At 71.7% G+C, this 89,015-nt stretch carries 85 protein-coding genes, 1 tRNA gene and 1 pseudogene (1 of these 87 only partly in view); 36 read left to right on the top strand and 51 right to left on the bottom strand.

Annotation, left to right across the window (positions count from 1 at the left end):
* Window positions 1-283 precede the first annotated feature (283 nt).
* The 8 genes from C2L59_RS43705 to C2L59_RS43670 all read right to left on the bottom strand — a co-directional run bounded on the left by C2L59_RS43705 (window position 284) and on the right by C2L59_RS43670 (window position 7,642).
* Window positions 284-1,705, bottom strand: a complete 1,422-nt coding sequence (locus tag C2L59_RS43705; protein ID WP_103355453.1) for a S1C family serine protease — start codon at window positions 1,703-1,705, stop codon at window positions 284-286.
* A 73-nt stretch (window positions 1,706-1,778) separates the two neighbouring features.
* Window positions 1,779-2,861, bottom strand: a complete 1,083-nt coding sequence (gene galT, locus C2L59_RS43700) for a galactose-1-phosphate uridylyltransferase (protein ID WP_103355452.1) — start codon at window positions 2,859-2,861, stop codon at window positions 1,779-1,781.
* Window positions 2,858-3,658, bottom strand: coding sequence for a DeoR/GlpR family DNA-binding transcription regulator (locus tag C2L59_RS43695; protein ID WP_103355451.1), 801 nt, complete (start codon window positions 3,656-3,658; stop codon window positions 2,858-2,860). Before C2L59_RS43695 ends, galT begins: the two co-directional genes overlap by 4 nt.
* Before the next feature lie 97 nt (window positions 3,659-3,755).
* Window positions 3,756-4,190, bottom strand: a complete 435-nt coding sequence (locus C2L59_RS43690) for a hypothetical protein (protein WP_103355450.1) — start codon at window positions 4,188-4,190, stop codon at window positions 3,756-3,758.
* 23 nt (window positions 4,191-4,213) lie between these two features.
* Window positions 4,214-5,623, bottom strand: coding sequence for a HAMP domain-containing sensor histidine kinase (locus C2L59_RS43685; protein ID WP_103355449.1), 1,410 nt, complete (start codon window positions 5,621-5,623; stop codon window positions 4,214-4,216).
* Window positions 5,620-6,312, bottom strand: coding sequence for a response regulator transcription factor (locus C2L59_RS43680; protein WP_103355448.1), 693 nt, complete (start codon window positions 6,310-6,312; stop codon window positions 5,620-5,622). Before C2L59_RS43680 ends, C2L59_RS43685 begins: the two co-directional genes overlap by 4 nt.
* Before the next feature lie 67 nt (window positions 6,313-6,379).
* Window positions 6,380-6,988 (bottom strand): trimeric intracellular cation channel family protein, encoded by a 609-nt coding sequence (locus tag C2L59_RS43675; RefSeq protein ID WP_103355447.1) that lies wholly within the window; start codon window positions 6,986-6,988, stop codon window positions 6,380-6,382.
* Complete coding sequence (locus C2L59_RS43670; RefSeq protein WP_003087851.1) at window positions 6,989-7,642, bottom strand: response regulator transcription factor; 654 nt, start codon at window positions 7,640-7,642, stop codon at window positions 6,989-6,991.
* A gap of 273 nt (window positions 7,643-7,915) precedes the next feature.
* Here C2L59_RS43670 and C2L59_RS43665 point away from each other — a divergent pair.
* Window positions 7,916-7,988 (top strand) — tRNA-Arg (locus C2L59_RS43665).
* Between the two features lie 384 nt (window positions 7,989-8,372).
* Entirely contained in the window at window positions 8,373-10,274 is a 1,902-nt protein-coding gene (locus C2L59_RS43660; RefSeq protein WP_103355446.1) for a DUF2075 domain-containing protein, read from the top strand.
* 43 nt (window positions 10,275-10,317) lie between these two features.
* Here C2L59_RS43660 and C2L59_RS43655 read toward each other — a convergent pair whose 3' ends face one another.
* Complete coding sequence (locus tag C2L59_RS43655) at window positions 10,318-11,178, bottom strand: hypothetical protein (protein WP_103355445.1); 861 nt, start codon at window positions 11,176-11,178, stop codon at window positions 10,318-10,320.
* A complete protein-coding gene (locus C2L59_RS43650; protein ID WP_103355444.1) occupies window positions 11,165-11,827 on the bottom strand; it encodes a hypothetical protein in 663 nt (220 codons plus the stop codon). Before C2L59_RS43650 ends, C2L59_RS43655 begins: the two co-directional genes overlap by 14 nt.
* Window positions 11,828-11,975: 148 nt before the next feature.
* Between C2L59_RS43650 and C2L59_RS43645 the strand changes: the two genes are divergently transcribed.
* Window positions 11,976-14,894: a tetratricopeptide repeat protein gene (locus C2L59_RS43645; RefSeq protein ID WP_233224016.1), complete on the top strand. Its 2,919-nt coding sequence runs from the start codon at window positions 11,976-11,978 to the stop codon at window positions 14,892-14,894.
* Window positions 14,895-14,937: 43 nt separating this feature from the next.
* On the opposite strand, the gene C2L59_RS47650 is transcribed toward C2L59_RS43645, so the two are convergent.
* Window positions 14,938-15,114 carry a hypothetical protein gene (locus C2L59_RS47650; protein ID WP_158263149.1) on the bottom strand — a complete coding sequence of 59 codons (177 nt, stop codon included), beginning with the start codon at window positions 15,112-15,114 and terminating at the stop codon, window positions 14,938-14,940.
* 232 nt (window positions 15,115-15,346) lie between these two features.
* Window positions 15,347-16,480, bottom strand: a complete 1,134-nt coding sequence (locus tag C2L59_RS43640) for an MFS transporter (RefSeq protein ID WP_103355442.1) — start codon at window positions 16,478-16,480, stop codon at window positions 15,347-15,349.
* An 86-nt stretch (window positions 16,481-16,566) separates the two neighbouring features.
* Between C2L59_RS43640 and C2L59_RS43635 the strand changes: the two genes are divergently transcribed.
* Window positions 16,567-17,469 (top strand): LysR family transcriptional regulator, encoded by a 903-nt coding sequence (locus C2L59_RS43635; RefSeq protein ID WP_103355441.1) that lies wholly within the window; start codon window positions 16,567-16,569, stop codon window positions 17,467-17,469.
* Here the strand turns inward: C2L59_RS43635 and C2L59_RS43630 are convergent.
* Window positions 17,397-18,389 carry an aldo/keto reductase gene (locus tag C2L59_RS43630; protein WP_103355440.1) on the bottom strand — a complete coding sequence of 331 codons (993 nt, stop codon included), beginning with the start codon at window positions 18,387-18,389 and terminating at the stop codon, window positions 17,397-17,399. The genes C2L59_RS43635 and C2L59_RS43630 overlap by 73 nt on opposite strands.
* Before the next feature lie 46 nt (window positions 18,390-18,435).
* Between C2L59_RS43630 and C2L59_RS43625 the strand changes: the two genes are divergently transcribed.
* Together C2L59_RS43625 and C2L59_RS43620 are read left to right on the top strand one after the other, a co-directional pair.
* Window positions 18,436-19,767, top strand: coding sequence for a PLP-dependent aminotransferase family protein (locus tag C2L59_RS43625; RefSeq protein WP_233224015.1), 1,332 nt, complete (start codon window positions 18,436-18,438; stop codon window positions 19,765-19,767).
* A gap of 90 nt (window positions 19,768-19,857) precedes the next feature.
* Complete coding sequence (locus C2L59_RS43620) at window positions 19,858-23,100, top strand: GH92 family glycosyl hydrolase (protein WP_103355438.1); 3,243 nt, start codon at window positions 19,858-19,860, stop codon at window positions 23,098-23,100.
* A gap of 73 nt (window positions 23,101-23,173) precedes the next feature.
* Here the strand turns inward: C2L59_RS43620 and C2L59_RS43615 are convergent, their stop codons facing one another.
* The 3 genes from C2L59_RS43615 to C2L59_RS43605 all read right to left on the bottom strand — a co-directional run bounded on the left by C2L59_RS43615 (window position 23,174) and on the right by C2L59_RS43605 (window position 26,770).
* Window positions 23,174-24,232 carry a glycosyltransferase family 4 protein gene (locus C2L59_RS43615; RefSeq protein WP_103355437.1) on the bottom strand — a complete coding sequence of 353 codons (1,059 nt, stop codon included), beginning with the start codon at window positions 24,230-24,232 and terminating at the stop codon, window positions 23,174-23,176.
* 121 nt (window positions 24,233-24,353) lie between these two features.
* Window positions 24,354-25,832 carry a serine/threonine-protein kinase gene (locus C2L59_RS43610; protein WP_103355436.1) on the bottom strand — a complete coding sequence of 493 codons (1,479 nt, stop codon included), beginning with the start codon at window positions 25,830-25,832 and terminating at the stop codon, window positions 24,354-24,356.
* A 137-nt stretch (window positions 25,833-25,969) separates the two neighbouring features.
* Window positions 25,970-26,770, bottom strand: coding sequence for an inositol monophosphatase family protein (locus tag C2L59_RS43605; protein ID WP_103355435.1), 801 nt, complete (start codon window positions 26,768-26,770; stop codon window positions 25,970-25,972).
* A gap of 29 nt (window positions 26,771-26,799) precedes the next feature.
* On the opposite strand from C2L59_RS43605, the gene C2L59_RS43600 reads away from it, so the two are divergent.
* A complete protein-coding gene (locus C2L59_RS43600) occupies window positions 26,800-27,498 on the top strand; it encodes a creatininase family protein (RefSeq protein WP_103355434.1) in 699 nt (232 codons plus the stop codon).
* On the opposite strand, the gene ribA is transcribed toward C2L59_RS43600, so the two are convergent.
* From ribA to C2L59_RS43570, 6 genes are read right to left on the bottom strand one after another with little or no spacing between them, the layout of a single operon-like run.
* Window positions 27,487-28,140, bottom strand: coding sequence for a GTP cyclohydrolase II (gene ribA / locus C2L59_RS43595; protein WP_199199699.1), 654 nt, complete (start codon window positions 28,138-28,140; stop codon window positions 27,487-27,489). The genes C2L59_RS43600 and ribA overlap by 12 nt on opposite strands.
* 13 nt (window positions 28,141-28,153) lie before the next feature.
* Window positions 28,154-29,152, bottom strand: coding sequence for a lysylphosphatidylglycerol synthase transmembrane domain-containing protein (locus C2L59_RS43590; protein WP_199199696.1), 999 nt, complete (start codon window positions 29,150-29,152; stop codon window positions 28,154-28,156).
* Window positions 29,149-30,039 (bottom strand): class I SAM-dependent methyltransferase, encoded by an 891-nt coding sequence (locus C2L59_RS43585; RefSeq protein WP_103355433.1) that lies wholly within the window; start codon window positions 30,037-30,039, stop codon window positions 29,149-29,151. Before C2L59_RS43585 ends, C2L59_RS43590 begins: the two co-directional genes overlap by 4 nt.
* Window positions 30,036-31,103 (bottom strand): glycosyltransferase family 4 protein, encoded by a 1,068-nt coding sequence (locus tag C2L59_RS43580; RefSeq protein ID WP_103355432.1) that lies wholly within the window; start codon window positions 31,101-31,103, stop codon window positions 30,036-30,038. The genes C2L59_RS43585 and C2L59_RS43580 overlap by 4 nt, the downstream gene beginning before the upstream one ends.
* Entirely contained in the window at window positions 31,100-31,498 is a 399-nt protein-coding gene (locus C2L59_RS43575; protein WP_103355431.1) for a 6-carboxytetrahydropterin synthase, read from the bottom strand. Before C2L59_RS43575 ends, C2L59_RS43580 begins: the two co-directional genes overlap by 4 nt.
* 31 nt (window positions 31,499-31,529) lie before the next feature.
* Window positions 31,530-32,492 (bottom strand): zinc-binding alcohol dehydrogenase, encoded by a 963-nt coding sequence (locus C2L59_RS43570; RefSeq protein ID WP_103355430.1) that lies wholly within the window; start codon window positions 32,490-32,492, stop codon window positions 31,530-31,532.
* A 67-nt stretch (window positions 32,493-32,559) separates the two neighbouring features.
* Here C2L59_RS43570 and C2L59_RS43565 point away from each other — a divergent pair, with 67 nt between their 5' ends.
* A complete protein-coding gene (locus C2L59_RS43565) occupies window positions 32,560-33,309 on the top strand; it encodes a CDP-alcohol phosphatidyltransferase family protein (RefSeq protein WP_103355429.1) in 750 nt (249 codons plus the stop codon).
* On the opposite strand, the gene C2L59_RS50525 is transcribed toward C2L59_RS43565, so the two are convergent.
* From C2L59_RS50525 to C2L59_RS43550, 3 genes are all read right to left on the bottom strand, one after another.
* Window positions 33,254-33,556, bottom strand: a complete 303-nt coding sequence (locus C2L59_RS50525; RefSeq protein WP_370444834.1) for a transposase family protein — start codon at window positions 33,554-33,556, stop codon at window positions 33,254-33,256. The genes C2L59_RS43565 and C2L59_RS50525 overlap by 56 nt on opposite strands.
* A 140-nt stretch (window positions 33,557-33,696) precedes the next feature.
* The gene (locus C2L59_RS43555) at window positions 33,697-34,653 is read right to left on the bottom strand and encodes a DNA polymerase domain-containing protein (protein ID WP_103355428.1); all 957 of its coding nucleotides are present in this window, start codon (window positions 34,651-34,653) and stop codon (window positions 33,697-33,699) included.
* 76 nt (window positions 34,654-34,729) lie between these two features.
* Window positions 34,730-35,614: a LysR family transcriptional regulator gene (locus C2L59_RS43550; protein WP_103355427.1), complete on the bottom strand. Its 885-nt coding sequence runs from the start codon at window positions 35,612-35,614 to the stop codon at window positions 34,730-34,732.
* Between the two features lie 90 nt (window positions 35,615-35,704).
* Here C2L59_RS43550 and C2L59_RS43545 point away from each other — a divergent pair, with 90 nt between their 5' ends.
* Complete coding sequence (locus tag C2L59_RS43545; RefSeq protein WP_103355426.1) at window positions 35,705-36,997, top strand: FAD-binding oxidoreductase; 1,293 nt, start codon at window positions 35,705-35,707, stop codon at window positions 36,995-36,997.
* An 87-nt stretch (window positions 36,998-37,084) separates the two neighbouring features.
* Window positions 37,085-38,245 (top strand): acyltransferase, encoded by a 1,161-nt coding sequence (locus C2L59_RS43540; RefSeq protein WP_199199695.1) that lies wholly within the window; start codon window positions 37,085-37,087, stop codon window positions 38,243-38,245.
* Window positions 38,246-38,434: 189 nt separating this feature from the next.
* On the opposite strand, the gene C2L59_RS43535 is transcribed toward C2L59_RS43540, so the two are convergent.
* Window positions 38,435-38,857, bottom strand: coding sequence for a nitroreductase family deazaflavin-dependent oxidoreductase (locus tag C2L59_RS43535; protein WP_103355424.1), 423 nt, complete (start codon window positions 38,855-38,857; stop codon window positions 38,435-38,437).
* 99 nt (window positions 38,858-38,956) lie between these two features.
* Here C2L59_RS43535 and C2L59_RS43530 point away from each other — a divergent pair, with 99 nt between their 5' ends.
* Complete coding sequence (locus C2L59_RS43530) at window positions 38,957-39,421, top strand: MarR family winged helix-turn-helix transcriptional regulator (RefSeq protein ID WP_103355423.1); 465 nt, start codon at window positions 38,957-38,959, stop codon at window positions 39,419-39,421.
* On the opposite strand, the gene C2L59_RS43525 is transcribed toward C2L59_RS43530, so the two are convergent.
* From C2L59_RS43525 to C2L59_RS43515, 3 genes are all read right to left on the bottom strand, one after another.
* Complete coding sequence (locus C2L59_RS43525; protein ID WP_103355422.1) at window positions 39,418-39,777, bottom strand: PLDc N-terminal domain-containing protein; 360 nt, start codon at window positions 39,775-39,777, stop codon at window positions 39,418-39,420. The genes C2L59_RS43530 and C2L59_RS43525 overlap by 4 nt on opposite strands.
* Window positions 39,778-39,835: 58 nt before the next feature.
* Complete coding sequence (locus tag C2L59_RS43520) at window positions 39,836-40,495, bottom strand: hypothetical protein (RefSeq protein WP_103355476.1); 660 nt, start codon at window positions 40,493-40,495, stop codon at window positions 39,836-39,838.
* 121 nt (window positions 40,496-40,616) lie between these two features.
* The gene (locus C2L59_RS43515; protein ID WP_103355421.1) at window positions 40,617-41,294 is read right to left on the bottom strand and encodes a GNAT family N-acetyltransferase; all 678 of its coding nucleotides are present in this window, start codon (window positions 41,292-41,294) and stop codon (window positions 40,617-40,619) included.
* A gap of 52 nt (window positions 41,295-41,346) precedes the next feature.
* On the opposite strand from C2L59_RS43515, the gene C2L59_RS43510 reads away from it, so the two are divergent.
* Entirely contained in the window at window positions 41,347-42,189 is an 843-nt protein-coding gene (locus tag C2L59_RS43510; RefSeq protein WP_103355420.1) for a PaaX family transcriptional regulator C-terminal domain-containing protein, read from the top strand.
* Here C2L59_RS43510 and C2L59_RS43505 read toward each other — a convergent pair.
* Complete coding sequence (locus C2L59_RS43505) at window positions 42,176-42,571, bottom strand: RidA family protein (protein WP_103355419.1); 396 nt, start codon at window positions 42,569-42,571, stop codon at window positions 42,176-42,178. The genes C2L59_RS43510 and C2L59_RS43505 overlap by 14 nt on opposite strands.
* A 66-nt stretch (window positions 42,572-42,637) precedes the next feature.
* Between C2L59_RS43505 and C2L59_RS43500 the strand changes: the two genes are divergently transcribed.
* Complete coding sequence (locus C2L59_RS43500) at window positions 42,638-44,980, top strand: bifunctional salicylyl-CoA 5-hydroxylase/oxidoreductase (RefSeq protein ID WP_103355418.1); 2,343 nt, start codon at window positions 42,638-42,640, stop codon at window positions 44,978-44,980.
* Complete coding sequence (locus tag C2L59_RS43495) at window positions 44,977-46,131, top strand: acyl-CoA dehydrogenase family protein (RefSeq protein ID WP_103355417.1); 1,155 nt, start codon at window positions 44,977-44,979, stop codon at window positions 46,129-46,131. Before C2L59_RS43500 ends, C2L59_RS43495 begins: the two co-directional genes overlap by 4 nt.
* On the opposite strand, the gene C2L59_RS43490 is transcribed toward C2L59_RS43495, so the two are convergent.
* A complete protein-coding gene (locus C2L59_RS43490) occupies window positions 46,088-46,702 on the bottom strand; it encodes a DUF2306 domain-containing protein (protein ID WP_103355416.1) in 615 nt (204 codons plus the stop codon). The genes C2L59_RS43495 and C2L59_RS43490 overlap by 44 nt on opposite strands.
* Before the next feature lie 169 nt (window positions 46,703-46,871).
* Window positions 46,872-47,270, bottom strand: a complete 399-nt coding sequence (locus C2L59_RS43485; RefSeq protein ID WP_103355415.1) for a hypothetical protein — start codon at window positions 47,268-47,270, stop codon at window positions 46,872-46,874.
* 103 nt (window positions 47,271-47,373) lie between these two features.
* Here C2L59_RS43485 and C2L59_RS50520 point away from each other — a divergent pair.
* Both C2L59_RS50520 and C2L59_RS43480 read left to right on the top strand, forming a co-directional pair.
* A pseudogene (locus C2L59_RS50520) lies at window positions 47,374-47,655 on the top strand (multiprotein-bridging factor 1 family protein); the annotation flags it as partial.
* Between the two features lie 96 nt (window positions 47,656-47,751).
* Complete coding sequence (locus C2L59_RS43480) at window positions 47,752-48,810, top strand: hypothetical protein (RefSeq protein WP_233224014.1); 1,059 nt, start codon at window positions 47,752-47,754, stop codon at window positions 48,808-48,810.
* 1 nt (window position 48,811) lies between these two features.
* On the opposite strand, the gene C2L59_RS43475 is transcribed toward C2L59_RS43480, so the two are convergent.
* From C2L59_RS43475 to C2L59_RS43445, 7 genes are all read right to left on the bottom strand, one after another.
* The gene (locus C2L59_RS43475) at window positions 48,812-50,215 is read right to left on the bottom strand and encodes a GH1 family beta-glucosidase (RefSeq protein ID WP_103355413.1); all 1,404 of its coding nucleotides are present in this window, start codon (window positions 50,213-50,215) and stop codon (window positions 48,812-48,814) included.
* A 34-nt stretch (window positions 50,216-50,249) separates the two neighbouring features.
* Window positions 50,250-51,239 carry an ABC transporter ATP-binding protein gene (locus C2L59_RS43470; RefSeq protein ID WP_103355412.1) on the bottom strand — a complete coding sequence of 330 codons (990 nt, stop codon included), beginning with the start codon at window positions 51,237-51,239 and terminating at the stop codon, window positions 50,250-50,252.
* Window positions 51,239-52,222, bottom strand: a complete 984-nt coding sequence (locus tag C2L59_RS43465; RefSeq protein WP_103355411.1) for an ABC transporter permease — start codon at window positions 52,220-52,222, stop codon at window positions 51,239-51,241. Before C2L59_RS43465 ends, C2L59_RS43470 begins: the two co-directional genes overlap by 1 nt.
* 1 nt (window position 52,223) lies before the next feature.
* Window positions 52,224-53,204, bottom strand: a complete 981-nt coding sequence (locus tag C2L59_RS43460) for an ABC transporter permease (RefSeq protein WP_103355410.1) — start codon at window positions 53,202-53,204, stop codon at window positions 52,224-52,226.
* Window positions 53,201-54,295 carry an ABC transporter ATP-binding protein gene (locus C2L59_RS43455; RefSeq protein ID WP_103355475.1) on the bottom strand — a complete coding sequence of 365 codons (1,095 nt, stop codon included), beginning with the start codon at window positions 54,293-54,295 and terminating at the stop codon, window positions 53,201-53,203. The genes C2L59_RS43460 and C2L59_RS43455 overlap by 4 nt, the downstream gene beginning before the upstream one ends.
* A gap of 17 nt (window positions 54,296-54,312) precedes the next feature.
* Complete coding sequence (locus C2L59_RS43450; RefSeq protein ID WP_233224013.1) at window positions 54,313-55,986, bottom strand: ABC transporter substrate-binding protein; 1,674 nt, start codon at window positions 55,984-55,986, stop codon at window positions 54,313-54,315.
* 208 nt (window positions 55,987-56,194) lie between these two features.
* Window positions 56,195-57,382, bottom strand: coding sequence for an ROK family transcriptional regulator (locus C2L59_RS43445; protein ID WP_103355409.1), 1,188 nt, complete (start codon window positions 57,380-57,382; stop codon window positions 56,195-56,197).
* Between the two features lie 133 nt (window positions 57,383-57,515).
* Between C2L59_RS43445 and C2L59_RS43440 the strand changes: the two genes are divergently transcribed.
* The 5 genes from C2L59_RS43440 (at window position 57,516) to C2L59_RS43420 (ending at window position 64,769) form a co-directional block, all read left to right on the top strand.
* Window positions 57,516-58,751, top strand: coding sequence for an ROK family transcriptional regulator (locus C2L59_RS43440; RefSeq protein ID WP_103355408.1), 1,236 nt, complete (start codon window positions 57,516-57,518; stop codon window positions 58,749-58,751).
* Window positions 58,752-59,231: 480 nt separating this feature from the next.
* Entirely contained in the window at window positions 59,232-60,443 is a 1,212-nt protein-coding gene (locus C2L59_RS43435; RefSeq protein WP_103355407.1) for a glycoside hydrolase family 16 protein, read from the top strand.
* A gap of 134 nt (window positions 60,444-60,577) precedes the next feature.
* Entirely contained in the window at window positions 60,578-61,564 is a 987-nt protein-coding gene (locus tag C2L59_RS43430) for a glycoside hydrolase family 75 protein (protein ID WP_233224012.1), read from the top strand.
* Window positions 61,561-63,414, top strand: a complete 1,854-nt coding sequence (locus C2L59_RS43425) for a ricin-type beta-trefoil lectin domain protein (protein ID WP_233224011.1) — start codon at window positions 61,561-61,563, stop codon at window positions 63,412-63,414. Before C2L59_RS43430 ends, C2L59_RS43425 begins: the two co-directional genes overlap by 4 nt.
* Entirely contained in the window at window positions 63,411-64,769 is a 1,359-nt protein-coding gene (locus tag C2L59_RS43420; protein ID WP_103355406.1) for a chitinase, read from the top strand. The genes C2L59_RS43425 and C2L59_RS43420 overlap by 4 nt, the downstream gene beginning before the upstream one ends.
* A 221-nt stretch (window positions 64,770-64,990) precedes the next feature.
* On the opposite strand, the gene C2L59_RS43415 is transcribed toward C2L59_RS43420, so the two are convergent.
* On the bottom strand, window positions 64,991-65,713 hold the full coding sequence (locus tag C2L59_RS43415) for a GntR family transcriptional regulator (protein ID WP_103355471.1): 723 nt from the start codon (window positions 65,711-65,713) through the stop codon (window positions 64,991-64,993).
* A 116-nt stretch (window positions 65,714-65,829) separates the two neighbouring features.
* On the opposite strand from C2L59_RS43415, the gene C2L59_RS43410 reads away from it, so the two are divergent.
* From C2L59_RS43410 to C2L59_RS43390, 5 genes are read left to right on the top strand one after another with little or no spacing between them, the layout of a single operon-like run.
* Window positions 65,830-67,074 carry an MFS transporter gene (locus C2L59_RS43410; RefSeq protein WP_103355405.1) on the top strand — a complete coding sequence of 415 codons (1,245 nt, stop codon included), beginning with the start codon at window positions 65,830-65,832 and terminating at the stop codon, window positions 67,072-67,074.
* A 15-nt stretch (window positions 67,075-67,089) separates the two neighbouring features.
* Window positions 67,090-67,884 (top strand): putative hydro-lyase, encoded by a 795-nt coding sequence (locus C2L59_RS43405; RefSeq protein ID WP_103355404.1) that lies wholly within the window; start codon window positions 67,090-67,092, stop codon window positions 67,882-67,884.
* Between the two features lies 1 nt (window position 67,885).
* Window positions 67,886-68,635 (top strand): LamB/YcsF family protein, encoded by a 750-nt coding sequence (locus tag C2L59_RS43400; protein ID WP_103355403.1) that lies wholly within the window; start codon window positions 67,886-67,888, stop codon window positions 68,633-68,635.
* Window positions 68,632-69,243 (top strand): allophanate hydrolase subunit 1, encoded by a 612-nt coding sequence (locus C2L59_RS43395; RefSeq protein WP_103355402.1) that lies wholly within the window; start codon window positions 68,632-68,634, stop codon window positions 69,241-69,243. Before C2L59_RS43400 ends, C2L59_RS43395 begins: the two co-directional genes overlap by 4 nt.
* Window positions 69,240-70,076, top strand: a complete 837-nt coding sequence (locus C2L59_RS43390; protein WP_103355401.1) for a biotin-dependent carboxyltransferase family protein — start codon at window positions 69,240-69,242, stop codon at window positions 70,074-70,076. The genes C2L59_RS43395 and C2L59_RS43390 overlap by 4 nt, the downstream gene beginning before the upstream one ends.
* A gap of 32 nt (window positions 70,077-70,108) precedes the next feature.
* On the opposite strand, the gene C2L59_RS43385 is transcribed toward C2L59_RS43390, so the two are convergent.
* On the bottom strand, window positions 70,109-70,519 hold the full coding sequence (locus C2L59_RS43385; protein WP_233224010.1) for a hypothetical protein: 411 nt from the start codon (window positions 70,517-70,519) through the stop codon (window positions 70,109-70,111).
* 32 nt (window positions 70,520-70,551) lie between these two features.
* Here C2L59_RS43385 and C2L59_RS43380 point away from each other — a divergent pair, with 32 nt between their 5' ends.
* On the top strand, window positions 70,552-70,890 hold the full coding sequence (locus C2L59_RS43380; RefSeq protein ID WP_103355400.1) for a winged helix-turn-helix domain-containing protein: 339 nt from the start codon (window positions 70,552-70,554) through the stop codon (window positions 70,888-70,890).
* Here C2L59_RS43380 and C2L59_RS43375 read toward each other — a convergent pair.
* The 6 genes from C2L59_RS43375 to C2L59_RS43345 form a co-directional block, all read right to left on the bottom strand.
* A complete protein-coding gene (locus C2L59_RS43375) occupies window positions 70,865-71,491 on the bottom strand; it encodes an alpha-ketoglutarate-dependent dioxygenase AlkB (RefSeq protein WP_199199693.1) in 627 nt (208 codons plus the stop codon). The two genes, C2L59_RS43380 and C2L59_RS43375, sit on opposite strands and share 26 nt — an antisense overlap.
* A 249-nt stretch (window positions 71,492-71,740) precedes the next feature.
* Entirely contained in the window at window positions 71,741-72,799 is a 1,059-nt protein-coding gene (locus C2L59_RS43370) for an alcohol dehydrogenase catalytic domain-containing protein (RefSeq protein ID WP_103355398.1), read from the bottom strand.
* Between the two features lie 20 nt (window positions 72,800-72,819).
* Window positions 72,820-73,152, bottom strand: a complete 333-nt coding sequence (locus C2L59_RS43365; RefSeq protein WP_199199691.1) for a transcriptional regulator — start codon at window positions 73,150-73,152, stop codon at window positions 72,820-72,822.
* A gap of 73 nt (window positions 73,153-73,225) precedes the next feature.
* A complete protein-coding gene (locus C2L59_RS43360) occupies window positions 73,226-74,044 on the bottom strand; it encodes an LLM class flavin-dependent oxidoreductase (RefSeq protein WP_103355470.1) in 819 nt (272 codons plus the stop codon).
* A gap of 390 nt (window positions 74,045-74,434) precedes the next feature.
* On the bottom strand, window positions 74,435-75,118 hold the full coding sequence (locus tag C2L59_RS43350; RefSeq protein ID WP_033261556.1) for a metal-dependent transcriptional regulator: 684 nt from the start codon (window positions 75,116-75,118) through the stop codon (window positions 74,435-74,437).
* A 40-nt stretch (window positions 75,119-75,158) separates the two neighbouring features.
* Window positions 75,159-75,599, bottom strand: a complete 441-nt coding sequence (locus C2L59_RS43345; protein ID WP_103355395.1) for a GNAT family N-acetyltransferase — start codon at window positions 75,597-75,599, stop codon at window positions 75,159-75,161.
* Between the two features lie 54 nt (window positions 75,600-75,653).
* On the opposite strand from C2L59_RS43345, the gene C2L59_RS48375 reads away from it, so the two are divergent.
* Window positions 75,654-75,971 (top strand): hypothetical protein, encoded by a 318-nt coding sequence (locus C2L59_RS48375; RefSeq protein ID WP_199199689.1) that lies wholly within the window; start codon window positions 75,654-75,656, stop codon window positions 75,969-75,971.
* A 4-nt stretch (window positions 75,972-75,975) separates the two neighbouring features.
* Here C2L59_RS48375 and C2L59_RS43335 read toward each other — a convergent pair whose 3' ends face one another.
* A complete protein-coding gene (locus C2L59_RS43335; RefSeq protein ID WP_103355394.1) occupies window positions 75,976-77,577 on the bottom strand; it encodes an amidohydrolase in 1,602 nt (533 codons plus the stop codon).
* Between the two features lie 100 nt (window positions 77,578-77,677).
* Between C2L59_RS43335 and C2L59_RS43330 the strand changes: the two genes are divergently transcribed.
* The 4 genes from C2L59_RS43330 to C2L59_RS43315 are packed head-to-tail and all read left to right on the top strand — an operon-like array spanning window position 77,678 to window position 80,973.
* Entirely contained in the window at window positions 77,678-78,415 is a 738-nt protein-coding gene (locus tag C2L59_RS43330) for an enoyl-CoA hydratase/isomerase family protein (protein WP_103355393.1), read from the top strand.
* Complete coding sequence (locus tag C2L59_RS43325; protein ID WP_103355392.1) at window positions 78,412-79,962, top strand: ATP-dependent acyl-CoA ligase; 1,551 nt, start codon at window positions 78,412-78,414, stop codon at window positions 79,960-79,962. Before C2L59_RS43330 ends, C2L59_RS43325 begins: the two co-directional genes overlap by 4 nt.
* On the top strand, window positions 79,959-80,594 hold the full coding sequence (locus tag C2L59_RS43320; RefSeq protein ID WP_103355468.1) for a TetR/AcrR family transcriptional regulator: 636 nt from the start codon (window positions 79,959-79,961) through the stop codon (window positions 80,592-80,594). The genes C2L59_RS43325 and C2L59_RS43320 overlap by 4 nt, the downstream gene beginning before the upstream one ends.
* A 58-nt stretch (window positions 80,595-80,652) precedes the next feature.
* Window positions 80,653-80,973, top strand: a complete 321-nt coding sequence (locus C2L59_RS43315; protein WP_086839577.1) for a hypothetical protein — start codon at window positions 80,653-80,655, stop codon at window positions 80,971-80,973.
* 66 nt (window positions 80,974-81,039) lie between these two features.
* Here the strand turns inward: C2L59_RS43315 and C2L59_RS43310 are convergent, their stop codons facing one another.
* The gene (locus C2L59_RS43310) at window positions 81,040-82,209 is read right to left on the bottom strand and encodes an acyl-CoA dehydrogenase family protein (RefSeq protein ID WP_103355391.1); all 1,170 of its coding nucleotides are present in this window, start codon (window positions 82,207-82,209) and stop codon (window positions 81,040-81,042) included.
* 170 nt (window positions 82,210-82,379) lie between these two features.
* On the opposite strand from C2L59_RS43310, the gene C2L59_RS43305 reads away from it, so the two are divergent.
* Window positions 82,380-83,300: a M91 family zinc metallopeptidase gene (locus C2L59_RS43305; RefSeq protein ID WP_103355390.1), complete on the top strand. Its 921-nt coding sequence runs from the start codon at window positions 82,380-82,382 to the stop codon at window positions 83,298-83,300.
* A 67-nt stretch (window positions 83,301-83,367) separates the two neighbouring features.
* Window positions 83,368-84,054 carry a 4'-phosphopantetheinyl transferase superfamily protein gene (locus tag C2L59_RS43300; protein ID WP_199199687.1) on the top strand — a complete coding sequence of 229 codons (687 nt, stop codon included), beginning with the start codon at window positions 83,368-83,370 and terminating at the stop codon, window positions 84,052-84,054.
* Here the strand turns inward: C2L59_RS43300 and C2L59_RS43295 are convergent.
* Entirely contained in the window at window positions 84,051-85,202 is a 1,152-nt protein-coding gene (locus C2L59_RS43295; protein WP_103355388.1) for an isochorismate synthase, read from the bottom strand. The genes C2L59_RS43300 and C2L59_RS43295 overlap by 4 nt on opposite strands.
* An 85-nt stretch (window positions 85,203-85,287) precedes the next feature.
* Window positions 85,288-85,599 (bottom strand): integration host factor, actinobacterial type, encoded by a 312-nt coding sequence (mihF, locus tag C2L59_RS43290; RefSeq protein ID WP_167344432.1) that lies wholly within the window; start codon window positions 85,597-85,599, stop codon window positions 85,288-85,290.
* A gap of 447 nt (window positions 85,600-86,046) precedes the next feature.
* Between mihF and C2L59_RS43285 the strand changes: the two genes are divergently transcribed.
* Window positions 86,047-87,675: a long-chain fatty acid--CoA ligase gene (locus tag C2L59_RS43285; RefSeq protein ID WP_103355387.1), complete on the top strand. Its 1,629-nt coding sequence runs from the start codon at window positions 86,047-86,049 to the stop codon at window positions 87,673-87,675.
* 154 nt (window positions 87,676-87,829) lie between these two features.
* Window positions 87,830-89,015, top strand: the 5' portion of a protein-coding gene (locus C2L59_RS43280; protein WP_103355386.1) for an ABC transporter substrate-binding protein. Its footprint extends 104 nt past the window's final position; 1,186 of the gene's 1,290 nt are visible here — the first part of the coding sequence; it begins with the start codon at window positions 87,830-87,832; the stop codon falls past the right edge of the window.

The following is an 89,015-nucleotide window of genomic DNA, read 5'->3' as shown; positions in this document are numbered from 1 at the left end:
CACGCAACCCGACCCTCCAGGCACGCGAACCGACGCCCCGGTTACGCCAGCCGACTCCCCAGGCACGCCAACCGACCCACCAGGTACGCCAGCCGACTCCCCAGGTACGCCGGCCGACCGCCCCGCCCCCTGACCCCGGGCCACAAACCCGGCCACAAATGCGGCCACGCGCGACCGGCATCAAGTGCCTGGTCGCGCGTGGCCTTGGGGGTCCGGCCCCGGAACGGGGGTCGAGCCGAAGCTGGTCTCGGCCGCACCACCGCGGCCGAGCGTCTGGACCAAATCAGTTGGGCTGGACCGGCTGGCCGCCGAGTGTCACCTCGACCGTGCGGCCGTCGGAGAGCGTGAACGTCGCCTTCTCGTCCGGGGCCCGGGTGCGGACCGCCGCGACCAGGGTGTCGGCCGAGTCGATCGGGCGTTCGTCGATCTTGGTGACGATGTCGCCCGCCTTCAGGCCGGCCTTCTCCGCCGGGCTGCCCGCGGTGATGGCGCCGAGCTCGGCGCCGCCCTGCGGAGCGTCCTTCACCTGGGCGCCGATGTAGGTCTGCACCGCCTGGCCGGTCTTGATGATCGTGTCCGCCGTGCGGCGGGCCTGGTCGATCGGGATGGCGAAGCCGATGCCGACGTTGCCGCCTTCGGACGCGCCCTGGCCCTGGCCGCCGGACGCCGACTGCGGGCTGTAGATCGCCGAGTTGATGCCGATGACCTGGCCGGCCATGTTCGCCAGCGGGCCACCCGAGTTGCCCGGGTTGATCGCCGCGTCGGTCTGGACCGCGTCCATCACCGTGGTCTGGTCGCCGCTGCTGCCGCCCGCGCGCACCGGCCGGTGCAGCGAGCTGACGATGCCCGAGGTGACCGTGCCGGCCAGCTCGAACGGCGAGCCGATGGCGACCACCGACTGGCCGACGCGCAGGTCGTCGGACCGGCCGATCTCCACCGGCGTCAGGTTGCTGACGCCGCTGACCTTGACGACCGCGATGTCGGTCGTCGGGTCGCGGCCGACGACCTTGGCGGCGGCCTTCTTGCCGTCCTGGAACACCGCCTGGATCTGGCCGCCGTTCGCGGCGACCTCGACCACGTGGTTGTTGGTCAGGATGTAGCCGTCGGTGCTGATGACGAACCCGGAGCCCTCGCCCGCGGCCTGCTGGCCGCTGACCTGCAGCTCGACGACGCTCGGCGACAGCTTCTGCGCGACGGCCTCGACCGAGCCGGCCGGCGCGTTGCCGGTCTGCTGGGCCGGCTTCGGCGCGTCGAGGGCGTTGCCGGCGGGACCCGACGTCCCGCCGGTCAGGTAGCCGACCGCCCCGCCCGCGATGCCGCCGACCAGCAGCGCGACCAGGGCGACCCCGGCGAGCAGCTTCCCGCTCGACCGCTTGGGCTGCGGCGGCGCCGCCGGCGTGTTGTAGACCGACGTGCCGGGCTGGCCGTACGGGTTCGGCGGCGGGTAGACGCTCTGCTGCGTCTGACCCGAGGGCACCTGCGCGCCCTGGGCGGACCAGGGGTTCGCGCTCTGCGCGCCGTACGCCGGATCGGCCCCGGTCACCGCGTGGTAGGACGGCTCGGAGTACTGCGGCGTACCGCCGGACTCGGGCTGGGCCTGCTCACCGTACGGGTGCCCCGCCCAACCGCCCTGGGCCGGCTGCTGGCCGGTCTCGGGGTGCCTCGGCGCCGCGGGGTCGTGTGCGCTGGGGTCGTTCTCGGTCATGTCCTCACCTTGCGCGATGGTCCTGAGAGGTTCCTGAGCCGAACCTGTGCATCGCAGATGAGTATGGCCGTGATCAGCCCGCCGCGCGGAGCCGTTCGGCGATCTGCTCCGGCGTCGCGTCGTTGATCCACACCGCCATGCCCGACTCGGACCCCGCCAGGTACTTCAGCTTGTCCTTCGCCCGCAGGACGGAGAACAGCTCCAGGTGCAGCCAGCCGAGCTCCCGGTCGCGGTGCACCGGCGCCTGGTGCCATGCGGCGATGTACGGCAGCGGCCGGTCGTACAGGGCATCGCAGCGGCGCAGCACGTCGAGATAGACCTCGGCGAAGTCGTCGCGCTCGGCGTCGGTCAGCGCGGGGATGTCCGGGACCTGCCGGTGCGGCACGATCTGGACCTGGACCGGCCAGCGCGCCGCCGGCGGCACGAACGCCGTCCAGTGCTCGCCGGACGTCACCACGCGCGCGCCGGACTTCTGCTCGGCCGCGAGCACGTCGCCGAGCACCGGGCGGCCGTGTTCGGCCTGGTAGGCGCGGGCGACGTCGAGCATCCGCGCGGTCTTCGGCGTGACGAACGGGTAGCCGTAGATCTGCCCGTGCGGGTGCGACAGCGTGACGCCGATTTCCTCGCCGCGGTTCTCGAACGGGAAGATCTGCTCGACGCCGGGCACCGCGGACAGCCCGGTCGTGCGGTCCGCCCAGGCGTCCACCACGGCCCGCACCTGCTCCGGGCTCAGCCGGGCGAAGGACCCGTCGTGGTCGCTGGTGAAGCAGACGACCTCGCAGCGGCCGCGGCCGGGCCGCACCGGCACCAGCCCGAAACCATCCACGGTGGACGGCTCCCCGATAACGTCCTCGGCGAAGGACGGGAAGCGGTTCTCGAAGACGACGACGTCGTAATCGCTTTCCGGGATCTCGCTCGGCTTGCCGGGCTTGCTCGGGCACAGCGGGCACAGATCGGCCGGCGGCTTGTACGTCCGCGTCTGCCGGTGCGCGGCCATCGCGACCCACTCGCCGGTCAGCGGGTCCAGCCGGATCTCCGACGCGGCCGAGACCGGCGGCAGGTCGCGGGTGTCCTCGGCGACGCGGTCGGGCGCGCCGGGCTGGTCGAAGTAGATGATCTCCCGGCCGTCGGCCAGGTGTCGTACGGTGCGCTTCACGCTTCTTGGGCCTCGTCCGTCTCCGCCGTCTCGGCGATCATGAGTTCTCCCGCCCGTTCGGCGAGCACTTCCTTGGCTTCGTCGGGCAGGCCGTCGTCGGTGACGACGACGTCGGCCTCGTCGAGGTCGGCGATCGTGGAGATCCCGACGGTGCCCCACTTGGTGTGGTCGGCGAGCACGACCAGCTTGCGCCCGGCCTCGACCAGCGCGCGGTCGGTCTCGCTCTCGGTGAGGTTCGGCGTCGTGAACCCCGGCCCGTCGGCCATCCCGTGCACGCCGAGGAAGACGGCGTCGAGGTGCAGCGACCGCAGGCTGTGCACGGCGACCGGCCCGACCAGCGCGTCCGAGGGCGTCCGCACGCCGCCGGTGAGCACGACCGTGCGGTCCGGCTGGGTCGACCCGCGGAGCACGTCCGCGACCTGGATCGAGTTGGTCACGATGGTGAGGCCGGGAATGGCGTCGAGGGCCCGCGCCAGCGTCCACGTGGTGGTGCCGGCGGAGATGCCGATCGCGGTACCGGGCCGGACGAGCGTCGCGGCGAGCTCGGCGATGGCTTCCTTCTGCGCGCGCTGGCGCACGGACTTGGCCTCGAACCCGGGTTCGTCGGTGCTCTTGCCGACGACCGAGGTGGCGCCGCCGTACACCTTCTCGACGAGCCCGCGCCCGGCGAGGACGTCGAGGTCGCGGCGCACCGTCATGTCGGACACGCCCAGCCTGGTCACCAGGTCACTGACCCGGACCGCACCGGTCCGGCGTGCCTCTTCCAGGATCACCGCCTGTCGCTGACGCGCCAGCACCGTTCAACTCCGTCCCCGTCAAGCCAACTACACAAAATCCTACACGATTAAACACGCAGGCCGCTGGATGCAGGAGGGTGAACTTGGAAACGCCAGGTCACAGCCCGGCGCGGATGATCGGCAGCACCACACCCCATGCGAACAACACCACCACAGGCAGGGCCGGCGCAACCCGCCACGCGCGGGGCAACCCGTCCGCGGTGACGAGCGCCGCGAACGCGTAGCTCGCGGCGGCCACGGCCGCGAACACCCAAAACGCCTCCCAGCCGGTCACCGTGGTGACCACCGCCAGCACGGTGAGGGGCCCGACCAGGGCGACGGGCCACGCCGGGCGGACGCGAGCCAGGGCCAGCAGCACCCAGGCCAGGGCGGCCGCGCCGAACAGCACGAGCGGCGCGACCACCATGCCGACGAGAAGGCACGCCGGACCGGTGCAGAGGCCGGAGATCGGGACCACCCTCAACGCCAGCGCCGCGAGCAGCCCGCTCACCGCGGCGATCAGGCAACGACAGATCAGGTCCCGGAGCGGCATGCGCCGATCCTGGCCCCGATCGGTCAGCCCGGTGCGCCCGGCAACCGGATCGTCATCAACGCGCCGCCTTCGGGCGCCTGCGAGGCGTAGACGGCCCCGCCGTGCCGCTCGGCCGCGTGCTTCACGATCGCCAGCCCGAGGCCCGAACCGGGCAGCGTCCGCGCCTCCGACGAGCGGTAGAAGCGGTCGAACACCTTGGGCAGGTCCTCGTCGGCGATGCCCGGGCCGGCGTCGGCGATCTCGACCACGGCGGTGCCGTCGCCGAGCGGGTACAGCCGCACCCACACCGTCGATTCCGGCGGCGAGAACTTCACGGCGTTGTCGAGCAGGTTCAGCACCGCCCGCTCGAGCGAACTGTTATCGCCGGTGAGCACCCACGGCTGCAGCGAGACGTCGAAGTTGATCTCGCCCGCGCGCCGCCGCGCCCGGTCGAGCGCGCGCTCGACGACCTCCAGCAGCTCGACGCGTTCGAACCGCTCGCGCGGCTCGTCCTGGCGGGCGAGCTCGACCAGGTCGCCGATGAGCTGCGTCAGCTCGTCGAGCTGGCCGCTGATGTCGGCGACGATGTCGATGCGGTCCTCGTCCGGCAGCGGCGGCGCGCCCGGCTTGCTCGCCGCGAGCAGCAGCTCGAGGTTGGTGCGCAGCGACGTCAGCGGGGTCCGCAGCTCGTGGCCGGCGTCCGCGACCAGCTGGCGCTGGCGCTCCTGCGAGTCCGCGACCGTGCCCAGCATGGTGTTGAAAGTCTGGGTGAGGCGCGCCAGCTCGTCGTCGCCGCTGACCGGGATCGGCCGCAGGTCCCCGGTCTTGGCAACGCGCTCGGCGGCCGACGTCAGCCGGTCGACCGGGCGCAGGCCGGTGCGCGCGACGGCGGTGCCCGCCGCGGCGGCGACCAGGATGCCGGCCCCGCCGATCAGGAAGAGCACCAGCGCGAGCTCGTTCAGCGTGCGCTTGGTCGGGCCCATCGACTGCGCCAGCACGATGGCCTCGCCGTGCCCGGTGGGCAGGGCGACGACGCGGCTGTCGGTGCGGAAGTCCGTCCGCAGCGACTCCGCCGAATCCCCGTTCGCGACGGCCAGCTCGTCCTGGCCGAACGGCGGCGGCGAGCTCGACAGCGGGTAGGTCATCACGGCGTGCGCGACGTCGGGCGCCGCGTTGAGCTGCCCGATCTGCAGGTCGGCGCTGGCCAGGAAGGCACCGGGGACCTGCCGCAGCTCGGTCTGCACCTGCGGCGAGTCCGCGGCCGCCTGCGCGCGCGCCATCAGGCTGTCGTCGAGCTGCTGGTAGAGGTTGCTGCGCACGACCATGTACGCGCCGAGCGACACCAGCGCGACGGCGCCGGCGACACAGGCGGCGGCGAGCAGCGTCACCCGGCCGCGCAGCGAGAACCGGCGGGCTCCCCAGCGCGTGCCGCGGGGATCGCCGGGCTCGGTCACGGCGGGGTTTCCCTCAGGACGTACCCCACCCCCCGCACCGTGTGGATCAGCCTCGGCTCCCCCTCGGCCTCCGTCTTGCGGCGCAAATAGCCGACGTAGACCTCCAGCGCGTTGCCCGACGTCGGGAAGTCGTATCCCCATACTTCCTCCAGGATCCGGCCCCGCGTGAGGACGTGCTTCGGGTAGGAAAGGAACAGTTCCAGCAGTGCGAACTCGGTCCGGGTCAGGCTGATCTCGCGGCCGCCGCGGCGGACCTCCCGCGTGCCGGGGTCGAGCGTCAGGTCCGCGAAGGACAGCACCTCGGACGCCTGGCCGTTCGGCCCCTCCGGGACGGCGCGGCGCAGCAGCGCCCGCAGCCGGGCCAGCAGCTCTTCGAGGGCGAAGGGCTTCGGCAGGTAGTCGTCGGCGCCGGCGTCCAGCCCGGACACCCGGTCGGAGACGGTGTCGCGCGCGGTGAGGACGAGGATCGGCAGGTCGTCGCCGGTGCTGCGCAGGCGGCGGGCCACCTCCAGGCCGTCGAGCCGGGGCATCATCACGTCCAGGACCATCGCGTCCGGCCGGTCGGCGATGATCGCCTCCAGCGCCTGCGCACCGTCGCTGGCCAGCTGGACCTGGTAGCCGTTGAACTCCAGGGACCGCCGGAGCGACTCACGGACGGCGCGGTCGTCGTCCACCACAAGGATGCGCATGGCGACAGTTTTACGCAGCGTGCTGAGACCCGCCTAAGAACACACACAGAACTAACAAAGGAAATTCTCACTCGGGACCGCGCGCGACCGGGGCGTTCCAGTGCCGCCAGAGCGCGACCACCCGGATGGTGACCACGACAGCGGCGGCGACGACGGTCACCGGCCCCTGCGGCAGTCGCGCAGCGTGACCGGCGGCGACGAGCACCGAGCCGGCCAGCGCGGCCACGGCGTAGATCTCCTTCCGCAGGACGAGCGGGATTTCCCGGAGCAGCAGATCGCGCACGGCGCCGCCGCCGATGCCGGTGGTCATCCCGATCAGACACGCGGCGTAGACGGTGGCGCCGGCGTTGAGCGCGATGGTGGTCCCGGCGGTGGCGAAGACGCCGAGCCCGAGCGCGTCGGCGAGCAGGACGCCCCGCCGCAGCCGCGCCACCTGCGGGTGAAAGACGAACACGATCAGGGCGGTCCCGGCGCAGACGGCGAGGTAGGACCAGTTCCGCAGGGTGGTGGGCGGGTGGATGCCGAGCAGGACGTCCCGGATGACGCCGCCCCCGAGAGCGGTGGTAAGCCCGACGACGACAACACCGAAGACATCGAGCCGGGCCCGCACGGCGGCGAGCGCCCCGGACGCGGCGAAGGCGACGAGCCCGAGGAACTCCAGCGCCGTGAGCAGCATCTACTGGTCGAGAAGCCCACCGCGGTAGGCCAGCAGCGCGGCCTGCACCCGGTTGGCGGCCCCGATCTTGGAGAGCACGGCGGAAACGTACCCCTTGACGGTGGCTTCGGAGAGGTGCAGCCGCCCCCCGATCTCGGCGTTGGAGAGACCCTGCCCGATCAGCGCGACGACCTCGCGTTCGCGTTCGGAGAGCGAGGCGAGCAGCTTGCGGGCGGGCTGAGCAGCACGTTGTTCGTCCCGGTGCGACTGAACCATCCGCGCGGCCACGCCGGGATCCAGCACCGCACCCCCTCGCGCGAGGTCACGCACGGCACGGAGCAGCGCGGCGGGATCGATGTCCTTGAGCAGGAAGCCGTTGGCGCCGAGCCTCAGCGCGAGGCTGACGTACTCGTCGATGTCGAAGGTGGTCAGCATGGCCACGGTGGGCGGGTCGGGCAGGGCGAGGATGGCCCGCAGCGCCCGGATGCCGTCGTCGGGAGCCCGCATCTTGATGTCGAGCAGGGCAACATCGGGGTGGTACCGCCGGGCCACCTCCACGGCGGATCTGCCGTCGCTCGCCTCGCCCACGATCTCGATGTCCTGGGCCCCGGACATCATCGCGCGCAACCCCGAGCGCACCAGTTCCTCGTCGTCGGCGAACATGAGCTTGATCAACGAAGCCCTCCGCAACAGCCGGTGGAGGCGGCTCCCCGCATCCCGTTAACGAAGGTTACCTACTGTTGTTCAGCAGTTCGAAACCAGACACGACCAGGTGAGGCACTGGTCCGTCCAGGTCAGGTGCGGTCCGCCGTCCGGCGGGGTGTATGCCCGAGCTTGCCGGCGTTGCAGAACCACTCACCTGGGTGACGACGAGAGTCGGGCTGGGCCATCCGTGCCCCAGCTGCTGCACGCACCCCGGGCAGGTTAAGCTGGCCGCGGCAGTAGCAGGCCCTCGTAGCTCAGGGGATAGAGCACCGCTCTCCTAAAGCGGGTGTCGCAGGTTCGAATCCTGCCGGGGGCACTCTGGGTGATCAACGCGATTAGAACAGCACGCGACCAGATCGCCCCATCGAGCCCGGGTTTACGGCTGATCGAAGTCGCCGAAACCGAAATCGTCGAGACACTCGCCGGTCTTCGCGCGACCTGCACGCCACGATCGAGTTACCGCAAGGTGTCGACACAGTCCGACAGCAAGCGCAACCTTTCCCGGCCACACTTTCGAGTTGACCCGAACGGGTTATAGCATCGCGCTCGGTTTCATCACCGACTTCCGGTCAGCTGCCGCTCCGCAGCCGGCCGGACCGAATCGGCTACCGTGGTCGACGCGGCCCGCCGGGCACCGAGGCGCTCCCTCGTCGCTGCCCCCATAACCGTCGTCGATGACGCACGCCTATGGGGGGACGAAGTGGCTTTGGTTCGCGGGACGGCAACGGCGCTTCTGGGCGAGGCGAACGCGGGCCAGCTGCACCTCCGCCTTCGCGAACAGTCCGGCTACGTGCTCGGTACCCGTGCCGGGCTCGGCGAAGTGAACTCCTGGCGCCGGAGCCTGCCGATCCTGCTCCGGGACCTCGTCGACGCGGAACTCGGTGAGGTGGAAGTCCTTCTGGAGCACCAGCTTCCGCACAGCAAGCGGCGGGTCGACGTGGTGCTCTGCGGAACTCATCCGCGCACCGGCGAAAGCAGCTTCGTGTTCGTCGAGCTCAAGCAGTGGTCGAAAGCCGAGCTCTACCTGGCCGAGGTGGTCAACGTTCCGGGTCTTCCCGGACACCACCTCCACCCCGCCGAACAGGTACGCGGGTATTGCCAGTACTTCACTGACCACACCCCGGCCTTGGTGGACCGTCCGGGCGCCGTGCACGGCCTGGCCTACCTGCACAACGCCCGCCGGGCCGATGTGGCCGCGCTGGCCCAGCACCCGGTCAGCGCGCACGGCCGGCTGTTCACCATGGACGACCGCGCTCAGCTCGCCGACCACCTTCGTGCGGTGCTCGACGTGGCCGCGGATCCGGGCGCCAACCGGCTCGCCGGAGACGAGTTCCTCGGCTTCGTCCACCGGCCCACCAAGCCGCTTCTCACGCACGCGGCCGCGGAGATCCAGGACCGCGCGCAGTTCGTGTTGCTGGACGACCAGAAAGTGGCCTACGAACTGGTGATGCAGGCGGTCGAACGCTCGCGCGCCGCCCGGACCCACACCGTCGTGATCGTCGAAGGCGGCCCGGGCTCGGGCAAGAGTGTCATCGCCCTGAGCCTTCTCGGCGCGCTGGCCAAGCGTGGCGTCGCCGTCGCGCACGCCACCGGGTCGAAGTCCTTCACCGAGACGATGCGCAAGTACGCCGGGCACCGGAGTACGCGAACGAAGGGGCTGTTCAAGTACTTCAACACCTACGTGGGGTGCGAGCCACGCGAGCTGGACGTCCTGATCTGCGACGAAGCACATCGCATCCGCGAAAAGGGCGTCAACCAGTACACCCGCAAGGAACAACGGGAACGCGCCGGGCGTCAGGTCGACGAACTGATCAACGTCGCCGCCGTACCGGTCTTCCTGCTCGACGAGCACCAGACGGTGCGGCCCGGCGAAATGGGCTCGCTGCGGGAGATCACGGCCGCCGCCGAAGCGCTGGGCTGCGCGGTCGAAGTCGTCCGCCTGAAGGACCAGCTCCGCTGCGGCGGCTCCGCCTCGTACGACACCTGGGTGGCCCGGCTGCTCGGGCTCGGCGAGAACGCCGAACCGCCGATCGCGTGGAGCAAGATCGCCGGCCCGCTCGACGACGGGATCACGCTGACCAGTGCCGCGTCCCCGGAAGCGCTCGAAGCCTGGGTTCTGCAGCAGGAAGCACAGCACGGCGGCACGGCACGGCTGGCCGCGGGGTTCTGCTGGCCGTGGAGCAATCCGAAGGAGGGCGAGAACGGACGTCACCTCGTCGACGACGTGGTGATCGGCGACTGGAAGCGTCCGTGGAACGCCAAGGCGGAAGGGTCGAAGGCCGTTCCCGGAGTCCCGAGTTCGGCCTACTGGGCCACCGACGAACGCGGCTTCGGGCAGGTCGGCTGCATTTACACCGCGCAGGGCTTCGAGTACGACTGGTCGGGTGTCATCTTCGGCACCGACCTCGTGCGGCGTGACGGCCGCTGGAAGCCGGACCGGACGAAGTCGAAGGACCCGGCCGTGCGCAAGGCGGACGAATTGTACTTCTCCGCGCTGATCAAGAACACCTACAAGGTGCTTCTCACCAGGGGCATGCGGGGTACCGCGGTGTTTTCCGAAGATCCGGAAACCCAGGCGTTTCTAAAAGAAATGACCAGCTGACGGGCACGGATCTAGCTGCCGCGCCCAACCGGCGTCGAACGGGTCACGGCTGATCCACCCACCGGGCCCCGTAGGCCAGCCCCGGTGTCAGGTGGCGGAACTGCAGGTGCACCTCCCCCGCCGCGTCGACCGGCTGCGTCCGGCCCCGGTACCCCGCGTCCGAAACGTCCCTCTCGAACGCCCCATCCAACGCGAGCACCTCCGCCGGGCAGCCGCCCCGGCCGAAGCGGAGGCGTAAATCGAACAGTTCGCAGCGGTGTCTCGGGACGTGGACCAGGTGGGTGGCCGGCTCCAGCTTGGACAGCACCGCGAACTCCCACGACTCACCGCGGGACAACGGACGCGGCAGCTCCACCGTGCCCTCCGAGAGGGTTCCGCCGTAGAGGACCATTCCGTCGGCGCCGCCGGTGGCCAGGGGGAACGTGCGCAGGCCGTCCTGGTCCGCCACCACTCTGTGCTGTTCGAACACGCACGACTCGCCCACGATCGCCGCCAGCGTTACCCATGCCGTGTGCCAGCTGCCCGGCGAAGCGCCCGCCGGGGCGCCCAGGGCCAGCTCTGCCAGTAGCTCGATCGCCTCGTCCACGCGGCGCCGGACCGTTCGCGGGTCCCGGTCCACACGCGCGGCCGCCCAGCGGACGCGGTCCTGGTACAGGGGCTGGCGGGCCTCCGCCGTGATCGCGAAGGCCGCCAGGACCGCCAACCGCAAGTCCTCCGGCAAGTGCGACGACAGCTCCGACAGCCTGGCCGTCACCTTCGCCCGGACCACCACCATCCCGTCCGACTCCGCGACCGCGCAGGCCGACGACAACGCCGGCCCGACGCGGTCCGGGAGCCTGCTCGCCTGCAGCCCTCGGCCCTTCCGCAGCGACTTCAGCTCCCGGACCAGCTCAGCGCGCTCCACTGTTCTCTCCCTCAGTGCGTTTCCATGGCAACTCCCTTGCGGACCCCCGTGGGGACAGCGTGCGGTCGGCCGGTGGACGGGAAGTGGACAGAACGTGCATCACCGAGGCGATCAGCGCCGTTCCCATGCGGACGCCGTCGCGGCCGAGGTACGTGCGGAACGTTCCGATGCGATCGAGGGCCGCCGGGTCCGCGTCGCCCAGGCCGAACGTCACCACGCGGGGGCAGCAGGCCCACGCCGGGTCCGTCAGCGACGCGAACGCGAACGGCCAGGTCACCGGGTCCGTCGGCTGGCCGTCGGACAGGAAGAACACCAGGGGGCGGTGGACCTGCAGGCGGTGCCGCCGCAGGATCGACACGTCGCGGTCGATGAGCGAGCGCAGGAAGGTGAACGCCGGGCCGAAGTTCGTGCCCGCGCACGGGGCCGGTTCCGGCAGTTCCGCCAGGTCGTCCATCGGGAGCAGGGACTGCACCACCTGCGGCTGCTCGCCGAAGCCGACGACGCTGCAGAACACGCGGTCGGCGACCGAGGCGTCCGCGTGGACCGCGCCGCGGAACTCGCGCAAGCCCACGTTCAGCTCCTCGATGTGGTCGGCCATCGAAAGCGAGACGTCACAGGCCACGTAACACGGCAACACATCGGACCCCATACCGGTTTCTCCTTCACACCCCTGGTCGACCGGCGGAGTTTGCCAACCGCGCGTGCACCGAACGTGGAAGAAATGCGGATTTCCGAAACCCGGACGGCCGATTGCGCGACATCAAAAGAGGACAGCAAGCTGACGCCGGGGAGGCTGCGTGGAGTTTCGGATGCTCGGCCCGCTGGAGGCGTGGCACGACGGCGTGCCGGTGCCGCTGGGTGACCAGCAGCAGCGGTTCGTCCTCGTCGTGCTGCTCCTGCACGCCAACAAGCCCGTGACACCCGCCCGCCTGGCCGAGATCGTCTGGGCCGACCGCGAAGCCAAGCCCACCCTGGTGCGCAGCTACATCAAGCGGCTGCGGGACGTCGTCGGGGACGCGACCATCGAGACCACCCCGACCGGCTACCTGCTGCGGGCCGGCGAGGACCAGCTCGACACCACGCGGTTCGCCCGGCTCCGCGCCGAAGCCGCGGACGTCCGCGCCGACGACCCGCGCCGGGCGATCGCGCTGCTGCGCGAGGCCGTCGGGCTGTGGCGGGGGAAGTTCCTGGAAGACATCGACATCGACCGCGTCGGCGGGGCCGAGGTGATCTCGCCCGACGAGAGCTACCCCGACGTCGTCGGGGACCTGGCCGAGCTGGAGCTCGAGGCCGGCGAACACCGCCCGGCGCGCGACCGGCTGCGGCCGCTCGTCCAGGCCGATCCGGCCAGCCAGAAACACGCCGAACTGCTGATCCGCGCGCTGCTCGCCGGCGGCGACCGGGTGGCCGCCCTGCGCGTCTTCCACGCCACCCGCGACGCCCTCGCCGCCCTGCGGATGGCGCCCGGGCCGGTGCTGCGCAAGCTCGCCGCGCGGGCCGAACAGGGCGATCCGCCCAGCTCGCTGCCGTCGCGGCCCGGCGAATTCACCGGCCGGACCGGGGAAATCGGCGCCATCGAGGCGGCCGCCGGGGCCGGGCGGCGCGCGGTGTGGGTCAGCGGTGCGCCCGGCGTCGGCAAGACCGGCCTGGTGGTCGAGGCCGCGCACCGGCTCCGCGGCCGGTTCCCCGACGGCCAGCTGCTGGCCCGGCTGAACGGGTTCACCCCCGGCGTCGACCCGGCCGACGTCGGCGACGCCCTCAGCGAGCTGCTGCTCGAACTCGGCGTGCCCGCCGAGCAGATCCCCGCCACGGTGGGCCGGAAAGTCACGCTCTACCAGGCGACGCTCTGGGGCACGCGCACGCTGGTCGTGCTGGACAACGCCGCGTCGCCCGAGCAGATCCGGCCGCTGCTGCCGGAGGCGGAGGGCTGCCTGGCCGTCATCACCAGCCGGCGGATGGGCGACGCCGACACCGGCGAGCCCCTGCGGCTCGCCCCGCTGCCGCCCGAGGAGGCGGCCGAGCTGTTCCACGCGCTGGCCGGCCCGGCGCGGCTACGCGGCCGGGCGGCCGACGTCGCCGCGGTGGTCCGGCGGTGCGGCTACCTGCCGATGCCCATCCGGGTGGCGGCCGCGCTGTTCCGGCGGCACGACCGGTGGCCGCTGGAGCACCTGCTGCGCCTGCTCGAGGAAAACGGGCCGTGGGGCGCCGAAGACGACGGCGGCACGGCCGCGGTGCGCGCGTCCTACCACCAGCTCGGCGAGCCGCAGCGCGCCCTGTTCCGGCTGCTCGGGAGCCTGCCCGGGCCGGACGTGGACGTCACCGGCGGGGCGGCGCTGGCCGGCTGCGACGTCGCCGAGGCGCGGCTGCTGCTCGACGACCTGCACGAGGTCAGCCTGCTGGAGGAGGCCGCGCCCGAGCGGTACCAGATGCTGGACCCGCTCAAGGAGTTCGCCGCCGTCGAGCCGGCGCCCGCGCACGCGCTGGTGCGGCTGCTCGACTACTACCTCGTCACGCTGGCGGCCGCGGTCTGCGCCGCGTACCCCTTCGACCGTGCGCAGCTGCCGTCGACGACGGACCGGGCCTGCGCGGTGACGCCGGTCTTCGCCGACGCCGAGGCCGGGTTGCGGTGGATCGTCGCCGAACGCGACAACCTCGTGGCCGCCATCCGCTACGCCGCCGGGCACGCGCTGCCCGAGCACACCTGGCGGCTGGCCGTGCTGCTGTGGCGGTACTTCAACACGACGAACCAGTTCGAGGACTGGATCGGCACGCTCGAGCTCGCCTGGCGGATCGTCTCGGCCGACGCGGGGAACGACTACGGCCAGGCGCACGTCCTGCTGCGGCTGGCCACCGCGCACGACCGGCGCGGGCAGCTCGCCGAGGCCCTCGAGCTCGCCGCCCAGGCCCTGCCCAAGTGGCGCCGCCTCGGCGATTTGCGCGGCGAAGCGGCGACGCTCTGCGCGCTCGCCATCCCGACCATGGAACTCGGGCGCCACGAGCAGGCGATGGCCCACCTCGAGGCCGCGCTGGTCAAGTACGAGCAGACCGAGGACCGGCGGGGCGAGGCCCACGCGCTGAGCATGCTGGGCTACCTCAACGAACAGCACGGCCACCTCGAAGTCGCGTTGCGGCAGCACGAATCCGCCGCGCGGATGCTGCGGGAGATCGGCCACGTCCAGGGCCTGGCGCACACGGTGAACAACCTCGGCTCCGTGCAGGAACGGCTCGGCCTGCTCACCGAGGCGCTGGCCAGCTACACCGAAGCGCACGCGCACGCGGCCGAGGTCGGCGACCACTGCGTCGAGGCGTACGCGCTGAACAACATCGCCAACGTGCACCGGCAGCGCGGCCGGTACGCCGAAGCCGTGCGCTACCACGACAAGGCCCGCGAGGTCGCGGCGAACGTGCCGGACGCCGACCTGCGCACCCAGCTCTACCTCGACCGCGGCGCGACCGCGCTGGCCCGCGGCGCCCGCCAGGAGGCGCTCACCGCCGGCAAGTCGGCCCTGGACCTGGCCGACGGCAGCGGGAACCGCGCCTACCGGGCCCGCGCCCACCGCGGTGTCGCGGAGACGCTGCACGCGATGGGCGACCACGAAGGCGCGGTCACACACTGGGCCGCGGCCGAGGCCGAGTTCGCCGCGCTCGACCTGCCGGAAGCCGGCGAGGTCCGCGAGGAACGCTCGGCGCTCGGGTGCGCCTGCGGCCCGCGGTGAGCCGTGAGTGGCGGCGACGGTGCCGCCACCCACGGCCGGCCGGTCAACCGTGCCAGGGGTTGCCGTCGGTGGTGTCCGTCGGCGTCGGGGTGACGACGGCGGCGGCCGGGGCCCCGCCGTTGTCGTCGGCGGACGCCGCGGTGGAACCGAGCAGCGGCAGGGCGGCGAGCGCGCAGATTGCGAGCGCCGGGCCACCGAATTTGAGCAGCTTCTTGGACATGACGAATCCTCCTCGGAAACGGTGATTTCTGAGCGCTTCGGAGAATTTCTGCGCCCACCACCGAGGATTCGCGCCGCCGCATTGACCGACAAGGGGTTTCCTGTGTCATAAACGAACAGGAAACAGTTTCCGCCGTCGCATCCACGCGCTGTCCACTTCCTGTCCACACCCGGCGCGGATGCTGCGGGCACACCGGAGGCCGCGTTCTCGAGGGGGGAACGCGGCCTCCGGATCAGCCCACCGGCTGCGGCCGCGCCGCCGGGATCGCCGCGACGACCAGCGCACCGGCCAGGAGCAGCGCCGACGCCGTGACCAGCGCGATCGACGTCGTCGTGCCGGCCAGCACGGCCCCCAGGACGGCCACCCCGAGCGCCGCGCCCGCCTGCCGGGCCGCGTTCAACGCGCCGCCGGCGACGCCGGTCAGGTCGGGCGGCGCCGCGGCGACCACCGCCGTCAGCAGCGACGGGATCGCCAGCGACACCCCGAAGCCCAGCATCGCCAGCGCGACCACCGACAGGACCGCCGCCGTCGAACACGCCTGGACCAGGACGCCGAGTGACATCAGCAGAAAGCCGGCCACCGCCGGCACTCGTGGTCCGACGCGAGCCACCAGCCGGCCGGTGAAAATCGGGTTGAACGCCGTCGGGATCGTCACCGGGAGGAAGGCCATTCCGGTCATCGACGGCGGATATCCGCGGGTTTCCTGGAAATACAGTGACAGCACGAACAGCACCCCGGACAACCCGAAGTTCACGATCGCGCCCGCGGCGAGCCCCAGCGGGAACGCCCGAGCCCGGAACAGGCGCGCGGGGAGCATCCGGCCGCGCCTGGCCGGGGTCGGCGGCGCCGGACGGGACAACGCCAGCGCGATCGCGGCCACCGGGACGTTGACCAGGAAGATCGCCCGCCAGCCGAACGCCTCCGTCAGCAGGCCGCCCAGCAGGGGCCCGGCCACCAGTCCCGTCCCGCTCACCGCGGCCCAGACGCCCATCGCCTTCGCCCGCGCGCCCGGCGCCGGGAAAGCCGCCGCGATGAGCGACAGCGAGGAGGGCACCAGCAGGGCGCCCGCGACGCCGAGCAGGGCCCGGAGCGCGATCAGCATCAGCGTCGAGAACGACAGCGCCGACAAACCGGACAGCGCCGCGAACGAGACCAGGCCGGTGAAGAACACGCGGCGGGCGCCGAAGCGGTCCGACCACGCGCCCGCCACCAGCAGGAACGCCGCGAACGTCAGCGTGTAGCCGTTGGAGATCCATTGCTGCGCCGGCAACGACGGCGAAAGGGCCGGGAGGGCGACCGTCACGATCGTCGTGTCCAGCATGACCAGGAAGTAGCCCAGCGAAAGGCCGGCGAGGAGTCTTGCCACACCCGGAAGCCTGGACGCTCGGTGACTTCGGCGGAAGCAGGCAGTTACGATGGCGGGTATCGGGACCGCCGATGGTGGGGGATGCCATGGAACTGCGCCACCTGCGCACCTTCCGCGTCGTCGCGCGGACGCTCAACTTCACCCGCGCCGCCGCCGAACTGCACTACGCCCAGTCCAGCGTCACCGAGCAGATCCAGGCCCTGGAAGCGGAACTCGGCTCGAAGCTGTTCGAACGCGGGCGGCGGCTGCGGCTCACCGGCGCCGGCGAACGGCTCGTCGGGTACGCCGGCCAGGTGCTCGAACTCGTCGAAGAGGCCAGGGCCGCGGTCGACGAGGAACGCGGTGAACCCGAAGGCGAGCTGACCATCGGCGCCCTCGAAACCTTGTGCGCCCAACGCATCCCGGCCCTCTTCGGCGCGTACCGGACGCGGTGGCCGCGGGTGCGCGTCACGCTCCGGGAGGGCGGCCGCGGGGAGCTCTACCAGGCCGTGCAACGGTCCGAAATGGACGTTTGCTTCACCTTCGGCGACGCACCCGCCGACCCGGCCCTCGCCAGTGCGTCGCTGGGCACCGAACAGCTCGTCGTCATCGTCCCGCCGGGCCATCCGCTGGCCGGCCACGACGAACTCCGGCCCGAAGACCTCGACGGCGTCGGGTTCCTCGCGACGCCGGACGGCTGCGGCTTCCGGGAGATGCTGGACCGGATCGCCGGGCCGGTCGTCGAGGCCGAGGTCGGCAGCCTCGCCGCTCTCGCGCGGTGCGTGGCCGCCGGCCTGGGGTGCGGGCTCGTGCCCGCCATCGTCGACCACGAAGGCGCGGTCGCCGTCCCGCTGGCCGGCGCGACCACCGGCGTCACCATGACGTGGCGGCGGCGCGACGAGCACAAGCCGAGCGTCGCCGCGCTGCTCGCCACCGCCTACGCGTCGTCCAGCACGGAAACCAGCTCGTCCGGCAGCGCCAGGGTGAAGGCCGGCGCGATCGACTCGTAGTGCGCCCACGTCCGCGGGCCGATCAGCGGGATCACTCCCTTGTGGACCAGCCACGCCAACGCGACCTGGTTGCCGGAAACGCCCAGCTCCGAAGCCACCTTCGCCACCGCCGCCAGCCGCGCTTCCGACGCCGGGCCGGCGTACGCGCGCCAGACCGGCGTCGACTCCCGGTAGGCCGCGTCGTCGTAGATCCCGCGCAGCAGCGAGGAATACGCCGCCAGGGAGACGTCCGGGTGCAGCGACAGCCAGTCCAGCAGCTCGCCACCGGCGATGGACGGGACGTCGGCGCCGGCCGGGCGCAGGTACGAGTGCTGGACCTGGACCGCCACCGGCGACGCCCAGCCGTTGGCCAGGGCCAGCGCGCGGATGCGGTCCAGGCGCCAGGTCCGGACGTTGCTCCAGCCGATGTACCGCACCTTGCCGGACCGCACCAGAGCGTCCAATGCGGACAGGGTCTCTTCGAGCGGGACGCGGCGGTCGTCCACGTGGACGTAGTAGAGGTCGAGGTGGTCGGTGCCCAGACGGCGCAGGCTCGCCTCGGCCTCGCGTTCGATCACCGCGGCTCCCGCGCCCTCGAACGTGCGCTCCACCGCGTCCCAGTCCACCGTGCCGTCCGGATGCCGGGCCGCGCGGGCCGCCGGGAGGTCGGTGATGCCCGCCGACACCTTCGTCGCCAGGAACACCCGGTCACGGCGACCCCGCAGCAACCGGCCCAGCAGGGACTCGCTTTCGCCGCCGGTCGCGTCCGGTGCCCACCAGGCGTAGCAGTTCGCCGTGTCCAGGAAGTCGCCGCACGCGTCGAGGTACGCGTCCAGGATGCGGGCCGACGTGGGCTCGTCGGTCGACGTGCCCATCGTCATGCAACCCAGCGACACCTGACTCACGTGCTGACCGGTCCGGCCCAGTTCCACCTTCTTCATGAGATCGAGCCTAGGCAGAATCGGTCCGGTACTACGATCCAATGGCGTGGCCGGATCACAGACCAATTGGGGCGTCCTGCTGGAACCGGCCGGGCCCGGGCCGAAACACGAACAGCTGGCCCGGGCCCTGCGCCAGGCCATTCGCGAAGGCAGCCTCGACGACGGTGTCGCGGTGCCGCCGAGCCGTCAGCTCGCCGCCGACCTGGGGTGCTCGCGGTGGGTCGTCACGCAGGCGTACGCCCAGCTCGTCGCCGAGGGGTACCTGGCCGGACGCACCGGGTCGGCCACCCGGGTCCGTCGCGTGGCGGGCGAAACCGGCCCGAAGACACCGCCCACGGCGACCCCGCCGCCGCGGTACGACCTCGCCCCGGGCCTGCCCGACCTGCGGCACTTCCCCCGCCGGGCGTGGGCGGAAGCGGTCTGCGAGGTCCTCACCACCGCGCCGCACACGGACTTCGGGCTGCCGCAGCCGGGCGGCCACCCGCGGCTGCGGCGGGTCCTGGGCGACTACCTCCGGCGCGTCCGCGGCGCCGCACCCGGCACCGTGCTGGTGTGCGGCGGCGTCACCGACGGCGTGACCGGCGTGTGCCGCGCCCTGGTCGAGCGCGGCCACACCCGGCTGGCGGTCGAGGATCCCGGGTGGACGCGGTTGTGGCGGGCCGCCGAAGGCGCCGGGATGGCCGTCGAGCCGGTGCCGGTCGACGGCGAAGGCCTCGACGCCGGGCGGATTCCGGCCGGCGTCCGCGCGGTGCTCGTCACGCCCGCGCACCAGTTCCCCACCGGTGTCGTGCTTTCGCCGCGGCGGCGGGCCGCGCTCCTCCGCTGGGCGCGGGACGTCGACGGGCTGGTCCTCGAAGACGACTACGACGCCGAGTTCCGCTACGACCGGCGGCCCGTCGGCACCGTCCAGGGCACCGACCCCGGGCGGGTCGCGCTCTTCGGGTCGGTCAGCAAGACGCTCAGCCCCGCGCTCGGGCTCGGCTGGGCGGTGGTGCCTCCACAGTGGACAGTGGGCACGCGGCCGCCGCCCGTGGTCGACCAGCTCGCGCTCGCCGGCTTCGTCGAGAGCGGCGGCTACGACCGGTACCTGCGGAGCGCCCGGCTGCGCTACCGCGCCCGGCGCGACCGGCTCGTCGCCGCGCTCGGCCCGGCGCGGCTCTCCGGCGTCGCGGCCGGGCTGCACCTGGTGCTCCACCTCGACCAGGACGCCGCAGCCGTCGTCGGCCGGGCGAGAACGGCGGGCGTCAAGGTGACCGACCTCGACGGCTACCGGGCCGCGCCCGGCGAGCCCGCCCTCGTCCTCGGCTACGGCAACCTCGCGGACACCGGCGTCGAGGCCGCCGCGGCGCTGCTCCGCGAGGCGATGACAACGGCTTGACCTGGTTGCCGCCTTCCAAACGCCCCGCCGATGTGAAAGGCTGCTGGACAGTCCGCTTCTGACAACGTTGTCACCTGGGAGGTGCGCCCCATGGGGTCGCAGCAGAGCAGACGGCTGGTCGCCGCCGCGGCCGCCGGGCTCGTGGTCGCCGCCACGAGCCAGGCCACCGCACACGCCGCCGTGCCGGTCGATCCGGTGAGTTCGGTCAACCCGTTCGTCGGCACGCAGAACTTCGGGAACACCTTCCCCGGCGCCAGTGCGCCGTTCGGGATGGTGCAGGTCAGCCCGGACACGGGCGGCCAGGGCGGCTACGACTACCTGCAGAACGCGATCTACGGCTTCAGCCAGACGCACCTGTCCGGCGTCGGCTGCGGCGTGATGGGCGAGCTGCCGGTCATGCCGACCACCGGGGCCGTGGACAACGTTGACAAGAACGCCTACCGGTCCGAGTACCGCCACGACGACGAGCACGCCGAGCCCGGCTACTACCGCGTCGGCCTGAAGAAGTACGGCGTGAACGCCGAGCTGACGGCGACCGCGCGCACCGGCTGGCAGCGATACACGTTCCCGTCGACCGGGCAGGCGAACGTCCTGTTCAACACGGGCCAGGCCAACCAGTCCGTCAAGGACTCCGAGATCCACGTCGTCGGCGACCGGACCCTCGAGGGCCGCGTCCGCGCCGGCGGGTTCTGCGCCGGGCACGACGAGCACACCGTCTACTTCACCGCCACCTTCGACCGGCCGTTCAGCTCGTTCGGCACCTGGCGCGGTTCGACACGCAGCGAGGGCAGCCGCGACGCCGCGGGCACCGGCGGCAACGGCGCCTGGGCGAGCTTCGACGCGACCACCGACCACGACGTCGTGCTCAAGGTCGGCCTCTCCTACACCGGCCTGGACGGCGCCCGGAAGAACCTGACGGCGGAAACGAAGGACAGCTACGACTTCGACGCCACGCGCGCGGCGCTGCACCAGCAGTGGGCCGACCGGCTCGGCGCGATCAAGATCGGCGGCGGCACCACCGAGCGGCAGACGGCGTTCTACACGGCGCTCTATCACGCGCAGCTGCACCCGAACCTGGCCGGCGACACCGACGGCGCGTACACCGGCTTCGACGGCAAGGTGCACACCGCCGGCGGCTACACGCCGTACCAGAACTTCTCGCTGTGGGACACCTACCGGCCGCAGAACCAGCTGCTGGAGATGCTCGAACCGCAGGTCGCGCGCGATGTGGCACTTTCGGTCGTCGCCATCGGCCGTGACGGCGGGTGGCTGCCGCGGTGGGCGCTGGCCGAGAGCGAAACGAACATCATGACCGGCGACCCGGTCACGCCGTTCCTCGTCGAAGCGTGGTCGAAGGGCCTGCTCGCCGGGCACGAAGAAGAGGCGTACGCGCTGCTCAAGAAGAACGCCACGAGCACCCCGCCCGCCGACTCGCCGTACAACGGGCGCTCCGGCGTCAACCACTACAACGAGCGGGGATACATCCCGAGCGGGCTGGAGCTCGGCAAGGACTGCGCGGCCAAGGGCGGCGACAACGACTGCGAGCACCCGGCGTCGGCGACCATGGAGTACGCCGCCGCGGACGCGTCGCTCGCGCTGATGGCCCGCGGCCTCGGCCACCAGGCGGACGCGCGGATGTTCGCCGACCGCGGCCAGTGGTACCGCAACCTGTGGGACACCTCGATCCAGCAGTTCCGCCCGCGCACCACCGAGGGCACCTTCCTCACGCCGTACAACCCGGTCGACGCCGGCCACCAGTTCCACGAAGGCGGCGCCTACCAGTACCAGTGGCTCGTGCCGCAGGACCCGGCCGGGCTCGTCTCGCTGATGGGCGGCCGGACGGCGACCGAGAAGCGCCTCGACTCGTTCTTCTCCTACGGCAACCTGCTTTCGGACCCGGCGGGTACGGCCCGGAAGGACTGGATCGCCAGCCCGTACGACTACTACGGCAAGGCGACGTACAACCCGAACAACGAGCCGGACCTGCTGGCGCCCTACATGTACAACTGGGTCGGCGCCCCGGCGAAGACGGCGACCGTCGTCCGCGCGGCGATGACGCTGTTCACCACCGGCCCCGACGGCATGACCGGCAACGACGACCTCGGCACGATGTCGGCCTGGTACGTCTTTTCGTCGCTGGGCCTGTACCCGACGATGAGCGGCGCGAACTTCCTGGCGGTGTCGAGCCCGCAGTTCGAGTCGGCGACCGTCCGCATCGGACAGTACGGCGCTTCGCAGGGCGGCACTCTGACGGTGTCGGCGCCGGGCGCGAGCGACACGAACCGGTACATCCAGAGCGTGTCGCTCAACGGCCGCGACGTCCGGCAGACGTCCCTGGACTGGTCGTCCCTGGCGCACGGCGGGACGCTCTCGCACAAGCTCGGCTCCCGCCCGTCGTCGTGGGGAACGTCTTCGTCCGCGGCGCCGCCGTCGGTGAACAACGCCGTGGGCGACCTGCGGCGGCACGTCGACGCTTCGCTGCGGCAGACGTCGATCGTGATCCCCTCGGGCCCGGCGCAGCAGGTGCACCTCGACCTGGACGTCCTGGCGCAGAACCCGGTGTTGCAGCCGGTGACGGTTTCGGTGACGTCCCCGTGGAAGGCGCAGGTCCAGCCGCTGCGGCTGATCTGGTCGGGCCGGCTGCCGGTGCAGCAGACCGTGCCGATCACGGTGCACGTGCCGGCCGGAGCGGCGCTCGGGACGTACCCGGTGCAGGTGACGGTGTCGGGGCTGGGCGCGAACAAGGTGACACGCTCGGCGACGATCGAGGTCCGGACACCGTCGGCGTGCGTGTCACCCGGCCCGCAGTGCGCGGTGGACCTGAGCCGCGACCGCAACCACGACGGCACGGCCACGGTGGCGGCATCCACGGAGGGCAACTTCGACGGCGGCGGCTGGAGCTACGACGCGGCCCTGCTCCCACCGGCAGGCCCGGTGGCGTGGGACGGCGTCACGTACGCGGCCCCGGACGCTTCGGGGACGTCGCCGGACTTCGTGGAGGCCCGCGGCCAGTCGCTGCTGCTACCGGCGGGTCAGCACACGGCGCTTCGCATGGTGGGGGCCTCCCACAACGGCCCGGTATCGACGACGGTGACGGCCCACTACACGGACGGGACGAGCGCTGATTTGGCGTTGACGTTCGGCGACTGGGCGGGGTCCGGCGATCCGGTGCTGCTGGAGATGCCGCACCGGATCAAGGCGGGGAGCGGGGTCGACGGGCCGCCGGTGCGGCTGTTCGGGATCTCGGGCGCGCTGGACGGCGGGAAGACCGTGCAGTCGGTGAGCCTGCCGAACGACCCGCGGGTGGAGATCTACGCGCTCACCCTGGTGTGAGGGGTTGGGTTCGCCGGGGAGTTCGCTTCCCGGCGGACCGGACCGGACCGCCAGGTCAGGGCGAGGGCCGGCGTCAGGCGACGATCCGCGGTTCCGAAGCCAGCCGCGACAGGACGTGCGTCAACCGTCGCGCCGCCACGTCCCACTCCTCCAGGGCGCTGCCCCGGCCCAGTGCCGCCGTGCGCAACGAGCGGCGCAGCTCCGGGTCCGCGTACCAGCGGTGCAGTGCGTCCGCCAGTGCGTACGGGTCGTCCGGGCCGACCAGCAGGCCCGGCATCTCGCCGTCCGCGTCGACGCCCAGGGCGTCGTACACCCCGCCCACCTCCGACGCCAGGACCGGGATACCCCTGGCCAGTGCCTGCGCCACGTACATACCGGACGTCGCCGCGCGGGCCGGGATCACCAGGAGGTCCGCCGCGTTGTAGGCGGCGGACAGGTCGACCTCGTCGCCCGCCAGGGTGATGCGGTTGCCGAGGCCGAGGCGCTCGATCGACCAGCCGAGTTCCTCGACGTACGCCGGGTCCGCCGTCAGGGAGCCGGCGAAGACGCAGGACAGGGCCAGGTGGTCGACCTCGCCGAGGGCCTGGACCAGCAGGTCGTGGCCGTTTCGGCGGGTGACGTCGCCGACGCACAACAGGCGTGACACGCCGTCCGCGCCCGCCGCGAGGGGGGCCGCGTCCGTGCCCGGCTTGGCCACGTAGACGCGGGCCGGGTCGAGGTCGTGGCGGTCGATCAGGACCCGGGCGAGCCAGGGGCTGGTCGCGACGACCATGCCGGCCATCCGCAGCGTCTCGCGCTCGCAGGCGTCGAGCTCCGCGGCGTGCGCCGGGTCGAGCCCCGGCTCGTCGGCGAGGGCCTGGTGGACCAGCACGGCCAGGCGCAGGCGGCGCGCGTGCGGGACGACGATCTCGGGTACGCCGGCGGCGATCATGCCGTCGAGCAGCACGACCGTCCGGTCCGGGAGCGCGGCGAGCGACCGCGCCAGCCGGCGTCTCGACGTCGCGTCCGGCTCCGGCCAGTCGCCGGCGATCGGCAGCTCCAGCACCGGCTGGCCGACCGCGGGCAGGGTCTGGCACATCCGCTTGTCGTAGGTGTCGCTGCCCGGTGGCGCGGCCGGGAGGATGAACACCATCGGGTCGGCGGGCCTCATCGCGCGCGCCGGAGCAAGGCGGTGGGAACGGGCACAGCTACCTCCAGCGTGGGTCGACGGCGGTGACGGCTCATACGTCACACGCACCCCGGGCCGCGAAGGTTCAGCTCTGCGAGTCAATCATCCAAACGCCGTTCACCTGGACCATGGTGAAGGTGTCGTTTTCGCCCTGACCGCCGTCGTAGGTGACGTGCGCCGTGACCCGGTTCGGCCCGGCCTCCTTCGCCCCCGTCACCTGCACCGACTTGTACCGGCCCCAGAAGTTCTTGTACGTCTCGTATGTCTGGTTGCGCGAGGCCCGGAAGTGCGGCGTGAGCAGGTTCCACGCCGCCTCCGGGTTGGCCGGCAGCAACGCGTAGTAGCCGGTGAGGGCGTCGACCGGGCTCTTCGACGAGGCCACCGTCGAGACGGTCGGCAAGGACGACGGGGCCGAGGTCGCCGAGGTCGGCGGGGAGGACGGCGCGGGCGAGGACGACGGCGGCGGCGTGGGAGTCGCGGACGCCGAGGTGGACGGCGCCGTCGTCGGTGGCGGCGCGGCGACGTTGTCGTTCGGCGACTTCTGCCGCACGACCAGCAGGATCGCCACGACGACCGCGACGCACAGCAGCGCCGCGCCCGCGCCGACGGCGATCAGGCCCTTGCGCGCGCCCGGCGAGACCGCGGTGACCTCGCCCGCGGGCACGGCGACCGCGGCCGGCACGGCGGGCACCGCCGGCGGCTCGGCGTCCGGGATCGTCGCGGCGAGCACCGAGTCCCCGGGCTCCGCGTCCGGCAGCAGCGCCCGCAGCTCCTGCTCGACCTCGTCCATCGACGGCCGCTCGGTGGGCTCGGAAGCGAGCATCCGCAGCAGCAGCGGCGTCAGCCGGCCCGCCTTCTCCGGGGGCACGACCTCGCCGCTGGACGCCTTGTACAGCAAGGCGATCGGGTTGTCGGCGGTCCCGTACGGCGACTGCCCCTCGACCGCGGCGTACAGCGTGGCGCCGAGCGAGAAGACGTCGGCGGCGAAGTCCGCCTCCTCGCCGCGGGCCACCTCCGGCGCGAGGTACGCGGGCGTGCCGGCGATCTCGCCGGTGGCCGTCAGCTTGACGTCACCGATCGCCCGGGAGATGCCGAAGTCGGTGATCTTCGCCGTGCCGTCCTCGGCGACCAGGATGTTGGCCGGCTTCACGTCGCGGTGCACCACCCCGGCGCGGTGCGCGCCGGCCAGCGCCGAGCTGATCTGCACGCCGACGCGGATGGCGTCGTCCACCGTCGCCGGCTCCTCGCCGAGCACCAGCGCCAGGCTCTTCGACGGCAGGTACTCCATCACCAGCCACGGCCGGTCCTCCTCCTCGAGGACGGCGAATACGGTGATCGCGTGGGAATGCTGCAGCCGGGCGGCGATCCGCGCCTCGCGCATCGCGCGGTTCTTCGCCTCCTGGGTGCGCTGCTCGTCGTGGTCGTGTGGCAGCAGCAGTTCCTTGATCGCCACCGTGCGGTCGAGCTTTTCGTCCTGCGCCCGCCACACCGTGCCCATCGCGCCGCCGCCGATCGGCTCGACCAGCCGGTACCGATCGCGGATCCGGCGACTTTCCACGAGCATCCACCATTCTCCGATGTGGCCGACGAGATCCGGTCAGCATGCCAGGCCGGGCGGCCGACCGGTACCAACGTAGCCGAAAACCTTGCGCGGACAGCGCAAACGACCGCTGTGGCGCCGCTTACGTGTACCCGGGAATCCTAACGAACAACCCCGTACGCACGATCAAGTGCGTCCACGATCTCCTTGCGCAGCCCCGCGCCGACGGCGATCGTCGCCGCGGAACCGACCGTGTGCTCGCGGCCGTCGCGGTCCACGACAACGCCGCCGGCCTCGCGCACGAGCAGCACGCCGGCCATGGTGTCCCACGGGTTGTTGGACAGGATCAGTGCGGCGTCGAGCTTTCCGTCCGCGACCCAGGCGAGGTCGATCGCCGCCGTGCCGAGCATCCTGATCTTCTGCGCCCGCGCGCCGAGGTCGGACAGGAGCGTCAGCCGGGCGCGGTTCTTCTCCTCGGCGAGCTCACCGATCGCGAAGTCGCCGACGGCGATCATCGCGTCGCGAACTTCCGTCGCGGCCGACGCACCGACGCGCTCTCCGTTCGCGAAAGCACCTTCGCCGCGCGCGGCGGTGTACGTGACGCCGAGGTACGGCAGCGCGATCGCGGCGACCGTGCTGTGGTCGCCGTCCACCAGGGCCAGGGAAATCCCGCAGAGCGGAATTCCGCGGGCGAAGTTGGCGGTCCCGTCGATGGGGTCGAGCGCCCACCAGCGGCCGCCGCGCTCCCCGCTGCGGCCGCGCTCCTCGCCGAGGATCCCGATCTCCGGCGTCTCGGCGGCGAGGAACGCCCGCAGCGCATCCTCGACCGCCGTGTCGACGTCGGTCACCAGATCGCGATCGCCTTTCGCGGAAACGGAAAAAGCCGGGCGCGACCGGACGATCCCCGTCGCCTTCGCCACGGCCTCGCGCGCGATGTCCAGTAGTGCGGCATGCTCGGTCATGCTCACCAACCTAGTGAAGGGCCGCAGCGATGACCGATCTGTTCCCGCTCGCCACCACCGCCGACGAGCAGGAGCGGCGGGCGTCGGTCGCGGTGCTGCCGGTCGGCAGCTTCGAGCAGCACGGCGCGCACCTGCCGCTGGCCACCGACACGATCATCGCGGCGACCCTGGCGAAAGCGGTCGCCGGCCGCTACCCCGTGCTCCACCTGCCGCCGATCACGATCTCGTGCTCGCACGAGCACGCGGCCTGGGCCGGCACGGTGAGCATCTCCGCCCGGACGCTGCACGCCGTGGTCACCGACGTCGCCGCGTCGCTGCGCGCGTCGGGCGTGGAGCGGCTCGTGCTGGTCAACGGGCACGGCGGCAACTACGTACTGTCCAATGTGGTCCAGGAGGCGGCCGGCGCGCTGGCGCTGTTCCCGGGCGTCGCGGACTGGCAGGCGGCGCACACCGCGGCCGGCCTGCGGACGTCCCCGGACGACGACATGCACGCGGGTGAGCTGGAGACGTCGATCCTGCTGCACGCCCACCCGCACCTGGTCCGCCCCGGACACGAGGAGGCCGACCACGTCACCGACCGGGAGCACCTGCTGACGCTGGGCCTGCGGGCGTACACGGAGTCGGGGGTGGTCGGCCGTCCTTCGCTGGCGACCGCGGCGAAGGGGCACGTCCTGCTGGACACGCTGGTCCAGCGCTTCGCCGGGGTGCTCGAGGTGTTAGGCGCCTGAGTAGGCCTGGCCCAGGTGCGGCAGCAGGTGGGCCATCCGCTCGGCCTTCGTCCGCAGGTACCGCAGGTTCTCCGGATTCGGCGGAACCAGCAGCGGGACCTGCTCGCTGATCCGGATTCCGTAGCGCGTGAGCTGCTCGACCTTCTGCGGGTTGTTGGACAGCAACCGCACCGAGCGGATGCCGAGGTCGGTCAGGATGCCCGCCGCCGCGTGGTAGTCGCGGGCGTCGACCGGCAGGCCCTGCACCACGTTCGCGTCGACCGTGTCGAGGCCCTCGTCCTGCTGCAGCCGCATCGCCTCGAGCTTCGCGAGCAGGCCGATGCCGCGGCCCTCGTGGCCCTGGACGTACACGAGCACGCCCGAGCCCTCCTCGACGATCCGGTCCAGCGCCACCGCCAGCTGGTCGCCGCATTCGCAGTGCGTCGAGCCGAAGACGTCGCCGGTCAGGCACTCGCTGTGCACCCGGGTCAGGGCGCCGAGGGGCGAGATCTCGCCGTACACCAGCGCGACCTGCTCGGTACCGGTGCGGTCGAGGTACCCGACCGCGCGGAACGTCCCGTGCCGGGTCGGCAACCGGGTCTCGACCACCCGCTCGACCACGGCCCGGCGCGGCAGCTCCCCCGCGACCTCGCTTGCTGTCATGGCCTCCACCTCTCTATCCCGGCACTTCCACCTGGAAGGGCCGGGCCGTTCGTGCGGCACTTTCACGTGAAAGTGCCGTCCGGCGCACCCCAGCGAGGCTCCGGACGAGCAGGACACCGGCGCCCGGCAGGCTCGCGACCAGCGTGAGCACGCCGTAGACGACGGCGACGGTGACACCTTGGGCGGCGCCCAGGCCGGCCGCGCCGAAGAGCAGGGCGCAGACGCCCTCGCGCGGGCCGAAGCCGCCGACGTTGAGCGGCAGGCCCATCGCGAGCAGCGCGAGGACCATCAGCGGCACGAGCTGCCACACCGGCGCGCCGACCCCGGCGACCCGGGCGGCGACGACGAACAGCGCCAGGTGCCCGGCCAGCGTCGCCACCGACAGGAAACCCACGCTGGGCCAGGTCTCGCGGGTCAGCAGGCCCAGCCGGACGTCGGCGAGGGTGGCGGCGAAGCCGCGCCGGAACTTCGACGGGCTGTGGATCCAGCGCCCGCCCAGCAGGCGGCCCACGACCAGCGCGGCCACGGCGGCCACCGCGACGACCACCCCGGCCACCACGACGACCTCGCGGAACGCGCCGGGCACGACCCCCGGCGACGCGAGCACGACGGCGACCGCGGACGCGATCAGCACGACCTGGCCCGCGGTCCGCTCCAGGACGACGGCCCGCACGCCGCGGGGCACGTCCCCGCTGTCGCGGCCGTGCTGGACCGCGCGGTGGACGTCGCCGAGGACGCCCGCGGGCAACACGCCGTTGAGGAACAGCGCCCGGTAGTAGTCACCGACCGCGGCGCGCAGCGAAAGCCGCAGGCCGAGCCGGGTGGCGACGATCTGCCAGCGGCCCGCGCTGAGCAACGTCGTCACGAAGCCGATGGCGAGGGCGGCCAGCACGCCGACGGCGCTGATCCGGCCGAGGCCGTCGAGGAAGGCGGCGCTGCCGAGCTGCCAGACGAGGACCGCGAGGATGCCGACGGCGCCGAGGATCCGCAGCCAGGCCAGCGCGCGCTTCACGCCGCCACCTCACGGCTCGGCGGCAGGACCAGCAGGTCGCCGTGGTGGATGACCGCGTGCAGCTCGCCGGCCGCCGCCGGCTCGAGCCGTCGCTGCAGGTAGCCGTCGGCGACCGGACGCAGCCCGGGCAGCTGCTCGACGGCCGCGCCGACCCAGCCCTCGAGCCACTGCCGCTGCAGTTCGGCCTGGTCCGGGCCGAGCCGCCAGGCGCTGTCCGCCCGGACGACCCGGGCGCCGAGCCTCTCGAACGCGGTCGCGGCGACGTCGACCGCGTTCGGGCCGAGAAGCCGGCGGCCGTCGTCGGTGACGCGGCGCTGGTGGGCGTTGAAGGCGGCGGCGACGGCCGGGTCGAGCGGGTCGGCGGGCGAGAGCTCCACCTTGCCGGTGACCGACAGCATCAGCAGCGCCGCGCAGCCCGCTTCGACGACCGCCGTGGCCAGGGCGGTGACCTCGTCCCTGGTCAGCAGGTCGAGCAGCGCGGACGCGGTGACCAGCGACGTCCCGGCGAGGTCGGCGGCCCGCAGCGCGGTGACGTCCCGCTGCTCGGCGACGACGTCGACCGGGCTGCCGTCCAGCGCGGTGTCCGGCAGGCCGGCCTGCGCGTGGGCGAGCAGCTCGGTGTCGTGGTCGTGCAGGATCCAGTGCTGGGTGCCGGGCAGGCGCGCGGCCAGCCAGCGGCCCAGCGAGCCGGTGCCGCAGCCGAGGTCGCGGATGACGAAACCACCCCGGGGGGTCCGGGGGGCAGCGCCCTCCCGGGCGGGGTGCGGGGGTTGCACCCCCGCAGTCTCGGCCAGGTGGACGCGCAGCGGGTCGAGGAGCTCGGTGGCGCGGGCCGCGGCGTCCGCGGGTTCGCGCAGGTAGAGCCAGTCCGGCGCGAACGCGGTCATGCCGCCGCCTCCTGCCGGAGGAGGATGTCGGCGATCCGGCGGGCGGTGTCGTCCCAGCCGGTCAGGGTCTCGCGGCGCAGCTTCGCCGACGCGCGCAGCCGCGTCCGCAGCGCCGGCTCGGTGAGCCAGCGGCGCAGGGCGGCGCCGAGCGCCTCGACGTCGTCGCCGGGGACGAGCATCCCGGGCACCGAGCCGTCCGGCGCGACGCCGAGCGTGTCGGGCAGCGCGTCGACGTCGGTGGTCAGCACCGGCACGCCGCGGGCGAGGGCCTCGGTGACCACCATGCCGAAGGTCTCGGCGCGCGAAGGCAGCACGAGCAGGTCGGCGGTGTGGTAAGTCGCGGCGAGCGCCGCGCCGGTGCGCGGGCCGGTGAGCGTGAAGCGGGCGCCGAGCCGGTGCTCGCGCAGCCGCTCGACGTACTTGGTCTCGCGGCGGATCCCGCCGACGCATTCGCAGGTCCAGCGCAGGTCGGCGACGGTTTCGAGGGCCTGGGCGAGCACGCCCTGTCCCTTGCGCGGGGTCACGTTGGCCACGCAGACCAGCCGCGACACGCCGTCGGTGCCGATGGCCGGCGGCGAAGGGTCGACGCCCGGCGTCACCGCGTGCACGCGGTGGGGGGCCAGGCCGTGGTGGCCGATCAGCCGGCGGGCGGCCCACTCGCTGGTCGCGACGACCGAGCCGGCGGCCCGCAGCGTCTCGCGTTCCAGCGCGTCGAGCTCGGCGGCGAGCGCGGGCGGCAGGCCGGTCTCGTCGGCCAGGGGCAGGTGCACCAGCACCGAGAGCGAAAGGCGCCGGGCCTGCGGGACGACGACCTCGGGCACCCCGCAGGCGACCAGGCCGTCGAGCAGCACGGCCGAGCCGGTGGGCAGCGCGGAGAGGAGGTGCCCGAGGACCGCGCGGGCCTCGGTGTCCGGCCGCGGCCAGCTGCCGGCGACGGCGATCTCGCGCACGTCGAGCCCGGCCGCGGCGAGCCGGTCGCACATCCGGCGGTCGTAGGTGTTGCCGCCGCTGGGGACGGACGAGTCGTCGACGTCCCCGGGGAGGATCACGTACAGGCTGTTCACAGGGCACGCTCGTAACTCGCCCAGGCGACGTGCGATTCGTGCAGCGAGACGGCGATCCCTTCGAGGCCGCGCGCGCCTTCGCCGAGGCGTCCGGCGTGGACGGCGTCGGCCAGGCGATCGGCGATGACCTTCGCGAGGAACTCGGTGGAGGTGTTGACGCCCTTGAACTCCGGCTCGTCGTCGAGGTTGCGGTAGTTCAGGTCGCTCAGCACCGCCTTGAGCTCTTCCGTGGCCTTGCCGATGTCGACGACGATGTTGTCCTCGTCGAGCTCGGCCCGGCGGAAGGTCGCATCCACCACGAAGGTCGCGCCGTGCAGGCGTTGCGCGGGTCCGAAGACCTCCCCGCGGAAGCTGTGGGCGACCATCACGTGGTCACGGACGGTGATGCTGAACACCAAGACCTCCGATGCGTTCGGGTGGACGTGGTCACTGCGGCTGATACATGACACGGAGGCACAGGGCGGAAAGTTCATTTGCGGCCAGCCGGGGTAACACGGACGGAAGATCGTCAAACATGCATTCCCCGCTGACCAGCGCTTCGAACGCCGGATCGGCCAGCAGATCGAGGGCGACGGCGAGGCGCTGGGCGTAGCTGCGGTCCGGCCGGGCGACCGTGCCGACCTGGCTGCTGCGGATCACCAGCCGGCGCGAGTGGAAGTTCTCGCCGAGCGGGACGCTCACCCGGCGGTCGCCGTACCAGGACAGCTCCACGACCTCACCTTCCGGCGCGAGCAGCTGCAGGGCTTTGGCGAGGCCGTCCTCGGACGCGCTGGCGTGCACGACGAGGTCGCAGTCGCCCCGGGCGTCTTCGGGAGTCGAGAAGTCGACACCGAGCGCGGCGGCGATGTCCGCTTTGGCGGGATCGACGTCGACCAGCTGCACCTTCGTCGCGGGGAAGCCACTGAGGAGTTTCGCCACGCTCGCCCCGACCATCCCGGCGCCGATGACGGCGATCCGGTCGCCGAGCCGCGGGCGCGCGTCCCACACGGCGTTGACCGCGGTCTCGACCGTGCCGGCGAGGATCGCGCGCCCGGGCGGGACGGCGTCCGGCACCGGCGTCACCGCGCTCGCCGGGACGACGTACGCGGTCTGGTGCGGGTAGAGGCAGAAGACGGTCCGGCCCTCGAGGTGCGGCGGTCCCTGTTCGACGACGCCGACGTTGAGGTAGCCGTACTTGACCGGGCCGGGGAACTCACCCTCCTGGAAGGGCGCGCGCATGACGTCGTGCTGGCTCGCCGGGACGCCGCCGCGGAAGACGAGGGTTTCGGTGCCGCGGCTCACGCCGGAGCACAGCGTGCGGACGAGGACGTCGTCCGGCCCGGGTTCGGGCAGCCGTTCCTCGCGCAGCTGTCCCGAGCCGGGACTTTGAACCCAGAAAGCCTGTTCCACGTGTTTCTCCTCAGCGGGCGACCGGAGGCTGGTGTCGCCACCCTATGAGCAATTCGCGGAGTCGACGATGATCAAACAGGACCTTCTCCTGCGCTCGGTGGTCCCGGCGCCGGTGCTCGCCGCGGGGGTCGTCGCGGGCGGTTCCGGCCCGCTCGCCTGGGCCACCGGGGTCGCCTACGGCCTCGCCCTGGTGCTGCTGACGGAGTGGGGCCTGCGCCGCAGCGGGCGGCCCGCGTTCGGCCCGGCGGACTGGATCACCTTCGCCCGCGCCACGCTCGTCGGGTGCGCGGCGGCGCTGATCGCGGAAGGCGACTTCTCCCTCGGCTGGGTGGTCGGACTGGTCGGCGTGGCGCTCCTGCTGGACGGCCTCGACGGCCAGGTGGCCCGCCGCACCGGCACGGCCTCGGAGTTCGGCGCGCGCTTCGACATGGAGGTCGACGCGTTCCTGATCCTGCTGCTGTGTATCCAGGTGTCCCGCACGCTGGGGCTGTGGGTGCTGGCGATCGGCCTGATGCGGTACGTGTTCGTGGCCGCCTCGTGGACCATGCCGTGGCTGACGGCGCCGCTGTACCCGAGCATGGCCCGCAAGACCGTCGCGGCGGTGCAGGGCGTGGTGCTGGTGGTCGCGGTGTCCGGGCTGCTGCCGGTTCCGCTGGCCTTCGCGGCCGTCGCGCTCGCGCTGGCGTCGCTGGTGTGGTCATTCGGCCGGGACGTCGGCTGGCTGGCCCGCCACCGCGTCGAGCCGGCCCGCATCATCACGCTCAACCGCGCGGCCCTGCGCCGCCCCCTCGGCTACGGCCACAACCAGGCGGCCTGACCCGCCTGCCCTGGAACGCCACATTGAGGTTTTCTCTGTAGCGGCCGTGGTGTTCGTGGTGGGTCAGTACCAGGGTGGCTTGGACGATGTGGCCGATGCGGTGGGGGCAGCGGCTGATGCGGTGCAGTGCTCGCCAGCGGGTTTCGAGCAGGGCCATGGCGCGTTCGCCGAGGGCCCGGGCTCGGGATTGCCGCTGGCTGTAGACCCGCTGGCGGGGGCCGAGGGGTGGTTGACCAGCGCACCCAATGTGGCGTTCGGTGCATCTGACGCACCCAATGTGGCGTTCGGTGCGTCCAGCGCACCCAATGTGGCGTTCGGTGCGTCCAGCGCACCCAATGTGGCGTTCGGTGCGTTGAGCGCAACCAACGCCACATTGGGGCGCTTTGCCTAGCCCGGCTCGCGGGCCGCGCGGGCCCGGCGTTTGCCCTCGTGCATCGCGGCCACCCGGGCGATCGGGATCGTGTGGCCCTCCTCGACCAGGTCCGCCGGCAGCACGAACGGCTCCGGCATCTCCCCGGTCCACGGATCACCGCCGGAGAGCAGGTCCGGAACCGTGTGGACGGTGAAGTCGCCCGGCTTGACGCCGTCCAGCTCGGCCCAGCGGACCGGGAACGACACCGGCACGCCCGGCCGGTGGCGCGGGCTGTACACCGAGATGACCGTCGCGCCGCCCGCCCGCGTCGAGTCCAGGAACACCTTGCCCTCGCGGCGCTCGACCACGAACTCCGTCGTGCCCAGGGCCGGGTCGAGCCGCTCGGCCCGGACCGCCACCGCGCGCGTCGCCGCCGCGATGTCCTCCGTCGGCTGTCCCGGTGCGAGCGGGACGAAGACGTGGACGCCCTTCGAGCCGCTGGTCTTCACCGCGCCGTCGAGGCCGTCGTTGCGCAACGCCTCCCGCACCAGCTTCGCCGCGCCCACCGCCAGCGAGAACGGGGCGTCCGGGGGCGGGTCGAGGTCGAGGACCAGGTGCGTCGGCCCGTTCGCGGGCTCGCGGTGGAACAGCGACGTGTGGTACTCGATCGCGCGCTGGTTGCCGAACCACAGCAGCGTGCGCAGGTCGTTGCCCAGCGCGTAGGAGACGTCCCGTTTGGACGTCTCGGCCCACATGGTGGCCCGCTCGACCCAGTCCGGGGTGTACTTCGGCAGGTTCTTCTGCATGAACGGCCCCTGCCCGCGCAGCACCCGCAGCACGGTCAGCAGCCGGTCGTGCAGCTCCGGCAGCATCCGGCCGGACACCGCCTCGAGGTAGTCGAGCAGCTCGCGCTTCGTGACCCCCGCGTCCGGGAAGACTTCCTGGTCGAGACTGCTCAGCTTGACGCCGTGCCTGATCTCATCGCCGCTCATCGGACCACCCTCGCGTCCCCGGGTGGAGCGGTCAACTCTCGAAGGGCCGTGTCCGTCTTCCACCCAGGGAACGGGTTCAAGAGCGGTAGGCCGCCCGGGCGAAGGCGATCAACGCGCGCGCCGCCGGGCTCAGCGGACCCTCCGTGCGCCACGCCAGCGCGAGCATGCCCCGCAGCCCCGGCCCGCGGAGCCCGATGATCCGCAGGTCCGCCTGGTGGTACCGGGCCAGCGACTCCGGCACGATCGCCACGCCGAGCCCGCGCGTCGCCAGCTGCACCAGGACGTTCGGATCGGCGGCCTCGAAGGCGATCCGCGGCGTCAGTCCCGCCCGCGCGAAGGCCGCGTCCAGCGCCGTGCGCAGGCCCGTCCCCTTCGGCAACGCCATCAGCGGGAGGCCGTCGAGCTCGGGGATGCCGACTTCGTCCCGGCCGGCGAGCGGGCCGGGCGGCGCGGTGACGGCCAGGAACGGCTCCTCGAGCAGGACCTGGGTCGCGATGCCGGCCGGCGGGGCGGTCGAGATGCCGACGACGGCGAGGTCGAGGCGGCCCTCGCGCAGCGCGGTGAGCATGGTGTCGCTGTCGGCCTCCGAGAGCGTGATCTCGACCGCCGGGTACCGCTCGTGGAAGCCGGCCAGCAGGTCGGGCAGCCCGATCGGGCCCACCGACGTCACCATGCCGATCGCCACGTGCCCGCGGACCAGCCCGGCCAGCTCCTCGACGGCTTCGCGCACGCCCCGGACCGCCGCGAGCGCGGCCCGGGCGTGCGGCAGGGCGGCGGCGCCGACGTCGGTGAGCCGGACCGTCCGCCCGGAACGGTCCAGCAGCTCCTGCCCCAGCTCCCGCTCCAGGCGTTTGACCTGGGCACTCACCCCGGGCTGGGCGACGTGCAGCCGCTCCGCCGCGCGCGTGAAGTTGCCTTCCTCCGCGACGGCGACGAAGTACGCGAGCTGGTGCAGTTCCATAAGCACTGATTCTAGTGCGTAGACAACCTAGATCTTGGACTTCTGATCCAGTTCGCCCGAAGCTGGGAGCAGCGAACGAAAGGAGCCGAGATGAACACCCTCCACCCAGGTCAGGACGGTTACGCCGAAGAGGTCGCCGGATTCCAGACGTCGGTGCCCAGCTCGCCCGCGGTGGTCGTCGCCGCCGAAAGCGCCGAGGACGTCGTGGCCGCCGTCCGCTACGCCGCCGAGCACGGGCTGACCGTCGCGGTCCAGGCCACCGGGCACGGCCTGACCGCCGGCACCGACGGCGTCCTGATCAGCACCCGCCGGCTGACCGGCGTCGAGATCGACCCGGCCGCCCGCACCGCCCGCGTCGAGGCGGGGGTCCGGTGGGAGGCCGTGGTCGAAGCCGCCGGGAAGCACGGGCTGGCGCCGCTCAGCGGCTCGTCGCCGGACGTCGGCGTCGTCGGCTACACGCTCAGCGGCGGGTTCGGGGTGCTGGCCCGCCGGTACGGCCGCGCCGCCGACCAGGTCACCGCCCTCGACGTCGTGACCGCCGACGGCGAACTCCGGCGCGTCGAGCCGGGCTCGGACCTGTTCTGGGCGCTGCGCGGCGGCCGCGACGGCTTCGGCGTCGTCACGGCGATCGAGTTCGGCCTGGTCCCGGTGGCCGAGCTCTACGGCGGCAGCCTCACCTTCGACGGCGCGGACGTGCCGTCGGTGCTGCGGGCGTGGCGGACCTGGTCGGCGGCCGCGCCGGACACGCTGACGACGTCGATCGCCCTGATCCGGTACCCCGACCTGCCGGCGCTGCCGGAGCCGCTGCGCGGCCGGCACGTCGCCCAGGTCCGGATCGCCTACCTCGGCGACGACGGGGACGACCTCGTCGCGCCGCTGCGGGCCGTCGCCCCCGCTCTGGCGGACACGCTGCGGGTGCTGCCGTTCACCGAGTCCGGGTCGATCGCGGCCGAGCCGCGGCAGCCGCACGGCTACCACGGCACCAACGCGACCGTGTCCCAGCTGAACGACGCCATGCTCGACGCGGTCCTCGAGCACGCCGGCCCGGGCGCGGCGACGCCGCCGGTGCTGATCGTCGACCGGCTCGGCGGCGCGCTCGCCCGGACCCCGGAAACCCCCGGCGTGGGCTGGGACCGCTCGGCCGAGTTCGTCGTCCGGGCGCTGTCGATGGTCGGCGACGACGGCGTCGCGGCGGTCCGGCGGGTGCACGCGAAGCTGTTCGACGCGCTGGCGCCGTGGACGACCGGGCGGCTGCTGCCGTTCGTGTACGGCGAGCACGCGCCGGAGGAGGTCGCGGAGAGCGTTTACCCGGCCGCGGACCTGCGCCGGCTGCGCGAGCTCCGCCGTCGTTACGACGCCGGAACCGTCTTCCGGGCGGGGTAATGCGGGTCCGGCCGGGCAAATGGCCCGGAAATGCGGGCCATATACTCGGCCGGTCGATCACACCGATGGGGGACCGCCTTGCGCACGATGAGCCACGAGGACTACCTCGGCACGCGGCGGTTCCCCGGCCTCGACGGCCTGCGCGCGCTGGCCGCGACGATGGTCATCTTCTTCCACTTCGGCGGTCCGAACTGGACGTGGCTGTCGGGCTGGGTCGGCGTTTACCTGTTCTTCGTGCTGTCCGGTTTCCTGATCACGACGCTGCTGCTGCGTGAGCAGGACCGGACCGGCCGGATCTCGCTGTCCAACTTCTACATCCGCCGGGTGTTCCGCATCCTGCCGCCGTACCTGGTGATCCTCGGCGGCATCATCGCGTTCGTCCTGCTGCGCGCCGAGTTCCTGGAACGCGGCTTCCCGCGCGCGCTGAAGTACTACCTGACGTTCCTCAACGAGTTCTTCCCGTCGACCAGCGACCACGCCGCGGACAACTTCTTCAGCGGCTCGTGGACGCTCGGCATCGAGGAGAAGTTCTACCTCGTCTGGCCGTTCCTGCTGGTGGCGATCGGCATCGGCGCGGCGAAGCGCAAGTTCCTGCTGGTGGCCGGCGCGATGGTGGTGCTGCTCGCGCTGGTCCCGGTGACCAGCGGCTGGACGCTGGCGGGGTCGAAGGTCGCGATCTACCACTCGACCATCCACTACTTCATCCTCGCGGGCGGCTGCCTGCTGGCGATCACGCTCCACTACCGCCGCGGCTACGCGCTGCTGAAGCCGTTGACGCACCCGCTGGCGGCGATCCCGATCGTCGCGGCGTTCCTGCTGCTGCAGGTGAACCTGGACACGGTGTGGACGGCGTCGGGGCAGAACCTGCTCTGGCTGGTGGCGTACGCGCTGCTGACGATGTTGCTGCTGATCGTCCTGGTGAGCCCGGGCCCGCTGCGCCGGCTACTGGGCACGGCCCCGATGCGGTTCGTCGGCGAGCGCTCGTACTCGCTGTACCTGCTGCAGGGACCGGTGCACTTCGTGGTGGTGCAGGCGGTCCCGGGCCTCGCCGAAAACCGGACGACGTCGGGCCTGGTGGTGTTCCTGGTCGGCCTGGCGATCGCGGACCTGATCCACCGCTGGGTCGAGAAGCCGCTGATCGACGTGGGCAAGCGCGTGATCGCCCGCAAGGAGGAGCGCCGCGAGCAACGCCTGGAAGCGGCCCGGCCGGCAGCGTCCCCCGCCGAGCCGGCTCCCATCGGCTCCTAGCTCGCCGCGGCCGCCTGGCTGCGGGGCGGCCCCGTCCCCTCGGAACGCGGTCGACCGCTCGACAGCGATGGCCGACCGCGAGCCGCCTGGCGAAGTCCAACGCAATTACGCTGGACCGCCGAGCCCGGCTGGCCATCGACGGCCCAGCCCGGTCCCCGCGTCGCACCCCGAGCCGGCCGCAGTCCGGTCCTAGCGCTCCAAGACCACGATCGGGATCAGCCGGTCCGTCTTCTTCTCGTAGTCCGCGAAGCCCTCCGCGTGCTCGACCATGCCCGCGTACAGGCGGTCGCGCTCCGCGCGGTCCGCGATCACCGTGGCCGTGCCCTGGAACTTCTCCGTGCCCACCTCGACCGTGACCTTCGGGTTGGCCACCAGGTTGTGGTACCAGGCGGGGTTCTTCGGGGCGCCGCCCATCGAGGCCGCGATGACGTAACGGTCGCCGTCGCGGGTGTACACCAGGGGGGACAGGCGCTCGGCGCCGCTCTTCGCGCCGATCGTCGTGAGCAAGAGCACGTTCTTGCCCTCGAACATGCCGCCGACCTTGCCCGCGTTGGCCCGGAACTCGTCGACGACCTGCTTGTTGAAGTCGTTCATCTCGGATGGCGTCGTCATGGGATCCCCTGTTTCTGGCCGGTACGCTCGACCGGACGCGCGGTACGCTCGAGCCGAAGCGTTTGCTTTGCAAACAAAGCTACCGAGAGGAGGCAACCGGTGTCAACGGAGGCCGGACCGAGTGTCGAGGACGGCGTGCGGCAGCTGCTGCTGCTCATGCCCCGCCTGGTCGGCCGCGCGAAGCGGACACCGGTGCCGGCCGAGCTCGACGGCTGCGCGCTGGCGCCGCGGCACCTCTCGCTGCTGTCGTACCTGCTCTTCGACGGCCCGATGACGGTGACCGAGCTGGCGACCCGCCTCCAGGTGGCGCCGACGACCGCGAGCCTGATGGTCGGCGACCTCAGCCGGCAGGGCGTGCTGAACCGCGACGAGGACCCGGCCGACCGCCGCCGCACGATCGTGAGCATCACCCCGGACAAGCGCCCGGCCGTCGACGCCTGGCTGGCCCGCGGCGCCAAGGCGTGGAGCGACGCGCTGACGCCGTTGACCCCCGCCGAGCGCCGGCTGGTGATCACGACGCTGGAAGCCTACGAACGCGGCACCTGCGAAGGGCCAGTCTGCTAGTCCTCGCCGCGCTTCTCGCGGGCCAGCTTGCGCTGGGCCTCCGCGCGTTCCCGGCACCGGCGGAGGAACTCCTCGTCGTCGTCCGGGCTCGTCGCCGCGAACCGGCCCGGGCGGTCGTACTCCGGGAACGCCGGCGTGGCGCGCTCGTACGGGCCGCGCGCCCGCATCACCTGCTGCGGGCGGCCCGCCACCAGCCAGACGATCGAGCCGACCAGCGGCACCACCAGCACCAGCAGCAGCCACAGGCCCTTCGGCAGGTTGCGGCAGGACGACTCGTCCGTCGTGATCACGTCGACCAGGCAGAAGATCCACAACCCGAACGTGACGATGCCGAGCAGACCATCCAAGTACAGCAATTCCCGACCTTCCCCCAGACGATGAACGCGGTAAGTCTTAGCAGAACCCGCCGGACCGTCAGCCGCGGGTCACCCGCAGCACGGCGGGCATCCGAAGATTCGGCGCCGCCACCCACGTCGTTTCCCGTTCTGTCAGGCGGAAACCGCGCAACGCCTCCAGAACGCCGGTCGCCAGGGCCACGGCGTGCCGCGAGCCCGGGCAGGCGCGCGGCCCGGCGCCGAACGGCGTCCCGGCGAGCGGCACCGTGACGTCCTCGCCGTCGATCCGGCGGCGGGTGGCGCGCACCGGCTGCTCGGCCGGTTTTCCGGTCAGGGACGCGAAAAGCCCGTTGCCGATGAGGCCCGCCGTCGCGTCGCAGGCCTGGACGAGCAGGCCGATCCGCGCCGCCGCGGGCTCGGCCGGCCCGCCGCAGGCCGCGAGGAGCCGGGTCAACGCCGCTTCGGCGGCCGCACCGGGCGTCACGTGCGGGTGGTACGCGGCCGCCACCGAGGTCACGTCGGCGGAGACGTCCGGCAGGCCCAGCGCCTCCGCGAGCACCCCGACCGGCACCGGGCGCGCGATCTCGGCCATCACGTCGACGACGTCGAGGCCGGTCATGATCCGGTGCGTGCGGTCGAAAGCGTTGGCCTGTAACGAGTCCGCGTCGACCGGGGCCAGCGCGTCCACCGCCAGCGCCCGCCGCCGGACGTGGTCGGGACCGTTGCTGAAGCGGGCCACGGACGCGCGCAGCCAGGCGACGCTGCCCAGCGGAACCTCGGTGGGCACGGGTGGAACGGGAGCGGAAAGCGCAGTCATACGGCGAAGTTAGCCGCGGGAAACGTCGGCGACGGCCGAAGCTTCAAAGCACGGACGACACCGGGAACCATGTCGCTTGCGGACCGTTGCAGCGCCTCACGCGCGGGACGTCGTGCTGGAACCACCAAGCCTCGGTGACCCGGCCGTCCGGCAGCCGGTACGTCGGCGGGCCGGCGACGCGGCCGAGGCCGGCAGCCTGCAGCGACCGCGCGCTCGCCACGTTCCCCACTTCGGCGCCCGCGCGCACCCGCGGCAGGCCCAGGTGGTCGTGCGCCAGGGTCAGCCCGGCCGCGAACAGCACCCGGCCGTGGCCGTGGCCGCGGTAGTCCGGGGCGAGGTAGCCGCCGGTCTCCGGGCCGCCGTCCTCGCCGGTGTGCACGCTGACCAGCCCGACGCAGCGGTTGGCCTCGACGTCGATCATCACCAGGTCGACCGACTGCGGGTCGGGCGCCGCCCAGTCCGGGCCGGTGCCGGGCACGACCCGCAGCGCGTCCGCCCGCGCCGGCTCGGCGACGATCGAATCGCGCTGCCAGCCGAGCCAGCGCTGTGCGGCCGGATCGCTGCCGCAGGCGACCGCGGCGGCGTACTCCCACGCGGTCGGGGTGCGGAACAGGAAGCGCCCGGCGCGCACCACATGGCCGTGCCGGTCGCAGGCCCGCTTGGTCATCAGGCGGCCGCGGCGGGTGAGCCGGTCGAAGATCCCCTTGGTGGCTGGCAGCATCGCGGCGAAATCGTAGCGGAGCGTTCCGGGCGAGAGTTGCTATCGTGGCCCGATGACGGCCGTACCCGACGCAACCGAACTGGACGGCTCCGGCCGGACGGCCCAGCCGCGTCAGCTGATCGTGACGGTGTACGGCCTTTATTCGCGCACCGAAGGGGGCTGGCTGTCGGTCGCTTCGCTGATCGACCTGCTCGCCGCCGTCGGCGTCGACGAGCCCGCGGTGCGCTCGTCGATCTCCCGCCTGAAGCGGCGCGGAATCCTCGAAGCGGTGCGCCGCGACGCGACGGCGGGCTACGAGCTGTCGGACGAAGCCCGCGAAATCCTGCGCGAAGGCGACGAGCGGATCTTTCGCCGCGCCCGTGCGACCCCGGCCGACGGCTGGCTCCTCGCGGTGTTCTCGGTACCGGAAACCGAGCGCCACAAGCGCCACCTGCTGCGCGCCCAGCTGGCCCGGATGGGCTTCGGCACAGCGGCCTCCGGCGTCTGGATCGCGCCGGCCCACCTCCACGGCGCGACCGAGGAGGCCTTGACCCGGCTCGGCCTGGCCGGCTACGCCGACCTGTTCCGCGCCGACCACCTGGCGTTCGGCGACGTCGCGGCGAAGGTCCGCGAGTGGTGGGACCTGGATCGCCTGGACGAGCTGTACACGACGTTCCTCGACGAGCACGGCCCGGCGCTGCGCCGCAAGTCCGTGACCGACGAGCAGGCGTTCGCCGACTACATCCGCGTCCTGACCGGCTGGCGCCGGATGCCCTACCTCGACCCGGGCCTCCCGGCGGAGTTCCTGCCGCGCGACTGGTCCGGAATCAGGGCGGCGGAGCTGTTCTTCGAGCTGCACGCCCAGCTGGAGACGCCGGCCCGGAGTTACGTCGCGAAGTCGATCAACCTCGGCTGAGCACCGCGAACCCCTGCACCTCGACCAGCGCTTCCTCGTCCCACAACCGCGCCACGCCGATGCCCGCCATCGCCGGGTACCGGGTGCCCGCGAGCCGCTTCCAGACCGCGCCTATCTCGCGGGCGTGGGCGCGGTAGTCGGCCATGTCGACGAGGTAGATCGTCACGCTGCAGAGGTCCTCCGGCGTGCCGCCCGCCGCGCGCAGGGACGCCAGCAGGTTGCCGAGGGCGCGTTCGAACTGCTCGACCACGCCGTCGCCGACGATCCGGTTCGACGCGTCCAGGGCGGTCTGCCCGGCCAGGAAGACCACGCGGCCCTCCGCCACCACCGCGTGCGAGAACCCGGACGGCTTGCCCAGCTCCGGCGGGTTGATGCGTTCCATGGGCCCACCGTACGCCATCTTTCGCGTTATTGACGGTCGTACCGCCAACGACATACCCTGGACGGCGTGCGAATCGCGGTCATCGGTGGCGGCCCGGCGGGTCTGTACTTCGCCGCGCTCGCGAAACAGCTCGGTCCCGGCCACGAAATCACCGTCTGGGAGCGCAACGCGCCGGACGACACCTTCGGCTTCGGTGTCGTGTTCTCCGACGAGACGCTCGGCGGCATCGAACACGCCGACGCAGCCGTCCACGAGGCGATGACGGCCGAATTCGCCCGGTGGGACGACATCGACGTGCACTACCGCGGCACGGTCACCACCTCGGGCGGCCACGGCTTCGCCGCGATGAGCCGCAAGCGCCTGCTCGGCATCCTGCAGAGCCGCTGCGGCGAACTCGGCGTCGGCCTGCACTTCCGGGAGGACGCGCCCACCGATCTGAGCGGCTACGACCTGGTCATCGCCGCCGACGGCGTCAACTCGGCGGTGCGCGCGCGGTACGCCGAGACGTTCCGGCCGACCGTCGAGACCCGCCGCTGCCGGTACATCTGGCTGGGCACGGACCTGGTGTTCGACGCCTTCAAGTTCTACGTCCTCGAAACACCGGCCGGGATCATGCAGATCCACGGCTACCCGTACGGCCGTGACGGCAGCACGTTCATCCTCGAGGTTCAGGAGGACGTCTGGCAGCGGACGTTCGGGCCCATCGCGGCGACGTCGCTCAACCCCGGTGAGAGCGACGAGAAGTCGGTCGCGCTGATCCGCGAATTGTGCGCGGACGTCCTCGACGGCCACCAGGTGACGGCCAACAACTCGAAGTGGGTCTCGTTCGGCACGGTCCGCTGCGAGACGTGGGTGCACGACAACGTCGTGCTGCTCGGCGACGCCGCGCACACCGCGCACTTCTCGATCGGCTCCGGCACGAAGCTGGCGATGGAGGACGCTCTCGCGCTGGCCGCGTGCCTGCACGAAAACGATGGTGTCGCGGCCGCCTTGAAAGCCTACGAACTGGAACGGCGGCCGGTCGTCACGTCGACGCAGCGCGCCGCGCAGGCCAGCCTGGAGTGGTTCGAGAACATCGCGCAGTACGCGCACCAGGAGCCGCCGCAGTTCGCGTTCAACATTCTCACGCGCAGCCGGCGCGTCACCTACGGCAACCTCCGCCTGCGCGACCCCGAGTTCGCCGCCGAGCTCGACCACTGGTTCGCGCGCTCGCTCGGGACGACGTCGCGGCCGCCGATGTTCCAGCCGTTCTCGCTGGGCGGGCTGGAGCTGCCGAACCGGATCATCGTGTCCCCCATGGACATGTACTCCGCGGTGGACGGTGTGCCGGGCGACTTTCACCTGGTGCACCTGGGCAGCAAGGCGTTGGGCGGCGCCGGGCTGGTGATGACCGAAATGGTCTGCGTCTCCCCCGAAGGCCGGATCACGCCGGGCTGCGGCGGCCTGTACACCGCGGAACAGGAAGCCGCCTGGAAGCGGGTCGTCGACTTCGTGCACGCACAGACGCCGGCGCGGATCGGTGTCCAGCTGGGACACTCCGGGCGCAAGGGCTCGACGAAACTCATGTGGGACGGCATCGACGAGCCGCTGGCGTCGGGCAACTGGGAGATCTGCGCCCCTTCGGCGTTGCCGTACTCCGAGCGGAACCAGGTTCCCCGCGAACTGTCCACTTCGGAGCTTTTGGAGATCCGTTCGCAGTTCGCCGCCTGTGCGGAGGCGGCCGCCCGCGCCGGGTTCGACGTCCTCGAACTGCACTGCGCGCACGGCTACCTGCTCTCGTCGTTCCTCTCGCCGCTGACCAACCAGCGGACCGATTCCTACGGTGGCTCGCTGGAAAACCGGCTGCGCTTCCCGCTGGAGGTCTTCGACGCCGTCCGGGCCGCGTGGCCGGCGGACCGGCCGATGACGGTCCGGATCTCGGCGACCGACTGGTGCGAGGGCGGGATCGACGCCGACGACGCCGTCGAGATCGCGCGGGCGTTCGCGGCCCACGGCGCCGCGGGCATCGACGTCTCGACCGGCCAGGTCGTCAGCGAGGAGCGGCCCCAGTACGGGCGCAGCTACCAGACGCCCTACGCCGACCGGATCCGCAACGAAATCGGCGAGGAGTACGGGATCGCGGTGATCGCGGTCGGCGCGATTTCGTCTTACGACGACGTCAACTCGCTGATCCTGGCCGGCCGCGCGGACCTGTGCGCGCTGGGCCGCACCCACCTCTACGATCCACAGTGGACATTGCACGCGGCGGCCGAGCAGGGGTACCCGATGCCGTGGCCGAAGCCGTTCGCCGCAGGCAGCCGCAAGCCGCAGACGGGCCGGTCCGACGGGCCGGAGCCGCGGCTCGACCTCGTCCGGTCCGGGCCGGCGGGGACCGCCCATGCCCGCTGGCGACCGGGAGCGTCCTCATGACTTTCGCACTGGATCCCGCCCAGCAGGCGTTTGCCGCCGAAGTGCGTCGGGTGGCTGCCGAACAGCTGCTGCCGATCGCGGAGTCCGGTGTGGAGGGTGCGGTGAACCGCCCGCTCCTCAAGGCGATGGGCGCGCTCGGCCTGCTCGCGCGGCTCTTCCCCGGCGTCGCCTCGGGTACGCCGTCGCGGCAGGCGGCCGCGACGGACCTGTGCATCCTGCGGGAGAACCTCGCCACGGTGAGCACGGAGGCCGAGACGGCGCTGGCGTTGCAGGGCCTGGGAAGTTACCCGGTGCTGCAGTCCGGACAGGACGATCAGGTGGCCCGGTGGCTGCCGGCGGTGGCGGCGGGTGACGCGGTGGCGGCGTTCGCGCTGACGGAACCGGACGCGGGTTCGGACGCGGCCGCGTTGTCCCTTTCGGCGGAGCCCGACGGCGACGGCTGGCGGCTCACCGGCACGAAGATGTGGATCTCCAACGCCCCGGAAGCCGACTTCTACACGGTGTTCGCCCGCACGACCCCGGGCGCGGGCGCCCGCGGGGTCAGCGCGTTCGTCGTCCCGGGCGACCGCGCGGGGCTGTCCGGCGAGCATCTGGACCTGGTGAGCCCGCACCCGATCGGCACGGTGACGTTCGACGGCGTTTCCGTGCGGCGCGAGGAACTGCTCGGCGACGAGAACCGCGGTTTCGCCGTGGCCATGCGGACACTGGACCTGTTCCGCCCGAGCGTCGGCGCGTTCGCGGTCGGCATGGCCCAGGCCGCGCTGGACGCCACCGTGGACCACACCGCCGAGCGCGAGGCGTTCGGCGGCCCGTTGATCAAGCAGCAGGCGGTGGCGCACACCCTGGCCGAGATGGCCACCCGCACGGAAGCGGCCCGCCTGCTGGTCTACGCGGCGGCGGGCGCGTACGACGCGGGCGAGCCGAACCTCGGCGGCCGCGCGGCGATGGCGAAGCTGTTCGCGACCGAGGCGGCGCAGTTCGTCGTCGACTCGGCGGTCCAGCTGCACGGCGCCCGCGCGTTGCGCCGCGGGCACCTGCTGGAGCACCTGTACCGCGAGGTCCGGGCGCCGCGGATCTACGAAGGCGCGTCGGAGATCCAGCGGACGATCATCGCGCGCTGGCTGGCTTCCGCTCGAGCCACCACTGGCTGAGCAGCAATAGCGAAACGACGCTCAGCGCGGCGGACACGGTGGCCGCGCTGAGGATCATCGTCTCCTTGTCCAGGCCGCGCGGCAGCACCACCAGGAAGCCGACCGGCGACAGGGCCCGGGTCATCAGCGTGTTCATGCACATGGCGAAGCTGCGGATCATCCACCGCCGGTGGTCGCCGTACCGGCGTTGCCGCACCGCCCGCCACCCGGCGACGGTGAAGCCGAGCCACAGCAGGGCGGCCACGACGTCGAGCGCCCCGACCACCGGCCCGAACGGGCTCACGGCCCCGATCGTCGCGGCCATCACGGCGGACGGAACGGCACCGCCGAAGACGTAGACGCGCCCGATCCGGCGGTGCGCGACGGGGTGGTTGCGGCGCAGCCAGGGCCAGACCTGCAGGATGACGCCGACGATGGCGACCGTGCCGAAGGCGATGTGCGCAACGAGGAACCAGTAGTGCGCGGCGAACCCGGGCGGCGCGGGAACGCGGGAGCGCGCGGGATCGAGCGTGAGGTAGGGCGGCACGGAGTAGGCGAGGAAGACGGCGACGACCAGCGCGAGCGGCGCCACCCAGGGCCGCCGCCACCACCTCGGCTGTCGCTGAGCGGGCGCGGGTCTGGCTTCGGTTCCGACGGTCACGGCAACCCCCAAGGTCGGCTGCCTGCCGACGTTAGGGGTACCTCCCGGCGGCGGCCATGGGGCAGGCCGCCGCCCCGACGGTAGGGCGCTCCCTACCGCCTCACAACATCGCGAAGACAGTGGTCTCGTCGATCCGGCCGACCGGGCCGCTGCCCCGCCGATGATTCCTCAGTTCACCCCGCACGGCCTGCGCGACCCGGTCCACGACAGCGTGGCCGGCAGCGCCGCAGACGCCGATCAGAAAGCCCCCTCCGGCGATGTCGGCCAGCCCCCGAGCGAGAATCCGCGTAACCCCGGGCAGGCCGGTCAAGTCTCCGGAGAAACGCTGAAGCACGAGACACCCGTACGGGTAACCACCGCCCACGACGAGAGGCCGGGGGAACGCAATCCGCCCGGCATCCAGTTCCCGGCCGAGCCGCTGCGCGAACGCGGCGGCACCGCAGGGATCGGAACACGCGTCCGCTGCCGCGAACACAGCCATGGCCAACGAACGTTCCATTCGCCTCCCCTTTCCTGCGCACGGTTACACCGAACCGCGGCTGAGGCGCTGGGCCTATCGGCCTTGAGCATCGTGCACATCGTTTGCAGATGATTTGCAGGTGATGCAAAATTGCTCGTCATCGGCCTGGGCGAGCTATCGTGGAGAGCATCGACCCCGCCCAGGGGAGGCCACGATGATTCGTGACGGCGCAGCCGATCGCCTGCCCGGCCGCCCTCGCCGGCCCGGCGACGTCGTCCGGATCGCCCGGTCCGCCGCGGGCTGGACGCAGACTGCGCTCGGCCGCCGGTGCGGGTGCTCGGCCAGCCAGATTTCCCGCTGGGAAACCGGCCGGTCACCGCTTCGTGACGTCGGGATTCTCCGTGTTCTGGCCACCGCACTGGACTTGCCGATCGAAGTCTTCGGGCTCATTCCGGATAACCCACACGGTGTGTCCGGCAGGACGCTGCCGGTTCGTTGGCCTACTGTTGGCCCGGTTCCGGTGACGAACCCCGAGGAGGACGACCCGATGCGGCGTCGCACTTTGCTCGCCGGGGCGGGCGGGTTGACCGCCGGCGCGCTGGTCGGTGCCGGGCCGGTGTACGCCGCCACCGACCCCATCCGCGCACTCGGGGCCGCGCTGCTGAACCCACCCATGGCGAAGGCGGAGCCGATCTCGCTCGACGAGCTCCGGCGGGCCGTGGCCGTCGCCCGATCGGTCTTTCAGCAGGCGAAGTACGGCGAGGTCGCCGCACTGATGCCGCAGGTGCTGGCGCGGGCGATGGCCACCCGCGCGGAACTGAACAGCACCGACGGTGTCGCCGCGGCCAACCGGCACCTCGCCGAGCTCTACGCCTTGACGTCGGAGCTCATGATCAAGGTGAGCAACGATCGGCTCGCCTGGACGGCAGCCGACCGGGCCCTGCAGGCCGCGGACGCCTCCGGCGATGCCCTCACCCAGGCGACGACCCGGCGCAGCTGGGGAATCGTGTTGCGCCGCTCCGGCCAGGCCGAGACCGCCCGCCAGCTGGTCCTGGACACCGCCGCGGCCCTGCAGCCCGGGTTGCACCGCGCCCCCGACTACCTCTCCGTCTACGGGACACTCCTCGAAACCGGGGCGTACACCGCGGCCGTGGACGGCGACCGGGACACCGCGAAAGCACTGATCGCCGAAGCGAGCAACGCTGCAGCCAGAGTCACGGCAGGCCCGTCGGCAACCGCGTTCAACCCCACCGCGGTCGACCTCTACCAGGTCAGCATCGCCCGGGTGCTCGGCGATTCCGGCACCGCGATCGAGTACGCACGCCGCATAGATCCGCTTGCGATCCCGGTGGTCGAACGGCGCGCCCGCTTTTACTCGGACGTGGCCCGCGCCTTCCACCAGTGGGGCAAGCCGGAGCCCTGCTACCGCGCCCTCCTGGCCGCCGAGCACGCCTCACCTGACGAAGTCCGCTACCGCCCGGCCATCCACCGGATCACCGAGAGCCTGATCCGGCACCCGAACGCACGCAACCTTCCCGGTTTGACCGCGTTCGCGCGCCGGACCGGCGTCCCGGTATGACTCAGCTGCCCCGGACCCGGCGGACCGTGTCGCGGTAGAAGTACCCGCTCTGCTTGATCGTCCGCTCCTGCGTCTCGTAGTCCACCCGGACCAGGCCGAACCGCTTCGCGTAGCCGTACGCCCACTCGAAGTTGTCCAAAAGGGACCATGCGAAGTACCCGCGGACGTCCGCCCCCGCCTGGCGGGCCGCCGCCACCGCCGCGATGTGGGAGGCCAGGTAGGCCGTTCGGGAGTCGTCGCGGACGAAGCCCGACGAATCCGGGTCGTCGTCGAAGGCCGAGCCGTTCTCCGTGATGTACATCGGCAAGCCCGGGTAGTCGCGGCCCAGGCGGGTCAGCAGCTCCGTGAACTTGCCCGGCAGGATCTCCCAGCCCATCGCCGTCGTCGGCTCGCCGAACGGGATCACGCGGGACGCCGGGACGCCGTCCGCGTCGACGGCGGAACCCGCGTCGTCCACGCCCGAGAACTGCTGGCCGAAGTAGTAGTTCACGCCGAGGAAGTCCAGCGGCGACGAGATGACCGAGAGGTCGCCCTCCTGGATCGGGAGGCGGACTCCGCGCGAAGCCAGGTCGTCCACCACGTCGTCCGGGTAGCGGCCGTGGACCAGCGGGTCCAGGTAGATGCGGACGCCGAGGCCGTCGGCCTGGCGGGCCGCGCGGACGTCCTCCGGGGAGTCCGTCGCCGGGTCGGCCGTGCACATGTTGAGCGTGATGCCGAACTGCGTGTCCGCCGGCGCCGCCTCGCGCATCCGCTGCGTCGCCAGCCCGTGGCCGAGCAGCAGGTGGTGCACCGCGTGCAGCCCCGCCGCGTAGTCACGCCGGCCCGGGGCCATCACGCCGTGCACGTACCCGTGCATCGCCGAGCACCACGGCTCGTTCAGCGTCGTCCAGTGGCGGACCCGGTCGGACAGCCGGTCGAACACGAGCATCGCGTAGTCCGCGAACCGGTACGCCGTGTCGCGCGCCGGCCAGCCGCCCGCGTCCTCCAGCTCCTGCGGAAGGTCCCAGTGGTACAGCGTCAGCCACGGCGTGATCCCGCGGCTCAGCGTCTCGTCGACGAGCCGGTCGTAGAACCCGATGCCCGCCTCGTTGACGCCGCCGCGGCCGTGCGGCTGGACCCGGGGCCAGGACACGGAAAACCGGTAGGTGTCCGCCCCGAGGGAGCGCACCAGCTCGATGTCCGACGGCATCCGGTGGTAGTGGTCGCACGCCACGTCACCGGTGTCGTTGTTGTCGATCGCCCACGGCACCTGGCAGAACGTGTCCCAGATGGACGGTGTGCGCCCGTCTTCCGCGACCGCGCCTTCGATCTGGTACGCGGCGGTGGCCACGCCCCAGCGGAAGTCCGGCGGCAGGGTGTCGATCAGCGCCTGCTGCTCGGCGGTCGCGGCGGTGGTCTCGGTCAAGGCGGCTCTCCTCCAGGGGTACCGGACAGGACGGTCAGGAAGTGGCGACCGGGTGCAGCCAGCACGCCACTTCGCGCGCCGGGTCGCCGGGCGTGCCCAGCAGGGGGACGCGGTCGGGACACGGTTCGAATGCCTTGGGGCACCGCGGGTGGAACGCGCAGCCGGCCGGCATCCCCCGGGTGTCCGGCGGCGATCCGGGGATCCCGGACAGCTCGCGCCGCGGCCCGCGCAGCGCGGGGAACGAGTTCAGCAGGCCGTGGCTGTACGGGTGCAGGGCGTCCCGGTAGAGGTCCGCGGCCGGCGCCTGCTCGACGATCCGGCCGCCGTACATGATCGCGATCCGGTCCGAGAACTCCACCAGCAGCGACAGGTCGTGCGTGATGAACAGGACCGAGAAGCCCAGCCGTTCCCGCAGTTCCACGAGCTGGCCGAGGATCTGCCGCTGCATGACGACGTCGAGCGCGGTGGTCGGCTCGTCCATGATGACGATCCGCGGCTCCAGCGCGAGCGCCATCGCGATCATCACGCGCTGGCGCATGCCGCCGGACAGCTGGTGCGGGTACGCCTCCAGCCGGTCGGCCGAGATCCCCACCAGCTTGAGCAGGTCGCGCGCCCGGGCCACCCGGCTCGCCTTCGTCGACTTCGGCTCGTGCGCCTTGATGACGTCGACGAGCTGGGTGACCACCTTGTGCACCGGGTTCAGCGAGTTCATCGCGCCCTGGAACACGATCGACGTCTCCGCCCACCGGAAGTCGCGCAGCTGCTTGTCCGTCAGGCGGAGGACGTCGTACGGCTCGCCGTCCGCGGGGTGGTAGATCACCTCGCCACCGCGGATGACGCCCGGCGGCGCCAGCAGCCGCGTCAGCCCGTAGGCCAAAGTGGACTTTCCGCTGCCGCTTTCCCCGGCCAGGCCGAGGACCTCGCCGCGGTGCAGCGTCAGGTGCACGTCCCGGACCGCCCGGACGGCCTCGTCGCCGACGCCGTAGTCGACGTCCAGGCCCTTGATTTCCAGCACCGGATCCATCACGGCTGTTCCTCCCGCCCGAGCACGGGGGTGAAGCCCACGCGCATCCGGTGCGTCCGTCCGTCGGCGCCCTTGACGCGCGCCTTGCCGCCGCCGCGCAGCCGCGGGCTGACGAATTCGTCGATGCCGAAGTTGAGCAGGGACAACGCCGTGCCGAGGATGGCGATCGCCAGCCCGGCCGGCGCGAACCACCACCACGCGCCCTGCGCGAGCGCCTGCTGGCTCTGCGCCCAGAACAGGATGGTGCCCCAGTTCCAGTTGGACAGTCCCGAGACGCCGACGAACGCGAGGGTGATCTCCGACATCACGGCGAAGATCACCGTGCCGACGAAGCTGGACGCGATCACCGCGGTCAGGTTCGGCAGGATCTCGAAGAAGATGATCCGCCACGTCGATTCGCCGGTCGCCCGCGCGGCTTCGACGTATTCCCGGCCTCTCAGGGACAACGTCTGCGCCCGGAGGACCCGCGCGCCCCACGCCCACGACGTGAAGCCGATGATCACCGCGACCAGGATGTCGCCGCCGGTGGGCACCGCGCTGCCGATGATGATGATCAGCGGCAGCGCCGGGATGACCAGGAACACGTTGGACAGTGCCGAAAGCCCTTCGCCCGGCGTACCGCCGAGGTAGCCCGACGTCACGCCGACGATCACCGCGAGGATCGTCGCCACGATCCCGGCGGCCAGCCCGACGAGCATGACGCTGCGCGTGCCGACCACGACCTGGCTGAAGATGTCCTGGCCGAGGTGCGTGGTGCCGAACCAGTGCCGGCCCGACGGCGACTCCAGCAGGTCGCTGCTGCGCGCCGACGGGTCGTACGGCGCGATCCAGTCGCCGATGATCGCGATGACCAGGAAGAAGCCGATGACGACGACGCCGGTGACGGTCTTGCCGCCGGCGAGGAACCGGAAGCGGCGCCGGCGCGCGACCGCTTCGAGCGGGAGGGCCTGGGCGGCCTTGACGTCCGCCGCGGGTACGGCCATGTCAGCCCTCCTTCCGGGTGCGCGGATCGAGCGCCAGGTAGGCGACGTCGGCGAACAGGTTCGCCACCAGCACCGACAGGGTGATGATCAGGAAGATGCCCTGCATCAGCGGGTAGTCCTGCGAGCCGACGGCCTGGAACAGCTGGTAGCCGACGCCCGGGTAGGAGAAGACGATCTCCACCAGCAGCGTGCCCCCGACGATGAAGCCCAGCGCCAGCGCGAAGCCCGACACGCTCGGCAGCAGCGCGTTGCGCGCGGCGTAGCCGACCATCACCCGCCGTTCCGGCAGGCCCTTGGCGTGCGCGACGGTCACGTAGTCCTCCGACGCGACGGTGACCATCATGTTGCGCATGCCCAGGATCCAGCTGCCCATCGAGCTGATCAGGATGGTGAGCGCGGGCAGCAGGCTGTGCTGGATCGCGCTGCCGATGAAGCCGGGGGCCCAGCCCGGGATGGTGCCCGGGTCGTAGCCGCCGGACGACGGGAAGAAGCTGCCCGGGCCGGCCAGCAGCGTCAGCGCGATCAGGCCGAGCCAGAAGTACGGGATCGACGAGAGGAACGTCGTCACCGGCAGCAGGCCGTCGACCCACGAGCCGCGCTTCCAGCCGGCGACCACGCCGAGCCCGGTGCCGATCACGAAGCCGACGATCGTGGTGATGCCGACCAGGATGATCGTCCACGGCAGACTGTCGGTGAGCAGGTCGGACACCGGCGTCGGGAAGAACGTGAACGAGATCCCGAGGTCGCCGCGGAAGAGCTGACCCCAGTAGTCGAAGTACTGGGAGATCAGGCTTTCGTTCTTGTCGAGTCCGAACAAGACGTACAGCGACTGCATCGCTTCGGCGCTGATCATGCCCTGGTTCTTGGCGATCAGCGACTGCACCGGGTCGCCCGGGATCAGCCTGGGGATGAAGAAGTTGATGGTGACGGCGGCCCACGCGGTGAAGACGTAGAAGGCGAACCGTTGCAGCAGGAACCTCATCGGGCGGCTCCGTCGTAGAGCCAGCACGCGGCCCAGTGGCCGGCGGTGTCGCCGACGTCGAACCGCGGCGGCAGCTCGGTCTCGCACCGGGCCATCGCGGCCGGGCAGCGCGGGTGGAACCGGCAGCCCGGCGGCGGGTCGATCAGGCTCGGCGGCTCGCCGGACCCGCGTTCGGCCGGCGTCTCCGCGGGGTCGCCACCGCCCGCGATCCGGTCCGGGTCGGGAGCGGATTCGATGAGCAGCCGGGTGTACGGGTGCGCCGGCCGCTGGGTGATGGTCTCGCTGTCGCCGCCTTCGACCATCCGGCCCGCGTACATCACCATCGTGTCGTCGGCGAAGTAGCGCGCGGACGCGATGTCGTGCGTGATGTAGAGGATGGCCAGGTGCAGGCGTTCCTTGAGGTCCCGCAGCAGGTTCAGCACGCCGAGCCGGATGGAGACGTCCAACATGGACACCGGCTCGTCGGCCAGCAGCGCCTCGGGGTCCGCACCGAGCGCCCGCGCGATCGCGACGCGCTGGCGCTGCCCGCCGGACAGCTCGTGCGGGAACTTGTCGACGTACCGCTCGGGCGGGGTCAGCTGGACGCGGGACAGCAGCTCGTGCAGCGACTTCTCGAGGTCGTCGCCCGCCCGGCCGTGGATCTTCAGCGCCCGCGTCAGGTGGTAGCGCACGGTGTGCACCGGGTTCAGCGACGCGAACGGGTCCTGGAAGATCATCTGGACCCGCCGCGCGTAGGCGCGGAACGCCCTGCCGTGCTTGACGTTCACCGTCTCGCCGTGCAGCCGGATGTCGCCGCCGGTGCGCGGGTAGAGGCCCGCGAGCAAGCGCGCGACCGTCGATTTGCCGGAGCCGGACTCGCCGACCAAAGCGGTGACGCGGCCGCGCCGGAGCGTCAGGGTCACGTCGTCGACGGCCTGGATGCTGCGGCGGGGTCCGGCGAGCGCCGCGCGCCCACGCCGGCGGACCGGGAAGTGTTTGGTGAGGCCCGCGGCCTCGAGGACCACGGGGAGGTCCCCCTCCGACCCGGCGGCGACGGGGTCGGAGGGGGCCGGGGAGGCCGCGTCGCCGCGGCCGTCCCCGTGTTCGGTCATCAGTGAGTCCGCCATCGTCAGGCCGCGGGCTTGAGGTGCAGGACGATGTCGAGCGCGTTGCGCAGCGTCGGCTGGGCCGGCGCGTACGGGTTGGCGTCGTCGGGCCAGCCGACCCAGTTCTTCGTGCTGTACTCGCCGCCGGAGTTGGCCGCCGACGTCGGGATCATCGGCTGCTGCTCGATCATGATCTTCTGCAGCGTCGCCATCGCGGCGGTGCGGGCGGCGTCGTCCTCGGCGTTCGCGTAGGTTTCCAGGGCCTTGGTCGCCTCGTCGTTCTTGAAGCGGCCGTAGTTGCCGTTGATGCCACCCTGGCCGGTCGGCTTGTAGCGGTTGCCGTCCATGACGTCGCGGTACATGTCGTACGGCGTCGACCCGTCGTTGGTCCAGTGCATCAGGCCCTCGAAGTCACCGGTGTCGACCGACTTCATCCAGGCGTCCTGGTTCATCTTGTCGACCGTGGCGGTGATGCCGATCTGCGCCAGGTTGTCCTTGATGATCTCCAGGTCGGTGATGTAGTCCGACCAGCCCGACGGGACGGTGAGCTTGATGGTGACCGGCTTGCCGCCCGGGTCGGCCAGCTTGTCGCCGTTGAACTTGTAGCCCGCGCCGGTCAGCAGCGCCTTCGCGCCCGGGACGTCGACCTGGACCGACTGGCCCTTGTACTGCGGCGCGATGAACGGGTCGCCCGCCGGCGTCGGGATGCCGGTGACCTGGTCGTTCTTCGGGTAGAAGTAGCCGGCTTCACCCTGGTTGAAGATGTCGTCGCGGTTGATCGCCTTGTTGATGGCCTGCCGCAGCTTCGGGTCGTTCCACGGCGCCTTCTCGGTGTTGAACCACAGGCCGTGGACGGCGAGCTGCGCGGGGAACCACAGCTTGTAGTGCTGCGGGTCCTTGTTCGTGTAGACGGCCTTGTAGTTCGGGATGAACACGAAGCTCCACTCGGCCGCCCCGTTGACCAGGGCGCTGACCTGCGCGTTGTTGTCGGTGTAGGAGGTGTAGCGGATCTCCTTGACCTTCGGCGCTTCCTGCCAGTAGCCGCTGTCGCGCCGCGTGACGATCATCGTCTGCGGGGTGGCCGACTTCAGCGTGTACGGGCCGGTCCCGATCGGGTTCTTCACCAGGTCGAGCGCCGGGTCCTTGACGTCCTTCCAGACGTGCTTCGGCACGACCAGGGTCTGCAGGATCTTGACCTGGTTGACGAACTGCGAGCCGTCGAAGGCCAGGGTGACCTGGTTGCCGGCCGCGGTGATGTCCTTGTACGGGACGGCGTCGACGTTCAGCGCCTTGTTGTCGCGCAGCAGCTGGAAGGTGTAGGCGACGTCCTCGGCGGTCATCGGCTGGCCGTCGGAGAACTTGACGCCGTCACGGACGGTGAGAACCAGCTTCTTGTAGTTGTCGGTCCAGTCCCACTTGGTGGCCAGCCACGGCTTGCCCGGCTCCTGCGGCTTGACGCGGTTCAGCATGACGAGGGGCTCGTAGATCATCCACCGGTAGCCCATGTTCGACAGGGCGGACGTCTCCAGGAACGGGTTGTTGTTCTCCGCCTGCGGGCCGTCCGGCTTGCCGACGTTGAGCACGGCGTCCGGGTTGCTCTGCGCGGCGTTCGAGGTGCCGCCACCGCTGCACGCGGTCAGGCCGGCCACGGCCATCACGGATATCAGCGCTGCGGCTAGTGCGCGCTTGGCTCGCATCGGTTCCTCCTGCTTTTCATCGACGACTGCTTGCTGTCGACTGGTAGCGAGCCCCGACCGCCGGCGACCGAACGACGTCCCGAAGTCAACCCGGGTGACTCGGGTCACGTCAATAACACGGCGGTAACGTTTTGTACCTAAGTTTAAGTACTGAAAGAACTGGCGGTCTGGACCCGCTGATCGAACTACTCCTTGCGACGCAAGGGTTTCAGCCGGTCCGCCCGCCGTTCGCGAGCAGCTGGGCGATCGGCAGGGTCGCCGCGCCCAGCGCGACCGCCTCCGGCCCGAGCCGGCCGAGGACCACCTCGGTGCGCTCGGCCAGGTAGTCGAGGGCGTGCCGGCCGACGGCGTCCCGGACTACGGGAAGGATCGCCTGCCCCATGATCGCCCCCGCCGAGCCGGAAAGCACCACCCGGTCGGGGCTGAGCAGGTTGATCAGGTTGGCGATGCCGATCCCGAGGTACTCGCCGGTCTCGGCCAGCACGTCGGCGGCCGGGCCGCCGGTGGCCGCCTCCTCGACGATCCGGGCCAGTTCTCCGTCACTTTCGTCCCCGATGACCGGTTCGACGCCGGCTCGGGCGGCGTAGTGGCGGACCACTGCCTCGGTGCCCACGTACGCCTCCAAGCAGCCGTGGGAGCCGCACCGGCAGGCCGCCCCGGCCGCCTTGACCACGGTGTGCCCCCACTCGCTGGTCGTGATGCCCGGGTGCGACCGCCCGGCCGTCGCGACGGCGGCCCCGACCCCGACGCCGAGCAGGGCGACGATGGCGCGTTCGGCACCCCGGCCGGCGCCGCGCCACGCCTCGGCCTGCCCCAGGGTGCGGGCGCGGTTGTCCAGGTGGAGGGGCGCCTCGATGTGGGGGTGGAGCAGCTCGGCGAAGTTCACCCCGCGCCAGCCCAGGGTGGGCGCGTGCACGATCCCGCCGTCGCGGACCGCGCCCGGCACGCCGATGCCCACGCCGAACACCGCGTCCGGATCGCCGCCCTCGAGCACCTCGGCGATGCCGGTCCGCACCAGCCCCGCCACTTCCTCCGGGTCGAGCCGGGTGCCGACGAGCGGGTGGCGCACGGTCCCGAGGGTGCCGAGCGCGCAGTCGAACAGGCCGACTTCGACGTGCGTTTCGCTGACGTCCACGCCCACGACGTGCCCGAACTCCGGCCGCACGGCCAGCAGCGTCCGCGGCCGCCCGCCGTCCGATTCGACCGATCCGGCCTCCGCGACGACGCCGTCGGCGATGAGCTCGGAGACGACGTTGGTAACGGTGGCGGCCGACAGTCCCGATTCAGCTACCAGTTCCAGTCTGCTGACGGGACCGCGGAGGTAGAGCGAGGAGAGCAGTGCCGCGCGGTTGTGCCGCCTGAGGTCACGGGTCGTCTGGCGCACCACCTGGGTCACCGGGAGGATTCTGCCAGACCGCCGCCCCGCCACCATGGGTTCGGAACTTAGTTCACCACTTAATACATAGCCACAACTTACGGTGATCAGGCATCCTGTCAGTGAGCCGGTAAGAAGTTCAGATGGGTTGCCCATGGCGAGCAAGCGCACCACCGTCCGCGATCTGCGGCGACACAACCGATCCCTGCTGCTGTCGAAACTGTACTTCGACGGCCCGCTGTCGCGGCACGAACTGAGCCAGCTCACCGGATTGAGTGCCGCCACCGTGAGCAACGTGACCGCCGAACTCGGCGAAGAACGCCTGATCACCGAGGCCGGGCAGGTCGAATCGGACGGCGGGCGGCCCCGGGTGCTGCTGCGCGTGGACCCGGCGTACGGGCACGTCGCCGGGGTCGACATCGGCGAGACGGGGGTCAAGGTCGAGCTGTTCGACCTGGCGATGAACCGGCTGGCGACGGTCGAGCACCCCCTCCCGAAGGCCCCCGACCCGGCGACGGCGGTCGAGCAGGTGACGTCCGGCCTGCGGGAGGTGTTCGCGAGCGCGGGCATCGACGAATCGGGCGTGCTGGGCGTCGGCATCGGCGTGCCGGGCACGGTCGAGCAGGGGGCGGAGGTGCTGGTCCACGCCCCGACGGTCGGCTGGGACGGGGTGCCGTTGGCGTCGCTGCTGTTCGACGCCGGCGTCCGGTTGCCGCTGTTCATCGACAACGGCGCGAAGACGCAGGGCCAGGCGGAGATGTGGTTCGGCGCGGGCCGCGGAGCGCGCCACGCGGTGATCGCGCTGCTCGGCTCGGGCGTCGGCGCGGCGGTGGTGACGGACGGGACGACCTACCGCGGATCGACGAGCAGCGCGGGCGAGTGGGGCCACACGACGATCGCGTACGGCGGCCAGGAGTGCCGCTGCGGCTCGCGAGGCTGCCTGGAGGCGTACATCGGCGCGGGCGCGGTCCTGGCGCGCTACCGCCGGGCGCGCGGCAAGGACATCGCGGGCGAGGACGAGCAGGCGCAGTTTTCGGCCCTCCTGGCGGCGGCACCGAAGTCCAAAACGGCCGCCCGCGTGCTCGACGAAACGGCGGGCTACCTGGGCGCGGGCATCGCGAACCTGATCAACCTGTTCAACCCGGAGCGCATAGTGATCGGCGGCTGGGCCGGCCTGGCCCTGGGCGACCAGCTCCTGCCGAGAATCCGCGAGGCGGCGGGCGAGCACGCCCTGCGCCACCCGTTCAGCCAGACCTCGATCCAGCTGGGTTCCCTGGGCCTGGACGCGGTGGCCACGGGAGCAGCCACGCTCCCGGTGGCGGACCTGCTGGAGCAGCGAGCGACGTCCAGGATCGCCAAGCCAGGAGCCCCGAACTCCGACGCGGCCTAGCACCGAAGCCCGACAACGGCGGCGCAAGCCGCCCTCCCCAGAAGGGCGGCGCAAGCCGCCCTCCCCAGAAGGGCGGCGCAAGCCGCCCTCCCCAGAAGCCCAACGGGCAGCGGTCACCGAAACCGGCACCGCCGAGAACCCAGACCTTCCCCGGCACCCCGATCCGAAGCCAGAGGTGCCGTGCCCCACTGAGCGGGAACCCCGACGCCCCAGGTGACGTCACTCCCCAACCCTTAATTCGGGTTGAAAAAAATGACCCACCCGAGTGTTGCCCGGCTTGTCTGGACCATGCATACTTTGTTGCCAAGCACAACAAAGGCACCACACCACGCTGCCGCCCGCGCACCCGCCGCGCGGGCCTCGGCGAGCACACGCACGGTCACGCCTGCCGCCGCCCCGGCATGCGCGGCCACCTCCCCTCCCCCGCGTTCCGTGCTGCGCGCGGAACGCCGGTCCCCCACGGTGAGAGAGGCGACAACGATGTCCACCTCCAAGAAGAACCGCTGGGCGGCACTCCTCGCCGCCTCCGCCCTGCTCCTCCTCGGGCAGCAGGCCCTCACGATGGCCCCGGCCGAAGCCGCGGCCACCTTCACCGACGACTTCAACGGCCCCGCGGGTGCCGCCGTCGACGGGTCGAAGTGGCAGCTCGAAACCGGCGACAACGTCAACAACCACGAGCGGCAGTACTACACCTCCGGCACCAACAACGCCCAGCTCGACGGCCAGGGCCACCTCGTCATCACGGCCAAGAAGGAGAACCCCGGCAACTACAACTGCTGGTACGGCCGCTGCGAATACACGTCCGCGCGGATGAACACGGCCGGCAAGTTCAGCCAGGCATACGGCCACTTCGAGACGCGCATGAAACTCCCGCGCGGGCAGGGCATGTGGCCCGCGTTCTGGATGCTCGGCGGCGGGAACTGGCCTGCCGACGGTGAAATCGACGTCATGGAGAACGTCGGGTTCGAGCCGAACACCGTGCACGGCACCATCCACGGCCCCGGCTACTCCGGCTCCGGCGGCATCGGCGCGGCCTACAACGGCCCGAACTTCTCCGACGACTTCCACACCTACGCCGTCGACTGGGCGCCCAACCAGATCAAGTGGTACGTCGACGGGAACCTCTACCAGACGCGCACGCCGGCGGACCTGAACGGCAACCGCTGGGTGTACGACCACAACTTCTTCATCATCCTGAACCTCGCCGTCGGCGGGTACTGGCCCGGCGATCCCAACAGCAGCACGCAATTCCCGCAGCAGCTGGTCGTCGACTACGTGCACGTCACGAACTCGTCGAGCCAAGGTGGCGGCCGGACCGGCACGATCACCGGCATCGGCGGCAAGTGCGTCGACGTCGCCGGCGCGAACAGCGCCAACGGCACGCCGATCCAGATCACCGACTGCAACGGCAACGCCGCGCAGAGCTGGACCGTCGGCACCGACGGCACCATCCGCGCCCTCGGCAAGTGCATGGACGTGAGCGGCGCGGGCACTGCGGACGGAACGGCCGTGCAGCTCTACGACTGCAACGGAACCGGGGCCCAGCAATGGGTCGTCACCGGGGCGAAGGACATCGTGAACCCGAACGCGAACAAGTGCCTGGACGCCACCGGCAACTCGAGCGCGAACGGCACCCGCCTGCAGATCTGGACCTGCGGCGGCGGCGCGAACCAGAAGTGGACCACGCCCTGATTCGCCGGGCCGGGAGCTCTTGGCTCCCGGCCCACTCCCCAAGGAGAACCGAAGTGCGGCGATTCCTCGTCGCGCTAATGGGGTGTGCCCTGTTAGCGCTTTCTCCAATCACGTCCGAGCCGGCTCAGGCCACAGTGGACGCGGGTCCGTCCGCGAGCCAGCTGCTCGCCAAAACCCAGTCCTGCCAACAGATCTCGAACGGCAAGTATTCCTTCGACGAAGGCGGCGCGACCACCGTGCCCGTCTGCCAGGGCAACGGCGCGGTGTTCTTCACCGCCGACATGGACGTCGACTGCGACGGCGTCCGCACCACGCAGTGCAACGAGAACACCGACTGCTGCTTCTACCCCGACACCGCGTTCCACACTTCCACCGATCAGCCACTGAACGCGGCGCAACTGCCCTACATCGTCCTCCCGCAGCCGACGTCCACTTGGGACTACCGCGGCTACGGGATCGACGGCGGTTCCGTGGTGGCGGTGATCTACAACAACCAGGTCACCTACGCCGTGGTCGGCGACACCGGCCCGACGAGCATCATCGGCGAGGCGTCCTACGCCACCGCCGTGAGCCTCGGCATCAACCCCGACCCGAAGAACGGCGGCACCGAGGGCCCGGTGACCTATATCGTGTTCCCGAACACGCACGTCAACCCGATCGAAAACCACGCCAACGCCGTCAGCCTCGGCGAGCAGGTCGCGACGCAGTTCGCGGGCGGCACGACCCCGCCGCCCACCCAGAACGCCGGCGCGATCACCGGCGTCGGCGGCAAGTGCGTCGACGTCGCCGGGGCGAACAACGCCAACGGCACCGCGGTGCAGCTCTACGACTGCAACGGCTCGGGCGCGCAACAGTGGACGGCCGGCAGCGACGGCTCCCTGAAGGCCCTCGGCAAGTGCCTCGACGTCAGCGGCGCGGGCACGGCGAACGGCACGCCGGTCCAGCTCTGGGACTGCAACGGCTCGGGTGCCCAGAAGTGGACGGCCAACGCGGCCGGGAACCTCGTGAACGCCGGTTCCGGCAAGTGTCTCGACGCGACCGGCAACTCCAGCGCGAACGGTACCCGGCTCCAGATCTGGACCTGCGGCACCGGCGCGAACCAGAAGTGGACGCTCCGATGAGAAAACTGCTCACCCTGGCGGGCGTGACCGCGCTCGCCGCGGCCACGTTCGCCGCGCCCGCGCAGGCCGCGGGCGAGACGGTCAACGTCTGGCTCACCACCACCAGCGACGCCGGCGGCCGCACGGTCACCCGCGGCCTCCAGCAGCAGACGCCGGTGACGTTCGCCGCAGGCACCGGCAGCGGCGGCGTGACCATCAACGTCAACGAAAACACGACCTACCAGCAGTTCGAAGGCGGCGGGGCGTCCTTCACCGACACCGCGGCCTGGCTGATGAACTCCAGCGGCGCGCTGTCGCAGTCCACTCGCGACGACACCATGCGGAAACTGTTCGACCCGAACAACGGCATCGGGCTGAGCTTCATCCGCAACCCGCTCGGCGCGTCGGACCTGGCCCGGTACAGCTACACCTTCGACGACGTGCCGGCCGGCCAGACCGACCCGAACCTGACGCACTTCTCCATCGCCCACGACCAGGCCGACGTGCTGCCGCTGACCAAGCAGGCCCGGCAGCTCAACCCGCAGGTCAAGGTGATGGCGTCGCCGTGGAGCGCGCCGCCGTGGATGAAGGACAACGACAGCTACCTGCTCGGCTGGGTCGAATCGCAGTACTACCCGGCCTACGCGCAGTACTTCGTCAAGTACCTCCAGGCCTACCGGGACGCGGGCGTGCCGATCGACTACGTCTCGATGCAGAACGAGCCGACCTGCTGCTCGTCCTACCCGTCGACCAACTGGAACGGCGCCGGCCTGGCGTACTTCGCGAAGAACAACCTGCTGCCCGCGCTGCAGAACGCCGGCCTGTCCACCAAGGTCCTCGCGCTGGACTGGAACTGGGACACCTACGCGTCCTACGGCGCACCCACCATGGACGACGCGGCGATCCGCAACCACCCCAACTTCGGCGGGGTGGCCTGGCACGGCTACGGCGGTGACATCGCGCAGCAGACGACCGTCCACAACCAGTACCCGAGCGTCAACGCCTACTCGACCGAGCACTCCGGCGGCACCTGGATCTCGAACCAGCAGGCCGAGGACATGAACAACATCGTGGACTACACCCGGAACTGGTCGAAGAGCTTCGTCAAGTGGAGCCTCGGCGTCGACCAGAACATGGGCCCGCACAACGGCGGCTGCGGCACCTGCACCGGCCTGATCACCGTCCACAACGGAGACTCGCGCAGCGGCCAGGTCGACTACACCGTCGAGTACTACACGATGGGTCACCTGACGAAGTTCGTGAAGCCGGGCGCCTACCGGATCGACTCGAACGACAGCTCGGCCGTGCGCAACGTCGCCTGGAAGAACCCGGACGGCTCGAAGGCGCTGATCGCGTACAACTCCGGCACCGGCAACCAGAGCGTGCGGGTGAACTGGGGCAACTCGTCGTTCACCTACACCCTGCCCGGCCGCACGTCGGCGACCTTCACGTGGAACGGCACGCAGGGCAACGGCGGCGGCACCGGCAAGACCGGGCCGATCACCGGGATCGGCGGCAAGTGCATCGACGTCGCCGGCGCGAGCAGCACCAACGGCACCGCGGTCCAGCTCTACGACTGCAACGGCTCGGGCGCCCAGCAGTGGACCGCCGGCACCGACGGCACGCTCAAGGCGCTCGGCAAGTGCCTCGACGTCACCGGGCAGTCCACCGCGGACGGTGCGCAGCTGCAGCTCTGGGACTGCGGCGGAACCGCGAACCAGCGATGGGCGGCGACCGCGGCCAAGGACCTCGTCGGCGCGGGGTCGAACAAGTGTGTCGACGCGACCGGCAACACCAGCGCCAACGGCACCCGGCTGCAGATCTGGACCTGCACCGGTGCGGCCAACCAGAAGTGGAACGTGCCCGCATGAAACTGAAGGCAACTATCGGCGCGCTGGTCGCCACCTCGGCAATGGTGCTCGTCCCGGGCATCGCGCAGGCAGCGACGGGACCGATCACCGGCCTCGGCGGCAAGTGCGTCGACGTCAACGCGGCGAGCACCGCCAACGGCACCGCCATCCAGTTGTACGACTGCAACGGCTCAGGCGCGCAACAGTGGACGGTCGGCAGTGACGGTTCACTGCAGGCGCTGGGCAAGTGCCTGGACGTCACGAGCGCCGGCACCGCGAACGGCACCACGATCCAGCTCTGGGACTGCAACGGCAGTACCGCCCAGAAGTGGACGGCCAACGCGGCGAAGAACCTCGTCAACACCGGTTCCGGCAAGTGCCTCGACGCCACCGGCAACTCCAGCGCCAACGGGACGCGGCTGCAGATCTGGACGTGCGCGAGCACGGCCAACCAGCAGTGGACGCTGCCCACCGGCGGCACGACCCCGCCACCGGGGCCGGGCGTGATGGCCGTCGCGCCCTACCTCTACAACGGCTGGGGCGACCCGCCCAACCCGGCGACGATCCAGAACGCCACCGGCGTCAAGTGGTTCACGCTGGCGTTCGTCCTGTCCAACGGCTACTGCAACCCGCAGTGGGACGGCGGCCGGGCGCTCACCGGCGGCGTCGACCAGAGCACCATCAACACCGTCCGCGCGGGCGGCGGCGACGTCATCCCGTCGTTCGGCGGCTACTCCGGCAACAAGCTGGAGTCCTCGTGCGGCAGCGCGGGCGAGCTGGCGGCGGCCTACCAGAAGGTGATCAGCGCCTACGGCCTCAAGGCGATCGACATCGACATCGAGGCCGACGCCTACAGCAACCCGGCGGTGCAGCAGCGCACGGTCGACGCGCTGAAGACGGTCCGGGCGAACAACCCGGGCATCAAGCTGTACGTCACTTTCGGCACCGGCCAGTCCGGGCCCGACAACAGCCTGGTCAACCGGGCCGCACAGGCCGGGCTCACGGTCGACGGCTGGGTCATCATGCCGTTCGACTTCGGCGGCGCGGGCCAGAACATGGGCACGTTGACGCAGCGGGCGGCCGAGGGGCTCAAGAACGTCGTCAAGAGCGCCTACGGCTACGACGACGACACCGCCTACCGGCACATGGGCATCTCGTCGATGAACGGCATCACCGACAACAACGAGACGGTCACGCTCAACGACTTCACCACCATCCTGGGCTACGCGAACGCCCACCACCTGGCCCGGTTGACGTTCTGGTCGGCGAACCGCGACCGCCCCTGCCCGGGCGGCTACCCGAACAACGACACCTGTTCGGGGGTTTCCCAGCAGGCGTGGGACTTCACGAGGATCTTCGCCCGCTACGCCGGCTGACCCCGGCACCAGGAAGGCCCGGCCGGGGTTCCGGCCGGGCCTTCCGGCGTCTGGGCTGCCGGGCCGCGGCGCTCTGGGGAAGCGGCGACCCGGCAGCGTGGGGTCCCGCCGGCCGCTGGGGGTCTCCGGCGGCGGAACCGCTCCCGAGGTTATCGACCGGGTGTCGCGTCCGGCTCGTGCTCGGGCCGTCCGGCCGTCAAGCGTGCCCGAACGGACCCCTGCTACTCCGCCGCGACGGCCGCGCGGGCCGCTTCCGCGCGATCGGCGTACGCGCCGACGAGCTGCTCCTCCGCGTCCTCGAGGTACTTCATCAGCAGCTGCTCGGCGCCCGGGCCGTCGCCGGCTTCGATGCGGTCGAGGATCTCGTGGTTGCGCGGCAGGTAGCGCTCGTGGAAGCGCCGCGGCTCGGCCATGATGTGGAACACCAGCCGCAGCTCGGCGGTCAGCCGGCCGACCAGCTCGTTCACCCGCTCGCTGCCCGACAGCGCGACCAGCTCCTGGTGGAACCAGACGTTCGCGGTGCCGAGGTCCTTCCAGTTGCCGGTGCGCGCGGCCTCGTCCCCGATGTCGACCTTCTCCTTGATCCGCGCGAAGGACGCCGGCTTGGCCCGGACCCCGCGGACCGCCGCGCACTCGATGATCTTGCGCACCCGGTAGATGTCGACGACGTCCTCGACGCTCGGGATGCGGACGAACACCCCGCGGTTGAGCTCGTGGGCCAGCAGCCGCTCGTGCGTGAGCAGCCGGAACGCCTCGCGCAGCGTGTTGCGGGAGACGCCGAGCGCGTTGCCGATGTCCTGCTCCGACAGCCGGCCGCCAGGCAGGAAGAAGCCCTCCGCGATGCGCTTGCGGAGCACGCCGGCGACCCGCTCGGCCGTGCTCTTGCGGGTGACCAGGCCCCGGTCGGCTTCGAGGCCGGCGGCGCCGCTGTCTTCGATGACCACGATCACCAGGCTACCCGCCACTCAGGGGACGATCCAATTGCCGCCTTGTGGAATTGTTCAACAATCTCTAGCGTGTGAGGCACGCCACCATGAGAGACACTGGCCCGGAGGTGCCCATGACTGCCACAACCGCTACCGAGGCCCGGCCGTTCGACTGGTTCCGCACACTCGGCAAACGTGGCCGACGCGCCTTCGCCGGCGCGTTCGGCGGGTACGGCCTGGACTCGTTCGACTACCAGACCCTGCCGCTCGGCCTGGCCGCGATCACCGCGTACTTCGGGATTTCCAGCGGCGAAGCCGGCCTGCTCGGTACGACGACGCTGGTCGTGTCGGCCGTCGGCGGCGTCGGGGCCGGCATGCTGGCCGACCGGATCGGCCGCGTCCGGACGCTGCAGATCACCATCGCGATGTACACGATCTTCACCGTGCTCTGCGGGTTCGCGCCCAACTTCGAGACGCTGCTGGTCTTCCGCGCGCTGCAGGGCCTGGGCTTCGGCGGCGAGTGGGCGGCCGGCGCGGCGCTGGTCGCCGAGTACTCGCAGGCGAAGTACCGCGGCCGGACCGTGGCCTTCGTGCAGAGCGCGTGGGCGGTCGGCTGGGGCCTGTCGGTGATCGTCTACACCGTGGTGTTCAGCGTCGCGAGCGACGCCATGGCGTGGCGGATCATGTTCTGGACCGGTGTCCTCCCGGCGCTGCTTGTGCTGTGGGTCCGCAAGAGCGTCAAGGACGCGCCGCGCGCCGAAGAACGGCTGAAGACCGAACGCCCGAAGGGCACGCTGGCGCAGATCTTCAAGGGCGACCTCCTGCGCACGACGTTCTTCGCGGCCCTGCTGTCCACCGGTGTCCAGGGCGGGTACTACGCGATCAACACCTGGCTGCCGACCTACCTGAAGAAGACGCGCGACCTGACCGTGATCAACACCGGCGGCTACCTCGCCTTCCTCATCACCGGGGCGTTCGCCGGCTACGTCTGCGGCGGCTACCTCACCGACCTCCTCGGCCGCAAGAAGACCTTCCTGACGTTCGCGGTGCTGTCGGCCGCGCTGATCGTCGCCTACACTCAGATCCCCAAGGGCGCCAACGGGCTCGTGCTGGTCCTCGGCTTCCCGCTCGGCTTCGCGATGTCCGCGATCTTCAGCGGCTTCGGCGCGTTCCTCGCCGAGCTCTACCCGACGGCGCTGCGCGGGACGGGACAGGGGTTCACGTACAACTTCGGCCGGGCCGTCGGGGCGATCTTCCCGACCATCGTGGGCTTCCTCGGCGCCGGCGGCGCGATCGTCATCGGCGCGGTCGGCTACGGCATCGCCGTGCTCGCGCTGCTCGGCCTCCCGGAGACCCGGGGCCTCGAACTCGTCGACTGACTGCGGGGGCAACCCATGACCACCTTCGACCAGCCGGCCACCTACACCCCGGCGCAGGCGCGCGCGGTGTTCCGCCGCGGCGTCGCCCACCCCACGACGGGCTGGGCCAACGGCTTCACCCAGACCAACCTGATCGCCGTCCCCGAGGACTGGGCCTACGACGTCCTGCTGTTCTGCACCCGCAACCCGCAACCGTGCCCGCTGCTCGACGTCACCGACCCCGGCGACCCGGCCACCCGGCTCGCCGAGGGCGCGGACCTGCGCACCGACCTGCCGCGCTACCGGATCTGGCAGAACGGCGTCCTGGCCGGCGAGGTGTCGGACGCGACCGGCCTGTGGCGCAGCGACATGGTCGCCTTCTCGATCGGCTGCAGCTTCACGTTCGAGACGGCGCTGGCCGCCGAGGGCGTCCCGCTGCGGCACGTCGACCAGGGCCGCAACGTCGCGATGTACCTGACGAACCGGTCCTGCGAGCCGGCCGGGCGGCTGTTCGGGCCGATGGTCGTGTCGATGCGGCAGATCCCGGAGGACCGCGTCGACGACGCCATCCGGATCACCCGGGCGATGCCGGCCGTGCACGGGTCCCCGGTGCACATCGGCGACCCGCGCGCGCTGGGCATCGAGGACCTGGGCCGGCCCGACTTCGGCGACCCGGTGGACGCCGAACCCGGGGACGTCCCGGTGTTCTGGGCCTGCGGGGTCACCCCGCAGGCGGCCCTGATGGCGTCGCGGCCGCCTTTTGCGATCACGCACGCGCCGGGGTACATGTTCATCTCCGATCGGTACGACAGCGAATACCGGGTGGGTTGAAATGGATCTGAACAGCGACCTCGGCGAGGGCTTCGGTGCCTGGAAGATGGGCGACGACGAAGCCATGCTCGACATCGTGACCAGCGCGAACATCGCGTGCGGCTTCCACGCCGGCGACCCGTCGGTGATGCGGCGGGTGTGCGACCTGGCGGCCGAACGCGGCGTCGCGATCGGCGCGCACGTCGGCTACCGCGACCTGGCCGGCTTCGGCCGGCGCGCCCTGGCCATCGCGCCGGACGACCTGGCGGACGAGGTGCTCTACCAGATCGGCGCGCTCGACGCGTTCGCCCGCGCGGCGGGCAGCCGCGTGACGTACGTGAAGCCGCACGGCGCGCTGTACAACACCGCCGCGGTGGACGTCGAGCAGGCGGCGGCGATCGTCGACGGCCTGCGCCGGTACGACCCCGAGCTGGCCTTGCTGTGCCTGCCGAACTCGGAAATGCAGCGGGAGGCGGAGAAGGCCGGCGTGGTGGCGTACGCGGAGGCGTTCGCGGATCGCGCGTACACCGCCGAAGGCCGGCTCGTGCCGCGCAAGCAGCCGGGCGCGGTCCTGCACGACGCCGACGTGGTCGCCACGCGCGCGGTCGGCATGGCGACCGGCGGGGTCGTGACCGAGGACGGCACCAAGCTCGACGTGCGCCCGGATTCCCTGTGCGTGCACGGGGACACCCCGGGCGCGGTGGAGCTGGCCCGGCGGATCGAAGCGGCGCTGACCGAGGCGGGCATCCAGCTCGGCGCGTTCACCGGATGACCGTCCGGTTGCTGCCGTGCGGGCGGCGCGCGGTGCTGGTGGAGACCGCCGACGTACTGGGGTTCCAGGCGGCGTTGACGCAGTCGCCGCCGGCCGGCGTCGTGGAGCTCGTCCCGGCGGCCCGGACACTGCTGGTCCGCTTCGACCCCGCGGTGACCGGCCCCGGCCGGCTGGGCGCGGTGCTGCGGCAGGTGTCCCCTGTGGACAGTGCGGCGACGGCCGCGGGCGAGGTGGTGATCCCGGTGGTGTACGACGGCGAAGACCTGGCCGACGTCGCCGCGGAGACCGGCCTGGGCGTCGGATCGCTGATCGCGCGGCACACCGCGGGTGCGTACGTTTCGGCGTTCTGCGGGTTCGCGCCGGGGTTCGCGTACCTGTCGGGGTCGGACCCGGTGCTGCACGTACCGCGCCGGTCGTCGCCGCGCACGCGGATCCCGGCGGGCTCGGTGGCGATCGCGGGCGAGTACAGCGCGGTCTACCCGAGCGCGTCACCGGGCGGCTGGCGGCTGCTGGGCCGGACGGACGCGCCGGTCTGGGACGTCGAGCGCGACCCGCCGAACCTGCTGCCGCCGGGCACCCGGGTCCGCTTCGAGGCGGTGACGTCGTGAAGCTGGAGGTCGTCCGGCCGGGGTTCGCGACGACGGTGCAGGACCTCGGCCGCCCGGGCCACGCGGCCCTCGGCGTCGGCCGGTCCGGCGCCGCCGACCGCGGGTCGTTCCGCCTGGCCAACCGGCTGGTCGGCAACCCGGAAGGGGCGGCCGCCCTGGAGGTCACGCTCGGCGGGCTGGTGCTGCGCGCTTCGGGTCTGACGACGGTGGCGGTCACCGGCGCCGGTTGCCCGCTCTCGAAGGGCGGGCCGGACGGGCCGATCACGCTGCGGCCCGGGGAGGAGCTGTCGCTGGGCACGGCGGTTTCGGGGTTGCGCAGTTACGTCGCGGTCCGCGGCGGGATCGACGTGCCGCCGGTGCTCGGTTCCCGGGCGACGGACACGCTGGGCAAGCTGGGCCCGCCGCCGCTGACGGCCGGGACGCTGCTGCCGATCGGCCCGGCCCCGCGGGCTTTTCCGGTGGTGGACCTCGCGCCGCGGGCGCCGCTGCCGGCGGACCCGGTGCTGCGCGTGACGCCGGGACCGCGTCGCGACTGGTTCACCACCCCGGACGACCTGCTGTCCGCTGTGTACACGGTCTCCCCGGATTCGGACCGCGTCGGCATCCGGTTCACCGGCCCGGCCCTGACCCGCGCGCGTCACGACGAACTGCCGTCGGAGGCGTGCGTACCGGGCTCGCTGCAGGTCCCGCCGTCGGGCCGCCCCATCCTGTTCCACGCCGACCACCCGACAACCGGCGGCTACCCGGTGATCGCGGTCGTCGAGGAGGCCGACCTCGACCTGGCGGCCCAGCTGCGGCCGGGCCAGACCGTGCGCTTCCTTCCCGCGTCGTGATCGGCGAGGCGGGTGCCAACCCGCTTTGCCACTCACGACGACCAGCCCGCCGACGTTGGTGAGCCCGATGGCGAGCCACGCCGCCCAGGCCGGGCCGGGGGCGAGCCAGGTGGCGGTACGGCCACCGACAGGCAGGCCGGCGCCAGTGGTACCCCCAGCCCGGCCATGAGCAGCGAAAACACCACGCCGTCGCCGGCTGTCACGACGTCGAACCACGCGTCGGCGAGCAGCAGGGTCGCCGTGGCGGTCGCCGCGAACGGTGTGCGCGGCTCGCCGCGGCCGTGCAGCCAGGCCGTGGCCAGCAGGCCCACCGCCTCGGCCGCGTCGAAGCCGGTCCAGGCCAGCCGCCAGTGCCGCGCCGCCACGACGTCCGGCAGCGTCACGCCCAGTACCGCGATCCACGGCAGCAGGGCCAGCCCCGCCGCCCAGAACAGCTTCTTCATGCGAGGCCTTCTACAAGGCCCTCGCCAACCCCGTGCGCCGGGACATCCTCAGTTACCTGGGCAAACACGGCGAAGCGAACTCGACGAGCGTCGCGAAGGCCCTCGGCGAGAGCACCGGGACGACCAGCTACCACCTCCGCCGGCTCGCCGACCTGGAGCCGATCGAGGAGGTGGAAGACCGCGGGGACGGCCGCGAGCGCTGGTGGAAGTCGCGGCCGAAGGACCTCCACACCCCGCCCGGCCTCGAGCTGGCGCCGGACGAGCGCGAAGCGATGCTCAAGCTCGGCGCGTTCAAGACGAGCCACGACCTGAGCCTGTCGTCCCGGACGAGGAGTCCACAACGGACTAGAGGCCGGACACCCGGAGCGTGATGTTCAGCCGGCCGGTCAGGCCCAGCGCCGGGTCCGCCGTGCCGGGCCGGGTTTTCGGGACACCGTGGTAGGCGAGCCGGGACGGGCCGCCGAAGACGAACACGTCCCCGGAACGGAGTTCGACGTCGGTGTACGGCCGGCCGCGGGTTTCGGTGTTGCCGAAGCGGAACACGCACGCGTCGCCGAGGCTGATCGAGACCACCGGTTCCAGGCTGCGCTCGTCCTTGTCCTGGTGCAGCCCCATCTTCGCGGCGGCGTCGTAGAAGTTGACCAGCGCGATGTCCGGCGCGTACGCCCCGGCCGGCTCGCCGTACGCGTCCGCCAGCGCACGGCGGCCGAGGTCGCCGAGCCAGTCCGGGAACGGCAGGACCGGGGTGCCTTCGCCGGTCGTGCGCGAGTAGCCGTACGGGTACCAGTGCCAGCCGAGGCAGACCGACTTCACCGACATCACCCCGCCGTTCGGCAGCCGGGTGTGGCGGTAGCCGGACCAGCCGCGGCAGGCCGCGACGAGGTCGCGCTGCTCGTCGAAACCGAGCCAGTCGGGGATGTGCACGGCGCCGGGCGCGATCTCGGCGCGCGGGCGCGGCAGGAGGGCGTCCATCACCTCGATTGTGCCGGAGACTCCCGTCGCACACGCTGGGTGACCGCCGAAGGCACGACACGGTGACCGCGGAACGTCACACCCTCGCTGGTGAACAGCCGCAGGAGCCGCCCGAATGGTCCAGCGGGCGCCTCCTGCGGCCGAATCCCCTCGCGTTGGGCCACCATGAAATAGACGTTCCCACACCTGAATGTCACAACGCCAGCGTGGATCAGCTACAAACGGGTCACTTGACCGCGGTGCCGCCGATCAGTTGCGGAACGTGACGACGGTCACGCCCGCGCGCGTCGGCACGGGGTCGGTCATCGCGGCCAGCGCGGCCGGTACGTCGTCGAGCCCGATCCGCCGTCCGATCAGCGCGGCGAGGTCGATCCCCGCCGTCTCGACGACCCGCAGCAGCTCCGGGTACTCGTGGGCCTGCAGGCCGTGGATCCCGACCAGTTCGAGCTCGCCGCCGACGACCCGGTGCATCGGGAGCGGCGCGACGCCCTGCGCGGGCGGCATCAGCCCGGCCTGGACGTGCCGGCCGCGCTTGCGGAGGCTGCCCACCGACGCCGCGCAGGTCGACGGCGAGCCGAGGCAGTCGAGCGAGACGTGCGTGCCGCCACCGGTCAGCTCGCGGACGTGCGCGGCGACGGCTTCCGGGCCGTCGAACGCCGAGGAGTCGACGGTGAGGGCAGCACCGGACTTCGCGGCCAGCCGGAGGGCCGCCGGGGAGACGTCGACGGCGACGACCTCGGCGCCCGCCGCGACGGCCAGCAGCACCGCCGAGATCCCCACACCGCCGCAGCCGTACACCGAAACCCACTGCCCCGCGGTGACCCGCCCCTGCCGCAGCACCGCGCGGAACGCGGTGCCGAACCGGCAGCCGAGCGCGGCGGCCTCGGCGGCGCCGAGCGAGTCCGGCAGCGCGACCAGGTTCGTCTCGGCGTGCTCGATGGCGACGCGCTCGGCGAAGGAACCCCAGTGCGTGGCCCCGGGCTGGAACTCGCGGTCGCAGAGCTGCTGGTCACCGCGGGCGCACTGGGCGCAGGTGCCGCAGGCGCAGACGAAGGGCACGGTGACGCGCGCGCCGAGCTCCCAGCCGCGGACGCCGTCGCCGAGCGCGACGATCCGCCCGGCGAGCTCGTGCCCGGCGACGTGCGGCAGCGTGACGGCGGTGTCGTGACCCTGCCAGGTGTGCCAGTCGCTGCGGCAGACGCCGGTGGCGTCGACCTCGATCACGACACCACCCGGCGCGGCCACCGGTTCCGGCACGTCCCGCACGACGGGCGGGACGCAGAACTCCTCCATCACGACAGCTCGCATGCCGCGAGCCTAATCGTCGCTCAGTTGAGCGCGTGGAACCGCGTTCTCGCCCGTGGTGGGCCGAGGAGCCTGCTGAGCGAGCCGTCCGGCACGTTCAGGATGTCCTCGAGGTTTCGCAGGGCCTCCAACGATTCCGGCCGCTCGGGCCGGCACCGTCCCGACTGCCAGTGGCTGAGGGTGGCCAGGCTGACCGTGGTTCCCCTGCCGCGCAAGCGATAGCGGATCCGCTCGAGGCCGAGGCCGCGGGCCCGGATCGCCGCCCGCAGGGCCACGTCGAACGGTCCGGCCGCCAGCAGCCGGCTCAGCTCCGCCTGTTCCCCCCGGTCGATGGTGCGTGTTCGCTGACCGGTCATCACAACGCTCCGAAGCACTCCCGATTGCCGAAAGTTGGAGCGTAGGCGCAGCTCCGCAAGATCGGAAGGGCCCTCACCCACCTGCCTTGCGCACCTCGTCGGCGATCGCCGCGAACGGTTCCGCGTAGCCGGAGTGGATCGTGACGTAGGAAATCCCCCACCGTTCCCGCCACCGGAGAAGGGTTTCCGTGGCGTGGCCGGGATCCTCGGGCAGCACGGTGACGGCACCGGCGGCGGCGAGTTCGGGCACGTCGGCCCCGGCCCACCGCGCGATCGCGGGCGACGGTTCGGTGCCGACGGCCATCAGGTTCAGGCCGAGCTCGACCTCCGGCAACCGCGCCCCGGCGAGGTTCCGGAATCGATCCACAATGGACTCCGCCTCGGCTTCGGTCGTCCGAGGCGCCCAGCCGAAGGTGACGGTGTCGGCTTCTTGCGCGGCGAGCGCCAGCATTTTCGGCCCCCCGCCGGCAAGCACCAACCGCGGCCGGTCGGCGTGCCGCTTGAGGTGTTCGATGGTGGCGGCCATCCGTGTGATGCGCTCACCCGGTGCGGGGAACTCCCGGCCCAGGCTCTTCGCGTGCGCATCGGCCCCGGGCCGCCCGGCACCCAGCCCGAGCTCGAACCGGCCGCGGGTCTGCTGGTGCAGGGTCTGCACCTGCCAGTCGAGCGCTTCGGCGTCGCGGAAGGGATCGGCGAGCACGAAGGTGCCGACGGTGAGGTCGAGGGTCACCGCGGCGGCGGCCCCGAGCAGCACGAAGGGATCGGCGGTGCCGACGGGATCGGTGGCGAGCAGGGTGTCGAAGCCGAGCTTCTCGATTCGCTCGGCCTGGGCGGTCCACGAGGTGAGATCGGGCGAGTAACCGGCGACGATGCCGAAGCGGAAGGGTTTCATGCGGGCCATGGTCGCGGGCGGGGAGTGGTCACCACATCCGCTTCATGACGTCACCCGCGCGTACGCCTCTCGCCGTCCCGAGCGCCCCAAGCGCCCCAATGTGGCGTTGGTTGCGTCTGACGCACCGAACGCCACGTTGGGTGCGCTGGACGCACCCAACGCCACATTGGGTGCGCTGGACGCACCCAACGCCACATTGGGTGCGCAGGACGCACCCAACGCCACATTGGGGGCTTCTCAGTAGCGGCCGTGGTGTTGGTGGCGGGTGAGGACGAGGTGGGGTGTCGCCGGCAGCCCGGCGTTGTGCCAGGACCTGGTGCAGGTCGGGGTGGGGGCGGTGATGGCTTCGTGCGGGTAGCGGTAGGCGGTGGTGGGCGCGCGGGAACCGGGTCAGCGCAGGGTGACCGACAACGCCTGCGCGATCTCCTTGCCGATGGCGTGCGTAGCCGCGTCGGGCGGCGAGCCCACCTTCACCACCATCGGGCCCCCGAACGGCTGGCGCTCCACGACCTCGATGCGTTCGCCCAGATTGATCGCGTGTTCCGTCAGGTACCGCAGCAGCTCCGGGTCCGTGTCCCAGACCCGGACGATCTCGCCCACCGCGCCCGGCTGGAGGTCGTCCAGGATGCGGACCGGGAGCTCCTCCACGCTGCCGTCCGGGGCCGGGATCGGGTCGCCGTGGGGGTCGCGGACCGGGTTGCCCAGCTTGGCGGCGATGCGCTCGACCAGCCTGTCCGACACCGCGTGCTCCAGCGCGTCCGCCTCCGCGTGGACCTCGTCCCACGTGTAGCCGAGCTCCGACACCAGGTACGTCTCGATCAGCCGGTGCCGGCGGAGCACCGAGCGCGCCAGGAGGCGGCCGTCGGCGGTCAGCTCGATGCCGCGGTACGGCACGTGGGTGACCAGGCCCAGCTGGGACAGCTTCGTGACCATCCCCGACGCCGAGGACGGGCTGACCTCCAGCCGGCCGGCGAGCGACGTGTTGGTGACCGCCTCACCCCGCTCGACCAGGCCGTAGATCACCCGGACGTAGTCCTCGACCGACGAGGACCTCCGGACCGAACCATCTCCCATACCGCATACGATACGGGGCCGGGTTCTTTCTCGTGAAAGTTCACGGCCGCCAGCGGTAGCGGATCCAGCCCGGGACCGGCTCGGCGCCGAGCTGGGCGTAGAACGCCTGGCCCTTTTCGTTGCCCTCCTGCATGTCCCACTCGACGCGCCCGGTCGTGCGGTTGCGCAGCTCGTCGAGCAGCTCGCCGCCGAGGCCGTGGCGGCGGTGCGCCGGGCGCACGAACAGGTCGTCCAGCCAGATCCCCGGCCGGGCTTCCCAGGTGGAGAAGTTCCAGCTGCAGAAGGCGAAGCCGGCCACCACGGCGGGCTCGCCGGGCGGGGTCGCGATCAGCACCCACGCCTTCGGGTCCGGCCCGAACAGGTGACCGCTCAGCTCGGCGCGGTCCAGCTTCAGGTCGTGGTTGTCCTCGTAGACGGCGTGCTCCTCGATGAGCGCGCAGATTTCCTCGATGTCTTCGAAGACGGCGTCGCGGACGGGCATCTCGCCTCCCTTTTTGTCGGTGGTGGTCGTTACGGTCGGTCTCGGAGGTGGTCGATGTCACCAGAGCAACGGTTCGAGGACCTGGTCGACGAGTTCACCGGACGCCCGGGCATCACGCCACCCGGCGCGACCGGCGGCTTCGGGCGCACAGCACTGCGGGCGAACGGCCGGATCTTCGCGATGTTCGTCCGCGGGCAGCTGGTGCTGAAGCTGCCCCGGGTGAGGGTCGACGAACTGGTCGAAGGCGGGCACGGGGTGCGGTTCGACGCGAACAAGGGCACCCCGATGAAGGAGTGGCTGGCCCTGGCCGCCGGGTCGCCGCAACCGTGGTCCGCACTGGCGGAGGAAGCACTCGAGTTCGTGGGGAGGTGAGTCATCACGCTTGATAACGCAGTTCACCGCCGACGGCGGTCCCTTGCACGCCCAGTTCCCCGGAAGCGAGGTCGTCCACAGCGGACTCGTCCAAGGGCGACCCGGACAACACGGCGAAGTCGGCGATCTTGCCGGGCTCGAGCGTGCCCAGGTCACGCTCGGCGAAGGTCGCATACGCCGAGCCGTACGTGTACGCGCGCAACGCCTGCTCCGGCGTCAACGCCTCTTCGAGTGCGAAGGGGGCGCCTGACGCCGTGCGCCGACGCACCATGTCGGCCAGGGCGAGCAGCGGCGCGCCGTTCACGACCGGCCGGTCCGAGGACGCGGGGAGCACGCAACCCGCGTCGAGGACGCTCCGCAGCCGGTAGCACCAGGGCACGCGAGCCTCGCCGAGCGCGGCGCGCATGCCGTCGCCCAGTTCGTTGACGAACCGGCCTTGCGGCGACGGGATGAGCCCGAGCGACGCGAGCCGCGTCAGCTCCGCAGGCTGCAACACCGCGCAGTGCTCGATGCGGTGCCGGTGGTCCGTGCGCGGCGAAGCGGCCAACGCGGCTTCGTAGGCGTCGAGGACGACGGTGATCGCGCGGTCGCCGATCGCGTGCGTCGCGATCTGCCAGCCGGCGTCGTGCGCACGGCGGATCGTGCGCGCGAGTTCGTCCTCGGGCACCTGGAAGTAGCCGCGGTTGCCCGGCTCGCCGTCGAACGGGTCGTGCATCGCGCAGGTGCGCCCGACCAGGGAACCGTCGGCGAACAACTTCATCGGGCCGACGCGCAGCCACTCGTCGCCGAGGCCGGTGCGCAGGCCGAGGTCGAGGCCGAAGCCGGCGTCGTCGGGCAGGTCGTGGAGCACGCTCGCGGCGACCATCACCGTGCTGCGCACGCGCAGCACGCCGCGGTCGCGCGCCTCCTGGTAGGCGGCCAGCTCGGCGGGCGTCTCGCCGACCAGGCCGCCGCCGATCCCGGCTTCCTGGACGCTGGTGATGCCCTCGGCCAGGTACCGCTCGGACGCCCGCCCGAGCCCGCGGACGACCCGGTCGACCGGCGTCGGGTACGTCAGCGGCCGCAGCAGCAGCTGGGCCTGCTCGCGCAGCAGGCCGGTCGGCGAGCCGTCCGCGTCCAGCACGACGTCGCCGCCGACCGGCACGTGGGCGAGGTCGAGCTGGTCGAGCACGGCCGAGTTGACCACGGTCATGTGCCCGGACGTGTGCTTCAGCCGCACGAGCATCCCCGGCGCGGCGCGGTCGAGGCCGTGGCGGTCCGGGTGCCCGCCGGCGAGCTTGTTCTGGTCGTACCCGCTGCCGACCACCCAGCTCCCGGCCGGCAGCGTCGCGGCCCGGGCGGCGACGGCGGCGTAGACCTCCTCGACGCTGCGGCAGCCGCCGAGCGGGACGTCGTCGAGGCCCATGCCGAACCACGCCATGTGGTTGTGGGCGTCGTGGAAGCCGGGCACGACGAACCCGCCGGCGAGGTCGACCCGCGAGCGCGCCGAGAGCGCCAGGGCGTCCTCCCCCAGCGCGACGACCCGGCCGTGCAGCACGGCAAGTGCGCTGGTGAGGCCCCTGCCCGTCCACACCGTGGCGTTCTCGTAGACCGTATCGACCCGCATTTCCGCCTTCCTCCCCGCCGCCACCCTCAACGGAGGCGCTTCGCGCCGCGGCAACATTCAGAGGCTATCGATCGATCGATCGAACGTCTAGCATCGCCCCATGCCCACCGTGGAGTTCGCCGTCGAGGACGGCATCGCGCAGATCCGGCTCAACCGGCCCGAGCGGCTGAACGCGGTCGCCGCCGTCCTGGTCGACGACTTCCTCACCGCCCTGGACGCGGCCGCGCGCAGCGACGCCCGGGTCGTCGTGCTGTCCGGGAACGGGCGCGCCTTCTGCGCCGGCCACGACCTCAAGGAACCCACCCCCGCGGGTGACTCGCGGACGCGGCTGGACCGGCTCCAGGACGTCACGCGGCGGCTGCGCGGGCTGCGCCAGCCGGTGATCGCCGCGGTGCACGGCTACGCGATCGGCGCCGGCGCGGAGTTCGCGCTCGGCTGCGACCTGATCCTGGCCGCCGAGGACGCCGTCTTCGCGTTCCCCGAGGTCTCGCTCGGCCTGAGCGTCACCGGCGCGGCGTCGCGGCTGCTCCCGCTGCTGGTCGGCCCGCTCAAGGCGAAGGAGCTCCTGCTGCTCGGCGAGCGCTTCGACGGCCGGAAGGCGGCCGAGCTGGGCATGGTCAACGCCGCCGTGCCCGCCGAGCGGCTCCAGGCCGAAGCGCTGGCCTGGGCGAAGCGGATCGCGGAGCACCCGCCGGCCGCCGCGGCGATGGCCAAGCGCGTTCTCGACACCCCGATCGACGTCGAGCCCGCCCTCGAACTCGAGGTCAGCCACGCCCTGATCACCGAGCACTCGGCCGCCGTCGCCGCGTCCACCGAGGCCTTCCGGAGCCGGGCGTGACGCCCCTCGCCGAGATCGGAACCCTCGCGCAGCTCGTCACGCGGGCCGCCGCGCTGTGGCCGGACCGCACGGCCTGGGTGTTCGACGAGTACGACCAGCACTTCACCTTCGCCGAGGTCGACCGCGAAAGTTCGAGCATCGCCGCCGCCCTGGCCGAACGCGGCATCGGCCCGGGCGACCGGGTCGCGGTGATGCTGCGGAACGTGCCCGCGTTCCCCCTGATCTGGCTGGCGCTGGCGAAGATCGGCGCGCAGCTCGTGCCGGTCAACACGAACTACCAGGAGTTCGACGGCGCCCACGTCCTCCGCCACTCCGGCGCGAAACTGGTCGTGGCCGCTCCGGAGTTCACCGCCCTCCTCGGCCGCATCGGCCTCACCGAGGTCATCACCCCAGCGGCACTTTCACGTGGAAGTGCCGACCTGGGGGCGGCACTTCCACGTGAAAGTGCCGCTTTCGTGCCGGTGCCGGAGACGCCGGTCAACATCCAGTACACCTCCGGCACGACCGGCGCGCCCAAGGGCTGCGTCCTGCCGAACCGCTACTGGACGACGCTCGCCGTGAGCCTGGCCACCGACTTCCCCGCCGTCGGCGAAGACGACGTCATCCTGACCGCGCAGCCGTTCCACTACATCGATCCACAGTGGAACGTCGCGTTGGGACTCGCCGGCGGCGCCACCCTCGTCGTGCTGGACCGGTTTCACCCCAGCACGTTCTGGGCGAAGGTGCGCGAACACGGTGTCACCTGGTTCTACTGCCTCGGCCTGATGCCGGCGCTGCTGCTGCGCCAGGAACCGGGCGAAACCGACCGCGACCACCGCGTCCGGGCGATCTGCGCGTCGGCCGTCCCGCCCGACCTGCACGCCGAGCTGGAGGCACGCTGGGGCGTGCCGTGGTTCGAGGCGTTCGGGATGACCGAGACCGGCGGCGACATCCGGATGACCCCGGCCGACCACGACGAGACCGTCGGCACCGGCTGCATCGGGCGGCCCAGCCGCGACCGCGAGGTGCTGATCGCCGGTGACGACGGGAAGCCGGTGCCCCGCGGGGAAACCGGGCAGCTGCTGATCCGCGGGATCGGGCTGATGCTCGGCTACCACGACGATCCCGGCGCGACGGCGAAGGCGTTCGGAAACGGCTGGTTCCACACCGGCGACCTGGCCCGGATGGACACTGCCGGGCGCGTCTACTACGTCGGCCGCACGAAGGACATGATCCGCCGCAGCGGCGAGAACATCTCGGCCGACGAGGTCGAGCGCGCGCTGCTGCTGCACCCGGCGGTGCGGCTGGCGGCCGTCGTCGCGGTGCCCGACGAGCTGCGCGGCGAGGAGGTCAAGGCGTACGTCGTGTGCGACGGCGACCGGCCGGACCCCGCCGGGCTGTCCGCGTTCTGCGCCGGGAAACTGGCCTACTTCAAGGTTCCGCGGTTCTGGGCGTTCGCCGACGCGCTGCCGATGACGCCGTCGGAGCGGGTGGCCAAGGGCGAGCTGCGCAAGGTCGCCGACCCGCGCGCCGGGTCCTGGGACGCGAAGGTGCAGGCATGGCTCTGAGCAGCCGGGAGCGGGTGCGCGCCGCCGCGGTGAAGCTGTTCGCCACCAAGGGCTTCCACGGCACCGGCATCCGGGATCTGGCGCAGGAGGCGGAACTCTCCTCGGCCAGCCTGTACCACTACATGGGCACCAAGGAGGATCTGCTCGCGGAGATCATGCACACCGCGCTGAACCGGCTGCTCGACGCGGCCCGTGAGGCGACCGCGGGCGGCGGCGACCCGGTGCACCGGCTGCGGACGCTGGTCGTGCTGCACGTCCTCGCGCACGCGGTCGGGCCGGCGGAAACCCGGGTGGTGGACAACGAAGTCGACGTCCTGTCCCCGGCCGCGCGCGAACCGGTGGTGGCCCTGCGGGACGCCTACGAGCGGCTGTGGGCGGCGGCGATCGACGAAGGCGTGGCGGCCGGGGTGTTCCGGGTGGCACACCCCGCGGTGACCAGGCTGGCGCTGCTGGAGATGTGCAGCGGCGTCGCGAGGTGGTATTCGCCACGTGGCCCGCTGGCGCTGGACGAGCTGGCGGAGCACTACGCGGAGCTGGCGTCGAGGGCGCTGGGGTGCACGTCGGTGCCGGGTGTCACCGACTTGCGGCGGTGCCGGGAAATCGTCGCGAAAGAGTGGGGAGTGTCCGTTTAGCGGCGCTTTTACCTGTGTACGCCTTGCCCAGACGGCGTGCGTGGGGGACGCTCGAAGGGTGACTGAGGAAACGATCCAACTGGAACTGGACGACTCGGGTCTCGCGCCGGGCCTCCCGGCGCCGGCACACCCCCGCGATCAGGTGCAGGATGTCCCCTATCGCCCCGTCGAGTTCCGCGATGACGATCTCCCCACCGCCCTGGAACGGTGCTCCGCCTGGCTACGGCAGGCCCAGGAGTGGCTCGGCGAGCCACTCGACGTGCTGGCCATCCACCTCGACTACGACGACCGCCAGGGTTCGCCGTACTACGACGTGAAGCTCCTTTGCAACGAAGAGGACCTCGCGGGCGTCCCGATCGCCATTCGCAACAAGAAGTAAGCAGAGTGAAGCGCCGTCAGGGCCGCCGGAAGGCGGCCCTGACGGTTTCTCGCGTTCCGGGACCCCTCAGCCCAGCGTCCCGCCGACCTTCACGTGCCCCTTGAGCAGGTTGCGCGCGATCGTCCGGCGCTGGATCTCGTCGGTGCCTTCGTAGATGCGCAGCAGCCGCAGTTCGCGGTACCACCGCTCGACCGGCAGCTCCCGCGTGTAGCCCATGCCGCCGTGGATCTGCAGGACGCGGTCGACGATTTCGTTGGCCTTCTGGCCGCCGTACAGCTTCGCCATCGACTGCGCGTGCCGCGAATCCACGCCCTGGTCGACCTGCCAGGCCGCGTGCAGCACCAGCCACCGCAGCGCCTCGAGCTCGACCCCCGAGTCGGCGATCATCCACTGGATGGCCTGCCGCTCGGCAATCTTCTGCCCGAACGTCTCGCGGGTGTTGGCGTGCTCGATGGCCATCGTGATCAGCCGCTCGCACGAGCCGATCGCGCGGGCGGGCAGCAGGTACCGGCCCTGGCCGATCCACTGCATGGCGAGCTCGAAGCCGCGGCCCTCCTCGCCGAGGATCTGCGTCTCCGGAACGCGCACGTCCTGGAAGATCAGCGACGCCGGGCCCCACTCGCCCATGGTGTCGATGTACTCGGACTTCCAGCCGGCTTCGCGATCGACGAGGAAGCACGTGACGCCGCCGTTGGCGCCCTTCTCCGGGTCGGTGATGGCGAAGACCATGGTGAAGTCGGCCTCGTTGCCGCCGGTGATGAAGGTCTTCTCGCCGTTGATGATCCAGTCGGTGCCGTCCTTGCGGGCGGTGGTCCGGATGGCCTTCGCGTCCGACCCGGCACCGGGCTCGGTGATCGCGAAGCAGGACTTGCGCTCGCCCGAGATGGTCGGCAGCAGGTAGGTCTGCTTCTGCTCCTCGTTGGCGTGGAACAGGATGTTGTCGGCGGCGCCCCCGAAGCGGAAGGGCACGAAGGTCCGGCCGAGCTCGGCCTCCAGCAGCGCGGCCATCACGGCGGACAGGCCCATGCCGCCGTACTCCTCCGGGGTCAGCACGCCCCAGAAGCCGGAGTCCTTCGCCTTGAGCTGGAGGTCCTTGAGCTCCTCGCCGGTCAGGCCGGGCTGGTGCGCGCGCTCGCGGCGGAGGACTTCCTGCTCCAGCGGGACCAGCTCCCGCTGGACGAACGTGCGGACCCAGTCGCGCACTTCGCGTTCTTCGGTGCTGAGTGAAAAGTCCATGGGTGAGCTGCTCCTCCAACCAACACTGCCACTGGCTAAGCGCTTGCTTACTCCCATAGTGCGGCACACGGCACGCAGGCGCAAGGACGGCCTCCGAGGGCAGGCGCAACCGCCCGGAAGCCGGCCTCCGGGGGCAGGACGCCCGGCCGCGCCGGGGTTACCGTGGCCCGGTGGCGAAGGCACCGCACGTCGGCGAGCACGAGACGCGTGTTCCCGGCCCCGTGACGCCCACGCGGGCTCCCACCGCCCACTTCGACCCGCGGGCCGCCCTGACCGCGGGTTCCGCGCTCGCCCTGCAGCGCCAGGCGGGCAACCACGCGCTGACCGGGCTCCTGGTACAGCGCCAGAGCGCGCCCGCCCGGGCTCCCGGCCGCCGCGTCACGACCCCGTTCGGCCGGTTCGTGGTCGTCGATCACGACGCGCCCGGCGAAGACCGGATCACCCGCGCCGACCTCGACGCAGCCACCCGGGCGTGGTCCGCGATCACCTCCGGCCAGTCGCCGCTGACCATCTCGGACACCCAGACGTTGGGCCGCACCTACCCCGGCTTCCGCGAACGCGTCCTCGCCGCGCTCGCCGCCCTGATGTCCCGCCGGCACGGCCGCCGGCTGGTCGTCGGGCTGGCCGCCGGACCGCACCGGGTGCGGATCGAGCCGTCCGAGGCCGTCGCCCTGCTCCAGGACGGCGGCGAAACGCACGCTTTCGACCAGGCCGGCGCGCACGATCCGCACACCGGCTCGGACGTGCTGATCACGCTCGACCCGGCGTGGAGCGAGGTGCACGTCCTGGACGCCCACGGCGCATCGTTGAACGTCCCCGACTTCGTGCGCGTCGGCCACGAACTGATCCACGCCCGCCACGACACCGCGGGCACGAACGCGCGCACCCAGCCCGTCGCAGATCTCGCCTACGACAACCACGAGGAGGAGAACACCATCGAGACCGGGGACCTCACCGAGAACCAGCTGCGCGAAGAACACCACGTCGACGCCCGGCCCGGGCAACCCGCGCCCCGCCGCCACGGCCACGGCGGCTACGGCCGTTCCCTCGACCCCCTGCCGCGCATCCCGTCCACGCCGCGGCGGCTGTAGTGAGACCCCCTGACCTGAGCCCGGATCCGTGACAACGGCTGCCGGGCCCGGGAGGATCGGGGGTGTGATGGAGATCGAGGTCCGCTGGTCGTCGCCGTTGCCCGCCGAAGATCGCTTCCTGCGCCTGCTCGACGACGTCGAACAGGGCCGGTTCGAGGCCTACCGGCAGGAGGCGGACAAGCGGCGGTTCCTCACCGGCCGCGTCCTGGCGAAGACGGTCGCGGCCGAGCGGCTCGGCCTGGCGCTCGAGACGGTGGAGTTCGACGCGACCTGCGAAGACTGCGGCAAGCCGCACGGCCGCCCCCGCATCCCGGGCGCCGACCTGACGCTGTCGATCTCCCACTCGGGCGACCTGATCGGCGTGGCGGCCACCCCGTCGGTCCCGGTGGGCCTCGACGTCGAGACGGCCAACCGCCGCGCCGACGACGGCCTGATCGAGTACGCACTGAGCCCGGCGGAGGCGGCGCACCTGGCCGGCCTGGACGCGACGGAGAAGGCCGCGGCCTTCTTCGTCTACTGGACCCGCAAGGAAGCGGTGATGAAGGCCACCGGCAAGGGCCTGCGCATCCCGCTGCAGAGCATCACGTTCTCCCGCTACGACGAGCCGGCCGCTCTGGTGTCCTCGGGCGACCCGGCCCTGGACCCGGCGACGACCAGCCTGGTGGACCTGAAGGCCGCGGACGGCTACCGCGCGGCCATCGCGGTGCTGACCACCGAAGAGCTGTCGGTCACCGAGGAGCACTGGGTCCCCTAGACGCTGTCCTCCAGCCCCATCGCCGTCAGCAGCGTGCGGAACTTCGCCGTCGTCTCGTCCAGTTCCGCCTGCGGGTCCGACGCCGCCACGATCCCGCCGCCCGCGTACAGCCGCATCGACGTCGTGGCGATCTCCGCGCAGCGGATCGCCACCGCCCACTCGCCGTCGCCCGCCGCGTCGACCCAGCCGACCGCTCCCGCGTAGTAGTCGCGGTCGAACGGCTCCAGCTCCTTGACCAGCTCGCGCGCGCCGTCGGTCGGGGTGCCGCAGATCGCCGGGGTCGGGTGCAGGGCCGCCGCCAGGTCCAGGGCCGTGATGTCCGGGTCCGCCAGCTCGCCGGTGATCGGCGTGCGCAGGTGCCAGATCGCCGGCGTGGTGACCAGCTCCGGGCCCGCCGGGACGGCCAGCGTGCGGCAGAACGGCCGCAGCGCCTCGACGAGGTAGTCGATCACCACCGCGTGCTCGAGCTGGTCCTTGCGGGACGTCCGCAGCGCCTCGCCGTTCGCGCGGTCGGCGACCGGGTCGGCCGAGCGCGGCATCGAACCCGCGTGCGGTGACGAGAACACCGTCCGGCCGGTGCGGCGCAGCAGCAGCTCGGGCGTGGCGCCGACGAGCGACCGGCCGCCGGGCAGCTCGGCCGCGTACGTGAAGTGCCGGGGATTGCCGACGGCCAGGTTCCGCACGATGCTCTCGGTCGGCACCGGCGCGTCGAACTCGAGGTCGAGCGCACGGGCCAAGACCGCTTTCCGCAGGTCACGGGCGGCCAAGAGGGAAACCGCCGAGCGCACGGACTCCATGTGCAGCGCCGGCGAAGGCACCGCACGCACCCGCACCGGCGCGGGGAGGGTTTCCCGCGACAGGGAGGGTGCTCCCGAGGCGCGGTGGACGGTCCGCGGCACGACGAGGTGGCCCGGCACCTTCGTGTCGGGCCCGGTGTCGAACGGCAGGACGCCGACGGCCAGCGGGGCGCCGGTCCCGGCCAGGACGCCGGGGATCGCCGAGGCGAGCCGCCGCGGGTCCGTCTCGGTGACGGTCCGGATCGCGCCCTGCGCGAGGAGTGCGCGCTGGGCCGTCGTGAACAGGAAGTCGCCACGCTGGTAGCGGGCGGCGAGGTCGGGTGCCGGGGTCGCCGGGTCGGGTGAACTCACAGGACCCAGGGTCCCAGGCCGCCGGAGATCCGCGAGGGAAGTGTCGCCAGCGACACTCCCCTCGCGGTCAGCTCCTGGTGACGCGCTACTTGAGCGCGTCGATGAGCGCCTCGCGCTGGCGCTCGCCCAGGCCGGCCGCACGCCGGTCCGGGTCGATGCCGGCCTGCTCGAGCAGGGCGGCGACCTTCACCGCGCCGAGGCCGGGGACGGCCTTCAGCAGCTGGGTGACCTTCGTCTTCCCGATGGTCTTGTTCTCCTTGGCCTGCTTGAGCACCTTCTCGATGCTCTCCTGGCCGGACTTGATCGACGCGAGCAGCTCCGAACGCGCCTTGCGAGCCTCGGCGGCCTTGGCCAGGGCCTCGGCGCGCTGCTCCGGAGTCAACGTAGGCAGAGCCAACGTAGTGTCCTTTCCTCTCAGGTCTCCGCTTTCGCGGCCGACAGCTTTTGTGAGTGCTTGCTCCTGCAAGCGCTGCTCAGCCGTCTCTTGCCACGGGGCCCAGTAAACGCCACCCGCTTCGTGGCCGTGCAACCGACACGCACTTATTACCCCTGGAGGTGATACCGGGCAACCCGCTCCGGCCTGCGGAAACGCTCCCAAGAAGCGGCCCGCGTGGCCCTTCTCACCCGGAAGTGAAGCCTCCGCTACCGCCTGTTCTCGCGCACATTTCCCTGCCTGCAAGGAAAACCCGAAAAATTGATGATCTTGATCTTCGTCGGCACCGTCGCCCGATCGCGCTACGACCGTGACCGAACGGAGCCGTTGTTGACCATGCCCGCTTCACCCGATCCGCATTAGAGTCGGCGCAACCCCCAGCCCACCGGCGAACGACCCCCGGGAGCGACCATGTTGAGCACCATGCAGGACGGTCAGCTGTCGCTGGCGAACCTGCTCCGCCACGGCACGTCGGTGCACTCGGCGAGCGAAGTCATCACCTGGACCGGTTCAGAAGGGCGCCGGGAGACCTACGGCGACCTCGGCCGGCACGCCGCCCGGCTCGCGAACGCGCTCCGCGGCCTGGGCGTGACAGGCGACCAGCGCGTCGGCACGTTCATGTGGAACAACGCCGAGCACATGGCCGCCTACCTGGCCGTTCCGGCGATGGGCGCCGTGCTGCACACGCTGAACATCCGGCTGTTCCCGGAGCAGCTGACGTTCGTCGCCAACCACGCCGAGGACCACGTCGTCATCGTCGACGGCACCCTCGTCCCGCTGCTGGCGAAGCAGCTGCCGGAGTTCAAGACCGTCCGGCACGTCATCGTGGCCAACGGCGACGCCGCCGCGCTGCAGGCCCCCGACGGCGTCCAGGTCCACGCCTACGCGGAGCTGCTGGCCGCCCAGCCGGACACCTTCGACTGGCCCGACGTCGACGAACGCTCGGCTGCCGCGATGTGTTACACCTCGGGCACGACCGGTGACCCCAAGGGCGTCGCCTACTCGCACCGGTCGATCTGGCTGCACTCGATGCAGGTCTGCATGAGCGACAGCATGAACCTCGCGCAGAGCGACAAGGCCCTGGCCATCGTGCCGATGTTCCACGCGATGGCGTGGGGCCTGCCGTACGCGGCGTTGATGGTCGGCGCGTCGCTGCTGATGCCGGACCGCTTTCTCCAGCCGGCGCCGATCTCGGCCATGCTGGCCGCCGAGAAGCCGACGTTCGCCGGCGCGGTCCCGACCGTCTGGCAGGGCCTGCTCGCCCACCTGGAGACGAACCCGCAGGACATCTCCCACCTGCGTGAAGTCGTGGTCGGCGGGTCGGCGGTGCCGCCGTCGCTGATGAACGCGTTCGAGGAGCGCCACCACGTCTCGATCCTGCACGCCTGGGGCATGACGGAGACGTCGCCGCTGGGCAGCGTGGCCCGGCCGCCCGCCGGCGCGACCGGCGACGAGGCCTGGCGCTACCGCTACACGCAGGGCCGGTTCCCGGCGTCCGTGCGGGCCCGGCTGATCGGCGACTCCGGCGAGGCGCTGCCGTGGGACGACGAGGCCGTCGGCGAGCTCGAGGTCCAGGGCCCGTGGATCGCCGGCTCCTACTACGGCGGCTCGCAGGTCGACCCGGACAAGTTCCACGACGGCTGGCTGCGCACCGGCGACGTCGGCAAGATCAGCGCCGACGGCTACCTGACGCTGACCGACCGCGCCAAGGACGTCATCAAGTCCGGCGGCGAGTGGATCTCCTCGGTCGACCTGGAGAACCAGGTGATGGGCCACCCGGCGGTCGCCGAAGCCGCGGTCGTCGGCATCCCCGACGAGAAGTGGGACGAGCGGCCGCTGGTCGCCGTCGTGCTCAAGGAGGGCCAGCACGTCACGCCGGAGGAGCTGCGGGACTACCTCAGCGACAAGGTCGCGAAGTGGCAGCTGCCGGAGAACTGGACGTTCGTGGACGAAGTCCCCAAAACGAGCGTCGGCAAGTTCGACAAGAAGCGGATCCGCGCGTCCTACTCCGAGGGAAAGCTCGACATCGCCCAGCTCTAACGGGTAAATCTCCGGCGAGTCTTCACGCTTGGGAAGACCACCATGGGGGAACCTAGGTCAGCACCGTGGCGCGTCAGCGCCTCCGTCGAGGGCGGCGGTGGGGGCATGGGCGGACTCATGGTGGTCTTCGGAGCACGTCGGAGGGGTTCTGGGGATGCAGCGGAACAGGCGGAGTTTTCTGGCGCTCGCGGGCGTGGGCGCGCTGGCGACGGCATGCGGGTCGAACACCGGGCGGCAGGGCGAGGCGCCGCCCTCGACGGCGTACTCGGCGGGCCCGCCGCCGTCGGACGCCCCGAAGGTCACGCTCCAGCAGTGGTACCACGCGTACGGCGAGGACGGCGTCCAGGACGCCGTCAAGAAGTACGCGGCGAGCTACCCCGGCGCGACCGTGAACGTGCAGTGGAACCCGGGCGACTACGACTCGAAGATCGTCACCGCGCTGCAGAACAGCAAGGTGCCGGACGTCTTCGAGGCCCAGGTCAAGATCGACTGGGTGCGGCAGAACCAGGTCGTCGCGCTCGACGACGTGATCGCGCCGGTGAAGGGTGACTTCAGCCCGGCCGTGCTGGCCGCGCAGACCGTCGAGGGCAAGGTCTACGGCATCCCGCAGGCCACCGACACGCAGGTGCTCTTCTACCGCAAGAGCCTGCTGCAGGCGGCGGGCGTGCAGCCGCCGCAGACGGTCGACGAGCTGATCGACGCGGCCGCGAAGCTGACGAAGGACGGCGTCAAGGGCTTCTTCGCGGGCAACGACGGCGGTGTCGGCGTGCTCACCGGCCCGCTGCTGTGGTCGGCCGGGCTCGACTACCTGAAGAACGACAACCGCGAGGTCGGCTTCGACGACCCGCGCGCGGCGACGGCGCTGGCGAAGCTGCACACGCTGAACGCCAACGGTTCCCTGCTGCTCGGCGCGCCGGCGGACTGGTCGGACCCGGGCGCGTTCGTCGACGGCCTGACCGCGATGCAGTGGACCGGGCTGTGGAACGTGCCGAAGATCCGGCAGGCGTTCGACGACGACTTCGGCGTCCTGCCGTTCCCCAAACTGGACGGCAGCGGCGCGCCGTCGGTGCCGGTCGGGGCGTACGGCGCGATGGTGAACGCCAAGAGCGAGCACGTGGCCGAGGCCAAGGCGTTCGTGAAGTGGCTGTGGGTCGACCAGACCCAGGACCAGCTGGAGTTCGCGACGAAGTTCGGGTTCCACGTCCCGGCCCGCCAGAGCCTGGTCGGCCGCGCGGAGAACCTGCGGTCGGGCCCGGCCGCCGACGCGGCCCGGTTCGTCAAGGAGAACAGCCACCTCGTCGGCGGTCCGGTGTGGACACAGCAGGCGAACACGGCGTTGT

This window comes from Amycolatopsis sp. CA-128772 (assembly GCF_002904295.1).
GTDB lineage: Bacteria > Actinomycetota > Actinomycetes > Mycobacteriales > Pseudonocardiaceae > Amycolatopsis.
Note: the sequence above shows the minus strand (reverse complement) of the source record. Positions and strands in the feature narration are given on the sequence as shown.

Coding starts and splice junctions, on each gene's coding strand:
- C2L59_RS43705 (WP_103355453.1), bottom strand. CDS start 1,705: ATGACCGAGAACGACCCCAGCGCACACGACCCCGCGGCGCCGAGGCAC.
- C2L59_RS43690 (WP_103355450.1), bottom strand. CDS start 4,190: ATGCCGCTCCGGGACCTGATCTGTCGTTGCCTGATCGCCGCGGTGAGC.
- C2L59_RS43680 (WP_103355448.1), bottom strand. CDS start 6,312: ATGCGCATCCTTGTGGTGGACGACGACCGCGCCGTCCGTGAGTCGCTC.
- C2L59_RS43675 (WP_103355447.1), bottom strand. CDS start 6,988: ATGCTGCTCACGGCGCTGGAGTTCCTCGGGCTCGTCGCCTTCGCCGCG.
- C2L59_RS43650 (WP_103355444.1), bottom strand. CDS start 11,827: ATGGGGTCCGATGTGTTGCCGTGTTACGTGGCCTGTGACGTCTCGCTT.
- C2L59_RS47650 (WP_158263149.1), bottom strand. CDS start 15,114: ATGTCCAAGAAGCTGCTCAAATTCGGTGGCCCGGCGCTCGCAATCTGC.
- C2L59_RS43635 (WP_103355441.1), top strand. CDS start 16,567: ATGGAACTGCGCCACCTGCGCACCTTCCGCGTCGTCGCGCGGACGCTC.
- C2L59_RS43630 (WP_103355440.1), bottom strand. CDS start 18,389: ATGAAGAAGGTGGAACTGGGCCGGACCGGTCAGCACGTGAGTCAGGTG.
- C2L59_RS43620 (WP_103355438.1), top strand. CDS start 19,858: ATGGGGTCGCAGCAGAGCAGACGGCTGGTCGCCGCCGCGGCCGCCGGG.
- C2L59_RS43615 (WP_103355437.1), bottom strand. CDS start 24,232: ATGGTGTTCATCCTCCCGGCCGCGCCACCGGGCAGCGACACCTACGAC.
- C2L59_RS43610 (WP_103355436.1), bottom strand. CDS start 25,832: ATGCTCGTGGAAAGTCGCCGGATCCGCGATCGGTACCGGCTGGTCGAG.
- C2L59_RS43605 (WP_103355435.1), bottom strand. CDS start 26,770: ATGACCGAGCATGCCGCACTACTGGACATCGCGCGCGAGGCCGTGGCG.
- C2L59_RS43600 (WP_103355434.1), top strand. CDS start 26,800: ATGACCGATCTGTTCCCGCTCGCCACCACCGCCGACGAGCAGGAGCGG.
- ribA (WP_199199699.1), bottom strand. CDS start 28,140: ATGACAGCAAGCGAGGTCGCGGGGGAGCTGCCGCGCCGGGCCGTGGTC.
- C2L59_RS43585 (WP_103355433.1), bottom strand. CDS start 30,039: ATGACCGCGTTCGCGCCGGACTGGCTCTACCTGCGCGAACCCGCGGAC.
- C2L59_RS43565 (WP_103355429.1), top strand. CDS start 32,560: ATGATCAAACAGGACCTTCTCCTGCGCTCGGTGGTCCCGGCGCCGGTG.
- C2L59_RS43555 (WP_103355428.1), bottom strand. CDS start 34,653: ATGAGCGGCGATGAGATCAGGCACGGCGTCAAGCTGAGCAGTCTCGAC.
- C2L59_RS43550 (WP_103355427.1), bottom strand. CDS start 35,614: ATGGAACTGCACCAGCTCGCGTACTTCGTCGCCGTCGCGGAGGAAGGC.
- C2L59_RS43545 (WP_103355426.1), top strand. CDS start 35,705: ATGAACACCCTCCACCCAGGTCAGGACGGTTACGCCGAAGAGGTCGCC.
- C2L59_RS43540 (WP_199199695.1), top strand. CDS start 37,085: ATGAGCCACGAGGACTACCTCGGCACGCGGCGGTTCCCCGGCCTCGAC.
- C2L59_RS43535 (WP_103355424.1), bottom strand. CDS start 38,857: ATGACGACGCCATCCGAGATGAACGACTTCAACAAGCAGGTCGTCGAC.
- C2L59_RS43515 (WP_103355421.1), bottom strand. CDS start 41,294: ATGCTGCCAGCCACCAAGGGGATCTTCGACCGGCTCACCCGCCGCGGC.
- C2L59_RS43510 (WP_103355420.1), top strand. CDS start 41,347: ATGACGGCCGTACCCGACGCAACCGAACTGGACGGCTCCGGCCGGACG.
- C2L59_RS43505 (WP_103355419.1), bottom strand. CDS start 42,571: ATGGAACGCATCAACCCGCCGGAGCTGGGCAAGCCGTCCGGGTTCTCG.
- C2L59_RS43495 (WP_103355417.1), top strand. CDS start 44,977: ATGACTTTCGCACTGGATCCCGCCCAGCAGGCGTTTGCCGCCGAAGTG.
- C2L59_RS43485 (WP_103355415.1), bottom strand. CDS start 47,270: ATGGAACGTTCGTTGGCCATGGCTGTGTTCGCGGCAGCGGACGCGTGT.
- C2L59_RS43470 (WP_103355412.1), bottom strand. CDS start 51,239: ATGGATCCGGTGCTGGAAATCAAGGGCCTGGACGTCGACTACGGCGTC.
- C2L59_RS43465 (WP_103355411.1), bottom strand. CDS start 52,222: ATGGCCGTACCCGCGGCGGACGTCAAGGCCGCCCAGGCCCTCCCGCTC.
- C2L59_RS43460 (WP_103355410.1), bottom strand. CDS start 53,204: ATGAGGTTCCTGCTGCAACGGTTCGCCTTCTACGTCTTCACCGCGTGG.
- C2L59_RS43455 (WP_103355475.1), bottom strand. CDS start 54,295: ATGACCGAACACGGGGACGGCCGCGGCGACGCGGCCTCCCCGGCCCCC.
- C2L59_RS43450 (WP_233224013.1), bottom strand. CDS start 55,986: ATGCGAGCCAAGCGCGCACTAGCCGCAGCGCTGATATCCGTGATGGCC.
- C2L59_RS43440 (WP_103355408.1), top strand. CDS start 57,516: ATGGCGAGCAAGCGCACCACCGTCCGCGATCTGCGGCGACACAACCGA.
- C2L59_RS43435 (WP_103355407.1), top strand. CDS start 59,232: ATGTCCACCTCCAAGAAGAACCGCTGGGCGGCACTCCTCGCCGCCTCC.
- C2L59_RS43425 (WP_233224011.1), top strand. CDS start 61,561: ATGAGAAAACTGCTCACCCTGGCGGGCGTGACCGCGCTCGCCGCGGCC.
- C2L59_RS43420 (WP_103355406.1), top strand. CDS start 63,411: ATGAAACTGAAGGCAACTATCGGCGCGCTGGTCGCCACCTCGGCAATG.
- C2L59_RS43410 (WP_103355405.1), top strand. CDS start 65,830: ATGACTGCCACAACCGCTACCGAGGCCCGGCCGTTCGACTGGTTCCGC.
- C2L59_RS43405 (WP_103355404.1), top strand. CDS start 67,090: ATGACCACCTTCGACCAGCCGGCCACCTACACCCCGGCGCAGGCGCGC.
- C2L59_RS43400 (WP_103355403.1), top strand. CDS start 67,886: ATGGATCTGAACAGCGACCTCGGCGAGGGCTTCGGTGCCTGGAAGATG.
- C2L59_RS43395 (WP_103355402.1), top strand. CDS start 68,632: ATGACCGTCCGGTTGCTGCCGTGCGGGCGGCGCGCGGTGCTGGTGGAG.
- C2L59_RS43385 (WP_233224010.1), bottom strand. CDS start 70,519: ATGAAGAAGCTGTTCTGGGCGGCGGGGCTGGCCCTGCTGCCGTGGATC.
- C2L59_RS43375 (WP_199199693.1), bottom strand. CDS start 71,491: ATGGACGCCCTCCTGCCGCGCCCGCGCGCCGAGATCGCGCCCGGCGCC.
- C2L59_RS43370 (WP_103355398.1), bottom strand. CDS start 72,799: ATGCGAGCTGTCGTGATGGAGGAGTTCTGCGTCCCGCCCGTCGTGCGG.
- C2L59_RS43365 (WP_199199691.1), bottom strand. CDS start 73,152: ATGACCGGTCAGCGAACACGCACCATCGACCGGGGGGAACAGGCGGAG.
- C2L59_RS43360 (WP_103355470.1), bottom strand. CDS start 74,044: ATGAAACCCTTCCGCTTCGGCATCGTCGCCGGTTACTCGCCCGATCTC.
- C2L59_RS43350 (WP_033261556.1), bottom strand. CDS start 75,118: ATGGGAGATGGTTCGGTCCGGAGGTCCTCGTCGGTCGAGGACTACGTC.
- C2L59_RS43345 (WP_103355395.1), bottom strand. CDS start 75,599: ATGCCCGTCCGCGACGCCGTCTTCGAAGACATCGAGGAAATCTGCGCG.
- C2L59_RS48375 (WP_199199689.1), top strand. CDS start 75,654: ATGTCACCAGAGCAACGGTTCGAGGACCTGGTCGACGAGTTCACCGGA.
- C2L59_RS43335 (WP_103355394.1), bottom strand. CDS start 77,577: ATGCGGGTCGATACGGTCTACGAGAACGCCACGGTGTGGACGGGCAGG.
- C2L59_RS43330 (WP_103355393.1), top strand. CDS start 77,678: ATGCCCACCGTGGAGTTCGCCGTCGAGGACGGCATCGCGCAGATCCGG.
- C2L59_RS43310 (WP_103355391.1), bottom strand. CDS start 82,209: ATGGACTTTTCACTCAGCACCGAAGAACGCGAAGTGCGCGACTGGGTC.
- C2L59_RS43300 (WP_199199687.1), top strand. CDS start 83,368: ATGGAGATCGAGGTCCGCTGGTCGTCGCCGTTGCCCGCCGAAGATCGC.
- C2L59_RS43285 (WP_103355387.1), top strand. CDS start 86,047: ATGTTGAGCACCATGCAGGACGGTCAGCTGTCGCTGGCGAACCTGCTC.